This window comes from Butyrivibrio sp. TB (assembly GCF_900110805.1).
Classification (GTDB): domain Bacteria; phylum Bacillota; class Clostridia; order Lachnospirales; family Lachnospiraceae; genus Butyrivibrio; species Butyrivibrio fibrisolvens_C.
Window position 1 is genome coordinate 57,672 of record NZ_FOER01000002.1, and the last position, 115,343, is coordinate 173,014.

Genomic DNA, 115,343 nt, shown 5'->3' on the forward strand with positions numbered 1-115,343 from the left:
TGCTCAGCTGCTCAAAGAGATAAGATCAAGAGTTGGATTTCTTGTAGATGTAGGTCTTGACTATCTGTCACTTTCAAGAGCTACAGGAACTCTTTCCGGTGGAGAGGCTCAGCGTATCAGACTGGCAACCCAGATTGGATCAGGACTGTGCGGAGTGTGCTATATACTTGATGAGCCCAGTATAGGTCTTCACCAAAGGGACAATGATAAGCTTCTTAATACACTTAAGAATCTTCGTGATCTTGGTAATACTCTCATCGTAGTAGAACATGATGAGGATACTATGAGAGAAGCCGATTATATTGTAGATGTAGGCCCGGGCGCCGGATCGCATGGCGGACGCATAGTAGCTACCGGTACAGCCGAGGATATCATGAACAATCCTGATTCTATTACAGGTCAGTATCTATCCGGAGCCAAGACTATTCCGGTTCCTTCTGTTCGAAGAAAACCTACGGGATGGCTGTACGTTAAGGGCGCAAGAGAGCATAACCTTAAAGATATTGATGTTAAGTTCCCTCTTGGGGTACTTGCAGTAGTGACAGGTGTATCGGGTTCAGGTAAGAGTTCACTTGTTAATGAGATCTTATACAAACATCTTGCTAAGAGCCTTAACAGAGCACGCTGCATACCTGGGGATCACAGGGCTATAGAGGGACTTGAACAGCTTGACAAGGTTATAGATATAGATCAGTCACCTATAGGGAGGACTCCTCGTTCCAATCCTGCTACATATACAGGGGTATTTGATCTTATCAGAGATCTTTTTGCAGGAACACCTGATGCCAAGGCCAAGGGTTATGCCAAGGGCAGATTTTCCTTCAATGTCAAAGGAGGCAGATGCGAAGCCTGCTCAGGTGATGGTATCGTGAAGATAGAGATGCATTTTTTACCTGATGTATACGTGCCTTGCGAAGTCTGCGGCGGTAAGCGCTATAACAGAGAAACTCTGGAAGTCAGATATAAGGGCAAAAATATCTATGATGTACTTGATATGACTGTAGAAGAAGCTCTGGAGTTTTTTAAGAATGTACCTAAGATACATAAGAAGATACAGACTCTCTATGATGTAGGGCTTGGTTATGTCAAACTCGGTCAGCCATCTACAGAACTTTCAGGTGGTGAGGCTCAGCGTATAAAGCTTGCAACAGAGCTTTCAAGGACCAGTACAGGTAAGACTATCTACATTTTGGATGAGCCGACAACAGGTCTTCATTTTGCAGATGTAGCAAAGCTTGTAGATATACTTCAAAAGCTTGTGGAGCAGGGCAATTCTGTAGTAGTTATAGAACACAATCTTGATGTTATCAAAACTGCTGACTACATAATAGATCTGGGCCCTGAAGGCGGTGCCAAGGGAGGTACTATAGTAGCCAAGGGAACACCAGAACAGGTTGCCAAAGTTAAGGAGTCATATACAGGACATTATATTGCCAAGATGCTCAAATGAATGTAAGGGTTAATATTGAGCGCAGTTATTCCGATATACACAACGTAGAATAATATTCGTCTTTAAAGATTTTATTTTTGAAAACTGTATATAGGAAGCTGCGCATGGATGCGGGAGCACAGATGAAAAGGAACTTCAACGAAAGTAAAAGTTGTCAATGAAAATTTTTACTTTTAAGGCTAAGTCAAGGCCTGAAGTAGCTTAGATGTGCTACCGCTATATTTTTTTCAATTAGCCTGTTTTCAAAATGAGTCTGTTAGTTTATAATACTTTGTGAATTATACGCTTTATAGTTTAACAAAGATAACAACTCGCATAAGCGATAACAATAACAATAACAGACTTTAAGCAAATTGAAAGGACTTATCCATGCAGTATACAGATATCGGAATTGATTTAGGAACAGCAAGTATTCTTGTTTATATAAGAGGAAAGGGCGTAGTACTTAAGGAGCCCTCTGTTGTAGCATATGACAGAGATACAGACCAGATTCTTACATTTGGTGAAGATGCACGTCAGATGCTCGGCCGTACACCAGGCAACATCGTAGCAGTTCGTCCTCTTCGTCAGGGCGTTATCAGTGATTACCAGATCACAGAGCAGATGATGAAGCACTTCATAACCAAGGCTCTCGGACGTAGAATCTATCGTAAACCTCTTATCGCTGTATGCGTTCCTTCAGGTGTAACTGAAGTTGAGCGTAAGGCCGTAGAAGATGCTACACGTATGGCAGGTGCCAGAGACGTTCGCATCATCGAAGAGCCTATTGCAGCAGCTATCGGTGCAGGTATCGATATCATTAAGCCATGCGGCAATATGATCGTAGATATAGGTGGTGGTACAACAGATATCGCAGTTATCTCTCTTGGCGGTACAGTTGTATCTACATCAGTTAAGATCGCAGGCGATGACTTTGATGAAGCTATCGTCCGTTATATGAGAAAGAAGCACAATCTTCTCATCGGTGAAAGAACCGCAGAAGATATCAAAATCCGCGTAGGAAGTGCATATCCACGTCCTGAAGCAGATTATATGGATGTGCGTGGACGAAATCTTGTTACAGGTCTTCCTAAGACTGTCAAGATCAGTTCAGAAGAAACAGAAGAGGCATTGAGAGAACCTACAACACAGATAGTAGAAGCTATCCATGGTGTACTTGAGAAGACTCCTCCGGAACTTGCAGCAGATATTGCAGATCGTGGTATCGTGCTTACAGGTGGTGGATCACTTCTTAGAGGTCTTGAAGACCTTATCGCTGCTAAGACAGGCATCAACACCATGACAGCCGAGGATCCGATGACAGCTGTTGCTATCGGAACCGGTAAATATGTTGAGTTCCTCAGCGGTGCAGTAAAATAATCCGGTAAAGTACCGGGATAACTTTAACCAAGCCTCCTTCTGCAGTTTTTATAAGGGTATGGAGTTTGAAGGACTTAAAAGTCCTGATGGTTCCAGACACAGGGTGCAGGCGCAAGGAGGCTTGTTATATGGTTAAAGGACTGTACACTGCATGGACAGCGATGATCAATGAACAGCATCGCATGGACGTGGCTACAAACAATCTGGCTAATGCCAATACTAATGGTTACAAAAAAGAGGGTTCAACCCAGCAGACATTCGATTCTCAGCTGGCCCTCAAGATCAAGGATACATCTGAACCCGGCTCTTATCCTAGGAGACTTGGTCGTATCGTTCCCGGTGTCAAGACCGGAGAGGACTATACAGACTGGTCTGAAGGACCTATGAAGTCCACAGGCAATACCTGGGATCTGGCAATTTCGGGCAAAGGCTTTTTCGCCATAGATTATACCAGTGCTCACAACAATATAGCGGGTCATACTCAAGGGCAGCAGACTGTCATGTATACAAGGGATGGAAGCTTTACATTAACAGCTGACGGCGCGCTTGTTACGCATGACGGAGACTTTGTTCTTGATACAGAAGGCCAGCATATAGAAGTCGATCCTACCAAGAAACATGCTGTTAATGTCAAAGGTCAGGTACTTGAATTCACCGGAGATGGTGCAGATGAGACAAGCGAAGTGGTCGCAACCATCGGACTTTTTGATTTTGAAGATTATGATGCTCTTTATAAATACGGTGAGAATCTGTATGAACCCACAGATGTTGCGGTTCGTATCGACAATGCAACCGGAAGTATCAATGCAGGATTTTTAGAGCAATCTAATGTCTCAGTAGTTGATGAAATGGTGTCGATAATAAATATACAAAGACATTATGAAGCAGCATCAACTATGATCCAGACAGCAAATGAAACACTCAAAACAGCAACTACCGACCTTGGAAGGTTGTAAACTGCAGCACAATGGGAATACACATAAATAGTATTTCAGAAAAGAGGTAATTATGGTACGCAGCTTATGGTCAGCCGCAACAGGCATGAATGCTCAGCAGACAAATGTAGATACGATCGCCAATAACCTTGCGAACGTTAATACAACAGGATTTAAAGCTCAGCAGGCAGAGTTTAAGTCCCTTCTCTATCAGGATCTCAATTCTGTGACAACAACTGCCAATGGCGATCCAAAGCCTACGACTTCACAGGTTGGACTGGGTGTTAGAACAGCAGCTCTTACGCAGCTCTTCTCGCAAGGTTCGCTTCTTGATAATCCAAGTACATCGGCTTTTGCTATAAGTGGTGATGGATTCTTCTCATACAATGATGCTGATGGCAATGCAGTATATACCAGAAACGGTGATTTCATCTGGGCTATAGGTAATGCAGAAGGAACAGAGCTTGTACTTACAACTTCTGATGGTAATCCTATACTCAGTACCGAAGGTGAAGAGATAAGACTAGAAGGCGGTATCATATCTAACAGGATCTCGGTAGGCGCTGATGGAACTATATATTATCCTGACGAAGAAGGCGTCCCTCAGGAAGTTGGATTCAGAATAGGCTTATGGCAGTTCCAGAATCCGGGAGGTCTTGAAAGAGTAGGAAGTACTACCTGGAAAGTATCTGCAGCAAGTGGCCCGGCCATCAATGAAGCAGAAGATGACAATGTTCAGTCCAGTATCATAAGACAAGGATATCTTGAAGGCTCCAATGTCAACGTGGCAACAGAGATGGTCAATCTTATAGTAGCCCAGCGTGCATATGAGATGAATTCAACAGCTATCACGACTACAGACCAGATGATGCAGACAGCTAATAGACTTAAACAGTAATGATGAAGGTATTTGAAAATCATGATCATACATGGTCTATGTAAAAAGAGGATTAGCCTATGCCGGATTTTAGTAATTTAAGCGGAATAAGTTCTGCAGCATATACAGATTATGCAGCCAAAAACCAGTATTCCAATGATGTTCAGAAAGTAGTTTCGAATGCTCCAAAGTCAGAGACGGAGAAGGAACTCATGGAAGCCTGCAAGAAGTTTGAAGCATATTTTCTGGAGCAGGTATTTAAAGAAATGACCAAAACTGTCGATGCTTTTAAGTCAGACGACAGTCAGATGAGCGATGCTCTGTCCATGACATCTTCCAACTCTCTGGTGGATTATTTTAAGGACCTTACGATTCAGGATATAGCATCTACTTCGGTAGATACTCAGAGTAACGGTCTTGCCCAGATGCTGTATGAGAATATGAAGAGAACATATGGAATAGGTGATGATGCTTCAAAAGATATTCCGGCAGATGCATCAAGAGCTCAGGTTATGTCCACAGTATCATCGCTTCAGGAAGAAAAGTCTGAGAGTATAGATAAGACTTCTGATACGGAAGATGATGAAAAAGAAGTTCCAAGAATCGGGGAATAGAGGTACAGGGATGTACTTTACATATATTAGTAGTTGATAATAAAAGGGGAGGAAATACATTATAATGATTATATGCCCTGCCGCTTGCGGCAGGGTATTTTTCGGGGCATAATTAGACGTATGGAAAAGATTAAGGGATATATAGAACATTTTGTTTATAGAAATGAAGATAACGGATACGGCGTTGCAACCGTAATATCAGATGGGGATGAGATCACCTGTGTGGGAACCTTTCGTGATGCTGATGTTGGAGACACTCTCGAGATAGAAGGAGAGCTTGTTCAGCATCCTATGTATGGTGACCAGATCAGGGTCTTAAGGTATACGATCATAGAGCCGGAAGACGCCCAGGCAATGGAGAGATACCTTGCAAGCGGAGCTATCAAAGGAGTCGGAGCAGCACTCGCTGCGCGTATCATCAAGAAATTCGGTGAAGATACTTTTCGCATAATAGAAATGGAGCCTGAACGCCTTGCGGAGATCAGAGGCATCAGCGAGAGAAAAGCTATCGAGATAGCAACTCAGATGAGCGAAAAGCGTGAAGCAAGAGATGTTATGATATTCCTTCAAAGGTACGGAATATCGGATACTATGGCTGTTAAGATCTATAACACTTATGGCGGCAGTGTCTATACAGTCATGCAGCAAAATCCCTACAAGCTTGCCGAAGATATAGGAGGTATCGGATTCAAGACCGCAGATGAGATCGCGGCGAAGATCGGCTTTGCAGTTGATTCGGACTTTCGTATCAGAAGCGGAATATTATATGTCCTTCAGGAAGGTGCTCAGGAAGGCAATACATATCTTCCAAGGACAACTCTTCTAAAAAGGACTGCATCACTGCTTAGAGTAGATGAAGATATGATAATCCCTCAGATTGATTATCTTGCAATGGATAGAAGGATAGTCATAAGAGATGAGGACAAAGTATACAGTTCACAGCTTTATGGAGAAGAGAGAGCATGTGCGCTCAGACTTCATGACCTTAATATCCATCTTGATGTAGATGAGAACTCAGCAACGGTTAAGGCTCAGCTTGACAGGATACATCTTATTGAGAAGAAAAAGAATATTGAACTTGATGACCTTCAAAGAGAAGCGATACTTAAGAGTGCCTCCAACGGAATACTTCTTTTGACCGGAGGCCCGGGTACAGGTAAGACGACAACTATCAATACCATAATCAGTTATTTTGAAGAAGAGGGACTTGATATACAGCTTGCTGCGCCCACAGGCAGAGCTGCTAAGCGTATGACCGAAGCAACAGGATATGAAGCAAGGACCATTCACAGACTCCTGGAGATATCAGGCGGTGTCAGCGATGATGATGCAGTGAGACAGACTGCAAGATTTAACCGTGACCAGGACAATCCCCTTGAAGCGGATGTCATCATAATCGATGAGATGTCCATGGTAGATATCCATCTGTTTCATGCCTTGTTAAAAGCAGTGATCCCCGGAATGCACCTTATATTTGTAGGTGACTCAAGCCAGCTCCCAAGCGTAGGCCCCGGGCAGATCCTTCATGATCTTATCTCCTGCGGCAAGTTTGCTACAGTAGTACTCAATCATATCTTCAGACAGGCCAAGGAAAGCGATATAGTCATGAATGCTCACTATATCAACCAGGGACAGATGCCGGGACTTTCCAATAAGAGCAAGGATTTCTTTTTCCTTGAAAGAAGTGATTATAACATTATCTACAAACATATGATAATGCTCATAAGAGACAAGCTCCCCGGATATGTAGATGCAGATCCTTTCGATATTCAGGTTCTGACTCCTATGAAAAAAGGAGCTTTGGGATGTGAAACTTTAAATGGCATATTACAGCAGTACTTAAATCCGGCAGACCCGTCCAAGACTGAATACATGCATGGTGACAGGATATTCAGAGTGGGCGACAAGGTCATGCAGATCCATAACAATTATCAGGCGGAATGGGAGATCATCGGTAAATACAATATAGCGATAGATTCAGGAACCGGAATATTCAACGGAGATATGGGACGCATAGTCAGCATAACTCCGGTTTCCTCAAGTCTTGTAGTTGAGTTTGATGAAAAAAGAAGAGTTACCTATTCTTTCAGTAATCTCGATGAACTGGAACTTGCATATGCTGTAACCATACATAAGTCGCAGGGTTCAGAGTATCCTGCTATTGTGATCCCTCTTCTGGGAGGCCCCAGAATGCTTATGAACAGGAATCTTTTGTATACAGCTGTTACAAGAGCAAGGAAATGTGTAATGATCCTTGGAAGCAGTGATGCCATCAGACAGATGGTCGAGAATGAAGATCAGCTTGTACGATTTACGGGATTGCAGGATCAGATCAATGAGGTGATGTCCTATGAAGAGCAATAATACAATAAATAGGACAAACAGTACCCCTACAAATAGGACAAACACTAACTCTGCAAATAGGACAATCAGTACCTCTGAAAATAGGACAAACAGTTCCCTTGCAAATAAGGCAATCATAAAACCTGCTGATAGAGCATCCGCCAACTTGTCAAATCGCATATCTGGTGGAAGATTTTCAAAGAAAATATTGACTCAAAAGGCATATGGCTTTTTTGACAAAGTAGTTACGATTCTCTACCCAAGGCATTGTCCTTTCTGCGACAGGATAGTCCCATATGGAAGCATGGCTCACGAACAGTGCAGGCGCAAGGCTGAATATGCAGATAGTTATGAGACATGCATAAAGTGTGGAAAGCCCCTTTTGTATGGTCATGCAGAATATTGCAGAGACTGTCTTAAAGGCGGTCATGTATTTGACTATGGCATGTCTTTATATAATTATCGTACAGTATCAGGATCAATCTATAGGTTTAAATATGATGGCAGGCAGGAATATGCTGACTTCTATGCGGGAGAGATAGAAAGGCATCTTGGCTCAAAGATAAGAGCACTTAAGCCTGACGCACTTATTCCTGTACCGATGTACAAAGGCAAGAAGAATAAAAGGGGTTATAATCAGGCGGAAGTTCTTGCTAAAGCAATCGGAAGAAAAATGAATATTCCGGTCAGATGCGATATCATCGAAAGAGTCCGTGATACGACTCCAATGAAGGAACTATCGGCAAGTGAGCGCCACGTGAATTTGAAAAAAGCTTTTAATATAGTGCAAAATGATGTAAAATTAAAGAATATTATAATAATTGACGATATCTATACGACGGGTTCAACAGTTGACCATATGACTTGGCAACTGAAAAAGGGACCGGCATCGTCTGTTTATGTGCTGACACTAGCAATAGGTCAGACGGCATAATAGGACAGCAACAGTGTACAACAACCGTAGGTCAAGCAATCAACAAGGAGGCTGCTTATGAATTTACGTAACTGTTCAAGATGTGGTAAGATGTTCAATTATGTGGCAGGACCACCAATTTGTGATGCCTGCAAAAAGGCTCTGGAAGATGATTTCCAGAAGGTTAAGCAGTATGTTCAGGACAATCCGAACGCATCTTTAAAACAGATTGCGGAGGACAATGAAGTAAAGCTTAATCAGATCAAGGAATGGATCCGTGAAGAAAGACTCATGTTCTCAAAGGATTCGCCTATCCAGTTAACATGTGAGAGTTGTGGTGCTCCTATTCAGACAGGACGTTTGTGCCAGAATTGTAAAGGCAAGATGGCCAACAATCTGACTGATGCATTCCGTAAGGAAGCACCTAAGATTCAGATGCCTGCGAAGAAGGATGATAAGGGAGGTATGCGCTTCCTGCGTCCTTAATACGGAGGATATATGGGAGATTAGAATTGTCTTAGGATGATTCTGGCTCTCGGCTCAGACAATCGAGCCTGAAGGGTTATTAAATATGGTTCAGGAAGAAAAAGTCATTCTTATGACTAGAATGGCTGCTTTTACAGCGCGTGAAGGTTCAAACGACAACAGAATAAACGGTTATTTTAGAAGTGATTATATTGGCCTTGAAATAGTAAAATCCGCGATCAGTGCCACAATTTCATTTGTGATACTGTTCGCGGTATACGCTGTGTCTGCTTTTGAATCACTTCTTGAAGATATGTACAGTATCAATCTGGTGGCGTTTGGACAGAAAGTTTTAACTTATTATCTGATCTGGTTGATCGGATATTGTGTGGTATCATACATCTTTTTTTCCAGACGTTATTCTAAAATGCGTAAAAGAATGAAAAAGCATTACAATAATCTCAGAAGGCTGAGAAAAATGTATGAAAAGGAATAAAAGATATTATGGCTACCTTACTGGAATTAAAACAGATACTTAAGTCTTACTATGTCAAATTTGAATTTTATATTACGCTTGTTTGGAAGTTTTTCCTTACACTTATCACTTTGAATGTTATTAATTCAAAGATAGGCTGTCAGGAAGCCCTTACAAGTCCTCTTATTGTACTCATGTGTTCACTTCTGTGTGCTATTCTGCCACAGACTTTCATCATTATACTTTCAGGTTTGTTCATAATGGCTCATCTTTGGGCTTTATCTATGGAGACAGCAGTTATAGCTCTTGCTGTTTTTATGGTTATGTATCTTCTTTACTATCGTTTTTCACCGAATGATTCTACAGTACTTATTTTGACAGCACTTTGCTTCTCACTGCATATTCCTTATGTTATGCCGCTTGCAGTGGGACTTCTGGGTTCTGCCCATACTGTAGTGTCTGTCATATTTGGTGTAGTTGTCTATTATTATCTGAACTATATCTCTGACAATACCAGCATATTCATGTCAGGAGCATCTGATGATGATTCTTCTGCAGCTGTTATTGCAAGAGTTCAGTCTATAGTAGACGGAGTATTTGCAAGCAAAGTCATGATCAGTGTCATAGTGGTGTTCGCTATTACAACTTTGATCGTATATATAATAAGACGCCTGTCTATCAAGCATTCATGGGATGTTGCGATCGTAGCAGGAACCATCACACTTATGATCGGTATGCTTGTTGCCAATGTTGCAGGTGATGCAGGATTTTCAGTGATCGGTGTGATCTTTGGTTCTGTTCTTGCAGGACTTGCCATGAAGGTACTTGAATTCTTTGCATTTAACCTTGATTACAAGCGTATTGAGAATGTTCAGTTTGAAGATGATGATTATTATTACTACGTCAAGGCTGTTCCGAAGGTAGCTGTAGCAACACCTGACCGTAAGGTCAAGCAGATCAACAGAGCTACAACTCCTCATACAGAAGAAAGAACAGAACGCGTAGAAAGAAATACTACAAGGAGCCAGTCTCAGCAAAGATCCGGCTCAGCAGCTGGAAACGCAGCTTCTCATGTTCAGAGGAGCAGAAATGCTGGCAGTGCTTCAGGAAGAAGTCAGCAGCAGTCAAGATCAAGAGTAGCTAATAACCATGTGGCAGGTAACCGTCAGTCACGTAATAGTCAAGGAGCAAGTAGCCTAAGGAGTAACAGATCCGAATAATTCTTGCAGCCAGGCAATTGAGGTAAGGAATGGATACGCTTCAGTCATTACTGGATACAAATTTTACAAATTTTCATATGCCGGATATCAGAGGGACGGATATTGTTGAGATTCTGATAATTGCCTTTCTTGTATATCATATGCTGGTCTGGATGCGTAATACCAGAATATGGTCACTAATGAAGGGCATCGTTGTCATAGTAATCTTTATCATCATTGCCGCTCTCTTTAATATGAATACAATTCTGTGGATAGTACAGAATGTCCTTAGTATTGCGGTTATAGCTGTAGTAGTAGTTCTCCAGCCTGAGCTTAGAAGAGCGCTGGAACAGCTGGGACGAAAGAATTTCCTTTCCGGAATATTCCCCTTTGACATAAGCGGAGGTGAAGGTCGATTCTCAGACAGAACTATTGATGAGATAGCAAGAGCCTGTGTTGAGATGGCCAAAGTCAGAACCGGTGCACTTATAGTCATCGAACAGGAGCACTCTCTTGCAGAGTATGAACAGACCGGAATTGAGGTTGATGCTATAGTTACAAGTCAGCTTCTTATCAATATATTTGAGCATAATACACCACTTCATGATGGTGCGGTAATAGTAAGAGGCAACAGGATCACAGCCGCAACTTGCTATCTTCCGCTTTCGGACAACATGAATATAGGTAAAGAGCTCGGAACAAGGCACAGAGCCGGTGTTGGTGTTTCAGAAGTAACTGATTCACTTACCATAATCGTTTCAGAAGAAACAGGTAAGATATCGGTTGCTTATGGCGGAGTTCTTGATAGATCCCTTGATTCTGAGAAGCTTAAGGACAGACTTAGGAAGATTCAGAATAAGACTGAAGAGGAACATAAACACAGACCTGTTTTCAGAGGGAGGGCCAAGGCAGAATGAAATTCTTAAGAGGACTTTGCTCTAACTGGGGACTTAAGATTGCATCAGTTCTCTTTGCGGCAGTTATGTGGTTCCTTGTTACCAATATAAATGATCCTGTTTCGACAGAGAGGTTCAACAACATATCTGTCACTTTCAGGAATACAAGTGTGATCACAGATGCTGGTGAAGTGTACGAGGTACTTGATAATTCTGATGTTATCAGTTCTGTTACAGTAAGGGCACCTAGATCGGTTATTGAGAATTTTTCTAAAGATAATATTGTTGCGGTAGCTGATTTTGAGAAGATGACAGATGATAGTACTGTACCGATCGAGATCACTATAACCAAGGATTCGGGCAAGATCGACTCTGTTATACCAAGCAGCTCTGAAGTAGCGTTGTCTATCGAGAATCTTGCAACAAGTACTCTGGCACTGGGAGCTACAACTTCCGGAACAGTCAGCGATGGCTATATTGTAAGCTCTGTATCTACAGATCAGAACCAGGTACGTATAAGCGGACCACAGTCTGTAATAGACAGAGTAGATAAGGCTTCTGTTGATGTTGATGTTACGGGATTTACTTCCAATATCGGAACAGATGTAGCTATAAAGCTGTATGATGCAGACGGCAATGTGATAAACGATTCTGCTATATCAATGAATATCACAGCTGTCAGAGTTAATGTTACTATCCTTGCGGTCAAGACTGTACCTATCAATTATCATACGATAGGAGAACCTGCAGATGGATTCATGCTCACAGGTGATATAACAAGCACGCCTGAGACGGTTGTTATAGCCGGTAAGTCATCAGTCCTTTCAGATGTTAACAGTATTACTGTTACGGATGCACTTGATGTAACAGGTCTTACTTCTGATCTTCAGACGACTGTTAATATAGCGAATTACCTGCCAAGCGGAATATCACTGGGTGATTCGGATTTCAACGGAATATGCACTGTTGTAGTTGATATTATTCCGGAGTCCAAGAGAACAGTGACCATTGACGCAGGCAGCGTAACATATGATAATGTTCCCGAGAATTATAAGATCGTTCTTGGTAACGGATCAGATGATGCAAGCTTCACAGTTGAGATTGAAGGTCTTGATGAGACAATCAGTAATGTATCAGCTGCTGATCTTAATGCTACTATAGATCTAAGTCAGCTTACGGCAGGGCTTTCTGAAGGTGAGAGCCTTGAATCCGGCACATATACAGTTACAGTTAGCTTTACACCACCCGATGGTGTAGAGATAGATGGAACAGTTCGTGTTACTATCACAGCAACTGCTCCGCAGCAGAAAGAAGACAAAGAAGATAATTAGTATTGATGGAGGTTTTTGGTTTTTATGGTAAGTCAGAAGGTAGTCATTAAGAATCCTACCGGGCTACACTTACGTCCAGCAGGCATTCTTTGCAAAGTGGCTATGAGATATAAATCACTGATCACTTTTCAGGTTAGAGAGAATACTGCTAATGCAAAAAGTGTATTAAGTGTACTCGGCGCAGGTGTTAAATGCGGTGATGAAATAGAATTCACATGTCAGGGAAGCGATGAAGAGGAAGCTCTTGCCGGCATGGTACAGGCTGTAGAAGACGGCCTTGGTGAAAAATAAAGATCAGGAAGGTATAGGATTTTGAAAAAGATAATTGTTACAGGATGTAATGGTCAGCTTGGAAGACAGATAGGCAAAGAGATCGGAGATGAATTCGAACTTGTAAATACAGATGTATGTGAAGGCGACGGTATCCGCAGCCTTGATATCACTAATGTTGACAGTGTTATAGCACTTGCAAGAGAAGTTAAACCATATGCTATAGTCAACTGCGCAGCTTATACAGCAGTAGATGCTCAGGAGAAAGACTGGGATCTGTCCTATAAGATCAATGCAATAGGTCCTAGAAACCTTGCAATAGCAGCTACCGAGACAGGTGCTAAGCTTGTCCATATCTCTACAGATTATGTTTTTGCAGGCAACGGAACAAGACCTTATACAGAGTTTGACCAGACAGGCCCTGTTAGTGCATATGGAACTACCAAGCTTGCCGGAGAGAAATTTGTAGAGCAGTTCGCAGAGCATTTCTTTACTATCAGAACAGCTTGGCTTTATGGCGATGGCAAGAACTTTGTCAAGACTATGCTCAGACTTTCTGAAAATCATGATGAAGTATCAGTTGTAGATGATCAGGTAGGAAGTCCTACAAGTACTGTAGAGCTTGCCAAGGCTATTCACTATCTCCTTCCTACAGATAACTATGGTTTGTTCCACGGTACTTGCGAAGGATCCTGTAGCTGGGCTGACTTTACAGATGAGATATTCCGTCTTGCAGGTAAGAATACCAAAGTTAATCATGTATCAACAAGCAAGTACATGGAGATGAATCCAAACTCAGCTCCTCGTCCTGCGTATTCAATACTTGAAAACTATATGTTCAAGCTTACAAGCGATTTTATGTTTGCAGACTGGCATGATGCTATTGCAGAGTATATTAAGAATATCTGATAACAACATAGAAGCATATCCATGAACATGATGACATGACGAAGCGCATGTACTTATCAAAATAAATATTTTAGAAAGAAATATATGGCGAATTTTTTTTACGAGCTTTTTAGTAACGAAATTGTAATGTGCCCAGTAAGTGCTTGGGTTACAGCACAGCTCCTCAAAACACTTATTTATACCATCACGTACAAAGAATTCAATAAAGAAAGATTGCTTGGAGATGGTGGTATGCCAAGTTCACATTCAGCAACTGTAATGAGCCTTGTAACCATCGTAGGTTTTACCTATGGCGTATCCGGATATGAATTTGCTCTGGCCGGTATACTAGCTCTTATTACAATGCATGATGCCATGGGAGTAAGACGTGAGACCGGAAAACAGGCAGTCGTTATCAAGAATCTTGCAGAGCTCTTCGAAGAGATGGGCAAGGATATACCTGATGATGAGAAGCTTAAGGTCTTCGTAGGACATACTCCGCTTCAGGTTATAATGGGAGCAATCCTTGGTGTCATTGTTGGATGCGTATTCTATGGCATAATAGGATGAGTTTTAAAATGGTGGAGGAACTTAGATCAGATGTTGATCACAGCTATTAACTGGCTTTATGTGATTTTTACAACTTATTTTGCGGGATATGGTTTTCACCATTTGATGACCGGCATTTCTTTTCTGCAACATTCTGTGCCGCAGAGAAGGAATGCCGCTTTGCGTACAGCACCCTATGAAGTGAAGTTTCGTGAGAACTATCTGATAACAGGTATAGTACTTGTATCTATTTATTCCCAGTTTGTAAGTATATGGCATGGAGTAGGATGTGCCGCTAATATCATACTTTTTGTAATGTCCCTGGTGGTGTGTGTATATGCCATTCGGGAGATGTTCTATAAGATACTTTCATACGGTCTTGGAAGAAACATCAGTATGAACCAGATAATTATCTATATCGTGATCTTTCTGATCGTAGCCTACTGTACTTCTCATGGAATAGAGCATTATGATACAGGCTTGTATCATGCTCAGGCTATACACTGGAATGAAGCATATGGAGCAGTAAAAGGTCTTGGTAACTTCAACCAAAGACTTGCCTATAACAGTGCAGTGTACCCCTTGTCTGCATTATATAGCTTTGCATGGGCAGGTGGAGTGTCTATGCATACAATGGCAGGATACTTTGTGCTCCTTTTGTCATGGAAGTGCGTAGATATAATACAGGTTAAAAGAAGAGGTTATTTTACACTTCCGGATGCTGTAAGACTTATAGCTATCTACTATATATTCACAATACTTGATGAGATAGTATCACCTGCATCGGACTATTTTGTCATGTGTATGGTACTGTATATACTCATATCCTGGCTTGATCTTGACAGAGACAGAGAGAAGAGATTCTATCCATATGCCATGTTATGTATACTTGTAGTATATGCAGTTACTTTGAAACTGTCTGCAGCGCCTCTTTTGTTACTTGCAATAAAGCCTATATGGAAGATCATGCATGCAAAGCTTATCAGTAGACCCAAGGCAATCTGGTATTTTATAGGGCTTGGACTTTTTGTGGCTATACCTTTTTTTATCAGAAATATGATCATATCAGGCTGGCTGGTATATCCTGTTACAGCTATTGATCTGTTTAGCTTTGCCTGGAAGATTCCAAAGGGAACAGCGCAGTATGATGCTCATGAGATAGCTGTCTACGGACGAGGATATACGGATGCCGGACTTTATAACATCAGCATTTGGGACTGGTTCCCAGGCTGGTTTAAAGCCCTTTCTGCTTTTAACAAGGCTATGCTTATAGCAGACGCTGTATTTCTGGCCGGACTTCTTGTATTCGCTGTCATCTACCTGGTCATGCAGATAAGAAGCGGAGGGATCACTTTTGAATTCCCTTTTAGAAAGAGCAATGGAAAAAGAAGCAGAAGAAAAGGTCAAAAGCTAGGTAATAAATCCGGTATCAAGCCTTTTAAAAAGGGGAAGAAGAGCCTTTTTGACAATGCCGGAAAAGTTGTCCTTATGGTAAGGCACAGAACAGTCTCGTTTAAAGATTTTATCTTTATAGACACTATCGCTTATGTTGCACTTGCATTTTTTATACTCTCATCTCCGCTTGTAAGATATGGAGCATTGTACATATGGCTTCCAGCTGTACTTATGACAGGTAAGCTTGTTACACTTTTGTTCTATCAAAGAGGTGCAGAGAAAAGGTTTATGCCGGTGGTCATCGCCTTTATAGCTGTATTTATAGGTTATAAGTCCGTAAGGCTTGTGATGTATGAGATTCCAAGATTTAAGCCATACTACCTGCTAACACAGCAGGACTATATGACCTATGAACTTGAGTCTTACGAGATAGATGGATACACCTTCTATTATCCTGTAACAGGTGATCAGACAGGTTATGCGCCCTTCCCTTCAGCTCCCACCAGAGCAGATGTCAAGCTCATGGGAGATGATATAAAGGATGGCTTTTTGAGAAATAAGTGATCACAGCTGTGACCAGAGTTTGCGATAGTTGTGAGGTGTTGTGCCTTCTATCTTTCTAAAGATCCTTGAGAAGTAGTTGGAATCACCAATCCCCACAGCTGATGCTATATCATCAATGGGCATCTCTGTGAATCTTAGAAGGTGCTTGGCTCTGGTGATCCTAAGCTCAAGTATATAACCCGTTATAGTAGAACCGTACTGCTCTTTGAAGATCCTGGTCAGATAATATTTGTTTATATAGAATCTTGCAGACAGATCATCGAGAGTCAGCTTTTGCACATAATTAGTCTCCAGGTATGCTTTGATATCCTGGAGGCTTTTCTTTTTGCCTGCAGTATTCTCCGGCATGTTCTCAGGGTTCCAGCTCTCTTCCATAAGAAGAGTAAGGAGCTTTGTAAGCTGCTCGTATATCTTCATGTCTCTAAGATAATCGTCAGATGATGCAATCCCGTATATATTGTCGATAAGGTCAAGATAGTGCTTGGGATTATCTGCATGGAATAAAGGGGCGCCGCCACGTTCTATGTACTTTTGGTATATATTCTCCATATTGGTTCCCTGAAAGTGGACCCAGTCAAGCTTCCACAACTCTTTGGAAGTTGTGTGGGAATATGGCTTACGACAATCTATAAAGACACAGTCGCCTGCGCTTAGAGCATAAGTCTTACCTTCATAAGAAAGCGACCCGGAGCCTGATTCTATCAGGAAAAAAAGATATGAACCAAGTCCCTGACGGCTGCTGGTATGTTGCCTGGTAGCCTGAAGAGACCCAACTTCCTGAAGATGGATAAGGGAAGACTTGGCAAATTGGGAAGGAGTATACAATATCCTGTTGGAAGCAACCAGGTTGCCGTGAAATAAATAATCCTCCATAAAAGACCTCGAATCGGAATATATCGCTATCTTTGGTGTATCAGTATCTATTCAAATTATAAGCATGCAAAATCACCAGGTCAATATAATGCTATTTTTGGTCAACTTAGTGTCTTCGCAAATGTAAATAATAGTTATATAATGCCTACAGTAAAGGGATTGACATGTAAGTCAATCGTATCCTTAGTTATAGTCGATTAATGTTTTTTCACAAAGAAAGGAATTATATATGGCAAAGAAAGCACTTATCACAGGAGTAACAGGTCAGGATGGTTCTTATCTTGCAGAGCTTCTTCTTTCAAAGGGATATGAAGTTCATGGCATGATCCGTCGTTCATCAGTAGATTATAGAGAGCGTATCTCACATCTTGAAGGCGAGAGGAACTTCCATCTTCACTATGGCGATCTTGGAGATTCTATGAGCCTTATCAAGATCATCGGATCAGTTCGTCCTGATGAGATCTATAACCTTGCTGCACAGTCACATGTTCAGGTCAGCTTCGATGTTCCTGAATATACAGCTGATGTTGTAGCTACAGGCGTTCTGCGTGTACTTGAAGCAGTAAGGATCTGCGGACTTGCAGAGACTTGCCGTATATATCAGGCTTCTACATCAGAGCTTTATGGTAAGGTTGAAGAAGTCCCTCAGAATGAGAAGACTCCTTTCCACCCTTACAGCCCATATGCTGTCGCTAAGCAGTATGGTTTCTGGATCGTCAAAGAGTATCGTGATGCTTATAACATGTTCGCATGTAATGGTATCCTCTTCAATCACGAGTCAGAGAGAAGAGGAGAGACTTTCGTAACACGTAAGATTACTCTTGCTGCTGCAAGAATAGCTCAGGGCAAGCAGGACAAGCTTCTTCTTGGTAACCTGTCTTCACTTCGTGACTGGGGTTATGCAAGAGATTATGTTGAGTGCATGTGGCTCATCCTTCAGAATGAGAAGCCGGACGATTTCGTAATCGCTACAGGTGTACAGCACAGCGTACGTGAGTTCTGCCAGCTTGCATTCCACTATGCAGGTATCGAGCTTGAGTTCAAGGGCGAAGGCATGGATGAGAAGGGTATCGATAAGGCTACAGGCAAGGTTCTTGTAGAAGTAAGCCCTGATTTCTACAGACCTACAGACGTTGTAAATCTTTGGGGAGATCCTACTAAGGCTAAGTCTGAACTTAAGTGGAATCCTACCAAGACATCTTTCGAAGAACTCGTACATATCATGGTAGAATCTGATATGAGAAAAGTTGCAGTAGAAAGATCTGAAGAGAATATCAAATTCAATCTTGAAGAGTACCTTGAGAAGGGTCTTGTAAAATAAAAACTGATCATCAAGGAGACTGCAATCTTAGGGTCATGGTCTCCCGTTTAAAGTTATAAAAAGAGGTAAAGAATTAAAATGGAAAAGAATGCAAAAATATATGTTGCAGGTCATCGCGGAATGGTTGGTTCTGCAATCGTAAGAGAACTTGAGCGTCAGGGTTATACAAATATCATCACACGTACACACAAAGAGCTTGATCTTACACGTCAGGATCAGGTTGAAGAGTTTTTTGCAAAAGAAAAGCCTGAGTATGTATTCCTTGCAGCTGCAAAGGTTGGCGGAATCATGGGCAATGCTACAGCCAAGGCTGATTTCATGTACGACAACATGATCCTTGAGATGAACGTGATCCATGCTGCATGGCAGAACGGCTGTAAGAAGCTTGAATTCCTCGGTTCATCCTGCATCTATCCTCGTATGGCTCCTCAGCCTATGACAGAGAAGGTTCTCCTTACATCTGAGCTTGAGAAGACCAATGAGGCATATGCACTTGCCAAGATCAGCGGCCTTAAGTACTGCGAATACTTAAATGGTCAGTATGGCACAGATTATATCTCTGTAATGCCTACTAACCTCTACGGTCCTAATGATAACTATCATCCTGAGCACTCACATGTACTTCCTGCTCTTATCCGCCGCTTCCATGAAGCCAAGGAGCAGAACCTTCCTTACGTAACATGCTGGGGAGATGGATCACCTCTTCGTGAGTTCCTCTATGTTGATGATCTTGCAAATCTGTGCGTATTCCTTATGAACAACTACTCAGGAGATGAGACTGTAAACGCTGGTACAGGTAAGGAGCTTACTATCAAGGAGCTTACTGAGCTTGTTGCCAAGGTAATCGGCTATGAAGGCGAGATCAGATGGGATCCTACTAAGCCTAACGGAACACCTAGAAAGCTTCTTGATGTATCCAAGGCTACTAAGCTTGGCTGGACATATAAGACAGAGCTTGAAGACGGAATCAGACTCACATACGATGACTTCCTCAACAACCCTATGCGTGCAGAAAGATAATTATATAAGTTTGAGTAAGTAATATATATCACTCTGCAGGCGATCGGCACATCAGGTGATAAGAAAACTATATAAATAGTATACAAATCCTCTGTTTATGGGATCTTAATCCTGTAAACAGAGGATTTTTTTGTAGAAAGATAGTCGGTATGGCGTTATAATGTAAACGTGAGAAAGTATGTATTTTTCAGATATTTACATTCAAAAAGTCATGGAAGGCTTCTGACTATTTAGTACAGCTATTCGGGGAGGGATAACTGCCAATGTCAATATTTGAGACCATTGAAAGCGCATCTGACATCAGAAAAAGAGAATTCGAAAAAAATAATCCCAGGAAAACAACTACTAAAAATCGTATACCGTCAACTATTCGTGTGTCCGAGAATGTTCCACAGGCTAAGATCAGGATATTACATGTATTGACCTCGATAGATCTAAGTGGTATGCAATCTCATATCATGAACCTATATAGGAACTTCGACAGAACACATATCCAGTTTGATTTCCTGATACCAAGAGATCCTACGCCTACAGGCAAGGAATTTCCATCATCAGATGAACTTCTGCGACATAGAAGAGCAGGCTTTTTTGATGCAGAGATCACAAGACTTGGCGGGCGTGTATATGCTATTCCGACATATAACAGCAATAACCTTTTTGGCTATACGGAGCTTGTTAACAGCTTCTTTGCACAGCATGAAGGTGAATGGAAGATCGTCGAGGGACATATGTACTCGGCCGCGTCTATATACCTGCCTCTTGCCAAAAGGCACGGTGCTATAACTATAATGCATGTCGGAAGCGTCATAGATGCAGAACTTGTACAGAAGATAAGAAGAGCCAATCTTACAGCACCTATACTAAAAGAAGACTGTGCAGACATATGCTTTGCATCAAGCATCGGAGCGGCCAGGGCTATATTTGGTGATATAGCGGTGGATGCAAGGAGGATACATGTAATCCAGGACGGTATCAACATTCAGAACTTCCTCTATAATGGCAAAATACGAGATGCCTTCCGCAATAAGCTAGGGCTTGATAAAACATATGTTTTTGGATGCGTAGCGCAGTTTCACAAGAACCAGAATCATGAATTTTTATTCCATGTATTTGCATGGATGCAAAAGATACTAAAAGAAGACCCTACAGGTGAGTATGATATGTTAAAAGGTCTTCCTATGAAACTTCTTCTAATAGGTGATGGAGAAGAGATCATGCATGCTGCGCAGGTAGCGGCAGAGCTTGGTATAATAGGACAGGTCCTCTTTCTTGGCACCTGGGGCAATGTATACGATTTCTATCAGATCATGGACTTTTTTATATACCCTGCAAATGTGAACGGAGCACCGGCAGCCCTTATGGAAGCTCAGGTTTCAGGTCTTCCTTGTGTGGCATCCGATACTATATCCAAGGATATCAACCTGACAGGACTTATAAACTATTATCCGCTTACAGAGTCTCCTGAAAGCTGGGCTTATCATATCCTGGATGAACTTGTTAAGATGGGCATCGTAGCACCTGCAGGTAGTGGTGATGACGGGTATTATGACTATGATACCCTGATGAATCTTCATCGCCTTTTGTCAGGTAGTGATGATACTAATACGGGTTCTGAATTTGATCAAAAGAGTTATCTGCTAAACAGAAGTGCTTCTCCTAAGATGGTAGAGAGGATATTTAAGAATGCAGGACTTAATATAGAGCAGGAAGTTGCCTTTATGACAAGGCTATATCAGAATATAGGTGCACCAGCGCCTGATAAGGAAAAAGAGAGAACAACATGAAAAGTAATTTTTCGTACGGCTTTGTAGATATGCATTGCCATGTGCTTCCGGCAGTTGATGACGGATCCAAAAATATGGAGATGTCACTTAACATGCTAAGGATTGCCTATGAAAATAATATACGTACTATAATCGCTACTCCCCATAACAAGATATATGTAAAGTCAGTATCTCCAAAGGGAATCTACAAAAGAGTAGCGATCCTTCAGGAAGAGGCTGATAAAGCCGGGATAGATATAAAGATATATCCCGGCAATGAGCTATACTATGACGAAACTCTTCCCGGAAGACTTGAAGAAGGAAATGCTCTTCCTATGGGTATTTCTTCGAATATACTTGTTGAATTTAATCCATCGGATGAGTACAGCTACATATCAGAGGGACTCCGGCGTCTTAGCTATGAGGGATGGAGCCCTATACTGGCTCATTGTGAAAGATATCAATGTTTCTATAAAGATAAATCAAGAATTGACGAAATAATAGACGGAGGAGTAAGACTTCAGATCAATTCCGACAGCGTTACAATGGGAATGCTAAATCCCGTTGGAAGGTTTGTAAGAAAACTTCTATCCCAACACAAAATAAGTTTTGTCAGTACAGATGCACATAGAGATACAGGAAGCAGAGTTCCTGATATCCTTGAATGTGCTAAGTTTATACAAAAGAAATACGGAGAAGATTACGCCAGATTAATTCTATATAGTAATGCAATGAACCTGCTAAGGTAGCAGAGTTTGGAGGTACGTATGGAACAGACTGATGTAAATATGAACCAGAATGCTCAAAATAGCAGTGGTGTTATTGAGATCGACATGGGCGAGATCATAGGTATCCTGATTCATCGCCTGTGGCTTATCCTGCTCGTTGGAACAGTGTGCGCTATTGCAGGATTTACTTTCAGTAAATTCGTACTACCCGAAGAATTCAAGTCTACTACCAAGATATACGTACTTGATAAAGATAGTACGGACTCCAGCAACATCTATACAGATCTTCAGGTAGGCTCTCAGCTGACCAAGGACTATGCAGAGCTTATCACAAGCCGTTATGTTCTTGAATCTGTCATTGATGCACTTGGTATAAGTGACAGATATGATTATGATGATTTTATGGAAAAAGTATCTGTGAATACTCCTGCAGATACCCGTATCGTAGCTATTACAGTTACAGATACAGATCCCTATACAGCACAGACTATAGCTAACTACATAAGAGAAGTCAGTGCTGAGCACATCGAGAACGTTATGGATATCGATGCCGTTAATGTTGTCGAAGTTGCAAATCTTCCTACAGAAAAATCTGCACCCAATTGCCTTCTGTGGACAATTGGAGGTTTTGCGCTTGGAACGATTCTTGTTGCAGCGCTTCTTATCATACATTTCCTAGTGGATGATACAGTCAAGACATCCGAAGATGTCGAGAAGTACCTTGGCATCAGCGCCCTTGGTATCATCCCATTTGATGAAAATGTTACTCAGGATATAGGTTCCCAGAATTTCAAAAAAGGTAAAAAATCCAAAAAACATAAAAACCATGATGATATCAGAAGTATAGCTCCAAATGACATGGATGATTCTGAAAATACAGGGTCATAAATTATAAATATATGATTTAGATATTTTTATCTTTATGCAAATACAGAAAAAGCAGCTTAAAGAAAATTACGAAAAAATGTAAATATTCACATAACAATAGCCGATATCTTTAGTGCGTAGGACTTTGATTATCTATCGTCAAAGATCCTTAAAGGGGAGAATACATGCAGAGAATAATGATCAGGGACAATGAACTTGATTTTAGGACCAAGGAAGCATACAAGACTCTTCGAAGCAATATCGAGTTCAGTGGCAGGGACATACGTACGATAGCAATTACATCAAGTACACCTAATGAAGGTAAGTCGGAAGTGGCATTTGAACTTGCAAGAACCTTCGCTCAGGCTGACAAGAAAGTGCTCCTTATAGATGCAGACCTTCGTAAGTCAGTTATGAGAGAGCACTTCAAAAATGGCAAGATAAGATTCGGACTTACAAACTTCCTTGTAGGCCACTGCAAGATTGATGATTGCCTGTGCCAGACAGATGAGCCCGGATTCTACATGATATTCTCAGGACCGAACACTCCGATGCCCTCGGAGCTTCTAGGAGGAGAAGTGTTCGGACAGCTGCTCAAAGAGGCACATGATGTATTCGATATCATCATAATCGATACACCGCCACTTGGATCAGTTATAGATGCCGCTATCGTCGGCAAACAGTGCGACGGTACAGTTCTCGTTATAGCAAGCGGCAGGATAAGCTATAGATTCGTTCAAAATGTTCAAAACCAGTTACGCAAGGCAGGATGCCACGTGCTAGGTGCAGTCATGAACATGGTTTCCATGGATGGAAATAAATACTACGGCAAGTATTATGGCAAGTATTATGGTAAATATTACGGCAAGTATTATGGCAACTACGGAGATTATCAGTAGTACTTTAATAGTATGACGTAAGGGACTAGTGTACTGATACATTCATGATTGATCAAATATGAACGAGTCAGCACAACAGAAACAGTATAGCTTTTACTCCAATATTTTTACATAAAAAAGAGTGGTAGTAGATACCTATAAAAGGGCCCGGAGGGAGAAGATGCATAACCTTGCAAACTGTAAGTCTGGTAAAAAGATTGTATGTAGTATCATTTGCTCTGCTATACCTTTTTTATTAATAAGTGGATGCAGTAAGGACGCAGCTATAAATATAGATGACGAGAGTACTCCTCTTGCGGACAAGTCATCCTATGAATCAACTGTAGAAGTGCTGGAACAGGGCGTTGCCGAAAGTTATATAGGCGAACTTGAAGAGGGCGAATATCTTGTAGGTGCTGCCAGTGATTCCTTCGAATGTCAGGGACAGGTACCGGATCTTGTGCCGGACTGGGATGAGATCAAGGCGCAGAACCCTGATACAGTAGCATATCTGGTGATACCGCAGGCAGGCATCACGGTTCCTGTAATGCAGAGACAGGGCGATCAGACCTACTATGATACGCACAATGCTAATGGCAATATTGAAGATGGCGGAGCAGCGCATCTTGATATAGGCAATACAGCGGACTATACAGATCCTAATACTATCATCTATGGAAGTGATGTAACAGGCGGTCCGCTTGAATATCTGGGAATATATGCTAATCCTGACTATTTTGAAGCTAATCCTTTTATATACCTGTATGTACCCGGATATGTATATGAATACAGAGTATTTGCCGCAATGAGCGGAGCAGATACAGATATATTAACTGATACTAATTGTTATGATTATGATGTTTTTAGTGGATATATAAACAAGATCTATTCATCCAGAAGTATGGATGCACAGAAGTCGGATTATCTTAAGGAAGCGGTAATAAACGGATGGAGGATGCTCACATTATCAGCAGGATCCTCTACAGAATCTACTAACAGATTTTTTGTATACAGCACTTATTCAGGTACACAGATCCAGTAAGAAATGAGGTATTCATATGAAAAAGAAAATCATGTCAGTATGGGCAGCAGCACTTCTTTTATGCTACACATGTGCTTTTAGCGCAAGCGCAGCAACAAGTCCTACGACTACTAATGTGACCATCGTAACCAATGTATATATCACTAATAACAGCGGCGGAAGCGGCGGAGGTGGTAACTCCGGTGGCGGAGGCGGCGGTGGAAGATCAGGCGGTGGTGGTGGCAGCTCATCCGTGCCATATAACAGCACAGGCGCTGCATACGTAATTCCAAGAAGCGGATCACCTGTACGTATCACATCTACATATTGCGGAGTTACGGATGGAAGGGCAGTATCAACTGCAATATCGCCAAAGCCCGGAACGGACTCCCTGTCAGATACGCTTATGTCATATGTTAACAGCGTATCCGGTGGCAAGACCGTAATAGGACCATTTAAGCTGCGTATGTACGTAGCAGGCGTATCTGTATGGTCAGGATTTGGAACCTTCACTTCAACCTATGGCGTAGGCAATGGATATGAAGGAAGGAATGTAACTATCTACCAGATCCATAAGGACGGATCAGTTACAGCAGCATCAGCAGTTGTATCAGGCGGCAAAGTATCTGTAACAATGGATGACATGGGAAGTTTTGCAATAGTTGTAAACTGATAAATCTTGTTGCTTAGGGCAAGGGGGCGATGTATCAGTGCACATGAGGAAGAGAAAATTTTATAAAGATACGTCACTCCCCAAAGATGGCAGCGATCTTGTAATGGATTACGATATGGGTGACCTGATCCAGGAAGTAAGATCATACAGGAATGCGACCGAAGAGCTTGAATTTGAAGATATTACAAGCAGGCAGCAAAGTGACAGGCAGCAGGATGATATAGATGAATGGTTATCTTCCAAAAAAAGTTCGAGAAGACCATCAGATTCAGGGAATTATATAAGCAACAGACAGCTGTATGACAGCGAAATAAATGGAACAGGCATAAGTTATAGTGACAGAAACAGAAATACACATTCAAATACTAATATAAATAAAAGAACTGATAAAGATATACATCATGACTATAGAACAGGTATAGAGCAGCTCTCGCAGATAAGGCAGGAAAAAGGACCGGTCAAGCCATTTAAGAGTAGGGCCGAAGAAGTAAAGTATCAGTTCTCAGAAAAAAAGCGTCAGGAAGAGATAAGGAAGTTCACAAGACAGAGGCAGCAGGAAAACAGAATTCAAAGACAAAAGGACGAAGACATAAGACGAACAGAAGAACTCAAAAAACTCTTCGATCTGGATGATGGTGATGACTATAGAGACTCTCTGATAGAAGAGAATCTTAGGAATCTAAGAAGCATAAATGGACTTGGCAGGAATAATACTACAAGAAAAGAAGCATCTAATAAAGACAGATCCGGAAACTATGATCTAGATGAAGATTATCTTACTAATGACAGCTTTAGAAAAGAAAACTATAAAGATGATACAGATAGTAATTCTGGAAACGCCCGTGACATAGAAAAAAGAGATAACGCAGATCATAGGCATGATGAAGAAAATATAAATGCCCGAATATCAAAAACATATGACGACGATGAAGAAGACTTCATAGACGCAGGAGGATTTGATCCTTCTAAGATCAAAAGCGGCGGCGCCAAGATGCAGGAGATGCAGCATCACAGTCACAGTCATCACTATCATCATAGTCATTCCGGAAAAGGAAAGGTGCTTAGGATCATCAGAAATGTAGTTCTGATATCCATGGCAGTAGTTATAGGATTTGCAGGTATAGGATATGGAGCATATAAACTCATGGACTATACAGGTGGCCTGTCACTATACCAAAGGACCAAGGAACAGGCACCGGATCTGTCACAGGCATCTTTGTACGAGCAGGTGACTATAGATGATGATCAGATGCCACTGTCAGCATCAGCTTGGCAGCCCGGGTGGATCAGGTACGACGGCAAGACATATGCTTATAATACAAACCTTCTTACATTCCTGGTACTGGGAATAGACAGTATGGACGAAGTCCATGAAGCAGAAGACGGGTTAAGCGGCGGACAGTCAGATGCCATGTTCTTCCTGGTCCTTGATCCTGACAACAAAGATATCAAGATAATAGCCATCAATAGAAATACGATGACAGATATAGATGTCTACAACGAAGAAGGCGTATATGTAGGCACGGGAGAAGCTCAGATATGCCTTCAGCACGGATTTGGAGACGGACTTGAAGAAAGCTGTGTGAGAACAGTCAAGACGGTCAAGAACCTGTTCCACGAACTACCTATAAACGGATACATATCCATCAATATGGGAGCTATACCTACAGTAAACGATACTGTAGGCGGCGTGACACTAAAAGTTAAGTATGACCTTCCGGCATATGGACAGTACAGGTCACTTCGTAAGGGAGATACGGTGACACTATCCGGAGATGATGCATACTGGTACACTCAGCACAGAGACATAAATGATGACTTTAGTGCCAATGAACGCCTTGAAAGACAGCTCCAGTACCTGATAGAGTTCATACCTTCTCTTCAGGAAAGAGTAAAAGAGGACCCAAAATCTATTGCTTCAGTATACAATGCCCTGTCACCATACATGGTAACAGACATAGGACTTAATGAAGCAGTGTACCTTGGAAACGAAGCAGCGCAGTACAGCTTCGATTCTGCAAATATATACCAGATGAAGGGAGAGAGTATCATAGGGAGATCTGGTTTTGAAGAGTTCATCTATGATGAAGATGGGTTGTATGATCTGATCATAGATGTCTTTTACACCGAAGTGGATGCATGACTGACCGCGTCCATGACTGAAAGGGATGATCTCTATGAAGGAACTCTTACTAAACGGCTCTGAACTTACTTTAAAAACTGAATGGTCATCACTTGCACCTGCCAAGGAGCCAGGAAGATATCCGCATCTTGAAGTTGTAGAAGTTCCGTCAACGCACAGCGCGGATATCATATATCCAAGAAGATATGTAGGTCTTAAGCTTACAGATAAAAGAGCATACAGCTTTGTAAAAAGAAGCCTTGATATAATCCTATCTAGCATAGCTCTTATAGCCCTTCTGCCACTATTTTTGATAGTCACGATAGCTATAAGCATTGAAGACGGCGGTTCCCCTTTCTTCGTACAGGATAGAACAGGACATGACGGCAAGACCTTCAAGATGTACAAGTTCCGCACCATGATCAAGAATGCACCGCAGATGCACCAGCAGCTCTTATCCCAGAACGAAATGGACGGCCCCGCATTCAAGATGACCAATGACCCAAGAGTAACAAGACTAGGTAAGATCCTCAGAAAGCACGGAATAGATGAACTCCCGCAGCTTGTGAATATCATCAAAGGCGATATGAGCATAGTAGGCCCAAGACCCCTCCCTGTATACGAACAGGATAAGTGCGACGACTATCAGAACCAGCGCCTTATGGTTAAACCTGGACTTGTATGTTACTGGCAGAGTAGCCCCAGGAAGAACATAATGCCATTTGATGAGTGGATAGAACTGGATCTTAGATATATCACAGAAAGAAGCCTTATGACAGACCTTAAGGTTATCGTATCGACTGTGACAAGCGGAGTGCTGGAGAATAATTCATAGAAGTATAATAACAATAACAGAGAATGTAGCATCAGGTAAAATAGTTGATGCTACATTCGCTTTTTATTGAATATACAAGATTGAAGAATACATAAAGTGCTGCACTACTATTTTGTTTCGTAATTCATATGGATAGGGATGATCAGTTGTATTTCACTATCCAATGATGATTTTAATTCTCTAAGGTCTATATCATTTTGCATGTCAAGAAAATACTTGTCTGACACACCAAAGTATCTTGCCAATCGTAGAGAAGTATCAGCAGTTATCTTTCTCCTGTCATGAAGAATATCTTGAATACGAGATACTGGAACATGTATTGCCTGCGCCAACTTGTAAGCCGATAAGCCAAACGGTTCCATGAATTCTTCACGTAAAATCTCTCCAATTGTAGGAGTTTCTATATATTTAGTCATAATAATAATCCTTTCTGACTATCGCTGGGTTAATGGTAGTCAGTTATTTCAACGTTATGAAAATTATATATTTTCTCTGTTTCTTTATCCCAAAAACTTTGTATCATAAATAAAATATGCATGAAAAACGTGTATATGTCAAACGGGTAGCATCTGTTTTGGCAATATAATATCGCAATACCGATAAAAGTGGTATAATAAAATTATCTAAATGTCGTTAAAAATGATTCTAATATCAGTATTCGACAGGGGGATGGGTTGAATATAGCATATGCCTGTGACAATAATTTTGTAGATGTTATGTGCGTTTCGATCATGTCTTTCAATGATCATAATTGTGATGCAAATATTTATATACTTGATTGCGGAATTGAGGATGCAAATAAGCAAAAGATAATGAAGCTGTGTTCGGGAAAGAATGCAGTTTTTTTCGTAGATGCAAAAAAGACTCTTGATGGACTTAATTATGATCTGAATCTTGATAGGGGTTCTATAGCCTCTTATGCCAGACTTTTCTTGGGTTCCATGCTTCCTAATGATGTAGAAAAAGTTTTGTACCTTGATTCTGATACGATGATTAGAGGTACATTAATTGATTTATATAACATAGAACTTGAGTCATATACAATTGGAGGAATTAGAGATTCTTTCAGTGCTCTTAATAAAAAAGTTTTTGGAATTAAAAAAAACGGTTTATTTATTAATGCAGGAGTATTATTGATTGATCTTAATATGTGGAGAAAAAAAGAAATTGAGAAACAAATTTCTATATTACTAACTAATCAAAATAAGATTTTTCAAGGAGACCAAGGGGTTATAAATACAATTTTTCATGGAGAAGTTAAAGAACTACCTCTGAAATACGATGTAATGACTTACCTTTATGATTTTACATATGAAGAAATGATGATGTATAGGAAACCGGATGATTATTTTGACAAGGAGGAGGTCACAGAGGCTAAGTTGAACCCTATCATAGTACACTTTTCAAGTAGTTTCCGTTCATACAGGCCATGGGAAAAAGAGTTACTGCATCCTTTTTTTGACGAATGGTTTTATTATTATCAAAAAAACGATGGTGAATTTAATGGGGGTAATAAAACAAAACATAGATATAACCGATTGGGAATATTATTGATTGGTATTGTTCACGCATATATTAGGCCGATTTTTTTTATTATAAATAGGGAAAATAATCTATAAAACAAGGCGAAAAGAAATGAAAAAATATGTAAATTTGTTTGTTTGCCAGACTAGATTTCAGTTATTTAGCATTTTGAATATTGTTAAGCAATATAATTTTATTAATTACTGTATTGTGTTTATAAATACGTATGATGGTCAAGAAAAAGATATAAAGACTATTTGGAAAAATAAGGAGCAAAATTATATACAAATAAATGTTGGCACTGGAAATAGATTGGTTCGATTATTGAAGTTTTTGCTACAAATAGCAAAGCAGGGAAGAATAAAATTTTCTAGAATTTTTATCGGTTCTTTTAATGGATATACAAGTCTATTGCTTTTGTTGTTATGTAATAAGGAAACACAAGTGTTTTATTTTGATGAAGGGTATTCATCATATTCGCTAAAATATTATTCAGACGCCCCGATGAGTGCTATAAAAGATAGACATAAGATTTTAAAGATAATAAGAGATAATACGTTTATCAATTCGAAAACCATCTATTTGTTTGTTCCTGAATTACATGAAGAGAGAGTTAATGGAAATATTCTAAAAATATGCATTTCAGATGATGTGGTAAATTTTTTTCGAAGAGATAGATATTCCTCTAAATATGATAACGCAAATTATATTTTTTTTGATCAGTATCCATTAAGCAAAACTGAAGAGGATAAGAGATATGAGATATTGGGATTTTTAAATGATGAGTTGGGTACAAAATGCTTGATAAAGACTCATCCTAGAAAAGATATAGTAAACAGTGTGCATATTGAAGGTGTTTCGATTATAGATGATGATACCAATTTATGGGAGGCAGAATCAAAAGATATTATTAAAGATAATAAAATACTTGTTACAGTATATTCTACTGCAGTATTTATGCCTTCTTTATTATTCGAGCTAAATTATAAAATAATATTGCTATATAAATTAGTATATTCTAGCAATTCGACAAAATATAGGGAAATTGACGATTTTGTTAAAAGATTCAGGAAAATAAGAAGCGATATAGAGATATTTCTTCCAGAAAATTACCATGAATTAAAGAGTTTATTAGTATGATGATTCGGATATGAGGTAAATATAGTGAGAGTTAAATTTGTAATGGGACACTCCCAAAATACAAAAAATATAATATCATTTTTATATTTTATTGCTGTAGGATGCATAATAACTCTTCAATATTGGCTATCATATGACCATTTTTTTGTTGTTGTAGGAACTTTTTTCGGAATTCCACTATGGGTAAGTTATATTTTAAAATGTGTTAAAAAGAAAGAATTCACTAAGGTGGTATTCTATGGTCTTAATTTCGAATTAATTTTGTTTATGTTGCTATGGGTATATGTTTTTAAGATACAGGAATCTAGTTGGCGTTTACATTTTTTTGGAGATAAAAACAGTGATATCGCAATTTTTGCAATGAATGTTTCTTTCTACATTATGATAGTTGCAGATATCTTTTTTGATATTGCTTTAAATAAAATTCGAATAAAAAAAGTTAGTAGAATAAAAGAATCTATTCTAAGTGATTTAGAAATAAATGTTTGGTTAACTGTCTTTCTTGGTTATTTGATCATGGTTTTCTGGAATATTGGCTTTGGTACTATTAGAATATATTCCACAGAAAAAGGCAATATTACATATTTGACCGGAAGATATGCAATAATACTAGTTATCTTTTTATCGGTAATTCTTGGAATATTACGATATCGTCCTGGCATTGTTAAAAACATATATTATGACATTATCCTTTTATTATACTTACTAGAATTAATCTCGGTATCATTTCATGGGTATAGATATTTGTTAGTAATAATATGCGTTGAAATGATAGAAATAGTATTTTCTAGGATTGAGGTCAATAGTAAACAAATATTTCTTCTTTTGTTAGTAGTATTTGGGATTTATGTATTATTAACTCTAATGAAAATAGTATATATTCAGAATGCGTTTGGTAATGTATGGTATGGAATAGATGCAGTGGGTAAGCACGAAAGAAATAATTTTTATAGCTTAATCGCAATAATTAATAACACTAAAAAGCTAAATATAGAAGAAAATACGTACATAAATGGCTTACTGATTGTTGTTCCAAGAACTATTTCTGGTAGAGATATACAAACAGGTGCTAATGTTCTAATTAAATATTATGATCAAGGATGGGTAGGAACAGGTATTAATATGGGGGCGTACTATATTACAGAGGCATTTTTTAACTATAAGACAGTAGGGGTGTTTTGCGTAAGTATTATTATTCCTTTCGTGTTCTGTATTGTAGAGAAAATGAAGAAGGGGAATAACTTTTTAGGTAAATATTTTTACATGTATTTTTTGGGCCAGGTATATTCAATAATATACTATGGATTTGCTAATTATTTCCGCTATATGCTGTATTATTTTCTATTAATATTAGGGATAGATATAATACATAGACTGTTCTTTGTTCATTTAGCATCTATAAACAAAAAATCTATATACATAGATTACTGATTATGAAAGTGTGAATAAATGGCTAATTTGAATATAAAAATAGGAAATTATTGTGTATCAGAATCATCTAGGCCATATTTGATAGCTGAAATAGGGATAAATCACAACGGTGACATTAAAATTGCAAAGAGATTGATAGATGCAGCCTTTGCATGTGAATGGGATTGTGTGAAATTCCAAAAACGTACACCCGATAAAGCTGTTCCTGAATCACAAAAACAGATAATGCGTGATACACCATGGGGATCAATGCCGTATATCGAGTATAAGAAACATATAGAATTCGAAAAAAAAGAATATGATGAAATAGATGCATACTGTGATATCAAACCGTTAGACTGGTCAGCAAGCCCGTGGGATATAGAATCATTGGAATTTTTATTACAGTACGATGTTCCATTTATAAAAATACCTTCAGCGATGAATACTAATGAAGAATTAATAAAAAAAGCGTGTCAATCAGGTAAACCCATTATCTTATCTGAAGGAATGTCCTTGCTAGAAGAAATGGATACAACAATTGAATGGCTTGAAAGATATTCGAATGGTGATTATATTATTTGCCATACTAATAGTTCCTATCCGTGCCCCAATAATGAGCTAAACTTAAGATTGATTCAAACTATGAAGGATAGATATCATTGTTTAGTTGGATACAGTGGACATGAATCTAATTTGGAACCATCAGTGATAGCCGCTGTTTTAGGAGCATGTGTTATTGAAAGGCATGTAACATTGGATCACAATATGTGGGGGTCTGATCAAAAAGCAAGCTTAGAAGTGCAAGCAATGGCTATGTTAAAAAAGCGTATTAGCAGTTCCTTAGAGGCATTGGGTGATGGAAAGAAAAAACTATATGAATCAGAGATGAAAAAAAGAATGGAGTTAAGGGGAAGAAAATAAATGAATGTTGCTTTTATTCCAGTTCGAGGCGGTAGTAAGTCTATTCCAAAGAAGAATATAAAGATAATGGCAGGAAAACCATTATTATTTTGGTGTATGGATGCAGCATGCCGATGCAAATATATAGAAAAAGTATATGTGTGTACTGAGAGTGAGGAAATAAAGCAAACTGTTGAAAGAATAATAGATACAGATGAATTGTATAAAAAAGTGGAAGTAATAGGCCGATCGGAAGAATCAGCCAGTGATACTGCATCTACGGAGCAGGTGATGTTGGAGTTTGCTAAAACTCATATTTTTGACTCGATTACACTTATTCAAGCAACCTCTCCGCTGCTTCAGACATCAGAATTGAACAAAGGTTTTGAACTATTTAATAGCCCAGATACGGATTCGGTTATTTCTGTCGTTCATCAGTATAGATTTAATTGGCAGTATTGTGACGGAGGAAATGTTAGAGCAATAAATTATGATATATATAATCGCCCTCGTAGACAAGATTTTGAAGGGTATCTTGTTGAGAATGGTGCTTTTTATATTACATCAAGGGAAAGACTAATCAGTACACAAAATAGAGTATCCGGGAAAATCAAGTGCGTTGAAATGGATGAAAATTCTTATTTTGAAGTAGATGAGGAAAAGGATTGGAAGATGATTGAAACAGCGTTACTTGATAGAAAGAAAAGAACGTTAAAAGATAATATTCCTGCAATCAAAATATTTTTAACAGATGTTGATGGATGCCTTACAGATGGAGGAATGTATTATTCTGATTATGGTGATGAGCTAAAAAGGTTTAACACAAAAGATGGAATGGGATTTAAAATGCTTCATGAGAAAGGTATTCTAACGGGGATTATTACCAGTGAGGATATTTCTCTTAATGAACGAAGATCAAGAAAACTTAAACTTGATATTTACGAAGCAGGATGCAAAAACAAAGAAGAAAAAATAGCTGAAATAAGTGAGAAATATGGCATACCATTAAAAAATATATGTTATGTGGGAGATGATATAAATGATGAAAACGCTCTTAAGAGTGTAGGATTTAGTTGCTGTCCTAATGATGCAAATGAGATGATAAGGAAAATAGTTGATTATAAAGCAAATGCAAAAGGTGGACAAGGTGTCATACGAGAGGTGATTGATTTGATATTACAGGAGAATAAATGAACAATGATTTGACTAAAATATTAGTAAATGCAGGATGGATGGTATTTGATAAAATTTTCTATTTGCTTCTAAATATTGTTGTTATTGTAAAAGTTGCAAATCATTATGGCCCATATGATTATGGGCTTTTTGAATATGCGACAAGCATAGTAGCGATATTTGGAATAGTAGGTTCTTTTATTGATGGAAGAGTAATCAAGAAGAGTTATAGAAATAATATTGAATTGGTAGTATCGACTGTTACGATAGGAAGACTTTTGTTGTCTATTATTTCCTCTATCATTGGTTTGATATTTGTTTGCTTATTTAATTTTAGTCAAACGTTTTTGACTATTTTTATTGCATTGATTTTGAATAATGTAGTTGTAGAAGCTAGATATGGTATGCAGAATCTATTTGAGTTTTCTTTGAAATCTAAGAAAGTCGTATTATCATCAGAGATAGCTCAATTAATAGGATGTACATTACAATTAGTAATTGTCGCAAAAAAATATCCAATTCAATACATAGCGTATGTCACAATGATATCTGCTGTGTTGAATTTTATAATTCTATATAGCATATATCGTAAAGAATTTAGGAGAAGACTTTTTAGCGGATTTGATTGCAATTTAATCAAAATTTTCTTAATTGAGAGTTTTCCGCTAGCAATTGCAGCTTCATGTAATATTGTATATACGAAGTGTGATAGCATTATGCTTGGAAGTATGTTATCGACAAGTGAAGTTGGAATTTATTCTATAGCTGTTAAACTTGTTAGTATTTTACAAATTATTATTAATCCAGTAAGAGAGTCTGTTTATCCCAAGTTGATAGAATTATATAGGAATAGTCCTAAAAAATATTCAATTACATACATTAAAATTACAAGTATGCTAACTTGGTTTTATATAGTATTTGCAGCTGTCTCTATTATGATATTACCAATTATATTAAGAGTATTTAAACCAGAATATGCACCGGCTTTTAATGTTTACTGTGTGTACGTTATAGGATCATTATTTGTGTTTAATGCTGCTTTAAGAGCTGGACATTATACGTTAATCAAGCGTGGTAATATATTGATGATAGCTCAGATAATAAGCATGATTATTAACGTTTTTTTGAATTATATAGGGATTCGTGCAGTAGGAATGATTGGTGCAGCAATAGCTACAGTAATTACTCAAAGTATTTCATTACTTTTTTCAAATTTATTATTTGGAAAAGAAGGACAAGATGTATTTTTATTACAGATTAAAGGGATGAATCCCAAATATATCATGAAGAAAGTTGAATGACAATAATAAGATTATAAAAAGTGAATCTAGTAGTTATTTATGATAATAGTTTGAAATTCAGCTCCTGTGATTTATAAAATTTCAAACTATAGATAATGTAGAAGTATTTTAATCAATTATTATAATGGTATATTTATATTAGGTAGTTAGTCACTTGCAGAAAATCTTTTTGTTATATCAATGTTAAAATACAAGACTGATAAGTATTGATAGTAAAAAGTTCGAAAGAATAGCTAATCTAAAAAAGAATAATACTATGGGGAATTTAAAACTCGAGAATGTTGATTATTTGATACGTGAGTATCATTGGTGATGAGAAGAAAAATAGTATTGAAATCGAAAAGTTTCATAGATGAAAAATAACATATAACGGAGACCAGTAATGCCAGAATCAATCACATATTCCGACATAGTGAAAGCGTGGCAAGATAAAAAGATCACTACCGTAAGTGATCTTGAGTCTGCACTTTCGGATTACAAAATATTTTTTGCATATCATTCTAATAAAATAGAGGATGCAGGAGTTTCTATCCATCAGACCAGAGAGATATTTGAAAATGGTAAAGTGATTGGATATACAGGAGACTTGCGCGCTCTTTTTGAAACAGAGAATCAGAAAGTCTGCTATGAGTTCTTAAAAGAGAAGGTAATAGCAAAGGAGCCTTTAAGCGGAGAGCTAATAAAAAGTATCCATGAGAACCTTTCCCATGGATGTTATGATGAATCCAGATGGGTCAAAGGAGAAAGGCCAGGTACATATAAGAAGAATTACTATGGAGTTGGTCTATCGGTTGGTGTGCCTCCGGAAGATGTTGAGGAGGAGATTGACTATATTTGCGAGGCATTGGCTGAAGCAGGGCTTGATTCAATTGATTCTGTTTTGAAGGCAGCAGTTTGGTTTCATTGCAATTTCGAAAGGATACATGCTTTTGCAGATGGTAATGGAAGAGTTGGACGTACTATTCTTAACTACATTCTTATGGTCAATGATCTTCCGCCTGCAGTAATATTTGATGAGGACAAAGAAACTTATTTTATGGCCTTGGAAGTTTTTGATCATACAGATAAGATAGACGGTTTTGTAAAGTTCATTAAAGAACAGACTGTGAAAACATGGTGCAGAAGGACTCCAAAAGGTAAAGAGTTTATAGCATTATAGGGTAAACTGATTTTAGGTTATAAGATTGATGAGGCTAAGAATGAGTTATTTGCTAAAACAATACAACACTCCTCTCCTGGAGTTTGAGTATATAGAAACAATCGATAATGTAAAAGTTGAGATAGTAAAGAATTACAACAATGATGCCCTATTACCTTTGGATTGTGATCCGACTGATGATAGTTTATACAGATGGCTTAAAAAGAGAACTATTCCTGCTAACAGAGCCTATGTTCAGAACTTCCTCGCCCGAAACGGATTAAATGAAAAAGATACCAAAGGTATACTTGATATCTGTAAAGGGCTTTCCCTAAATGATTCCTACTGGGTAGTCGATTCAAACTTTGACGGTTTATTTGAAGACTACAATTTGTATGATAATAACTTTAGCAGAGTTCTTTCATATATTGCTTTTACCGGATATGGAAGTTATGTTGGTACTACGTTCAGGTCATCTCCGGAGTTCACGACTGGTGGTATGCTTGCCAAGTGTTGGCGCAGGATAAATGGAAAAGTTTTACTCTATAAGACAGGAACAGAAGGCTTTGCTAATTCCGGGATGGAGCCCTATTCAGAGTTCTACGCTCATCAGATTGCGGAGCACCTTGGACTTAGAAATGTTGCATATAGCATCAGCAGATGGCATGAGAAGATATGTTCTACCTGTGAACTGTTCACAAGCAAGGATATATCATATATTTCAGCCGGAAGATTGATCCAGGGAGGCGGCATAGAGAAAGTTCTTGAGTATTATAAAGAACTCGGAGAGAAATATTATAACGATCTTGTTGATATGTTTGTTTTTGATGCGCTTATTTGTAATGAAGACAGGCACTTAGGGAATTTTGGATTCCTTATTGATAACAAGACGAATACTATCATCGATACAGCGCCCCTGTTTGATCACGGGCTTTCGCTCTTTTGTTATGGAATGGAAGATGATATAGACAATCTGGATAAGTATGCTGCGACAAGAGCTCCGGCGTTGTATAACTCATTTGATTCGTTTACCAAAATGATCATTACAGACAGGCAGAAGAAGATGCTTGCCAATATGGCAGATTTTCACTTTGCAAAGCATCCTCGTTACAATTGGAGTAGTAGAAGGCTTAAGAAAATAGAAGGTTTTGTTAAGCAAAAAGCGGTGAATTTGATCAATGGCTAGAAATGTACTATAAAATGGAAGATTTTTCACCACCCATTCTTCACCACATCGCCCTTCATATACAGATTGCCCATGGTGCTCTCTTTCACAGGTTTAAGCTGATCATGAGCCACCATATAAGAGATGTTCTGGCGAGTGCAGGCAAGCTCCTGACAAGCTTCCTGCGTATCCAGGAGATTTGTTTTTATAAAGGCAAGGAGATCCGAATAACTAAGAGGGATGTTTTTTCCTGATTTGTACAGTAGCCATGCTGGGAGATCGATAGAATCAGCGAAGGTTACGTAGTAACCGCCGGTTCCTATTTTGCATGACAAAAAGAGCTGATGATTATTTATAAGCTTTTTTACATCATTGTGTACATCAGCGTTTGTAAGAAGTGCAGATAAGCTGACTTTTTTTACAGTGCCATCTGCAAAAATGCATAAAAGATTATTGTTCTCAAGAGCTGTACATTCTGTAAGGTTCTTGAGATTTCTTTTGGTTACAAAAGAAGGAACTGATTCAAGCCTTTTTATGTACATGCTGTCCTGAGAGCAGCGCCCTTTTGAAAGCTCAAGGAATTTCATTTCATCGTATTCTTTGAGCTTGTGGTTCTTAAGAATTGAACCTATATTTTGCCTACCGGAAGGGATGATACGTTCTTTGACCCATAGAAGGCTTATGTCTCTTGGAATTGTGAAGATTCCTTTTTTTACAAAGCTTGTAAGTAGTAGAGGCGCTGTCCATTCATTCAGATCATCACGAAGTTCGATAATAAATGATTTCTCTTTTTCATAGTAAAGGAGAACGCCGATAGATAGCGTATTTTCTTCATCAATGATTTCATAGATTCTCATAGACTTTATACCTTTCGTATATCATTTCCCATATCTTACTAATAAACGTTTTAGACAGCACTTTATCAAGACCTTCAAAAATGAAACTTTTATCAGATTCAGTCAGTTTGTATTTAAGAGGTTTAGTATCTCCGATCAGGTTAAGGTTGTCATAACATGAGAAACTTCCTATAAAGTTGTTGCAGGGCTTATCTGCAAGCAGGTCAAAGCTTGCAGCTTCTTCATCAGACATGCAGGAATATAAGAGAGAGACTCCATGATCAAAGTAGGGAGCAGGCTCTATTGTATGTGCTCTGGCGTTCCTGAGAATCTCAATATTAGCTCCATGACGATCTCTGTTGAGAATAAGGTAGTCAATAACTATCATAGTATTGATATACTTCTGCCAGCCCATGCGTTTACAGAAGTCGTAGTGTGATTCGCCCGGATTACTATTGGTTCTATAGAAGTCATCTAGCGCAATCTTGCTTTCACCTGCTTTTTTGAAATCCTTTGAAGCACACAGATATGTACTGAATATTCTACCTTCAATTTCTATGTTGGCGCTTATAAGCTCGTACTCCAAATGATCTATACCGAGGAGAGTAAGTAGTCTGTCCACAATTATTTCATTGATGCATTCATGCCCGATAACACCTTTTACAGGATCAAAGTTAGAGAGCTTGTAGTAGGTTTTCTTACCACCAAGTGTTGAAGTGGCTTTCAGGAAGGTACCGGCAGTGCCGCTTGAACTCCTTATATGTGACCATTTGAGATACGTAAGGTCCTGTTTTTCATGAATGATAGTTGCCATATTAAACCTCTTTTTATTTGACGTGTGTCAAATATTTTTATATTTTAATGATAGCGATTTATTTGACGTGCGTCAAATAAATCAGATGTCATGTTACATTGTTGTAGATATTAAAAGAATGTATAATAGGTTTGACCGAATATTGTAATAGTTCTGGATTTTTGTAATTTCGATCAATCTTTCATTCATAAGAGAAGTCGAAAACTGATTTAGAAAAGAAAATGAAATACAAAAACATCAAAAAAGCCAAATTCATATCCCGCCCCAACCGCTTCATAGCCAAAGTAGATATAGACGGCGAAGAAGTGACAGTTCATGTCAAGAATACCGGCAGGTGCAAAGAGCTATTACTACCTGGATGCACAGTATATCTGGACAAGGCTGACAACCCGGATAGGAAGACTCCTTACGACCTTGTAGCGGTAGAGCATGATGGCAGGATCATCAATATTGACTCTCAGGCGCCTAATGTTGTAGTCAGGGAATGGTTGCTAAGGCAAGGCCAATACTCCCTTGTAAAGCCTGAATACAAATACGGCGATTCCCGTATCGATTTCTATATGGAGAAGGGTCAGGAGAAATATCTGATGGAGGTGAAGGGCTGCACCTTGTTTATTGATGGTATAGGCTATTTTCCTGATGCACCGACGCAGCGGGGAGCCAGACATCTTAAAGAACTGACTGCTGCAATCAAGAAAGGTTATCACGCAGTTATAGCATTTGTAATCCAGGGCGAGGGTATATCAGAAGTAAGACCCAATGAAGCTACAGATCCGGATTTTACCAAGGCATATCATGAAGCAGTAAATGCCGGCGTAGAGGTGTTGTTTCTAAAATGTAAAGTGCGTGCAGATGAGCTATGGATCATATAAGAGCTATTTGACGCTCGTCAAATAAAAATGGATTATCAAAAATATAAATCAGGCAACTAAAAAATATAGTTGACCTGATTTATTATTTGTATTTACGACACCAGGTATTGTGAATATATATTTGAATTCTAACAAATGTCTTTGTACCTAAATTATAAAAAATAGAGTGAAGTTGTAAACAAAAACTGCACTGCAAAAATCTTCTACTTCATTCCCCAAAACTTGTATAGGAAAAACGGCTAAAAAATATGTTACTATATCAAAGTGTCTTTACTGGATGACATTTGATCATAAACTGTCATCCATTCTAGGACATTGATATGGAGGTATTATTTGTATGAATAAGCATATTAAAAGCGGCATAGCTACATTGTTTTTTATTCCGCTGTGGTATTACAAGACCACCCCGGCTCTGAACATTCATAGTGAGGGGCTGTGGTTTTTTGCAATCTCAGTAGCCATGTTTTACGGAACTATTGAGATGTTTGGAATTTCAAAAGAGCAGGGAAGACGCCAAAAAGAAAGATCTCTTCGAGTAATTTCAACTGGCTCCAGTAAAGATAATCAAAGTATGACTCTGATTAAATATATGTTCAAAAGTATTGGATTTAGAGTTGCTCTTGGGATATTTGCTTCGATGTTTATTTTGTCTTTCTTTGCTGAAGGCGAAATCTTTCATTCCAAGAAATATAGTGAGCTTATAACTGTAACTGAGGCTGATGTATCAGAAATACCTTCTGCGGAAGGAACAAGTTCCATTGCTTTGATGGATACTAAGTCAGCAACCAAACTTGGTGATAGAGAAATTGGTGCATTATCAAATGTTGTCAGCCAGTATGATGTGGCAGGTTATACCCAGATAGATTTTCAGGGCTGCCCAATCAAAACTGCACCTTTAAAATATGCGGACTTTTTTAAGTGGCTGAAAAACAAAGATACAGGTATTCCTGGATATGTTACTGTTGATCCAGTCAATATGGATGCGGAATATGTGGCATTGGATGAAGGAATGAAGTATGTTCCATCAGCTTGCTTTAATCAGAATTTAAAACGCCACGTAAGATTTACGTATCCTACTACCATATTTTCTAATGGCCATTTTGAAATAGATGAAGAGGGAACACCCTGGTACGTGTATTCAGTATACGAGCAGCAATTTGGATTATTCGATGGTAAACAGGTGACTGGCTGTATACTGGTTAATCCGTTTAATGGTGAAAACCAAAAGCTTAGTCTTGATGAAATTCCTACATGGGTAGATGTGGTATTCAAAGGAGATCTAATCTGTAAGCAGTACAATTATTATGCTCAGCTTAATGGCGGTTATTGGAATTCAAAGTTTGGGCAGGTTGGATGTAAGAAGATTACAGAATCTTCAGATTCAGATAGTGTTTCTGACTATGGGTATGTGGCCAAAGATGGAGATATCTGGATATATACAGGTGTTACTTCTGTAAATTCAGACAGTTCTAACATAGGTTTCATTCTTTCAAATGAACGAACAGAAGAAACACTATTTATACCATGTACAGGCGCTGATGAATTTTCAGCTATGGCAGCAGCTGAGGGTGAGGTTCAGGAAAAGGGGTATGTTGCATCATTTCCATCACTTATTCTGGTTGATAATAATCCAACCTATATAATGGTGCTAAAAGATAATGCCGGCTTAGTAAAAATGTATGCAGCAGTAAATGTTGAGCAGTACAATCTGGTTGCTACAGCTACAACTCAGGAGGATTGTATTGCTAACTATAAGGCACTTCTTAATGGGACACTATCTGTAGAAGAAGCAAATGCAGAGAACACAGCGAGTACAGCAACACCAGAGACAAAACCGATTTCTAAGGATTTGTCTGATGCCCCAACGAAGCAGATTACTATTATAAAAATAGAAACTATTGTAGAGAGCGGTAACACTTATATTTACATTGTTGATGAGAATAACAAAATTTATAAAGCGTTATATGTAGATGTTATCGATATGTTGCTTGTAAATGTTGGAGATACGATCACTATTAAAACTGATGGAGAATACTTTGTTATAGAATAGTTACAAGATAAAGCTATTTGACGCGCGTCAAATAAAAATGTCATAAGTATAAAAGCCCTCTGAACGAGGGCTTTTAAGGTTTAGCCGCAGTCTATGAAAATCTTTTAAATTTTCAATTTTACTTTTTCTAAATTGGCAGTATACATATTGGCTGTTGGATTCTTTATTTCAATAAGCATTCCAGAGTTCACCAATCTATCAATTACCTTGCTCCTAAAATAAGTTGATGGAGTAACGCCTATCTTAGTGGCGATTTCCTTAACGGTGTGCTTAGTGTTATAGCAATATGATAAGATTTTCAGATCGTTTTTTCCTTCCAGTATTTCTTCTACATATACATCTGGTGATTCAGCGGTAATATCAATGACGCCTTTTTCAAATGTTAGATCTGGCAAGGTCAATGTAAATGAATTTGCATCTGCGGTTATAAATGGTGCAAATTCTTCACCGGCTTTTGCATAGTCTTCTTCTATAAAATCAAATCCAGAGCCTTTTTTCTCCATGTATTTACACATCTCTAAAATATTGCAAATAATATCATTCCTTCTACGAGGGATAATAGAAGCAATATTTTTCTCTTTATAGAGTTCTCGTACACCTAAAAGTGCTCCGGGAGAAGTTATTTCAAGTCTGTCCGGAAAAATATTTATCTCAATTTGAGTACCATGCATATAGTAGTTTCTGTGTCCGATAGCATTGACTACACCTTCTGTGACAGCTCTGGCGGGATATGCTATATATGGCACAGTTTTGGTATCCACTTTTCTAAATCCATTTGCTGAATGTGAGTTAATGAAACTAATCGCTTTTTCAAGTACGGATAGTATATTGCCAGTGTACTCTTCTGAAGCTGTGACGATAGAGCCGCCTTTGGTTAATCCGGGCCAGACAGTAGCAACAAGTTTTGTTCTTAAACCATCATAATCATCTGCAAAAAGTTGCATGCCTTTAGATACTATCTTGGTTTCTGTAATAGCACCTTTGGATATAAGCTCTTTTTCTGTAATCTTGGATTTTCGTTCCTCGGCAACTAAATGAAGCTTTTTATAATTGTTCTCAATATAAGGGATACCTGTTGAAGCAGTGTCGAAAGGGGTATTATCGCTCATAAGGATAAGATCTTTAATCTGCTCAGATGTGGCAATATCGGTGCGCCCATAATTTCGTACATATATACCAAGCAGTCCGTCTTCGTGTAGTGACACTGGTAAATTCTTACTCTTTTCTACTGTCACTTCTATAATGTATCTTGGTTCGCTGCCAGTTACTGCATTGATTCCTTTTATATCATAAGGAATTTCCGGATCGATTCGTTCTTTTATCTGGCGATGTATCATCAAGATGATCTTATCAGCAGTTTTTTTGTCCAAGGCTACAATTTTATGTGTGTCATCCTCAACGCCAATGATTAATTTACCACCTTCAGTGTTTGCAAATGCCACAATTGTCTTGAGCCAACCTATTTCAAGATTTTTTCCTTTATCACTTTTTCCTTCTTTGATTATCCCTTTATATTCAGTATTTTTATCTTCTAAACCATATTCTGGAAATAGCTCTTCTATGCGCATATTGGAAGCCTCCCAAATGTCTTTATATCTAAATTATAAAAAAATACAGTGAAGTTGTAAACAAAAACTTCACTGCACTTCACTAAAAACTACACTATACTTCACTAGAAACTTCACAGCACATCACTGCAAAATACACTACACTTCATTAGATAATTCATTTACTTCATTCTGAATTCCCCAAATTGCAACTATACTTCTACAGAGTTATAATATAATTATACTTCCAGAGAAGTATAGGAGATGCTTATGGAAAAGATCATTTTATATCACGGTTCAGAAAAAATTATTAAAAAGCCAATTTTAACAGGTGGGAAGATAAGTAATGATTATGGACAGGGTTTTTATTGCACAAAGCATTTAGAACTTGCCAAAGAATGGGCTGTAGATGATGAAAGGCCTGGTTTTGTCAATTCTTATGAAATAGATATTGATGGACTTAGGATTCTGGATCTTAACAGTAAGGATTATTCTATTTTGCATTGGCTGACTGTATTGTTGGAGCATCGTAACGTTAATATTAATAGTCCTATTGCTCAAGATGGTCTTGATTATTTAAAGAACCATTATCATGTGGATTTAGAAGATTATGATCTTATATTGGGATATAGGGCAGATGATTCTTATTTTTCTTTTGCCAGAGCATTCATCTCAAATACTATCAGTATCGCTCAGTTAGAAAAAGCAATGTACCTTGGCGAACTTGGAACACAATACTTTATTAAGAGTAAAAAAGCTTTTTCTAAATTAAAGTTTATTGAGGCTATTCAGGTTGATAATGCCTCTTATTATCCCAAGAAAATGTCCAGAGATAAAAGTGCTAGGGATAGTTTTTATAATATTTCAAATACTATTGATAGAGATGGCGTATATCTGGTAGATCTGATGAGAAGGGAGAAATAGATTTATGCATGCATATGATCAACTGTATCTAAGTGATGCGATGATGAATCTGGCAGATGCATTTGATGTGGCGGTGAATGATTACGGATTTGAGATCGATTTTTTCATGCATCTATTTATTAATTCAGGTATAGCGGCTCAGTTTGAAGTGGGTAATCCAAGATATGTTGCAGGTAAATCAGGCACAGAGCTGGTTGAATGTGTTGTTTCAAAGATATATGGAGATGATAGTCTGAAAAAAATCGATCTGTCATATTCAGAACCAACAAAAGAATACTGGACGGGATGGGTGCTTGCTTATTATCAATGGGAATCTGGTAAAACATTTAAAGAAATCCAGAGAATCATTACGCCTTCGCAGCTGCGAATGAAATATCATCCCTATCATGAAATGGATGAGGAAAAAGTTGTTGAATATATAAATGAAAAGGCTAAAAATATGGCTTCAGTCAGACGGATTCAGGCATATAGAAAGCTTCTTGGGATGTCTCAAAGCCAGCTTGCAAGTGAATCCGGAGTTAATCTAAGGACTCTGCAGCAATATGAGATAGGAGCAAAGGATATAAATAAGGCGTCCGTTGCAACTGCTTTAGCCCTTAGCAGAGTTTTGAAATGTGATGTGAAAGATTTGTGCGAGATGTAACCTTTACAAAAACATTTTAAAAAAATCGAAATCAGGTTGTTGACCTGATTTCTTTTTTGTGATAATATCCCACTAAGTCGATAGGAAATATAGTTTAAATATCAAAAGGCTATAAAACAGCCGTTAATAAAAGGAGGACAAATATTATGAAGAAGAATCTATTTAACAAAGTAACTGGACTTGCTCTTGTGAGCGCACTTGCAATGACAGGACTTACAGCTTGCTCATCTACAAGCGCTGCAGGTAGTAATACAGCTAATAGTACAGCCTCATCAGATACAGATAATTCAGAAAGTTCATCACAGGGTTTTAGAACACTTGACCAGATCAAGGAGAGCGGTGTTATCAACATCGGAGTATTCTCAGACAAGAGCCCATTTGGATATGTTGATGAAAATGGTGACTATGCAGGTTATGATGTATATCTTGCTGAGAGACTTGGTCAGGATCTTGGAGTTGAGATCAACTATGTATCTACAGAAGCAGCCAACAGAATCGAGTATCTCCAGACAGGTAAGGTTGATATAATCCTTGCAAACTTCACTGTTACAGAAGAGAGAGCACAGGAAGTTGATTTCGCTCTTCCATACATGAATGTAGCTCTTGGTGTTGTATCACCTGAGGGAGCTGTAGTAGACAGTCTTGACAGCATAGGCGCTGATGATCAGGTTATCGTTATCTCCGGAACCACAGCAGAGACCTATCTTACCAAGAACTATCCTGATATCAAGCTTCAGAAGTATGATGCATATGCAGAAGCTAAGACAGCATTTGAGAATGGCAACGGTGTTGCATGGGCTAATGATAATACAGAGGTTATAGCTTTTTCTCTTGAGAACGAAGGCTATGTTGTAGGTATTCCTTCACTTGGTGATCAGGATACAATCGCACCTGCTGTTACTAAGGGCAATGAAACACTTCTGTCTTGGCTTAACGATGAGCTTATAGCTCTTGGAAGCGAGAATTTCTTCCACGCAGATTATGAAGCTACACTTCTTGATACATATGGCGCAGATTATGAAGATACACTCGTACTTGAACCTTCCAAGCAGTAATTGATACATGAAAACCATAGAGGGAAAATGAGTAATGGACTATGCGGTTATAGAAAGCTATCTTCCTTTATACAAGGATGCGCTTGCCCTTACTCTTAAGATAGGATGGCAGGGCATCGCCTTGAGCCTTTTGATAGGCCTTGCGGGCGCTGCCATCTTACATTTTAAGGTGAGGATTTTAAAAAATATAACAGGAATATATATCGAGCTTTTTAGAAATACACCACTGCTGGTACAGCTTTTCTTCTTGTATTTTGCTCTGCCCAAGGTAGGAATAAAGATTACAGCCCAGACCTGCGGAGTTCTGGGACTTGGACTTTTGGGCGGTGCTTATATGATAGAAAGTTTTAGAAGCGGTCTTGAGTCGATCGCTGTCATCCAGACAGAGAGTGCACTTAGTCTTGGTATGTCCAAAGAGCAGACATTTTACTATGTTATCCTGCCTCAGGCAGTATCCATAAGCATTCCCGGACTTCTTGCAAATGTCATCTTTTTGTTAAAAGAGACATCAGTTTTTTCAACCATAAGCCTTATGGACCTGATGTTTACAGCCAAGGACCTTATCGGAATGTATGCCAAAACTATAGAATGCTTATTCCTTCTGGTAGTCTTCTATCTGATAATGCTGCTTCCGGTATCCATTCTTGGTTCTGTTTTGGAAAGGAGGCTTCGCTATGCAGGATTTGGGGATTGATGTTTTATTTAAAGGAACTAACTTCATCCGCCTCCTCCAAGGCTTGTGGGTATCAGTCAGGATCAGTCTTATATCAGTTGCTATCAGTATAGTGCTTGGTCTATTAGTCGGTATCTTGATGACATTTAAGAATCCTGTTCTTCGAGCAGTTTTAAGGATCTATCTTGAGATAGTTAGGATCATGCCGCAGATGGTTCTTTTATTCATCGTTTATTTTGGAACCACCAGAGTCTTTGGCTGGGACCTATCTGCAGAATCGTCAGCTATATTCGTGTTCTGCTTCTGGGGAACTGCAGAGATGGGTGATCTGGTACGAGGATCTATTAAAAGTATAAATAAAATACAATTCGAATCATCCTTTGCACTTGGCATGAGTAAGCTCCAGACGTACCTATATGTAATACTGCCTCAGACGATCAGAAGGCTGATTCCTCTTTCTATAAATCTCATAACCAGAATGATCAAGACGACATCTCTTGTGATGATGATTGGAATAGTAGAGGTATTAAAGGTTGCCCAACAGATAATCGAGGCCAACAGGAAGGCATCGCCAAATGCGGCATTTGGAGTATTTGCAGTTGTCTTTTTGCTTTATTTTCTTGTTTGCTGGCCTATCAGCAGACTGTCAGTATATTTAGAGAAGAGGTGGGCTCTGTGAGCGAAGTATTAAAGGTCAAGAATTTACATAAAGAGTTTGGCACAAATGTTGTATTAAAAGACATAAATCTCTCTGTCGAAAAGGGAGAGGTTGTCGTGATCATAGGCCCAAGCGGATGTGGTAAAAGTACCTTCCTGCGCTGCCTTAACGGCCTTGAAGAGATTCAGGGCGGAGTCATCACAGTAGACGGACTTCCTGTAGAATCCGGCAAAAAAGAGATCACGAAGCTTCGTCAGAAGATAGGAATGGTGTTCCAGTCCTATGAACTTTTTCCACATCTGTCTGTGATCGATAACCTGACGCTGGCTCCTACCAAGGTTCAGAAGAGAAAAAAGGAAGACGTAGTCAAGGAAGCTACAGAGCTTTTAGACAGAGTGGGATTACTTGACAAAAAAGACTACTTCCCCCGCCAGTTATCAGGCGGTCAGAAGCAGAGAGTTGCAATAGTCAGAGCGCTTCTTATGCATCCGGAAGTTCTGCTGTTTGATGAGGTTACAGCGGCTCTTGATCCTGAGATGGTTCACGAGGTACTTGAAACAATGCTAAGACTTGCAAAGTCAGGCTCGACAATGCTTATAGTAACCCATGAGATGAGCTTTGCAGAGGCTGTTGCAGACAGGATCCTTTTCTTCGATAACGGGGAGATCGTTGAAGAGGCAGAGGATGTTAAGGGATTTTTTAAAGAGCCTAAGACAGAGCGTGCAAGGAAGTTCTTAAGAACATTTGAGTATGACAGCGCGCTTTATATATAAAAGACAATATATCTTAAGCGGCAGATGAACTGATCTGCCGCTTTTGTTGTGGTGTGTAAATTCTTTGTGGATGCTGGTCCGTCCAAGCGGGGAGTTTTAGTATATAATTGATATTAATAACTCAAACATTACCGCAATGTTGCGAAGCTTGAGCAAAAAAGACTAGAATATGGGGGAGATCAAGATGGGTTTTATGTATGAAGTTCCGGATTATAAGAAGCTGAGAGTTATCGTGGATACAGATGCTGCTTGTGAAGCAGATGATCCTTTTGCTATAGCACATGCGCTTATAAGCCCTAAGCTTATGGTCAAGGGGATCATAGCAGAGCACTTTAAGGAAGCAGGATCCATGGAGCGCAGTTATAAGGAGATCGAGACGATACTTGAAGCTATGGACATAGACGTTCCGATATTTAAAGGTCAGGACGGACCATTATCTGAGGATGAGAGCGTATCAGAAGCAGTAAGATTTATAATAGATGAAGCCTTAAAAGAGGATGACCATAAACTTTTCATACTCTGTCAGGGAGCTATAACCAATGTAGCCAAGGCTATAAGTGTAGAACCAAGGATCAAAGATAAGATCACCGTGATATGGATAGGAACACACGGTGAAGCTCCTTGCAAAGCGCCGTTTACAGAATTCAACTCAGTCAATGACATCCCAGCTGCTAACCTCGTACTTAGCAGCGGCATAGACCTATGGCTTGTACCATCACATGTATATAATACAGTTAATATAGGACTTGCAGAGATACAGCGTAGGATCAGACCCTGCGGCAAGATAGGAGAGCATTTGTTTAAAAATATGGCAGATTATAACATCTCCCCCTACGCCGGCTGGACCCAGGGCGAGAGCTGGTCACTAGGAGATTCCCCGGCTATAGCTATTGCGATCAACCAAGGATGCGGTCACTATCACTACGCCAAGGCCCCATACGTAGCCGATGACACTTCATCTATCGTCAAAGACGATAACCCTCAGATTCGCATATATACCGACATCGATTCAAGATACGTACTAGAAGATTTTATATCCAAACTTGAGATTTCATACGGAGACAACTAATCCTTATCGATCTCCCACCTGCTACATTGCGTTTATGGAAGAACCGTAATCTCACATTCTATCTGGGGCAAACACGAATCAAAATGAATTATAATTAAACCAAACTTCCCACCCTAGTGGTGCAGTATTAAAAAAGGCTTTGACGGGGCTGGCAGAATATAAATCATTTTCGCGCTTTTTAATTGATTTATAAAATTCATGAGCGTGATAGATGGAGTTTTTTATTCTGCCCGGGGTCTGCATGTCTGAGCGAAGCGAGTTTCAGACCCCAGAATAAAAAGCTCCAGATATCATGCCATGAATTTATAAATCAATTAACAGCGCGGAAATGATTTATATTCTGCCAGCCCCGTCAAAGCCTTTTTTAATACTGCACCGCTAGGGTGGGAAGTTAAAGCAACCCATAAGAAGAGGATTATTATGGACTACATTTTAAGCGATCTTAGGAATCACTTTAGTTATTCTTATATGACAAGTTCGGGATATATTGCCATATGTATTATGGTAGTATTTTTTCTTGCTGTGATACTCCTGATCCCCGGAAGGAAGATGCATGACAGAGTACTACTTGCACTATTTTTCGGATTCATGTTCGGAGTATATTCTCTTACAGTCCTCATGCGAGGCTCCAGAGCGATAGGAAGATCAGTTTCCCTTATGCCATTCAATTGGTATACTGTACTTAAGAATACAGGCAATCCCAATCTTGCCTGGCTTGCTCTTGAGAACTGCCTGATGCTCATGTTCCCGGCTTTTCTCCTAGGCATTATAATAAGAAATGTAAGACCTTTTAGAAGGATCATGATGGTCACACTTATCATGGCAGCCTTTTCACTTACTATAGAATACACTCAGCTGGGGCTGAATATCGGTGTATTTGAGATGGATGATTTCTTGTGCAATACATTGGGCGCTTTTGTAGGAGTGCTTATAGCCATGTGCGTTACAGCTACACCTGCATTTAAAAGTATGGACAGAAGAGTTCCATTTCCAAGGTGATCTTTTTGTATGGCGGATAGCCCATTAAGTATACGAGGTTTATTATGAATATAGCACTTATCATAGCCGGTGGAAGCGGCGAGAGGATGCATCAGGATATCCCTAAGCAGTTCCTTTCTATAAACGACAGACCGGTAATAGTATATACACTTGAAGCTTTCGAGCATCATCCTGAGATAGATGAGATAGCAGTTGTCTGTATAGAAGGCTGGGAACAGGTTCTTATGGCCTATGCAAGGCAGTTTGGTATCACTAAGCTTAAAAGCGTCATCCCAGGCGGCGACTGCGGACAGGCATCTATAAGAAATGGTGTCTATGCTTTGGAGAAAAGTCATAGCAAGGATGATATAATCCTCATCCACGATGCCATAAGGCCTCTTGTATCAGCTGAGATAATATCAGACTGCATCAGAGTTACAAGCATGTATGGCAATGCTATAGCTGTTATCCCCTGTGCAGAAGCTATGCTCACAACTGACGATGAGAAGGTATCTACAGGTTCGTATCCAAGGGATGGACTTAAGAGAACACAGACTCCTCAGGGCTTTAGGCTTGGAGATATATGCGATCTTCATAGAAGAGCTCTTAAGAAGGGCATTACCGGTTCTATAGCATCATGTACCCTTATGATAGAAATGGGGCAGCAGGTTCATTTTTCCATAGGTTCTGAAAAAAATGTCAAGCTGACAACACTTGAAGATATAGATATATTCAAGGCTCTTTTGTCAGCAAAACGTAGTGAATGGCTCAAGCAGTGATAGCAAGGAATACTTATGAATCTATATAAAAGCGATCTATATATGTCAGATCTTGATCTTATCATAGAGCATACAGATGTGCTTAAGGACATGAAGGGAACATCTGTCCTTATCGTAGGTGCAAGAGGTATGGTATGCTCTGCTATAGCTGATCTTCTTTTTAGATATAATGAAAAAGAAGATGCAGGCATTCATATCTATCTTGCAGGGCGTGATGATAAGACGCTGCTAGAGCGGTTTTCCAAATATGCAGAGTCTGAATACTGTACAGCTGTTAAGTTTGACAGTAGTAAGAAAGGGAGTCTTATAGATAAGCTTCCTGATAATATTTCTTACATCATAGAGGGGATAGGTCCGTCAGCTCCGTCGGATATTGGCGCTCATCCAATTGATTCTTTGTATTATAATATGGGCCTTCTTAGAGAGCTTTTGGAATATGCAGATGCTAATAAGACTATCTCAACCTTATATATATCATCATCAGAAGTGTATGGCATAAGCGAAAAAGGCGGACCATTTAAAGAGGATGACTACGGTTACATTGATATATTAAATCCAAGATCTTCATATTCCTGCGGTAAAAGAAGCTGTGAGACACTTTGCGCATGCTATGCTTTTGATAGGAAAATAAAAACTGTAATAGCAAGACCCGGGCATGTATATGGGCCTACCGCAAGACCCGGAGATGATCATATCGCAGCGCAGTTTGCAATAGATGCTGCACATGGCCGTGAACTCAAGATGAAAAGCCAAGGCTTGCAACGAAGGTCATACTGTTATATGCTTGATTGTGCGTCTGCAATTCTGACGATACTACTTCGCGGTAATAGCGCAGATGCTTATAATATCTCAAATCCCGAGTCTGTGCTTACTCTTAGGAGTATGATGAGTTATATTGCAAGTGCAGGTGGTGTCAGATTATCTATAGCAGATAATGATATCTCACAGGATAGTAGCGCGACTTTGGCTTTGGACAATACAATGCACGGTTCAAGTCTTAATGCGGGTAAGGTTTCTGATAATCCAATGCCTGATTCAAGTCTTGACGCTGGTAAATTGTTGTCTCTTGGCTGGAGAGGACTATTTGATGCAAGACAAGGCGCCGATCACACGATCCGTATCATAAGACAGGCCGGTGATTAACGCAGGGGTTAATACATTTGTTAATGTAGTAAGTCTTTAACTGCTCTTATCTGCACAGGGACGCAGATAGAGAAGTTTAGGTATTAAGTTTTATTTAAGTGTTTTTGTTTTAGTATTTTAGTTAGAGGTTTTAGTTTTGGAATTACGTACAGATTTACACACGCATACTCTGTATTCAAGACATGCGTATTCGACCATTGAAGAGAATGTAAGAGCAGCATGTGCTCAGAATCTTGAGCTTTTAGGAGTTACAGATCATTTTAGTGCTATGCTTTTTCCTGATTATATGGAAAGCAAGCATTATCAGTATTTTTATAATCTGAGCTGTCTTCCAAGACAGTGGTATGGTGTCAGGCTTCTTCGCGGATGCGAAGCTGACATAGTGGATCTTGAAGGTAATCTTTTTGGACACGATATAAATGCTGAAAAAGGAGTTATCGACAAGAATATAAGTGAAGCAGATTCTTTATACGGACGGGTTGCCAGAAGACTTGATTATATCATCGCATCTGTTCATAATAAGGATTTTACAGATAATGCTTCAAAGAGCCGGATCACAGATATGTATATCAAGGCTCTTTCCAATTCCAAGGTTATTATTCTTGGTCATATCGGAAGATCTGGTCTTGACTTTGATATAGACAGTGTTGTCAAAGCTGCTCGTGATATGCACAAGCTCATTGAGATCAATGAACATAGCTTTGGCTGGGATGATATGATTTACGATAGATGCAAACAAATACTTGTGCGCTGCGCGCAGCTGGGCGCTCCTATCTGCGTTTCAACAGATGCACATGTTTCATATGATGTTGGAAGATTTGATAATGTAGTTAAGCTCCTTGAAAGTGTAGATTTCCCGATGGAGCTTGTAGCTAACAGGGACGAGAAGTCATTTATGTCATATCTTCCTTCATAAGAGGATACATAAATGTCGTCACTTACGGACCTTTTATTTATTTTTAGATTCGTTCCGTGTTTTATTCTTATATATTATATGGTACCTGCTGCTATGCGCATGTGGGTACTATTTTTCGGAAGCTTTATTTTTTATACCCTTGGAGAACCAAAATGGTGTCTGGTACTTCTAGGCGCTACTGTGATCAATTATCTGATCGCAGCTAAGACTAGTCTTGGTGATAAGAAGTTCCTTGCACTGGCTGTTTTATTGGATGCCGGTCTATTAATGCTATTCAAGATGCTGGGACTATTTATCTCCATGGATTATCTTCCTATTGGTATAAGCTTCTATGTCTTTAAGATGATATCTTATCAGGCAGATCTGTATACGGGCAAGCTTAAAGAGCGCCTTGATTTTAAGACAACTGCCTCCTACTTTTACTTTTTCCCCCAGATATTGCAAGGGCCTATCATGCGTGCCGGTGATATGTACAGTAGTGCGATTCTCATAGACAAGGACATATCATCAAGAAAAGAGAGGGTAGGCATATATCTAAGCAATATAGAAGACGGTCTTAAATACTTCATAGCAGGAATGTCTATGAAGATACTTATAGCTGACCATCTGGCTATACTTTGGAGAGATCTTAATACGATAGGATATGAGAGTATCTCGGTTCCTCTTTCCTGGATAGGAGCTCTTTCCTATTCACTTGACCTATACTTTGATTTCTGGGGATATTCACTCATGGCAGCAGGTCTTGGCGTAGCTTTGGGATTTCCGTTTATTAAGAACTTTGATCACCCGTATGCTGCAAAAGGCGTTAGAGATTTCTACAGAAGATGGCACATGAGCCTTGGAACCTGGTTTAGGGACTATATCTATATACCCCTGGGAGGAAGCCGTAAGGGCGATATTCGCAGCATCGTCAACCTGTTTGTAGTATGGCTTGTGACAGGTATCTGGCATGGGGTTACTCCCAACTTTATTATCTGGGGGATGTTGTTATTCGTAATAATTCTTTCAGAAAAGTATATAATATCATTAAGCGATAAACTATTTAACGTAGTATCAAGGTTGAATGTATTAATACTGATTCCTGTTTCGTGGGTTATTTTTGCAATAAGTGATATGGACAGGCTCAAGGTATATATGACAAGGCTATTCCCGTTTTTTGGAAATAGTGCATATGTCAATTCCTCAGATTATATCAAGTATCTGGGCTTATATTGGCCGTATATATTGCCGGGACTTGTCCTTCTTATACCATGTGTATTTGATTTTTGTGAAAAGAAAAGAAAGCATCCGCTTTCTGTTGTTGTCCTTTTTGCACTGTTCTGGCTTTGTATCTTTAGTATTGCAAATACAGCAGGTAATCCGCTTATGTATCTGAGATTCTAGTGTATTGACTCGTTCATATTTAATCAAATATGAATGAGCCAGCACACTAGTGTTACTTGCTTATTTACATTTAATCCAATTACTTGTCTATGAATTTAAATAATATGGGCTAATGATGATCATGAGGTCAAACATGAGCGAAGAAAACAAAAAATGGTATAACTTAATACATGCTCCACTCTTAACAGCAGTAGTTACATCGTCGCTTATCGTGACGTTTATTTCAGCATATCAAAAAGACGGTATATACTCATACTATAATTATGACTATAAGACCCCTTTGTTATCTCTTGCCATGAGAGGGATAGCTGATGGTGCCACACCATTTTATGTGACAGATGATTTTATAGAGATGACTCAGACTCACGATGCTGAGTATTATCTTGATGTTACAAGAGGCAGTATCAAGGACGGCGGCTCGGATTCTGCCGGATTGTCAAATGATAATGCAAATGGTGGTAGCGGCGGTAACAACAAGCTGGTACCTGGCAGCGGCAGTTCATCTGAAGATGATAAGAAGAATAGTGCAGGTAAGGGTTCTTCCAAAGAAAATGCTGCAAATAATACGGTAGCTGGGGGATCTTCTGAAGCAGCTTCTAATACAGCTTCTAATACAGCTTCTAATAAAGCTTCTGATGCAGGCACTGAAGGCCAGAGCCAAGATGATTGTTCTGAGGGTGCTTTAAGTTCTGCTACAGGTAAGGCTGATGCTTCTACGAAAGATGCATCCGGAACTATGGATAGTAGTGAAGAAGCGCCTATAGAACAGTTTCCATATATGACTACAACAGGGACTGTCGATGCTGACTACTTTGCAGATGCCCTTTTTATAGGGGATTCAAGGACTGTGGGACTTTCTGAGTACTGCGAGGAGCTGGACGAGCAGGCAACCTTCTATGGCAAGGTTTCACTTTCTATATATGAAGCCAATAACAAAGCCTTTGTAAAGTCCGGTGGGAGCAAACTTACGCTTGATCAGGCTCTTGCAGGCAAGGACTTTAAGAAAGTCTATATCATGGTAGGTATCAATGAGATAGGATATGGATCAACAGATGGATGGCTCAATAATTATATAGAAGTTATCGGCAAGATACAGGCAGCATGTCCTGATGCTATTATCTATCTTCAGGCTATCATGCATGTTACAGCAGAGTATGATAACACCAAGGCACCGAATGACTCTATCAATGGAGTTATCAATACTCGAAGTGAAGCTCTAAAGACTTTGGCTGATAACAGACGGATCTTCTATCTTGATATCAATGAAGCATTTGATGATGAGTATGGCAATCTTCAGGCTGATATATCTTTTGACGGAGTTCATCTTAAAGCGGCTGCCTATACTATGTGGTATGAATATCTCAAGACCCATGCTGCTGTAGCTGCGCAGTAAAGTATATAGATTCAGAATAGAAGCGCCTCTGACAGGCCTTTGTTATAATAATAAACAATGCAAATATGAACGATCGATTATAAAGATTTGACAAAAAATGTAATAACTATTATAATACGACGTTATGAAAGCAACGAAATTTAAAAAATGTTCTAAATTAAATAAAAAGGTTATCGCTATACCGGTTGCAATACTTTCGGCTTTGACATTATCACTGATTTCTTATGGATCTTATGTATCATATAAGGAATCTGCCAATGTAAGATATGCAGAAGCTGCTACTCTTGATCTGGCTTCTTATAAGGCATCTATCGAAGACTCATCAGCTGATGAGCTTTCTGAAGATAGTGCTGATACCGGCGAGCTTGAAGATACACTTCTTCTGTTAGGACGTGTAGACCAGGAAGAAGAGGAAGAGGCTTATACTGTGACATGGTATGATGATGCGATACCGCTTTATGCCAACAATAATGTTAACGTAAGACTTGGCCCTGATACATCCTATGATGTAGTCACAACTCTAGCTTATGGCACACAGGTTGTTGCGACAGGTCAGACTGATAACGGCTGGTATGCACTTGATTATGACGGCCAGACTGTATATGTTATTGATGCATATATGCAGGATACAGAGCCGGAGCCGCTTGTTATAGACACAGCTCCTGTGGCATCTTCATCTGATATCATATTTGTAGGCGATTCCAGAACTGTAGGTATGGAATATGCAGTTAAGAATGGTGATTATACCTGGCTGTGCGAAGTCGGCAAGGGCTATTATTGGCTCAAGGACAATATAGATTCTATTGACGATTATGCACATGAAGGTACCAAAGTTATCATCAATCTTGGTGTCAACGATCTTGGCAATGCTTCTAAATATATAGAGCTTATCAATTCCTATATAGACCTTTGGGAAAGTAAAGGAATGGAAGTGTATTACTCAGCGGTAACACCTGTTGGCGATACAACAGTTACCAATGAGCAGATAGAGACATTTAACAGTGCACTTAAGTCGGGACTTGATTCCAGGATCAAATGGATAGACAGCTATAATTATCTTATGCAAAACGGCTTCTCATCTTCTGACGGCCTGCATTATAACAATGCTACATATACAAGCCTTTATAATTATTATATTTCAGTGATCGATTAAGATTATTTGTGTATAATAAAATATAAGAGTAAAAGTGCCACATGTTACTGCTGGCACTTTTTTTATGGCAACTCAGATTTGTTGCACAGCTAGGGTACTGGCTTGTTCATTTTTGATCAAATAATAACAAGCCAGTACACTGGTGGTAAGTTTGAGCTTATAATAATACCGCAAGGCGGTAAATAAAAAACGGGGGATATAGTTATGGCTAAGCTTTATTTCAGGTACGGCGCTATGGGAAGCTCCAAAACAGCTAATGCTCTCATGGTTCATCACAATTATCTTGAAAAAGGACAGAATGCGATCTTGTTAAAACCTAAAACCGATACTCGTGATGGCGAAAGGATCATAAAATCCAGAATGGGTCTTTCAAAAGAGTGTGATTTTGTGGAAGAGTTTTTAGAAGAAGCTGATAAGTGGATAAAAGGAGAAAAAGACGACTGGAAGAATCTTGACTGTGTCATCATAGATGAAGCCCAGTTCCTTACCAAAGAGCAGGTGGACAAGTTCGCTCTTTTGGTTGATTCTTATGATCTTCCCGTTATGTGCTATGGCCTTAGAACAGATTTCATGAGCAATCTCTTCCCGGGATCTAAGCGCCTTATGGAGATAGCTGATAAGATCGAAGAGGTTCCTACTGTATGTTGGTGCGGAAGAAGAGCGCACTTTAATGCAAGAGTAGTAGGTGGCAGGATCGTAAGAGAAGGAGAGCAGGTCATGCTGGGCGGAGATGAAGCCTATGTATCAGTCTGCAGACGTCACTTTAGAAGCGGCGAAGTTACCGGCGCCAGAGAACGCGACATTGATTATAAAAAATAAAAAATTATTATAAAATGAGATTTCCACTGGAGATATTCATATTCAAAGTGGAAAGCATTTAAAGTAAGCGAAACACAAAAGTACCCACAGCGCAGAGTCTGTACTGAGGGTACCTTTTTTGTCGGATATAAAATCCTTGATCAAAATTCATCGCAGATAAGGTATATCACGGATGAATCTTAGTCTTTGATATTATTTGGACCATACGCTGAGCATCTTAACGAGCTTTTCTTTGTCCTTGTTGCTAAGTTTTGATACGATCGTGTTGATCTTCTTATCAATTGCGGACTGCTTGTAAGCGGGCTCAAGTTCACCAACAAGTGAATCAAGTGTCTGGCCTGTAAGCTGAGCGAAATAGATCAGGATATGGAGAGACATCGCTGTACGATTGTTCTCAACATTGCTGATATAGCCTGGAGTTACACCAAGAGCCTTAGCAAGGTCACTCTGTGTAAGACCACAGGACTGACGCAGCTCTTTAACTCTCTTGCCGTACTGCTCTTTAGCCATCTTTCTGTCAGCTACGGATACGGACTTCAAAGGATCAGCTACAAGAACCTTCTTGTCGACAGCCTTCTTGGTAGCAGGCTTTTTAACAGTTGTAACCTTCTTAGCGGTAGCTTTCTTAGCTGCTGCGATCTTCTTTGCAGGAGCCTTCTTAGCAGCTGCAACCTTCTTGGTTACAGTCTTCTTAGCAGCCTTCTTGATAGAAGTTACTTTCTTAGCTACAGGCTTTTTAGCTACAGCCTTCTTAGCTGTTGTAACCTTCTTTGCAGGAGCTTTCTTAGCAGCTGCAACCTTCTTAGCTACAGTCTTCTTGGTAGCAGCCTTCTTGATAGCAGTCTTCTTAGCTACGGTCTTCTTGGTTGCGGGCTTTTTAGCTACTGTCTTTGTAGCGGCCTTTTTTGCTACAACCTTCTTAGCAGGTGTAGCCTTTGCAGCTGTCTTCTTAGTAGTAGTTTTCTTAGCTTCAGCTTTTTTTGCAGCGGGCTTCTTAGCTTCGGTCTTCTTAGCTTCAGCTTTTACTGCTGCAGTCTTTTTTGCAGCTGGCTTCTTGGCAGCTACTGCCTTTTTGGCCGTTACAGGTTTCTTTGCAGCTTTTGCTGCAGGACTTGCTTTTGCCATGATTTTTCTCCTTTTTTTCAAAAAATCTTTAAGGCGCCCTGAAAAATCAGGACACAAAGTTAACGAAAAAACGGTTCCAAATCATATTTCGCCAAAAATATTAAAAATATTAGGGTTTACCAAAAAAATATTTAAAATAATATAAAAACAATGACTATTAAGATACTTTTTTACTAATTCTATGCTTTTGATAATACTGTATTATTCACGCTTTTTATGATTTATCTTCGAAAATCGAAAATAAATATTGGATTAGTAACAATATCTATCCAATTAATAATTATTATATTCTTTTGTTTACTAGCAGTAAACGATATAACGTATACATCTTTTGGCATGTGATACTACTATAATGTAACCGAACAATATATTAGATCAGTAAATCACTAAATGTATCAGATCTGTAAATCACTAGATGTATCAGATCAGTAAATAAGTAAATGACTAAAAATATCAGATCAGTAAATCATAAAATGAGATATTGGATCAGTAAATTACAAAATAAGATAATGGATGAATTCCTTGTGGCAAAAGATGCTTTGATAATTGCAAAAAGAAACCAGTCATAGATATAACCTACATGTGGCAGTAGGGCCCGGGTTGAGTTTTTATAGGAATACAGTTATTATATGTAGGGTTTAGTTTTATTTTTGGATATTTAGGACTTGAATCAATATAGTCATAAGGCGTATGCAAGATGGTCCGGTGATTCTATTGATTCAGGCCCTAAACGAACTACAAAGGAGGAACAATCATGCCTTGTACTACAATACTTGTAGGTAAGAAAGCTTCTTACGATGGCTCGACTATGATGGCTAGAAACGATGATTCCGGTGCCGGTGGATACACTCCCAAGAAATTCACTGTAGTAAAGCCTAAGGAGCAGCCTAGAAAATATAAATCAGTTATTTCAAATGCCAAGATAGATCTTCCTGATGATCCTATGCAGTATACCTGCGTACCCAATGCTGTAGAAGGAGAAGGAATATGGGCAGCAAGTGGTATCAATGCTGCAGGAGTAGCTATGACAGCTACAGAGACTATAACTTCTAACGAGAGAGTTCAGGGACTTGATCCTTGCCTTGATGCGTCACTTAAAAAAGGCGGAATCGGTGAAGAGGATCTTGTGGTTCTGACACTGCCTTATATAAAGAGTGCAAGAGAAGGTGTAGTGCGTCTTGGATCACTTCTTGAAAAATATGGTACCTATGAGATGAACGGTATCGGATTTGCAGATAAGGATGAAGTGTGGTGGCTTGAGACAATAGGCGGACATCACTGGATCGCAAGAAGAGTTCCGGATGAAGCTTATGTTGTAATGCCCAACCAGATGGGTATAGATATGTTTGACCTTGATGATGCTCTCGGCGCTCAGAAAGAACATATGTGCTCATCTGATATGAGAGAATTTATAGAAAAAGGTCATCTTGATCTGTCGATTTCTGAAGGCTTTAATGCAAGATATGCTTTTGGTTCACATGAAGATGCAGATCATGTATATAACACACCAAGAGCATGGTATATGGAGAGATACTTAAATCCTCATACCTATTATTGGGACGGACCTACAGCAGACTATAGACCTGATTCTAATGATATACCATGGTCACTTATTCCTGAGAAGAAGATCACAGAAGAGGATGTTAAGTATCTTCTGTCAAGCCACTTCCAGGGAACACCGTATGATCCATATGCAAGTTACGGGGATCCTTCTATGAGAGGAGCATTCCGTTCTATAGGAGTTAACCGTACAGACTTTATGTCACTTCTTCAGATAAGACCTGATGCTCCTGCAATCCAGTGGGTTGCATTCGGATCCAATGTATTTAACGTAATGGTTCCTATGTACGTTAATATAAATGAAGTGCCCAAGTTCCTTGGAACCTGTGATGCGGACGTATCCACTGATTCTTTCTACTGGAACAGCAGACTTATAGGTGCTCTTGCCAATGCTTCATACAAGACAAGTCTTAATCTTATAGAGCGTTATCAGCTTAAGGTTCATGGAAAGTGTCATGAGATCATTAACCGTTATGATGAAGAGCTTAAAAATGCCAAAGCCGGAGCAGCTGTTAAGATAAGCGAGAAAGCCAATAATGAAACTGCTAAGATGGTTCAGGAAGAGACTCGCAAGGTTCTGAACCAGGTTCTCAAAGAAGCCAGCAATGTTATGAAGAATTCTTATGCCAGATCTGATGCATAAGTAAAAGAGGTTTATTATGAATATAGTTGTATTATGTGGAGGTCTTTCCACAGAACGTGAGATTTCTTTTATCTCAGGAACCAAGGTGTGTGGAGCACTCAGAAGAAAAGGTCATAGAGCAGTTCTTGTAGATATGTATATGGGTCTTGAAGAGATGGGAGAGGATGTTATTGCAGATCCCGGACAGCTCTTTGATAATCTTCCTGAGCTTAAGGAGGTGTCTTTTGACGGTCTTACACCTGATCTTGAGAGGGTAAGATCTGAGCGTAAGTTCAAGAGCCCTTCACTTTTTGGAAGAGGAGTTCTTGAAATATGTACTAAGGCAGATGTTGTATTTGTAGCTCTTCACGGACTTAATGGTGAAGACGGACGTCTCCAGGCAACTTTCGATCTTCTGGGAATACCTTATACAGGATCAGGACACCTTGGAGCAGCTATCGGTATGGACAAGATCATGACTAAACAGATGGTTGCGCCTCAGGGAGTTAATACTCCTAAGTGGAATTCCTACACAGGTGTAACAGAAGCAGACATCCCGCGTATGATGGAAGAAAACGATGTTCCATGCGTAGTTAAGACTCCTACCGGCGGATCGTCAGTTGGTGTATATATCATCAAAGATAAGAATGAGTTTGAGAGCGCTCTTAAAAATGTTCTTGAATATGGCAGTGATGTTCTTATAGAGCAGTTCATCGAGGGAAGAGAATTTACCAATGCAGTACTTAAAGGAAAAGCACTTCCAAGCGTAGAGATCGTTCCTGTAGAAGGCGGATACGACTACAAGAATAAGTACAATGCTGACGGAGCTGATCATATATGTCCCGGAAGACTTTCAGATGATCTTGCAAAGAAGATGGGTGAGATGGCTCTTAAAGTCCATGAGACTCTTGAACTTAGGACCTATTCCCGTTCGGATTTTATAGTAGATGCTAATGACAATATATACTTCCTTGAAGTAAATACACTTCCCGGCATGACTCCTACAAGCCTTGTGCCTCAGGAAGCAGGTGTTGTAGGCATCGAATATGATGATCTGTGTCAGCTTATAGTTGAGGATGCGCTTGATAAGTGGCGCCGCAGATATACAACAGATAGTGATATACAAAGTACAAAATAAAAACATAGTAGGTGTCAAAAGAATCTTTTGGCGCCTTCTTTGTTTATATAACGATTAATAATAATCACAATTACCAATATTTCGTATATAATAAATGATATAGATAGTATTTGTATTGTTAGTGAAAGATGAGGATAAGTTTGAAAGTGTTTCACTTTCAAACCCAAATTGGTGTCGCGAGCTCCACCAATTTGAACCATTAGTCACTCGCTTTGCTCGCGACATGAGGTTAAGCATGGAGAATATTACTCTTAAAGAAATTATTGAATCTACAAATGGTAAACTTTTAACTCCCGATATTCCTGAGGATACAATTGTAAGACGCGTCATATCCGATAACAGAAAGGCGCAGGCAGGTGATCTGTTTATAGCTATAGTTGGCGAAAAAATGGACGGTCACAAGTTTGTAAATCCGGCTCTTAATGCGGGAGCAGTCGGAGCTATAGTATCCAAAGAGCCTGAAGAGATGATCCCAGGCAAGTTCTATGTACTTGTTCCTGATACTCTTTTTGCAGTAGGAGATCTTGCAAGCTACTATCGCATGCAGTTCCAGATTCCTGTAATTGCAGTTACAGGTAGTGTTGGTAAGACAACAATGAAGGATATGATAGCATCCGTACTTTCAGAGAAGTACAAAGTAGTAGCTACTGAAGGTAACTATAATAATAATATAGGTGTTCCCAGAACTCTTTTTAGAATAGATAGAGATACTGAAGTGGCAGTAGTTGAGATGGGGATGAATCATGAAGGTGAGATCAGATATCTTACTCACATGGCGCATCCTACTATGGCTGTCATAACCAATATAGGTGATGCTCATATCGGTAATCTTGGATCAAGAGAGAACATCTTCAAGGCTAAGTGTGAGATATTTGAAGGACTGTCTCTTGGCGGTCTTGCTGTCATGAATGCTGACGACGAGTATCTTGTTAAGCTCAAAGATGATAAGCAGATGATGTCTGATTATAAGTTCAAATGGGTCGGTGAAGATGAAGATGCAGACTTTGGTGCTCTGAGTATTGATGATACCATTCAGGACGGTCTTGAATTCACTATGATAGTCAGAAGAACCCGTTCAGGAATTGATGAAAGAGATACTATCAAGGTTCCCGCAAGAGGAAGACATATGATATATCCTGTTCTTACTGCGACAGCTATTGCTAAGAAGCTGGATATGTCTTATGAAGAGATATTCGCCGGAATAAAGCACTATAAGCCCACAGCCATGAGAATGGAGACCTGGAAACTTGGAAACGGTATCATAATCTATAATGATACCTATAATGCAAATCCTCAGTCTATGAAAGCAGGTCTTCATACACTTGCCAATACAGATGCAACAAAGCGCATCGCTGTTCTTGGAGATATGCTGGAACTTGGTGATCTCGAAGAAGATCTTCACAGAAGTGTTGGCAAAAAAGCTGCTGAGCTGTCTATAGATACTCTCATAACTATAGGTAAGAGAGCAAGGTATATAGCTGATGAAGCAAGGCGCGGCGGTCTTACTGATATTACAAGCTATGATGATGCCGAGAGCGCCAAGGATCAGTTAAATAACCTTCTTACTGATGGAGCAGTTCTTTATTTCAAGGCATCTCATGCCATGGCACTTGAGAAATTAGCCCAGTTTTGTAAAGATAATGCATAAATTTAACGCTTTGACTTGACAAAGTGTAAAAGTGTGACATAATAAAAAATAAGATTTTGAGTATATTGTATACAAGGATACAAGTTTTGTTTCGTTCTCATATACTAAAATTAAGGAGGATTTATTATGAAAAAGAAACTGTTAGGCATATCTATGTGCGCAGTTATGGCACTTTCACTTCTGTCAGGCTGCGGATCAAATTCAGGCTCTGGCTCCGGCTCAGAAGGCGGATCTTCGGATGTATTTAAGATTGGTGCTATAGGACCTCTTACAGGCGGTGCAGCAGCTTATGGTAATGCAGTTGCCTGGGGCGCACAGATCGCAGTAGATGAGATCAATGCCGAAGGTGGTATCAATGGATATAAGATTGAATACAAGGCCGAAGATGACGAGCTTGATAACCAGAAGTCAGTTAATGCTTACAATACATTAAAAGACTGGGGCGCTCAGTTTGTAGTAGGTTCTACAACAAGTGGATGCTGTATTGCAGTTGCTGATGAGTCTCACAATGACAACCTTTTCCAGATAACTCCTTCAGGATCAGCAGTTGACTGTGTTAAATATGACAATGCATTCCGTGTATGTTTCTCAGATCCGGCACAGGGAACAGCTTCCGCTCAGTATATTGGAACCAACAAACTTGCTACTAAGATTGCGATCATCTATGACAGCTCTGATGTTTACTCATCAGGTATCACAGAGACTTTCGTAGCAGAAGCTGCTAACCAGGGTCTTGAGATCGTATCTCAGGAAGCTTTCACATCAGATTCCAAGACTGACTTCTCAGTTCAGATTCAGAAAGCAATCGATGGCAAGGCAGAGCTTATCTTCCTTCCTATCTATTATTCAGAGGCAGCGCTTATCCTCCAGCAGGCATCCACTATGGGCGTAACTGCTACATTCTTTGGATGCGATGGTATGGATGGTATCCTTGGAGTTGAGAACTTTGATACATCTCTTGCAGAAGGACTTATGCTTCTTACTCCTTTCTCAGCAGATGCTACTGATGATCTGACACAGAGCTTTGTTAAGAAATTCCAGGAAGCACATAATATCGTTCCGAACCAGTTTGCAGCCGATGCTTATGACGCTGTATATGCTATCAAGGCAGCAGCAGAAAAGGCTGGTGTTACACCTTCTATGAGTGTATCTGATATCTGTGATGCTATGAAGACGGCAATGACACAGATAACAGTTGATGGCCTTACATCTTCAGGTATGACATGGTCAGCAGAGGGCGAGCCTACCAAGGAGCCTAAGGCTGTTGTTATCAAAAACGGTGAGTATGTACTTGCAGAATAATTAATTGTATCCGTATATATACAGATAATATTGCAGGCAGTCCGGTTCGGGCATAGAAGTCCGTACCGGATGCCTTTTTTAAAATACTAAATCAAGTTGAAAACTTGATGTTTTTTAAGCTTTATTTGATGCATATCTCTAGAAAGACGCGTTTTATTAGGTTAAAATTAATAGTACATAGAAGTGCATCCATGCACTTCTGGGCATGTACGGATTACATCCTGTAATCGTACGAAGTGCATCCTAAATAAAAAAGGGGTTATAGTTATGAATTTCCTGACTTATCTTATCAGTGGCATAAGCCTTGGAAGTGTTTATGCTATCATAGCTCTTGGCTATACTATGGTATATGGAATTGCCAAGATGCTCAATTTCGCGCATGGCGATTTCATTATGGTTGGATGCTATGCTATCTTTACAATCGTTGGAGCTTTCAGTGGCTCAGGTCTTGGTATGGTGATAGGCGTGATAGCTGCTACAGTTATATGTACAGCTGTCGGTGTTCTTACAGAGCGTATTGCGTACAGACCTTTAAGGGAGGCCGGTTCGCCTCTTGCTGTTCTGATAACCGCTATCGGTGTCAGCTATCTTCTTGAAAATCTCGCTCTTCTTATATTTGGATCAGATCCTAAGTCCTTTTCATCGATCATTAAATGGGAAGGTATTACTATCGCATCCCTTAAGATTCCGGGCGTTACTATAGTTACTATATGTGTCAGTATCATTGTCCTTGTTTTATTACAACTTTTTATACATAAGACCAAAGACGGACAGGCAATGCTTGCTGCTTCTCAGGACAGAGGTGCTGCAACTCTTATGGGTATTAATGTTAATAGAACTATTTCTCTTACTTTTGCTATAGGTTCTTTCCTTGCGGCAATTGCAGGAGCGCTCCTTTGCTCAGCATATCCGACTCTTAATCCTTATACAGGTGCTATGCCGGGTATCAAGGCATTTGTAGCGGCAGTTCTTGGTGGTATCGGTTCTATTCCCGGAGCTATGATAGGTGGTATCGTGCTTGGAGTTATCGAGATCCTTGGAAGAAGCTATGTGTCATCACAGCTTTCTGATGCTATTGTATTTGCAGTACTTATCATAGTACTTCTGGTTAAGCCTACAGGTCTTCTTGGTAAGCAGATTCAGGAGAAGGTGTAAGGCGATAGAAAAAATAAATTTTTTCTATCGCAGGGCATTGTGGCGAAGCCGCAATGTCCGGGGGCTAAAACTTAGGGAAGGAAAGATTTATGAAGAAAATTTTAAAGCTAAATGGAGATCTTACTACATATCTTATTGTAATAGCAGCATATATTATTTTTGAGATTCTTATATTAACAGGATCTCTTTCAAGCCATATGCAGGGACTTTTGGTTCCGATGGTATACTATGCTATCGCAGCTGTTGGTCTTAATCTTTGTGTTGGTATACTTGGCGAGCTCTCTATAGGACATGCGGGTTTTATGTGTGTTGGAGCCTTTTCAAGTGCGATCTTTTCAAATACATTTGCAGATACTATCCCAGGAGGGATCCGCTTCTTCCTTGCTTTTGTAGTAGGAATTTTAGTTTCTGCTTTATTTGGATTTTTAATTGGTATACCTGTTCTTCGTCTTAACGGAGACTATCTTGCCATCGTAACTCTTGCATTTGGCGAGATCATAAAGACTATTATCAATGCTATGTATGTAGGCGTTGATGCAAATGGTCTTCATATGTCTCTTACAAGTGCAAGTGATATGAATATGGAAGCCGACGGGCGGACTATCATTTCAGGACCTATGGGTATAACAGGTACACCTCGTGATGCGAACTTTACAATCGCTATAGTTGTTCTTCTGATATCCCTGTTCATAGTTCAGAATCTTGTAAAGTCCCGTGATGGACGTGCGATCATGGCTATAAGAGATAACCGTATCGCAGCAGAATCTGTAGGTATTAATATTACAAGGTTCAAGATCCTTGCTTTTACAATATCAGCCGCAATAGCAGGAGCAGCAGGTGTTCTTTTTGGTCATAACATATCATCACTTCAGGCTACCAGCGGCAACTTTGGTTATAATATCTCAATCCTTATACTTGTATATGTGGTTCTGGGCGGAATAGGCAATATCAAGGGAAGCGTTATCGCAGCAGCGATCCTGTATATGCTTCCTGAGATGCTCAGAGGACTTAATACATACAGAATGCTTATATACTCCATCGTTCTTATAGCGATGATGCTCTTTAACTGGGCACCATCTGCAAGAGACTGGCGTGCCAAGGTGTTATCAAAGTTTTCCGGTATGAGAAAAACAGGAAGGAGCAGTAAATAATGGCGCTTCTTGATGTAAATAATCTTTCAATTTCATTTGGCGGTCTTAGAGCAGTTGACGACCTTACTTTTTCTATAGAAAAGGGAGAACTTTATGGTCTCATAGGTCCTAACGGCGCAGGCAAGACCACGGTATTCAATCTTCTGACAGGTGTATATAAGCCTACAGAAGGTCTTATAAAGCTGGATGGCACGGATATAACAGGTCATACGACTATAGATATCAATCAGGTAGGAATTGCAAGAACATTTCAGAATATCCGCCTTTTTAAGAAGATGTCTGTGATAGACAATGTCAAAGTAGGTCTTCAGAATGATAAGGAGCTTTCATATTCTACTTTGGATGGTATCCTTCACACTCCCAAATACAGGAGGATAGAGAAGGAGATAGAACAAAGAGCACTGTCTCTTCTTGCAGTCTTCGGTCTTGATGAGGAAAAAGATGTTCTTGCAGCCAATCTTCCTTATGGTAAGCAGAGAAAGCTTGAGATAGCAAGAGCGATGGCAACAAAGCCCAAACTCCTTCTACTGGACGAGCCTGCTGCAGGCATGAATCCTAATGAAACAGCTGAACTTATGGAGACTATACAGCTAATAAGAGACAAGTTCGAAATGACTATACTTTTGATAGAACATGATATGAAGCTTGTCGGAGGTATCTGCGAAAGGCTTACGGTTCTTAATTTCGGACGTGTATTAAGACAAGGAAGTACCAAAGAGGTATTAAGCGATCCGGAAGTTATCAAGGCGTATATCGGAGAATAATTATAAAAGGGCAGGTAAGACGAATAGGTCGTCGGTTTGAAATGTTCATTTCAATAGTTCCAGTGATTCCGGACTATCAGATACTCGTCTTATATGCAGCATGAGGTTGAATATGGCTTTATTAGAAGTTAAGGATTTAAAAGTATACTATGGAGTGATACAGGCCCTTAAAGGGATAAGTTTCCATGTAGATAAGGGCGAGATCGTAGCATTGATAGGAGCTAATGGCGCAGGTAAGACTACAACGCTTCATACTATAGCAGGTCTTATAAAGGCAGGAAGCGGTGGTGTTTATTATAAAGGCAATGATATAACCGCTATTCCCGGACATAAGATAGTTAAGATGGGTATGGCTCAGGTTCCGGAGGGCAGGAGAGTCTTTGCAGATATGACAGTTGCTCAGAATCTGGCACTTGGAGCTTATACAAGGAAGAATAAAGCTGAGATAGAAGACACTATCGAAAAAGTATATGAACGCTTTCCAAGACTTCGTGAAAGGAAAGGGCAGCTTGCCGGAACCCTGTCAGGAGGAGAGCAGCAGATGCTGGCAATGGGAAGAGCACTTATGTCTCATCCTGATATCATACTTATGGATGAACCTTCCATGGGGCTGTCACCTCTTCTTGTAAATGAGATATTCGATATCATAAGAAGTGTACATGAAGACGGCGTAACAGTACTACTTGTAGAACAGAATGCCAAGAAGGCTCTTTCAATAGCTGACAGAGCCTACGTTCTGGAGACGGGAGAAATCAAGATGGAAGGAAAGGCATCAGACCTTCTCAATGATGAACGTGTACGTAAGGCATATCTTGGTGAATAATATGATGTGAGGGTCAAAAGTCATTTCGATTAGAGCCCTTTTGAAATCGAATAGGAATTCATATAATTGGAGGCTTTAAATGAAAAAAGTCGTAGTTACGATCGAAAGGCAATATGGCAGCGGCGGACGTACAGTCGGAGAGATGCTGGCAAATGAACTTGGCATACATTATTATGACAAGGAGCTTGTGAAGCTGGCGGCAGATGAAAGCGGTATAAGCGAAGCTCTTTTTGTAGAAGCTGATGAAAGTATACGTCAGGGAAGAGCTCCTCTTCTTCGTAGGATGAAAAAAAGTGTCTATAAAGGAGAACTTATATCTCCGGGAGATAACGATTTTACTTCCATGCAGAACCTGTTTAATTATCAGGCAGACGTTATCAAAAAGCTGGCTGAGACAAAGCCTTGCGTTATAGTTGGAAGATGTGCCAATTATGTACTTAGAGATTATGATAACGTAGTGAGCGTTTTCGTGCATGCCCCTTCGGATTTCCTAATGGAGCAGGCAGCTCTCAAACAGCCTATGCGAGGCAAGGAACTTGAGAAGTTTATCAAAAATACTGATAAGTACAGAGCTGATTATTACAAATACTATACCGGTGAGAGATGGGAAGATGCTTATAACTATGATCTGTGTCTAAATTCAGGAAAACTTGGATTTGAGAAGTGCGTAGAAGCTATCAAAGAGTATATGAAGGTTAGATTTGGCGAGGACGTATTTGAACAATAAAAAGGACATATAAAGTATCTTATGGCATAAGGGACAAAAGGAACTTTTGACACCTGCCTCAACTCATAAAAAAATCCAATTGGTAGAAGTTATATTCACAAAATCTTTATGAATATAGTTCTGACCAATTGGAAAGTTAAACATCTAAATATGAATGAGCCGGCACACTAGATCATTTGGTCTTTACAAATGTTCCGAATCCAAGATCTATAGAAGAGGCATCACTATAGTAGAAGTAGTTGTTCTCACAGTATGAGTTATAGAAACTTCCGGAGTACAGATCTAAGGTATAGAAAGTTACAAGTGTCTGTTCGCCGTCAAGATATATAACATATGGATAAGACTCGGTAGTATCACCATTTACATAAGTTGCAGTTCCATTATCAAAAGAAAGTGTTACATCAGGGTCTTCTTCATTTTGATAAGTTCCTGAAGGACCTGTAGTGTAATCTTCTGTTCTTTTGAAAATATACTCTTCATAAGTGACCCAGTCGAACTGTTCATTGTATTGGATCACGATATCTGAAGCGGATTCTTTTGTTTTTTCAAGCTGAGCATCGATATCGGCATCATCCGAGTTTTGAGATTTATATAAATCTACGAACTCGTCAGAGAAAGTGAGATTGTCTACATCGAGCTTAACATAGCCATCTTCAAGAGTGTAATTAAAAATCATTCCTGATATGTTAACTGTATCAGCTGTAAATATCATGGATTCGCTTCCGTTGGTATATACGCCTTCAGGTACAGATGTAAGTGTAGAATCTGTAGAGTCGCTGTCATCAGAAGAGATTGTTCCTGATATTTCATCTGTCATTATGGATGCAGCCAGGGAAGGATCAAGCTTGTTTGACGATTGCTCGGTCTGGGAATTGAATTTATAATAGGCAGAAGCTCCGATCAGTATGATGGATATGACTACTACTGATGCGGTGATTATTATGTTTCTTTTCATTAAGAGTTGGCCTCCAAAAATTTAAAAATTAAAGCAAGTACATAATTAAAACAGTTATAAAATAATTGCTAGTATAAATATAAAAAGACAGATTGCAATTATTAAATAGACTCACAAACATTTATACTATCACACTTTTTGGATGAAATTGTGATCAAAATGTTAATGTTATGTTATTATAAATAAAAAATCTAATATAGTAAACCAATAACCAAATTATCATAAATGACTTGTGTAAAGCCGCAAGGGAGGAAAAAATGTTACAACAGGTTTCAATCTATGCAGAAAACAAAAAAGGGGTGTACAGAGATATTACAGGACTGTTATCCAAAAACGATATCAATATCCTTGGCTCTGTAACCAATGACAGTGCAGAATACGGTATGGTACGAATGGTAGTATCTGATTCTGACAAGGCCATCAAAGTGCTTAGCGGTGCCGGATACATGTGCAAGACCACTCCTGTTCTTGGAATTGAGACAGAAGATAAGGTCGGAGCACTTAATAACCTTCTGGATGCTCTGTATGATGCCAACATTAATGTAGATTATATCTACCTTTCTTTTAACAGAGAATCAGGTAAGCCTATTATGGTACTTCATACAGAAGGAATCTACCAGGTTGAGAATATCCTTACCAATAAGGGATTTACTTCAGTCTAAAGCTTAAACAAAGCAGAGGCGTAGCCTTGTGACTATAGTATTGTGATGTCTGCTTATAAATCTATAATTGAATATAAATAGAGCCGGCTGATCTAAGCCGGCTCAACTTTTTGAAAACCTTTTGAGGATTATAGCAATGATGCATTAATCTTCTTACTCATTGACAGTAGTAAGATCGAAACCGAAGTAACGAACTGCGTTGTTGTAAGAAATGTCTCTTACTATGCTTCCAAGGTATTCATAGTCTTCAGGAAGCTGTCCGTCATCAACCCAGCTGCCAAGGAGCCTGCAGAGGATCCTACGGAAGTACTCGTGACGAGCATAGGAGATGAAGCTTCTGGAATCTGTAAGCATACCTACGAAGTTACCAAGAAGACCAAGGTTAGCAAGGTCTGTAAGCTGATCTGTCATTCCCTTGAAGTGATCATTGAACCACCATCCGGAACCAAGCTGAATCTTGCCTATAGCATCATCATTCTGGAAGCATCCAAGGATAGTTCCAAGTGCGGAATTATCGTTAGGATTAAGAGAATAAAGTATTGTCTTAGGTACGTCTCCTGTAGCACTGAGCGCATTGAAGAAGTTAGCAACAGCTGCTGTAGAAACCTGATCACCGATGCAGTCAAAACCTGTATCAGGACCGAGCTTTTTGAACATTGCAGCATTGTTGTCACGCTTGCATCCAAAGTGGAGCTGCATTACCCAGTTCTTTTTCTTATATTCCCTGGCAAGGAAAAGAAGGAACTCGTATTTGTACTTATCTACTTCAAGATCTGTAAGCTCTTCTCCTGCAAGTTTCTTGGACATGATCTGTTCGATCTCTTCGTCTGTAGAAGGAGCATATGGAACATAATCAATACCGTGATCAGATACGTTAGCACCATGCTGGATGAAGAAATCCATTCTGATCTTGATAGCTTCCTTAAGAGAAGCAAATGAATTTATAGTAACACCAGAAACTTTGGAAAGTGTCTCAAGATAATCTGCATAGTCAGGCTTGTTGATATTGGTAGCCTTGTCAGGTCTCCATGCTGGAAGAACCTTAACATCGAATGTAGGATCAGCTGCGATCTTCTCATGCCATTCAAGACTGTCAGCAGGATCATCTGTTGTGCAGATAAGAGTTACGCCTGAATCCTTGATGAGCTGTCTGCATGATGTATGTGCAAGCTTCTCATTACAGATATCCCATACCTCTTTACAGGTCTTAGAATTAAGAACGCCGTGATATCCAAAATATCTCTGAAGCTCAAGATGACTCCAGTGGTAAAGCGGGTTGCCGATTGCTCTTTCAAGAGTAGCTGCCCACTTTTCAAACTTCTCATAATCTGAAGCATCGCCTGTGATGTACTTCTCAGGTACGCCGTTAGAACGCATCTGTCTCCACTTGTAGTGATCTCCGCCGAGCCAGAGCTGTGTGATATTCTCGAACTTACGATCCTGTGCGATTTCCATCGGACTGATGTGGCAGTGATAATCAAGTATTGGCATCTTTTCAGCATAGCCATGGTATAACTTCTTGGCCGCGTCTGTGTTAAGAAGGAAATCTTCATCCATAAACTTTGTCATAGTTTCCTCATTTCTGCGCTTCAAATAAAGGTTGGTTTAAAAAAATAAAAAATATCTTCAATACTACAGCAGTGAGCGCTACTGCTATGGTATATTAAAACATATGTGACACACGAAATGATTAAAGCCAAAACTTCTTTGCGATTATTGCAAAGTAAGTAATCAGTTTTGAAATGTGCAGTCTTTTTGATAAGAAATGCATACAAAAATGACTGATGGACAATGTGTCATATCGTTTTGACATAAGTGTAAGCAATGTAATGATATTTTGTGTAAGAGCTTACAAAAATACTATATTCGATTGACAAGATAATTTCAAGACATTGCATTGCCCAAATAAATTCGATTTTTATGGGCAAAATTAATAGAAAATAGTATGTTTTTTTTGGTTGTACAGGTGTTCGATTTAATATATAATGTTAGCGATATGTAAGTATTTACAGACATGTGAATATTTATATATGACAAGTGGCCGTTAGAGTGATCCATAGGCCTTCTTGTGTCCAATGATGGGGTTATCCAGGAAATGAGGTTTTTGTAAATGGCAGTAACTATTTATGACATAGCAAGATTATCGGGGGTGTCAATAGCTACAATATCCCGCGTTGTTAACGGTAATCCAAGTGTCAGTGATAAGACCAGAGAGAAGGTTCTTGCTGTTATGAAGGAGTACGACTATACTCCCAATCCCTTTGCAAGAAGTCTTCAGTTCAATTCTATGAAAATGGTTGGAATATCATGCGCAGATATCAAAGATGATTATATGGCCCGCATGGTTTCTATCCTTGAGAAAAAGCTTCATGAATACGGCTATGATTACATGCTCCTGTGTAGTGGTTATGATCTTGAATCCAGAGAGCATGCAGTAGATCTTCTTCTTAAGAAGAAGGTAGATGCACTTATCCTTATAGGTTCACAGTTCCTTGGTAATTGCGAGAAGGATGAGGTTGCATACCTTCACAGAGATGCTGAGCAGGTTCCGGTATTCATACTAAACGGATATCTTGAGAACGAGAATATATACGGAGTACTGGGAGATGATCGCAATGCCATGTACAATGCGACAGAATCCCTAATAAAGGCAGGAAGGAAGAAGATCCTCTTCCTCTATGATTCCGAGTCTTACTCTTCCAATCAGAAGATGGCAGGCTATGAAGATGCCCTTAGAGATAATGGAATCCCGGTAGATGGCAATCTCAAGCTCAAGATCACATGTTCACTTCATGAAGAAAGAGATCTCCTTCTTATGAGAAAAGATCTTGAGTTCGATGCAGCAATCGCTACAACTGATGAACTCGCAGTAGGAGTACTTAAGTACGCTAAAGCAAGAATGCTCCAGGTTCCTAAGGATATAAGCGTAATCGGATATAATAACTCTCCACTTGCTGATTTCGTAGAACCTGAACTTACATCAGTAGATACCTCTATCAAGGACATGGCTCATGTCGCTGTAGACAAGATGATGGAATGTCTCCAGGGCAAGAAGGTTGAACACAAGACCGTGATAGAGTCAAGACTTGTAAAGCGCTGCACTACAGACTTTTGATTAAATATGAACGAGTCAGTACACTAGCGTCGAATGCTTGTAAATCTAGCAGTAGGTTCTAGTGTATGAATATCCTTCCATCCGGCAAAAAGGTCTGGATGAATGTGAGGTCCAAAAGTACAGTTTTCAAAAACTGCTGCGCCGTAAGGACGCCATGGACGTGCAAGATATACAGATCCGTCCGGACACCTGTCGGTTATAAAATTGCAATCTATAAAATGTAAACCGGATTCTCCCTTTGGAGTATTGGGAGCACATACGAATCCCTGAACAGCCTGTTCAACATATGTAGCGGGCTGTTCTTTTGATATAGTAGTCATATCACGAAGAGGAGCCCTGTATAGTGATACTATAGTGCAGTTCTTAAAAGTGGCATTGGCTCCGCCGAATATAAAATCAACATCACCTTCTATAATACAGTCTTCGTAGTACTGGGTGGTCATAAGACGTGGGCAGTCCCTTCTTGGTCCTGTGAAGCCGCCCTTCTCCCTTTCTTCAAGAGGAAGAGGAGACATGAACAGAGTATCCTGATGCCCTTTTAAATGAACACGTCTGCATATAACATTCGTAGCATCTGCATAAAGGGCGATAGCTTGTCCTCTAAGACGTCCATCTCCCGCGGTATTCTCAATAGTAAGATCTTCGATGATAGCTTCCTTGCCCGATACGAACATGGTATAGCTTCTAAATGTGCCAAGCTTGATACTGCCATCATCCGGCGCCTTGTCAAATCCCCCATCAGACCATGAGATAGTAGTAGCATCCATCCCAGCGCCCTTTATATGCAAGGAAGCATCAGAGGTACCATTCTTCTTAAAATACTCCGAATCATAATAAAGCTTCTTATAATAAATTCCCTTATCAAAAAAAATCTCTTTCATATAGTGCCTCTTTTTGGTGATAGATTGATCATTAGTAACTTAAAGTTTGCATTATGTTTGTTATATACTCGTGCAAAAAATCTATATATTATTCTATTACAAATGCTATATAGACAAAAGCCTGATTGCAACACAGGAACCTTGTAAAATAGGGCAGATTTCGAGAGGCAATGGTGGGGAGCGGGTTACAAAGGATTTCCGCGTTTTTTGAGCGTGTTATTAAATTCAAGAGCGTGATAGATGGCTCCTTCTATTCTGCATTGGGGGCCGCATGCCCCCGCGTAAGCGAGTTTCGGCCCCCAGAATAGAAGGAGCCAGATAGCATGCCTTGAATTATAACACGCTCAATAACGCGGAAATCCTTTGTAACCCGCTCCACACCAGTGTCTCTCGAAATCTGCCCTATTTTACAAGGCTCCGGCCACAACCTATCGGCCCGATTTCTCGCACCATTTGACTACATGTCCGTTTTGTGGTAAGGTTCGAACGTATGTGGGTGTTTGCTACAATTATCCGATTGCAGCAAACCTAACAGGGAACCGGGCGAGCTTCCCGGACAGTGCCGCTACTGTGTTGGAACAAAGGCTGCGCTTAACTGCCGGATACAGTTAAGAGGGCGCCATCAAAATGTGTTCCTAAGCCAGATACCTGCCCTCATATTGGCACAGATTCTACGGGACCATAGATAAGTGCCGGTCAAATATTCTGCATTTATGCCCTTTTGTCCGGTGTTCTTATAAAACTCCCTATGTGTCAACATATGTGTTCCTGATAGCGAAGCACTATCAAGAATACAAAGCTGATTCGATTTGCTTCAGAATGGAGAATATTATGAAAAAGAAACTTTTATTAGTAATGATGGCTACAACATTGTCATTTACAATGCTTGTAGGATGTGCATCTTCAGATTCCAAGAAAGAAGATGAAGCTGTATCAGAAAATTCAGATGATGCTGCCAGTAAGGCAAGCGATGAAGCAGATACTGTTGCATCAAACGCTCAAGAGGAGTCATCTGAGGAAGAGGCTGCTGCAGTAGAAGCTATAGTACTCAGTGAAGCTCCTGCTACAGATCTTGCAGGCAATGAGATCACTGTACCTACAGAGATTGATGCTATCGTTAGTATGTCACCTTCATCAACACGCCTTCTTATCGACCTTGGACTTTCAGATTATATCGTAGCATGCGATACATATTCTTATGAATATTATGGCGATGATCTTGTAGCAGATGTTCCTCAGTATGATATGATGGCTCCTGATCAGGAATCAATCGTAGCTCTTAATCCTGATATCATATTCACAACAGGCATGAGCTATGCTACAGGTAGTGATGTATATGCTTCTGTTCGTGAAGCCGGCATCTGCGTTGCTGATATTCCAAGCGCATCAACACTTGAAGAAATCGGTGAGAGTATCACATTCATCGGAGCATGCACAGGTACATCTGAAGAAGCAGAACTTATAGTAGATGAGATGAATGATACTCTTGCTCAGATTGAAGAGCTTGCATCTACAATCTCAGATGATGAGAAGAAGACAGTCCTTTATGAGACCAACACTCCTACAGCTGACTATCCTACAATCTATTCTGCAGGTTCAGACACATACATTGGCGAGATGATCGAGAAGCTGGGCGCTATCAATGCTACAGGAGATCAGGAAGGCTGGCCTTCACTTACAGAAGAGGATGCTATTGCTATAAATCCTGATGTTATCATCTCTACAGATATGTTCACTCCTGATGCAGTAGATACTCACCTTGCTCTTTCAGGTTGGGAGAATGTAACAGCTGTTGCTAACGGCGATGTATATCTTATGGAACTTTCAAATGAGCTCAATCAGCCCAACCAGCACGTAGTAAGTGCTATGGTAGAGATGGCTAAGTACATCTATCCTGATGTATTTGCAGATCTTGAAGATCCATTTGCAGTAATAGCTCGCTAATATATCATAGTAAACGACTTAAGAAAAGCACTTTGCCAGTCATCAGATGCCTTATATGCCAGCATTAGATAACCGGCATAAGGCATTTTCTAAAGTCTTTTACTATAGATTTATATATGCAGTCGGGGACTTAACAATATCATTGATATGCGTAGTTTCCCGGCTGCTATTTTTTCACCAATTGAAACCATTAGCCATTAGTGACATGGGGTTAGTATATGAGTAAAGAAAAAAGCTTTGGAAAAAATACTCTTGAAGTCATAACGATTCTGGTATGTCTTATAATTCTCGGAATATGCATGGGAATAGGAAGTGTAGATATCCCTTTAAAGGATGCCATGACAATCCTTGGAGGTAAGATCTTCGGAACATATATTCCGGATGAACTTGCTGCAACTACGTCTATTCTGTGGACTATAAGACTTCCCAGAGCCATGACTGCATTCCTTGTAGGAGGAGCACTTGCCTTGTCAGGTGCCATCATGCAGTCTGTACTTCAGAACCCTCTTGCATCGTCGTATACTCTTGGCGTATCAAGCGGAGCATCCCTTGGAGCATCTATAATCATAGTGACCCAGTTCACTATTCCTGCACTTGGAAGCTTCCTTCTTCCGACTTTTGGATTTGCATTTGGTTTTGCTACAGTTCTTCTTGTAATAGCTATCGCTTCAAGATTTGATAATACACTTCATTCCAATACGGTTATACTTATTGGAATGGTTGTATCCCTTTTTACCAATGCGGTTATGACTCTTGTAAGCTCTTTTGCCAGAGCACATTCACAGCAGCTTCTGTTATGGACGATGGGGTCATTTTCAGGCAAAAGGTGGTATCACGTGCAGATACTCCTTCCGCTGTGTATATTCGGAATGATCGTGACACTGTATCATGCAAGATCTATGGATATCATGTCATTTGGTGATGAGCAGGCATACGCAATGGGAGTTAATGTAAGAACAAGGAAAAAGATACTCCTTCTTCTTGCATCTCTTCTTACAGGAGCATCAGTCTGCTTTTCAGGAACGATAGGATTTGTGGATCTGATCGCTCCGCATGCAGTCAGGATTGTTTTTGGATCATCTCATAAGAGAGTCGTACCTATGTCATTTTTTGTAGGAGGCGCTTTTATGGCGTTTTGCGATATGGTCGCAAGAACAGCAGTAGAGTCAGAGCTTCCGGTAGGAGCAGTTACGGGAGTTATAGGTGCACCATTTTTTGTATGGTTGTATCTTCGCGGTAGTAAAGAGTCATAGGTATGAAAATATTCCATTTTTAACCTCATGTCACGAGCCAAGCGAGTGACTAATGGTTCAAATTGGTGGAGCTCGTGACACCAATTTGGTTTTGAAAATGGAACATTTTCAAACTTATACTTTTAAACATGAAATAAAGAGTCATGAGGTTAACTATGAAAGCAATATCTGTTTCGAATCTGTCAGCCGGATATGGAAGTGATCCTGTAATAAGTGATATAATTTTCGACCTTGAATGCGGGCATAATCTCTCTATTATGGGGGCTAACGGAAGCGGCAAGACTACCCTTCTAAGAAGTCTTACAGGACTTATTGGATATAAGGGCAATATCAGCATATTGGGTCAAGATCTTGGATCTTTAAAAAGGCGTCAGATAGCAGGTATGATGGCCATGATGTCACAGCTGTCTCCTGTATACTTTTCGTATAGTGTCAGAGAGACTGTAGAGCTTGGAAGATATGCAAGACGTGATAATGAAAGACATCAAAAGGGTGCTTCATTTCTGAATATGCAGCTAAGTCATCAAAGCCTTGTACATGACAGAGAAGTGGTTGATAAGTGCCTTGAAATGACAGGTCTTAAGGATATTGAGAAAAAGCAGATAAGTGCTCTTTCGGGAGGCCAGCTTCAAAGAGTCTTTCTTGCAAGGTGTTTTGCACAGGAGACTCCCATAATACTTCTTGATGAACCGACTAATCACCTTGATCTTAAATACCAGGCAGAGCTTATGGAGCATCTTGAGACCTGGTCTAAGGGAGAGACAGCTTTATATGATGGAACTGTGGTTCCTAATACATTAATCGGAGTTTTTCATGATATAAGTCTTGCAGTGGAAGTATCAAGTGATATGATATTTATTAAAAGCGGTAAAGTGCTTTGCAAGGGGGAAAAAGACAAAGTTCTGACCGCAGACGTACTTGAAGAAGCGTATGGAATGGACGTTGCCGGATATATGAACAGGCAGCGCAGAATATGGGGGACGCTTACGTAATGTATTAAACAACATGATACATTGTCTAAAGTTGTTTGATACATGTTACGAAATATGTACACATGCTCCTTCCATATACTAAAAATGAGTATCTTAATGGGAGGATTAAATGAATACAGACAAGATAAGTATACTAAAAGACAACATTGGCAAAGTAATTGTGGGCAAGGACCGTGTAGTGGAACTTGCCCTTTGTGCATTAATTGCAAATGGGCATGTACTTCTTGAAGATGTGCCCGGAACCGGCAAGACTGTCCTGGCCAAGTCTATTGCTGCATCAGCAGGAATTGATTTTGAGAGGATTCAGTTCACTCCGGATCTTCTTCCGACAGATATCACAGGTCTAAATGTCGTAAATGTTCAAAACGGCGAATTTTCTTTTCACAAGGGACCGGTATTCACATCTATACTTCTTGCAGATGAGATCAACAGGGCTACTCCAAGGACACAGGCAGGACTTCTTGAATGTATGGAAGAGCGCCAGGTGACAGTAGATGGTGTTACCAGAAAGCTTCCGGATCCCTTCTTCGTAATCGCAACCCAGAACCCTATAGAGACAGCAGGAACCTTCCCTCTTCCGGAGGCTCAGCTGGACAGATTCATGATGAAGCTCTCCATGGGCTTTCCTTCTCAGGATGAGGAGAAAAAAATTCTCGAAAGAGCTCTTACAGGTGACAGATTAAAGGCTCTTGAAGCTGTAGTAACAGGTGAAGATATCCTGGCATGGAGACAGGAAGCAAGTAGTGTCAGTGTCCACAAAGAGCTGCTAGCTTATATAACTGATATAGTCAAAGCTACAAGAAACAGGTCAGATGTGGCGGCAGGAGTAAGCCCAAGAGGCAGTATAGCACTTCTTCGCTGCGCCCAGGCACTTGCCTTCATAAGAGGAAGAGAGTACGTGGTTCCTGAAGATATCAAGGAACTGGCTGTTCCTGTGCTTGCCCACAGACTTGTGATCCCCCACACTTTTGGAAAGAGCTCATCTTGTGAAGATATAATCCTTAAGATCCTTGATGAAGTACCGGTCCCCACAGAAGAGTTCAGATGATGATCAAAGGATAACAACTTTAGATAAAATCAGGATGCTTCGGAGGGATGAAGTGCAGATAATACTGATAATACCTATAGCATTTTTTATATTCTATTTATATAGATCCTATTTTAAGAGGAAGTGGTCTGAGAATCTAAGCGCTACACTGACATTTGGGAGTGACATAGTAGAGGGCGCAGATACAGTACTTAAGGAAGTTATATCTAATCGCAAGAGACTTGGTATCCCTTTTCTTGAAGTACGTTTTCAGGTCGGTAAGGGACTTGAAGTAGAAAACGGTCAGAACGTAACTGTATCTGACAGGACCAATATCACGGATATATTCAGCTTAAGACGCTATGAGAAGATAACAAGGACACTTCCTGTCCATGGAGCAAGGAGAGGATATTATGAAGTCTTGTCAACAAGCCTTGTAGGCTATGACATGATAGGAGCGGTAGAACATTATGCTCTTAGAGATCAGAATACCTCTTTGTATGTATATCCTATGGTACTTCCAAATGACAGATTCGATGTTTCTTTTTCCAAGATGCTGGGAGATGTAGTTACCAGAAGGTTCCTTCAGGAGGATGTCTTCACATTCAGGGGGATAAGAGATTATACAACGCAGGATACTGTATCTTCGATCAACTGGAAGGCGAGCGCGGCAAGTGCAGGTCTAAAGGTCAATCTTCATGATCCTACATCATCACAGGAGATAGTACTACTTCTAAATGTTGAGGATCCGTCTGTATTGTATGATTCAGAGCTTTTGGAAGACAGTATCAGACTTGTCATGTCACTTACGACATTTTTCATCTCCAAACATATACCGGTAAGACTCATATCCAATGCAAGAGATATCATATCCGGCGATGAGATAGAAGAAAACAGCGGTAACTCCGATGATCACAGGCACCGCATAGCTATGGATCTTGCAAGGATAGATCTGACCAGGGATGTGCGCCCTATGTCAGAGATACTCATTGACAGAGTGATACCAAAGGCAAAGCTTGGATCTTCGCAAAGTGATGTGACGTATATGCTTATATCAAGCTGCCAGAGAGATGATATCATCAGGGCAGCAGGTGAGCTTGCAGATATAAACGGAAGCCTTATATGGCTAAGCCCCCTTACTCCATCCATGGAAGCAAGAGTGCCTGAAGGCAGGATACAGTTCCATAAAGTCAAACACGAATGAGGAAAAGAAAGAGACTTAGTATGATAGCAGAAACTGAAGGAATGACTGTTATACGCATAATCAATAACTGCATGGTGGCACTTAGCATAGTGCTTCTGATTCAGGGGGTCTATGTAGATATGTCATATATGACGCTAATGGCTGATCTTATAATATGCGCGGATGTGGTTGTACTTCACTTTATACTTGCATACCTAAGAAGACTGGTGCCATTTGCTGCAGGTGGCCTTGGACTTATAGGACTTAATTATCTTGTCTTGATGCAGGGATTCAAGGCAGGGAATTATAGCTATGTACCGGTCTTGGTAGTACTTATAGGTGCACTCCTTGTGGCAACATATGCACATCTTAACGAAGTTTGTGTGATACAGCCTACCTACTGGATACTGGTGTACCTTGGAGGATATCTGCTTCTTGCTACATTTATGAAAAGTAATATGCCTCTGCAGTTTGGAGAACTATATACTATATGTATCATAGTATTCTCATTCATATACTCGGTTCTGCATAGGCAGGATAGAAGATTAAGACTATCCAGTGACAGAACCTATGTACCTTCCGAGAGAATCAGATCTGCCAATTTCATACTTATGTCATTTGGAAGCGGTATAGTATTTTTTATAGGGATAGTATTCCTTATGATAGGGCATGGAGAGAAGATAATAAATGCAATATGGAATGCGATACTTGGATTCTTGAGATATCTGTTTGCAGGACTTGATTATGAAGCACAGGAAGAGGTAGCAGTAACCGGAAGTCAAGGTGGAAGCGGCATAGATTTTGGAGAACTTGCCCCGCAAGAAGAAAACCTATTCCTTGATAAGCTGTGGGAGATATTGTCATATGTAATGTCGATTGCTGTAATACTGCTGTGCATATATATCATTGTGTCACTTATAATAAGTTTCTATAAACGCTTCCAGCAAACAGCGGCGGTCAAAGAAAGAGACAAAGTCGAGTACCTAAAACCAAAGGAAAACATATCTTCTATTCATAAAGAAGATAGCAGTCATATAAGCTTCGCAGACCGCTCCCCTAAAGCAAAGATAAGAAGAAAGTACAAAAAGTTTATCAAAAAATCTCCCGGCTTTAATGACATAGAGGATGTCATGACTCCCGAAGAACTAGAAAATACCGCATATAAAGACACATATGAAAACAAGCAGAAAATCCACGAACTTTACGAAAAAGCCCGTTATGGCAACACCCCTGTAAGTGGAAAAGACGTAGCAGAATTCGAAAGATTGTTTTTTTAAGTAATAGAGATTTCGCTTAAAGTTAAGCGTAGTTGGTACTTTGGCTTTATTCTGAATCCATGATTCGAAAATTTATACCTTCTGTAAACATAAAACTTTCACCCCTTGCGGCTGTACATACATAGACCGCTTATAAAGTATTTTAGCGTTCTTTTGAAGGTGTTATAAAATTCAGGAGCGTGATAGATGGAACTTTATATTCTGCATAGGGGCCGCATGTTTGAGCGAAGCGAGTTTCGGCCCCTAGAATATAAAGTTCCAGATATCATGCCCTGAATTATAACACCTTCAAGACGCAAAAATACTTTATAAGCGGTCTATGTATGTACAGCCGCAAGGGGCGGCATATTTTTATCATATAGCGATTTTATGAAAAACCGAAGAATCTGTTGGCGGCGTTGTAGCACAGAATCTGGCATTTTCTTCCAAAGCGTGTATGAAGACAAAGCGCAGGTCCGAATATACCATGCATAAACTTTTTATAGAAATAGTTGTGGTTTTCTTTTAACCATGCAAAAAGCTCTTTTTTCTTGGCAAGGTTTTCAGGCGTACCTGACTTTATAAGAAGAATCGAGGATATTACAGTTATGATCTCAGCATAGTTGTACATGTACTTGCGAAGATGAGCATCCTCGACCTTTCTAAGATCAGTGCCATCGAGCATCATCTTGTTAACTCTTATCTGCTGATCGATCCTAGATATCATGACCTTCTCATTAACAGACTGATCTTCGCGGCCTATAAAATAGTGGTACAGATCTGTATCTGTATAATAGAGCTTCTTGACATAAGGAAGAGGCTTATATACAAAGAGATTGTCTACATAGAATGTGTGCTCAGGAAGATCAAGACCACTGTCTCTAAGTACCTGAGTACGGTATATTGCAGAATGCATCAGTATGTACTGACCCTTTTTGAAATGTCTTGCATGATCCCAGCCTATTACCTGATCGGTGGGAAGAGCGTGTGTATAGCGGATAACCTTCTTCCTGCGTGATCCGACTTTATCATAGATATAGTTGGCAAGAAGGAGGTCAACTTCTTTACCGGTTGTTATAAAGCCGTCAAGCAGTTGTAATATGTGATGGAAGGCTTCTACGCCTACCCAGTCGTCAGAATCTACAACCTTAAAATATGGTGCAGTAGCTTCTCTTATTCCAGTCATGACAGCTCCGCCATGACCCTTATTTTCCTGATGTATTGCGCGGACAATCCCCGGATTGGCCTTTTCAAGTTCCTTGGCAATCTTGAGAGTATCATCTTTGGAACCATCATCTATTATAAGGATTTCTACTTTGTCCCCTCCAGACAAAAGAGTTTCAACGCAGTGACGCATATAGTCCTGAGAATTGTAGCAAGGGATTGCTACGCTCAATATCTTTTTCATGATTAGTTATTGTCCTTGGATTTACTTAAATAATAGGGAATTTCAAACCCTGTAAGACATTTTATCACATTAAGTCAAACGTTGCTAAAAATAGTGATAAAAGGTATATTATCAAGGATAAACTGCAAAAAAAGCTGCCGCATGAGTCTGCGACAGCACTAAAAGCTATATTATTAGTAAAAGATATACATATCTGGCGATCACATCTTAATGAACTGACGTGTATCTTCGTTAAGCTGTTCGGTTACGCCGTTATTGGTAGTCATAGCTTCGCTGATACCGGATATCTGATCTACGATATCCTGAGAATTCTCAGCTGAGAGGTTGATGGCATCGGAAGCTTCCTGAACAGAATCTGTGATGGATGATATGGAATCAGCCATCTCGTTCATGTAGCTGTTAAGATTCTGAGTCTGACCTTCCATGGAGCTTAGCATGTCGGTTAAGAATTCTGCGGTCTGCTCATACTTCTCACCTGTTTCTACGAAGGAATCATAGTCGCTTAGAACTGTAGTATTGATGAAGTCAAGAACCTGCATAGCATTGTCTGCAAGAGACTTAACTGCATCTGTAACTTCATTACTGATATTCTGGATATTGCCTGCTGTCTGACGGGAGTTCTCAGCAAGGGAGCTGATCTCTTCAGCAACGACTGCAAATCCTTTACCGGCTTCGCCTGCCCTTGCAGCTTCTATTGAGGCATTAAGTGCAAGGAGATTGGTCTGAGATGCTATATCAAGGATTACATTTGTAAGCTCATTGATCTGGGCAACCTTTTCACTATCCTTGACGGACTGCTCTAGTACACTGGAGAGTTCTTCCATACGGGAGCCTGTATTGTCTTTTTTGTTCTGGGCATCTTTCTTGATATCGATAGCTTCAGTCTTGATCTCGCCTGCTTTGGTGGTTCCATTCTTGATACCGTCATTGATGGTGCCTGTGGCACTCTTGACATCTTCAAGTTTGCCATTGATGGTGCTGGCAGTATCTGATACGTTCTGCATGCTGGCAGAGAGTTCTTCAAGGGCAGCAGATGTATTGGTAACATTGTCGCTTGCAAGCTGGATCTTGCCTGTTATGTTAGAGGATGAATCTGTAAGTGTATCAGTACTATTTTTGACATTTCTTAATATTCCCTGAAGTGATTCGATGAATTCGTTGAAGCCGTCTTTTATATATATAAGTTCAGAAGATGTATGAGTTGTGATCCTTGCAGTCAAGTCGCCTTTGCGATCTCTTATATCTGAGATTATGGAATTGATCTCGCCTGCAATCTGTTTAACTTTGCGTCCTACCAACATATAGTTGAACATAATGGATATAGCTACTGCAAAAAGGAATATAACAAACATTACATTGACTTTGGTGATAGCACTTTTTTCCTGAGACTCAACTACGTTTGTAAGGATCTCTCTTAGATGGAGAATCTGTTCATCGAGAATTGTGAGTTGCTCTTTCATTGTAGCAAGCTGAGTAGAAGCATCTCCGAATACTACTCCGGTTATAGTATCTACATCAGCATTCTTTGATGCGGCTATTATATTAGTATATCCTTCTTTGTAACCTGAATAGTTTTCTTTTAATATACTGACTGCATTATTGGCTTCGTCAGAACCCTGAGAACCATGTGATGCCATTGATGTAAATGTGCTTTCGATCGTTTTAAGAGCTTCATCCATCTCGCTTAGGCAAGTTTCCATCTCGGTGTTCTTGCTATCAACCTGACCTATAGAAACGAGGGTATCATACATAGTAGCAAGAGCAAATCCATCATTGTCAAGTATACGCATATCAACTTCAAATATACGCATGCTGTCCATGACATTTTCAGCCATAGCTGTAGTACCGATTGATGTGTTAGCGATATTTATCATCTGAGAAGTTACTATAGCAATTGATATAATATATACGATAAGTAAGAAAAAATATGTGACACCGGACATTCCGGAGACAGTTTTTATAAATGGAACTTTTCTGGTATGTGATGATGAAGTCATATTACTACTGTTTTCCTTGGTTAGAACGTCCTTATTCCTGGCCATGATATCCTCGCTTTCTGATGCTAAGTCATCTTATAAAAATATTTTTGATTTACGTATTTGACGAATTGACTTTTTCACACGTCCCTTACGTCATGAATGTAAAGTCAAAACAACTACTACGTATCTTATATCGTATATAACCATCAAATAGTTTATAGAATAATTACATGTACGTTTATTGAAGCGCAAAAAATACTGCATAAGTTTTCCATTGGATAAACTTGAAAATCCCCGGCAATCGTAATGCCGAGGATTTTACAGATAGGATTACCTATGCAGTAGTCAACAATTGTCTGATATATGATATTATAGTATGGACGGATACGATTGTCCGTTTTGATTTCACTTATGTTCCTAATTTATGTACCAATATAGCACTATCAGGAATTAATAGCTCCTTTTATAGCTTTCATAAGATCATCATAGTTTTCAAAAGCTGGAAGATCAGGATTGTCAGCCTTGATCTTGTCTGTGGACTTGAACAGAAAGCCTGCTTTGCTTGCTTTGATCATCTCAAGGTCATTGTAGCTGTCGCCGCTTGCGATTGTCTCAAAACCGATGGACTGGAGGGCTTTGACAGTAGAGAGCTTACTATGATCACATCTCATCTTGAAGCCTGTGATCTCGCCATCTTCTGCAACTTCAAGGCTGTTACAGAAGATTGTAGGCATTCCAAGCTTTTTCATAAGAGGACTTGCAAATTCCTGGAAAGTATCAGATATGATGATAACCTGTGTAAAAGAGCGAAGCTCATCAAGGAACTCTTTGGCACCGGGCATGGGATCGATAGTTGCGATTGTTTCCTGGATCTCTTTAAGGCCAAGACCGTGTTCTTTTAATATACCAAGTCTCCACTTCATGAGCTTGTCATAATCGGGCTCATCTCTGGTTGTTTTGGAAAGCTCCGGAATACCGCTTGCTTTAGAGAATGCGATCCAGATTTCGGGAACAAGAACACCTTCAAGATCTAAACATGTAACGAACATTTAAAATTCCTCCTGAAAAACTTTTACTATAGATTGCTGTAAACAGTATAACAGCTTTTGTATTTTTATACACTAAAATATTAACGCGATAATTTATAAAATACCTAAGATAGGGAAATGAAACGGAGATTATCTAATGGTTTGGAATGTTTATTTTGAAATAGCAGCTCTTATGATATCGGTGGTACTCATGCTTTCGGATCTTTGGAAGAAGCATCTTCCTTTCAGATCCTGGAACTATTTTGCATGGATTTTGAGCTTGCAGATCATATGCTGTATATTTGATATTATTTCATGTGGTATGGCTATAAGACCGTATAGGTATTCAATACGAATACATTATCTTATCAACATCATATATTATATTTCTTATATCATGGAGATATGGTCGTTTGCTATATTCACTATAGCTATGACAGGTAAGAGTAAGAGCATAAGAAGGACAACCTGGTTTGTAATTGCGCTTCCTTATCTTGTATCTTTTATATCTGTTCTGATCACGCCTTTTACCCATATGTTCTTCTATATAGACAGTGAAGGCGTATATCACAGGGGCTGGGCATATTACTATACCTGGCTTACATTCCTTGCCTTTTATATCCTGCTTCCAGTGGCATATGCCTGGTTCTACAAGGTTCAAATGGCGCCTTACAGGATGATGTATACTATAGGTTTTTGGGCATTGTCACTTACTGGTATGCTGTTGCAGGGATCTATTTTTACAGACGTACTTCTGGAAGGAATATTCAATACGGCAGCTATACTTATAATATACCTAAATATCCAGAATCCATCCCAGTTTACTGATGCGGATACAGGTCTGTATAACCAGTGGGCACTTGGAGAAGTTATTGATGAAAAGCTTGAGTATGGTGATCCTATCGATATAAGCGTCATCGGCATTGAGAACTTTCCTGTACTAGAGAGTATATATGGTCGAAGGAAACTCATGAGAGTTCTTCATAGTATAGCAGACGAGATCACAGAACAGGTCAAGGGAGTCAACCTTTTCTATATGCACAGGGGGAGGTTTGCACTTCTTTTTAATAAAAATACCAATCATAAGCAGATAGAGCATGCTATAAGAAGACGATTTGAGATGCCTTGGGGCGAAGAGGATGGCAAGGTTACTTTCAAAATACATATAACCCACCTCGATGAAGATGTGCCCAAGATGAGTATCCGCGAGATATTCGATTCACTTGAAGAGGGACTTCGTAATGCTGAGATGAAGGATAACGAAGTGACCGAGATCATCAGTGCGCAGAGGGTAGAGGAGATAAGAGACGGTATCAAAGTAGAGCACGCTGTCAGCAAAGCTATCAGGGAGCGAAGGATACGAGTTGCCTTCCAGCCTATTTATTCTACCAAAAAAGAAAGGATCATATCAGTAGAAGCGCTGGCAAGAATTGTGGATGACGAGCTTGGGATAATAGAACCTGACGTATTTATTCCTATTGCAGAAAAGAACGGAACTATAGGATTTATAGGATCTCAGGTATTTGAGCAGGTATGCTCTTTTATCAGAGAAAGGGATATGGAGGACCTTGGTGTCAGATTCATAGAGGTCAACTTATCACCTATACAGTGTAAGTCGGGTGAACTTGTATCAGACCTTTTCAATCTTATGGACAGATACGAGATCGACCCCAGACAGATCAATTTCGAGATAACAGAATCAGCTATGACAGATAGCAAGATTCTCAACGAGATGATGAATAAGATCATTCAGAGGGGCAGTACTTTTTCTTTGGACGATTATGGAACTGGTTATTCCAATCTTGTTGAGCTTCTGGATCTTCCTTTTAAGATAGTCAAGATAGATAGGTCTCTTGTATGGTCTTATTTTAACGGGACTTCAGATGTACTTCCTGATATTATCAAGACCTTTAGTAAAAGAGGTTATGAGATTGTAGCAGAGGGAGTTGAGACTCATAATATGGCAGAAAAGCTCCGTGACATGGGATGCGACTATCTTCAGGGATTCTATTTCTCCAAGGCTCTTCCTGCAGATCAGCTTGTATCATATGTATACAACAACCGTCGTCTTCGCATCATGGAGGAGATGAGGCTTTGATTAATTATTTGCTCGATGAAAGGATAAGTGACTAATGGGTGCTAAGATCAAAAAGAAGACTTGGAAGAGGTTTATCAAGTGGGGAGTTATTGCTGTTGTAATAGTGGCAGTTGTACTTTATTTTAGAAATGCTGCAGGCAATGTAGCGCAGTCTTTGTACAACGAAGATAAGGCCAGCCTTCGTGACATACAGACATATCACACATTCACAGGTACTACAGAACCTGTAGATTCTCTGGATGTGATCCCTTCTGTGACAGGTGTTAAGGTTACAGAGGTTATGGTGGAAGTTGGCGATGAAGTCAAGTCCGGCGATGTACTGATGACCCTTGATACCTACAATATCCAGAATCAGATAGATCAGTTATCGGCCAGTATGGACGTATCTGATACTCAGAGTGCCATAAGTATAGCTCAGGCACAAAAATCCTATGATGATCTTAAATATGAAATAGATAACGGACTTAATACTCAGCTTCAAAACACATTAAATGGTATAGATTCTGCCTTTGCCAGTCTTGTGACAGCGCAGGAGAATTATAATAACGAAGTTGAGCTCAATAACAGGCAGCTGTCCGATAAGATAAGCACTGCTATCCACAATGTTGATACCGCATACAGCACTGTATCAAATGCTCAGACGTCTCTTTCAAGAGCGCAGGAAGATCTGTCCAAGGCTGAGGATAATGGCCTTAGCGGAGATTCTCTTACTCAGTACAAAAGAGCCGTAGAAGATGCACAGACTTCTGTAGACAGTGCCTGGGATAGTTATAATTATGCAGTTTCTATGTACGAAGCTGCCAAGATGAAGGAAGAGGATTCACTTACTTCTCTGTATGATAATCTCATCACAGCTCAGATAAATTACTTAAATGCAATAGATTCATATAATGCAGCAGTTCTGTCTGTCAATCAGGAGCTTGAAGGATATCAGCTTACGATTCAGTCAGCAGTAGCAGGTAGCAATGATTCTGTCAATCAGCTTAAGCTTGCTGATCTTCAGAAGCAGCTGTCTGATTGTACTATAACTGCGCCTATGGATGGTATAGTTTCTAAACTTCCGGCAGAAGAAGGCTCATATGTTCAGGCAGCAGGAAGCGTTGCAACAGTAACTGATTATAGTCAGATGAAGATAGCAGTTAAGATAGGAGAGTACGATATCCTTGGCGTTGATGAAGGTGACAGTGTCATAGTATCAATAGATGCACTTGATGCTACTTATGACGGCACTATCAAAAAGATCGCCAGAGATGCTACAGTTCAGGGCGGCGTATCATATTTTGAAGCTGAAGTTGAGATAGAGGCTGATGAAGTTGTAAGAAGCGGTATGAGCGCTGAAGTTAAGCTCATAATAGAAGATGTGAAGCAGGTTGTATCTGTGCCTAGCGCTGCTGTAGTAGCTGATTCAAATGGTGAATACTTTGTATATGTCAAAGACCCGGCTGACCCTAAGAATACTACTCCTGTCCAGATCCCTGTAACTATAGGCGTCACAGATGGATCATATACACAGATAACACAGGGACTTAGCGAAGGTGATGATATACTGGTTCCAAAAACTGACTCTATGGCACTTTTGATGCAGGAGATGTCAGACAGGAGGGATGGCGCATCATCTAGTGATGGAGGCGCCAATGAGTGATAAGATTACAGATAATATAGTTAATACTAATGATATAGTTGATACTGATAATACAGTTGAAACTGATAGTTTTGATAAAAAAGTTGATATTGATAATACAGTTGATACTAATAATATTATTGTTCCTAATACTATAGAAAAACAGACTAATGATATAGCCAATGATAACGCTGATAAGATCCTTATCATGCGCGGTATCTGCAAAGATTATAAGATGGCAGGAGAGACTCTTCATGTACTTAAGAATATAGATCTGTCAGTTAAGAGAGGACAGTTCCTTGCAATACTGGGGCCATCAGGATCGGGTAAGTCTACTCTTATGAATATCATAGGTTGTCTTGATGTACCTACAAGCGGTGAATATGAGCTTTCAGGACGTGTTATAGCAGATGAAGATGAAGCGTCTCTTGCCAATATCAGGAACAAAGAGATTGGTTTTATCTTCCAGTCATTTTATCTATTGCAGAGACAGACAGCATTTGAGAATGTGGAACTTCCTCTTATATATGCAGGCATGCCGGAGAAAAGGCGCAGAGAAAGAGTCGAAGAAGTCCTTGAGAAAGTAGGTCTTGCCGACAAGATGTACAATCTTCCCAATCAGCTATCCGGTGGTCAGCAGCAAAGAGTAGCTATAGCAAGAGCTGTATCTACTAATCCGACTATCCTACTTGCAGATGAGCCAACAGGTGCTCTTGACCAAAAGACAGGAGCTGCTGTTATGGACCTGTTCCATTCCCTTAACGAAGAGGGAAGGACCATCATCATGATCACTCATGACAGGAAGATAGCAGGACATGCTAGACGTATTGTCAAGATCCTTGACGGAGTTATAAGTGAAGGAGATGTCGAAGATGCGTAAGTTTATAGGAATGATCAAAGAAAGCATCAAGATGTCTGCTCAGAATATCAAGAGCAATAAGATGCGTTCTTTTCTTACAATGCTTGGAATCATGATAGGTGTAGCATCTGTAATAGGACTTATCACGATAGTACAGACTGCGTCTGATTATGTTATGGGACAGTTCTCAGAACTTGGTGCAGGCACGATAACGGTTATGACTCCAGGAACAGCCCTAAAGAACGGACTTACAGAAAAAGATGTAGAGAACCTTAGAAATATCGAGGGTGTAGACGGTATAGCACCTTCTGTATCAGCTACAGTAAGCGCTGTAAGCGAGGGCGAGATATATGATAATGTAACCATGGATGGGGTGGACGTGAGCTTTTTTGCCCATAATGATATCATAGAAGAAGGGAGATCCTTCAGAGAATTTGAAGCAGATGGCTATACGCAGGTATGCATTGTTGACAGGACTTTTATAAGTAAAGTCCTAAAAAGCGGTGATGTTATAGGGCAGACTGTACATATCGGCGGATACGATTATCTTATTATCGGTATACAAGGAGAAAGTACTAATCTATCTGCTGCATATTCAGATACCAGTAACTCGGATGGCAATGTCATAGTTCCTTACAGGAATGTCATGAGGATGACATTTGCAAGTAATATCACAAACTTTAATGTATATGTAAAAGACGGAACTTCGACAAGTGATGTTGAGACATCGCTCAGACAGGAACTTGATCGTATCTATAATGAAGCTGACAATGCCTTTTCTGTGATCAATCTGGAAGCCCTTGTTAATGTTATGGGATCTGTTCAGTCCATGCTGACATCTATGCTTGGAGGCATAGCATCTATAGCGCTTCTTGTAGGCGGAATAGGTATTATGAACATGATGCTGACTTCAGTATCAGAAAGAACCAGAGAGATAGGCCTTCGTAAAGCTCTTGGCGCCCAGCCGTCAAGGATACAGGTTCAGTTTTTGATGGAGTCTATAATACTTTCACTTATGGGCGGATTTATAGGAATAATCCTGGGACTTATCATAGCATATGTAGGATCGAATCTTATGGATGTTGCTTTCAAGATATCCTGGGGAGCTGTGGCTCTTGGCGTAGGATTCTCTGCAGCTGTTGGCATCATCTTTGGATGGATGCCTGCAAGACGTGCCAGCGAGCTCAATCCTATCGATGCACTTAGATCGGAATAATAGATTAGGAAAAGAGGGTGAAAATCATGAAAAGATTGTCTGTAAAGATGGTGTCAAAGACTTGTGCATTTGTACTTACAGGTTTTATCGCTGCATCAGTTCTATTTAGTCCTATCACTGCAAGCGCAGGACCTGCGTATGATAGTGATTTTACCAAGACATATGTATTTGAAACACTTATAAAACCTGCACTTACCAATCCTTATACAGATGATAACGGGATATATGAACAGCTGGAACTGTGTTTCCGTTATCGTGTTATGACTATGGGCGAAGTTCTGGATATGTATGATCATGGATATACGGTGCCTGTTACAGTCCTTGAAAGGCTCTATAAGGCTGGATGGATCAACAGCTACGTATATCACAGGGCAGCAGGACTTGTTCCTACACCTGAAGATATGAGCGATGTATTTGATTATGTATATTATTACAATGCTAATCCTGATCTTCAGGCAGTATTTGGACTTAACGAAGAGGCCCTTTTCCAGCACTTCCTTCTGTGTGGAATGGCTGAGGGGAGACGAGCAAGCGTTAACTTTGACCCTGTATATTTTAAGAACAGATATCCTGATATAGCGGCTGAACTTGGTGATGACATGGCCGAGTATTATATCCATTACATAATTCATGCAGTAGAGCAGGGAAGAGTGGGAAGCCCTGAGGATCAGGCCGAGAAGATAGACCATCTTAACGATTATGCCAACGAGAATGATCCAAGGTACTAACGATGTTTTTGCTTATAAGTTTTTGGGTGAAGAAATCCTCTTTTTTTTCCGATAATATTCTAGAGCCTGTTTTGTTTGTGTTTTGGAGGATCTTCTGTATATGGCGCTTTTTGACTTTAAGTTTAAGCCCGGCAAAGCCTTAAAAAAGGGAATTCAATACAGATCTGTCTGGAAAGATTTTGAGGATGGTTCATCTGCGGCGCTTCTGTCATACGTCGGAGATATGTTTAAGTGCGACCGTGTGATAGTACTTCTAAGAACGCCTGAAGATACATATAGATGCACTGATGAGTGGTGCGGAGAAGGAATAAGCTCTGTACGAGATCAGCTTCAAGAACTGACCTGGCTGGATATGATGCCGTGGCTTGACGTCGTTGAAGACGGCAGAGTCACCATAATAGAAGATGTCAGCAGTATCAAAGATACTAATAATGAATTATATCTAAAGCTTGAGAAGTACGGATCCAAAGCTGTTATTATGGGTCAGCTCTCGCATATGGGCGAGGATCTGGGCTTTTGGCTTGTTGTAAATCCGACCTTGGAAAATATACAGAATATTTCTGCGATTTTCCAGGGCATTTTTTATCTGGTAGGGAATCTGTATCACAGTCAGGGTACAATCGAGCAGCTCAAGGATATAGGCTTTATGGACAAGCTGACAGGTGCTGCTAACCGTAATGCTCTTACAAGAGATATAGAGCAGTTCAGAGTGGGTGTGCCTCTTGCTATCCTGTTTGCAGATCTTAATGGCATGAAGGAGATCAATGATACAGAAGGTCACGAAGCAGGTGACAGACTCCTTATTAATGCCTGCGATGCTATAAGGGAGGTGTTCCCACCTGATAGCCTGTATAGAATAGGTGGTGACGAGTTCCTTGTTATTCTCTCTGACATTGATAAAAGAGAATTCGATGAAAAGACGCTGCAAGTTAGAGAAAGCTTCAAGAATAGAGAAGTTCAGGTTGCCATAGGCGCTGTATACGCAGAAAGCTACCAGAGGAATTTTGACGAGCTCAAATCTCAGGCTGATGACCTTATGTACAAGGACAAAAAGTCGTCTTATAAGACTTTTGAAGAAGGCGAAGAGACAAGCAGCAGGCCTGATGAAGTTATGGAAGTCTATCCTCAGGAAAATGGCTACAGAGTCATATACTGTGTTCCACATAAATATGAGGACAGAGGCGGACGTGAGAAGACAGGTATTTTTTCAGTTAAGCTTAATTCAATAGCGGATAATCAGATCCATCCTAGCGATAAGCTCAAGTATCTGGACTTTTGGAATGTGTCATCTCTTATTACTAATCTTGAAAAAAGGCACAGAGAAGATGCGGCTATCATCAAGTATCGTGCACGTACTGTGGACGGTTTCTGGTGCTGGGTAGAAGAGCAGATCACAATGCTAAGGCGAGATAACAATAAGATAGTCCTTATTAGCTCGCTTAGAGATATAAGTGATCAGCGTGAAAGAGAGCCGGTATCAGAGAATCTTACAAGTAGTTCTGAAGATTTTGTGGCTCAAAAGCAGCTCTATCTTAACAAGAAATTCACTGCTCAGGCAGAAGAGTGGCTTGCGGGACGCAAAGAAGGCGAGAATGTCTGCACTATAGCTATTAATCTGGGTCACCTAAGACTTTATAATGATACTTTTGGAAGGAATGCCGGAGATCAGCTTATAACACTGGCTACAGATGTTGTATCTCAGGCTGCATATATGCTGCACGGACTATCTGCGTATCTTGGCGGAGACAATTTCTGTGTTATAGGTCTTGCGGTTGATTTTGGAGATGCAGAGAATCTGGCAGATTATATCAGGAAGAATCTAAGAGATTATCATATGGACGGCGGCTTTGCTCCGGCTGTAGGAATCTATACTACTATTGACAGAAAAGAGACCTTTGCGACTATGCATGATAGAGCTCTGATAGCTCTGTCCAGTGTCAAAGACAATTATAATGAGCATGTACATGTGTATAGTACAGAAGACTTCAGGACTGAGACCGAGAGTAAAAGGCTCCATGTTCAGGAGATACAGCTTGCCCTTATACAGAATGAATTCAGATGCTATATGCAGCCTGCAGTAGAAGTTGATACAGGTAAGATAGTCGGTGCCGAGGCTCTTATCAGGTGGCAGAGAGGGATCAATCTGCTGCGCGCAGAGAGCTTTATCGATATATTAGAAGAAAGCGGATATATCCTGTCTCTTGATATCAAGATGTGGAGACGACTGTTTGAATGGATGAGAGATTCTAAAAAAAGGGGTATAATTCCTCTGCCATGCTCTATTAATATATCCCATGTGGATTTCCATTATATAAAAGTGGCTGAGACTTTAATAAAGCTCCTTAATGAATATTCTATCGAATCCAAGTACCTCATAATAGAACTTTCAGAACAGACATATGCAGATGATCCTGAGAATATCAGTAGACAGGTCGATGTCATGCGTAATGCTGGTATAAGGGTATTTATGGATGATAGCGGATGCGGGTTCGATAGCTTCAGAATGCTGTATGGAACTACTCTTGATGGTATCAAGATGAACCAGAGCTATCTGAGTATGCTGCCTATGGCAAGCAAGGCTTTTAATCCTGTTAAGATGATGCTGGATGTGGGTAGAGAAAGTGATATCCCGGTCATCTCAGAAGGAGCAGAGACACGTGAGCAGGTAGAGAACCTTAAACAGATAGGTTGCAGATTCATCCAGGGCAATTGCTACTATCGCCCTATGACGCTTGCGGATTATGAAAAGCTCCTTATCAAGAAAGGTTATGGCAGTTTGCCGCTGACCGTGTGAAAATAGTTTGACAGATATATTAAAACATCCCACTTGGATGGACCGACATCCCCAAAGCCTTTTACAGTGGCAGGCAGTATATAAATCATTGCCACACTGTTAATCGTTTTAAAATTCATGGCATGATATCTGGAGTTTTTTATTCTGGGGTCTGAAACTCGCTACGCTCAGACATGCAGACCCCTTGCAGAATAAAAATCTCCATCTATCACGCTCATGAATTTGATAAAACGATTAAAAAGTGTGGCAATGATTTATATACTGCCTGCCACTGTAAAAGGCTTTGGGGATGTCGGTCCATCCAAGTGGGATGTTTGCTTTGCGCCGACAGGAGTGGAACGTAGATGTGAGAGTTTCGAAGAAACGGAACAATCCGGTAGTCATATGGTGTCAAAAGGAACTTTTGACACCTACCTCATTATATTGGCGTCTATATGAACTTTTGAAAATCGTCATATTATGAAGACAGCGATATTACTTGGCGTACTGTTGGATGTCGATATCGCCGTATTCGTCTGCAAGATATTTGTCATAAAGTTGTTGGAGGTCTTCGACATTCTCTTCAGAGAGGTTCTCCTGAACATACTCGGCAGCGCTTTCTATGTCTCCATTTGATACATAGGAGGTTATGGTTGATACGGCTTCCTGGTCGACATTTTCTTCTATTATGGTGTTGAGAGTTTCCTGATCTTCCGGGTCCATTGAATTAAGGACTTCTTCAACTTCCTTGGATGTTACAGATACGCCGGATGATGCGGCTACCTGTTCTATTACGTTGGATACGGCGTAGTTGACGGCTTTCTTCTTGAGCATGGAATCCCATACTGCGATTTTGAATATGAATATGACAAGGCCGAGTATTATCAGTATAAGCAGGAACTGAATAAGTTTTGCTCCTGTATTCTTCTTTCTTCTTCGATTAGACATGTTTGGGTCTCCTTCGGTTATATAGGTGGTTGTTTTGGGGGCGCCATTGCATGGCAGTATCCATGCAGGGCGAGAAGTTTTAGTTAATTATAGAACAGATGATGGGGCATGTACAAGATAGAGAAGGGGGAGTGAATGGGGAGTGGATATGTCTAAGATAGTGTGAACATATTAAAGGTTGAGTAGATATACATAAATAGATGTACATTAGATATACATAATATATACGTAATATAGAGGTGTATACTAAAGATAGAGTTATTATCTAAGAGGCTGCGGGAGGAGAATTAAAACTATGAAGAATAATACAAGTATTAAAAGTATTATAAGTATGATAATAGTAATATCAGTTCTTGCGACCGGATGTGGCAAAGGTGGTGAAAGCGTTTTAACAGATGATGGAAATACTTCAGAAAGCGTTGACACTAAGACTTATAAAGAGGCTGAAATAGAAGATACTACGCCGGGAAAGAGCGAATATTCGAATAAAGAGTCTAATGAAGAAGCTGGTAATAAGGCTTCCTCAGAGGCACGGACTAATAGCTCTGAAGATAATAGCGTAGATACTGCATATGATTCAAGTTCTGCAGGTGTGTCTAAAGATAATGACGATACTAAGGTCGTTTCTGATAATGATAAGATAGAAGATACTAACCAGAATAAAGGGGACAAGACAGATATGGATAGTACTATAAGCAGTGAAGATTTCTATATATCAGAAATCACTGATGAACTTTTTGACAGGATGAAGGGTAAGTCTTATAAGGATGACTGTAATGTTCCAAGAGAGGATCTTAGGTACATCCATATACTTCATAAGAATCTTGAAGGAGATACCTGCGAAGGCGAGATGGTATGTCATAAGATCATAGCTCAGGATCTTTTGGAGATATTTGAAGAGCTATATCTTAACGACTATCCTATAGAACGCATGGTACTTATAGATGAATACGGTGCTGATGACGAGACTTCTATGACAGCCAACAATTCATCCTGCTTTAACTATAGAGTTATATCTCATACTACCAAGATATCTAAGCACGGCCTTGGAATAGCTGTTGATATTAACCCTTTATACAATCCGTATACCAAGATAGTAGATGGAACGAGAATAGTCGAGCCGGCAGCAGGTGAGCCTTATCTTGACAGAGAAGCAGACTTTCCCTACAAGATAGATGAAGATGACCTGTGCTATAAACTCTTTATAGAACATGGATTTGAATGGGGAGGCAGTTGGACCAGTGCCAAAGACTACCAGCACTTCGAAATGCCGGACTTTGTTGCAGATGAGCTTCGCGCTACTTACAACTAAAGAGATTGATTATTGAACAGACACTGCCCTCATAGATGTGCTGACATAGACGCACTTCCCACGAGGGCAGCATGAATTTATATGTTAGCCTAATAGAGTTGATGCTATCAGTGAATAGGCCATGATGTATATGCAGACGATTGCAAACAGGATGGAACCGGAGTTCTTGAAGGCTGCGCCGGAGAGCATTTTGTGAGGTACTTCATTTGGCGCTTTTTCAAGATGTACATCTTTTTTGATGATAGTATATATTATGGATACGATTCCAAGTCCTATCATCACATATATGAAATAGGTATATACTACCGGCATATAAGGTGCCATTATCGCTGATGATGAGTTTACTATCATATGCATCACAATTGTCATTAGGATATTGCCTGTTCTGACATATACATATCCAAATATCAGGCCAAGTGCAAATGCATAGAAGAACTGGTATATATTGCAGTGGAACAGTCCAAATGCAAGTGCGGAGTAGATAATAGCCGTAAGCTCGCCGTAACGCCTTGTCCTGTCTATTATCAGCTTTCTATAGATCAGCTCTTCAAATATAGGTGCGAGCACGGATACCATTATTATAGACAGGATGTTATCGCCTGATATAAGTGTATTGATCATGGAATTCTCAGCTTCACCACCTGACAGAAGCGCAGCAAGATAATTACTAAAGTTGGCGAGTAATACTGTCACAGGGAACATGATGCATATTGCTCTTATGTACTGATTCTTGGAGATAGTGCCTTTTACAACATATTTAGAACCATTGGAGAGTTTTGCAACAAGCGCGCATAAAGGGCAGGCTATACCATATATGCTGACGATATTAGTTAGTGCTAAAAATGTTGTATCAGTATATATATCTGTGAGTTCCAAGTGGCTTTTTGCAGAGATTATCTTGGCAAGGACATCTCCTATTATACCTCCGATTGCATTAGCTGCGAGCATGAATGTAAGGATAGCAAAGCCTATGATTGTATAGGCTTTTTTGGCATTATCAAGGTTTCCATACAGTAAGGCTTTAGAAGATCTGCTATCCTGAGATTCCAAGACTTCATTAAGATCATCTTCTTTGGTTTTGACTTTGCCTGTTATTGCACCAGCGATTTCTGCGAAGATTCCCTTTGTACCTTTTTTGAACAGCCTGTTCTTATAAACTCTTCCTGTGAGGATTGCAAGTAGTACTGTAAAAAGAAGAAGGAGAGCCAGATACAATACAAATGGTATAAATCCTATCTTTGCAGATACGATATCTCCAGGCAGGACAAAAGCTGATGTGAAAGGAATGATCCTGATGATAGTCATTCCGATAGGGTCATTCTCTGTAAAAAGAGGTACATAGAAGGAAGTAAGGAAGCCTACCAGCATAGTCATAAATGACATGGATGTTGTCTGCGATAACTCTTCTGCAGTTGCAGCAAATGATGCAAAAAGGGCTGATACAAAGCAGTAGAATAAAAACGCACATAACAGAGCTATAACAGCAAGTACCAAAAGGACATAGAAGTTTGCAGATACACCGTTTTCAGGTAACATATCCATAAATACAGAGATGATGTCAACACGGCTAAGCCCGATCACGTCAGTTATAACTACGTTACTTATTACAAGACCTGTGACAGCACATACGATCCATACTGCAGTCTGGATCACTGCTTCACAGAAGATAGCAGTAACTTTACCAAATATAATGGCAGAAGGACCTGAAAGTGTCAGGATATATTCCATGAGTTTGGAAGTCTTCTCCATACTTACTATCTGACCGATGCTCTGACCATAGAATATCACAAGGAAATATAAGACCATCATAACGAGCATGGGAGCCAAATAAGAAATAAAAGAATAATCTTCTTCTTCCGAAGGTTCATTGATGGTGATCTCACTTATATTAAGATCACTGACTGCCATATTGATCTTATCTGCAGATACTCCTGTGCTGCTTATCTTAGCATTCTTGACTGTTTCAGAAAAGTCTCTAGCAAAGTCCTTGGCATCGCCGCTTCCTACCGTGCTTTCTTTTGGGATATAAATGGTTAGATCGCAGCTTTCTTCACTTTCTTTTATGTTAAGTACTATAGAAGTATCTTCGTTGTCTCCGAGTGCTGTGACATCCTTGGCAGCTTCTTCGGCGCTTAATCCGGATACTTCACTGATCGTAAGATATGGATAGTCTTTTTGATGTTTCTGTTCAAAACTATCTATATCCAAAGAAAGATCTGTCTCGTTAACTATATATACAGCTTTTAGGTCGCTTGCCTTATCCTTGTCATCAAGAGCTCCTGATATAAGGATGTTGGAAACAGCAGCTATTATCAAAAAAGCTATACCTACAAAGACTGTAGAGCCAATAAATTTTTTGCCTTTAATGGCTTGTTTTAGTGTGAATTTACATATTTTAAGCCAGTTTTTCATACAACCACCTGTTTTTTCATGAGTTTGATAACGTCTTTAGCTTTGAGTCTCTTGCCCTGGAACAGGAGCATGGATTCATAAACTGCTGAAGATAGAATGAAGATGATAACTGCGGCTATGACTATTACTATAAGAGCTATAAGTCCTGTCAGGATGCTGATCTTGCCTGTAAGTATAAGGGCAGGTGTGATGAATGCACCGGTAAAAGGACATATTGCTATAAAATTCTTAAAAGCTTCAGTTCCGCTCATGTTAAGCATCATGATAATAAGAGCCATGTCTGCATAAGTGCAGATAATAAGAAGGAAGCTGAATGTCTTATACGCATCCTGGAGCTCATCAAGCTTGGATACACTTGCACCTGTCAAAGCTCCTATTATTGAATACAGGCAAAGTCCTGCAAGGAAGTATAAAACAGTTATTACAAGCTTTGAAAGCGTGATATTCTCCCATATTGAAGAGACTACAACTACACTTCCTGAAGATGCGCTTGAAACTATGTTCTGCGCATTTATGATTATGCACAGAAGCTGTGACAGGAAGAAGCACCCGTAAGCAGCAAAAGTTGTGATCAAAGTCTCTAAAAGCCTTGCACAGATCTTGCCGGACAGTAGTGCAAGGGGCCTTGTTCCTGTAAGGAGATATTCGATAACCCTTGAAGACTTCTCTGTTGCTATAGAAGTTGCTACATTTCCAACAGACATATTTATGAACATGAATACTATCATAAGACCTGCCAGCATTACGAAGTAATCGCCGGATGAGATACTTCCTGTATCTTCGAAGAAGTTACCCTCTTTATCAGTTTTCATGACTGTCACGTCGAATTCTTTGGACAGATATTCATAATCTTCTTCGCTTACGCCAAGGTTTTTAAGAACTCCTTCTCTGTAAAAAGATACATAGGCATCTTCAAAATCAGAAAGCTCAGAATCTTTTATCTTAGACCCTGGAGAACGTGTAATATAAACATCAAATCCTTTTTGCTTATCATACTCTGTTTTAATGATAAGACTATAAATGTCTGTGTCCTTATCAAAACTGTCTATAGCTTCATCGTATGACTTTTCGGAGTCTGTTATGAATGAAACATTCTTGTAGACTTCGTTATCTATAAAAGAATCAAAGTCTATCTCAAGACCTGAATTATCATAAATATATACTGATTCAATAGAAGATATTGCCTGAGTATTCTTGCCTGAATCGTCACTATTTTTGATATTACTTATGATAAGCATTAAGGGCATATAACAGAAGGAAAGAGTGCATATTATAGCCAGGAATACCTTGAAACCTGTTTTCTTGATGCCTGTCATGAATTCAAACATAAAGACTTGCTTGAATCCTCTTAGATCATTTTTATTCACTTATGGTTTCCTCCGCTTTGTTATCTGCGTTATTCTGATCGTTATCTAAAGCACTTTCTCCGACGCTTTCAATGAAGATCTCGTGAAGTGAAGGCTCTCTGAGTTCGAATCTTACGATGGTCCTTGATTCATCGCTAAGGCGCTTTAGAAGGGATTTGGCTTCAGATTCATCCTTGACCTTGAGTTGTATGCCGGCAGGTGTGTTATTAACGACCTTGATGCCGAGTGTGCTGATAGTATCTGAGATATCCTCATCACACTTAACAAAGAGGTTGACACGACCGTAGGATTTTTTGATCTGGTTGAGATTGCCGGATACTACAGCTTTGCCCCTGTTAAGGATAGTGATGTCTTCGCAGAACTCTTCTATGACAGGCATCTGGTGGGATGACATGATGATATATTTGTTCCTGGCGATCTCTTCACGGATAACGCTTTTGAAAAGGTCTGTATTAACCGGGTCAAGGCCTGAAAGCGGCTCGTCAAGAATCAGAAACTGAGGGTCTGATATAAGAGCAGCCATAAGCTGGATCTTCTGCTGGTTACCTTTGGACATCTGATCTGCGAGAGTTGGTTTGAACTTCTTACCCTTTTTTCTCTCAGGAAAAAGATACTCTGTGACCTTGAGCCTGTCTCCCCAATACTTGATCCTGTCCATTGCGGTATCTGCGGATAAGCCCTTTAAAGATGCGAAGTATAAGAGCTGATCCATGATAGGATATTTGGGATACAGACCTCTTTCTTCTGCAAGGTATCCGACGTTGACTTTACGTGTATCAAAGTTCTCTCCGCCAAAGAGAACTTCGCCGTTATCTCTTTCGAGTATTCCAAGCATCATACGAATGGAAGTTGACTTGCCTGCGCCATTGGTTCCAAGAAGCGCATATACTCCGGGTTCTTTAAGTTCAAATGAAAGATCTTCGACTGCCTGTTTATCTCCAAATTTTTTCTGCAAATGTTTAACTTCAAATGCCATGTGATATCTCCTCAATATATCAATTCAATAATTTTAACATCCTAAAAATTGTAACAAAAAAGATAAGAAACTCCAATATCCGAAGCTTAATTCAAGCTTAAAATAAGTCAAAATTAGGAGAAACTAATTCAGTGAAAAAACAGTATTAGAGTTTTTTTATAAAAATAATTTAAAAAGTAAATATTGGTTACGGTATCGTTTGATTGTAATTTTGGGCGTTTAAAAGTAGATGAAATATGGTACAATAATCACACTTAAAAATATTAAACTATTGTAATCGGTAAAACCATACTATAAACTTAACTATAAGTTTTGTAATAAGATAAACGGTGTAAGGGGCTTGGCATTGTACCTTGGCTGGTGGTCATAGCCTTATCATCGAAGGAGTTTTTATGGAATCAGGATATGTTATCAGTTGTTGTTCGACAGTAGATCTTCCAAAGGATTTTTTTGAAAAAAAGAATATCAGATATATTTGTTTTCATTATCAGCTGGATGGAGTAGACTATCTGGATGATCTTGGTCAGACGATACCTTTTGACGAGTTTTATAAGAAGATGGAGGAAGGGGCTGATACCAAGACTTCACAGATCAATGTAGAAGAGTACGAAGAGTATTTTGAAAGTATAGTAAAGGAAGGTAAGGATATCATCCACCTGACTCTTTCTTCAGGAATATCAGGTACTATCAATTCTGCCAATATTGCCAAGGATATGGTGCTGGACAAATATCCTGACAGAAAGATAGAGATAATTGATTCACTTGCAGCTTCATCTGGATATGGACTTCTTATGGATATACTTGCAGATAAAAGAGATCAGGGACTTAGCTTTGAAGATCTTTGCGCATTTGCTCTTGATATAAGAAACAAAGTGCAGCACTGGTTCTTCTCAACTGATCTTACATTCTATATAAAAGGAGGCAGAGTATCCAAAACAGCAGGATTTGTAGGATCTATGCTCAATATCTGTCCTCTTCTTAACGTTAATATAGAAGGTAAGCTTATCCCCAGAGAGAAGATAAGAACCAAGAAGAAAGTATCACAAAGAGTTGTCGATATCATGGAAGAAAGGGCACTTGGCGGCAAAGACTATAGTGGCAAGTGCTTCATATCCCAGTCTGCATGCAGAGAAGATGCAGAGTATGTTGCAAGCCTTATAGAAGAGAGATTCCCTAAGCTTAAAGGCAAAGTGATGATCAACGATATAGGTACCACCATCGGAAGCCATACAGGCCCGGGAACTGTCGCGGTATTCTACATAGGCGATCAAAAAGATGATTAAAAAAGTCCCTTGATTCTTGGTACGAATGATATGCATCAGAATCAAGGGATTATTTTAGTAGTAGCTAATTCGTATATACCAAAAGGACTGTCAATTGATGAAATTAAGAACAATAGATCAAGGTGAATTGATTTTGGGGCTGTTTGCGCAACAGCCCCTTCTGCATCTTCTGAGAAAGTCTATCCGAGAATTTTACTTTGACCTTAGTTTGTTTTGCCCATCTGTTCTAGCATAAATTCTTTTACTGCCTTAGTGACAAGCTCAAGATGGTGGTCATAGCAGTGAGTATCCCCGGGGATAGTTACCAATTTACAGTTCTTGTACAGCTTGGAGAACTTAACTGAAGAGTCATAAGGTACAGCTTCGTCCTGATCTCCGTGTACTATAAGTACAGGCTTTTGATATTTGTCTATATAGTCTTCAACTTTTATGGTCTGAGCAACTCTGACATAGTTACCCTTAAGCTTTCTGCCATCCCAGGCTTCCAATTCGTCAGGAATATTCTCAGGATCAAATTTAAGTCCGAGGAGTTCTCCGGTTCTGGCAATTTCAGGGATCATTGCAGCAGGTGATAATGGAATAAGCGCCTTGATAATATCTCTTTCCATTGCTGCAGCAAGCATTACAGAGAGTCCGCCCTGAGAATGTCCTGCCATGTAGATGTCTGTAACAAAGCTAAGCTCTTTGGCATAGTCAACTACTGCAAGAATATTTGTAAGCCACTTGAAAAGCGTGTGATCCTCAAACTTTCCGTCGCTCTTTCCGTGTCCGTACATGTCTGCGCGAAGTGTTGCTACCCCGATTTCATTAAGTGTTTCCTGAACCGCAACAATATGTCTTTCTTCACTATGTCCTGTAAAGCCATGAATGATGATGCACAATGGGCATTTCTCTGGATTATTCTTTGGCATATCAAGATAAGCATTTAATTTTATACCGTCACAATCAATGTACATTTTGTCCCTCCCAATATTATTTAAAAATACATTAATTCTAAGCTGAGATGCTATAAACGGCGTGTTAAGGACTATTATAATCTATATGAGTATTATTGTGTACAAATTTGCAGCATCCTTATCGAGCGGTATATGGCCTATATCATCGATTATTAGCACGATGGACTTGGTATAGAAATTCAGTATGTTTTCCAGAACTGTTCTCCTGTAAAGTCTTATTAAGCAGATGAATAAGAGCCTCAAATGTTTTGAAGCGGGTCTGATATCTGGCTTTCGTTGTTTTGCATACTTACCATTCTGGCGGACATAAACTGATTAAAAAACTGTCAAAATTCAATTTGGATATTGATTTTTTATAAGTTAAGATATATGATTAGTTTAACCGGTTAAACGAGCGAGGATACAAGATGAAACGAGCTACATTAAAAGACGTTGCTGAAAGGGCAGGAGTGTCAAAAGCAACAGTATCATACATATTGAATAATGCGGACAAGCCAATCACTGAAGAGACTAGATTAAAAGTAAAGAAAGCCATGGAAGAGCTTCAGTATGTTCCTAATCTTGGAGCGGCTGCACTGACGAATAAGACATCTAAAATGATTGGAGTGGTTATTCCGCAAACTGAACCAGGATCTCAGCTTATGTTTCAGAATAGCTTTTATAGTGAGATCATAAGCGCGATTGAATATCATGCAAGAAAGATTGGATATCATATCCTTATTTCCGGAACAGACGTAGATGAATCTTACATTAAACTGATTTACGAGAGAAATCTTGATGCTGTAATAGCTATTGGAGTTTACCCGGATGACTTTTTTGAACAGTTCAAGAAGATCGGGATTCCGACAGTACTTATAGACAGCTATTGTAAGGATGAACATTTCCACAATATCCGGATAGATGATGAGCTTGGTGCATATATGGCAACAAAGTATATGCTTGAAAAACATCACACGAAGATAGGATTTCTATCCGGCGAGATGAAGGAAGACGGAGTAATTAAGAAACGTCATGAAGGCTATAAGAAGGCTTTGGCAGAATACGGGATACCTTATGACAATGATTGCATTTTTGAAGTAGAAGTTGATTTTAACAGCGGTATAGAAGCGGCAGAGAAAATAGTAAAGGAAAAAACAGATATCACAGGTATTGTAACTACTGCTGATGTACTTGCAATTGGTGCTATAAAAGGATTTCATCAGATGGGCAAGCGAGTGCCTTTTGATTATTCGATAATCGGCTTTGATGATCTGGAGATATCAAAGTACATAACTCCGGGACTAACTACGATAAAGCAGGATATATATGGAAAAGGAAAATGTGCTGTGGATATTCTCGAAAAAGCACTTGAAGATAAGAATTATCCCAAGCAGGATGTAACGATGAAATTTGAAGTTGTTGAGAGAGAAAGCGTAAGGGATCTTTCATGATAAGACTGGAAACTGATAAGACTGGCGAAATTATAAAAATTGACAGAGGAGACATTTCAATTACTTATACAAAAGAAGGCGAGATGTGTCAGGCGGTTATTCAAAATAACTATAAGCATATATATGGTATGGGAGAGAAATTCGACTATATAGACCAGAAGGGACATACCTGTATAAACCGCGTAGAAGAAAAATTCTGTAATCAGGGAGATAAGACCTATTGCAGTATCCCATTCTTTTTTACTGATTCGGGATGGGGACTATTTGTAGAAACCGATTGTGTGACTTCTTTTGAATTTGAAAAAGAAATCAGGGTTAATTTTCCAGTGAATGCCTCATTATTTTTATTTCAAGGGAAGCCATTGGACATCATAAAGGAGTTTAACAATTATCTTGGAATTATTAATTCTCCGCCCAGATATGCGTTTGGTCCGTGGATTTCTGCGAACAGGTGGAACAGTCAGAAGGACGTAGAAGAAGTTGTTGCAAATTTGGAGAACTACGATTTTCCTGCGACAGTACTTGTACTTGAGGCATGGAGTGATGAGGCAACGTTCTATATTTGGAATGGCGCCAAATACAAAGAAAAGATTGGAAAAGAAGCGTTTAAGTACGAAGATTTTGATTTTTCAGCAAGTGAGCAGTGGGATGATCCTAAACAGATGGTCAAGGATTTGACGCAGAAGGGAATTCATACCGTTTTATGGCAGATACCTGTCTATAAAAAAATGGAAGAAGGCATCCACAATCTTCAGAATGAAATAGATGAAAAATATGCGATAGATAACAAGCTTTGTCTATATAAAAAGGATGGCTCACCATATAGGATTCCGGAGGGAAACTGGTTTGCCGGTTCCCTTGTGCCTGACTTTTCAAATCCTGAGACAAAAGAAGCATGGTTTTCCAAAAGACAATATCTTTTGGACATGGGTATTTCGGGATTTAAAACGGATGGAGGTGAATTTATTTATGATGATTCAGTAGTAAGCAGCAACAATAAGACAGGAAAAGAGTTAAAGAATGCATATTGTCAGGAATATACAAGGACTTACTACGATTATCTGGGAAAGGAGAACGTTCTTTTTTCAAGAGCCGGATATACCGGAGCGCAGAGGACTCCAATACTGTGGGCAGGAGATCATCAGTCAACATACAAGGAACTAAAGAATGTATATAGAGCTGCAATATCTGCCGCATGTTCCGGTATCATCTTTTGGGGATTCGATATAGGAGGATTTGCAGGACCTTTGCCATCAGCAGATCTTTATCTTAAGTCAACACAGTTTGCATGCTTTTGCCCTGTAATGCAGTGGCATTCAGAACCGGATGGTGGACAATTTAAGGAAATTCTTAAAGGGGCAGAAGGAAATAATGAGAGAAGTCCATGGAATATTGCACGTTTCTATGGAAAACCTGAGCTGTTAGATGAGATAAGAAAATGGCACAAATTAAGGATGAAACTTATTCCCTATATTTACGGGGAAGCTCAGAAAGCTGCGGATAAGGGAATCCCAATGATGAGAATGCTTTTTATGGAAAATCCGACAGATGAAAAAGCATATGACTATGAGGATGAATACTATTTTGGGGATGACTTGCTGGTTGCTCCTTTATTTGAAGAAAATATAAAGAGCAGAACTCTTTATCTTCCTAAAGGAAAATGGATAGGAATGTTTAGCAAAAACTTGTATGAAGGCGGAGGAATAGTAAGTTCGGACAATGAGGAATATCCGGTATTTATCAGGCAGGGAGCAGATTTTGATATTGACAGGGAATAGTTATATTTCCTGAAAATATAAAAAGCAAAAATGTATTTTTTAAGGGAGGTTCATAATGAAACGAAAAGCCATATCTGTTTTAATGCAACTATCAATGATGGCAACTCTTCTGTCAGGCTGTGGGAGTGCGAGTCCGGAAACAGCACAGACAGAAGCGCCTAATGAAACTGTGACCGAGAGCTCGTCAGTAGAAGAAACCAGCTCAGAGAGTACTACCGAAGAGGCAGAACCCGGAAAAGCGATCACAATCACTTATGCTAATTTTAACGCATCAGGTGGTAACGAGGCAACGCTTGATTCAATGTATCAGGCATTTCATGAGCAAAATCCTGATATTAATGTAGAGATTGAAACAATTGCGATGGATGACTACTTTACCACATTGCAGACAAGGATAGCAGGAGGTACAGCTCCTGATTGTTTCGAGATGAATATTGAAAACTTTGCTGCTTATGCATCAAAGGGTATCCTTGCAGAACTTTCAGATGCAGACACTACAGGTCTTAATCAGACTGCACTTTCAGCTTTCACATACGACGGAAAGCAGTATGCACTTCCTGAAAATTTCTCGACGGTAGTACTTGTATATAATAAGGATCTGTTTGATCAGGCAGGAATAGATTATCCTACTTCATCATGGACAAGAGAAGACGTCGATAAAGCAGCAGAAGCAATAAGAGGTCTTGGAGATAATATCTATGGTATTTATCAGCCGGTTACATACAACGAATTCTATAAGGTAGCAGCTCAGTATGGCGGAAGCCTTGTAAGTACTGATGGAAAGACATTTACTATAAATTCAGAAGAGAATATCAAAGCACTTCAGAGTATGGTAGACAGGGTACAGAAGACAAATGTTCAGCCCACAGAGGAACAGATGGGTGGAATGGGTGACTGGGATCTTTTTGAAAGTGGAAGACTCGGAATGATTCCTACTGGTACATGGTGCTTTAATACGTTCACTGATGCATGCGATTTCTCATGGGATATCTGTGTTGAACCTGGTCAGACAAGTAAGGCTACACATTTCTTTGCAAATGCTCTGGTTGTAAATAATGATGCAAGTGATGAAGCAAAAGAAGCTGCTAAGAAGTGGTTATCATTCCTCGCTTCAAGTGACGAGGCAGCCAAGATCAGGCTCGATGCAGGTTGGGATCTTCCGGCACTGAGTGATATGGATGCACTTTCAAGTTATCTTGAGATAACTCCTCCTGAAAACAGGGAAGCAGTGTTTGAATCCCTTGATTCACTTGTACTTCCTCCGATTATTACTGATTACAGCCAGATGTCAGACATCATTTCAGATGCAGTAAGCAAGGCGGCAAGTGGAGAAAGCACCCCGGAAGAAGCACTTAATGAAGCTCAGAAGCTTTGTGAAGAGCAGATAAACTTACAGTAATAGTAATGAGCCTGCATCCGTATTAGGCTGCAGGCTCAAATTTTGCACGGAGAATGAATGATGGCAACAATGTCAAAAGAAAGAAAAAAGATAATTCAGGCGATACCATTTATGTTTCCAAGCGTTATAGGAATGATAATATTCAGTTTGCTTCCGATAATAATGGCTACAGCGCTTAGCATGACAGATTGGAGCGGACTTGAGAAATTTACAGTACATACGATACCAGAGCATTTTGTCGGATTAAATAATTATGTACATTTATTAACCCACAAAGAGTTTTGGAGTACCCTTTTGCATGTAGTATATTACATTGTTTTGTATATTCCGCTTGGTTTTTTATTTTCAATGGTCATAGCGCTCATCCTCAATACAGAGAAAAAATTTACGGGAGTCATGAGGGTGCTATTTTACATACCGGTTTTAACATCCTGGGTTGCTGCAAGCCTTATTTGGAAATGGGTGCTAAGTTCTCAGTATGGAGTAATAAATTCTATCATCAGTATTTTTGGAATGAATGGACCGGATTGGCTTACGAACAAGTATTGGGCTATGCCCGGAATCGTTTTGGCATCAGTGTGGAAGGATATGGGATATTACGGCCTGTATATTTTTGGCGGATTAAGAGGAATCGATCCTACATATTACGAAGCGGCAAAGGTGGACGGTGCCGGTAAATTCAGGACGCTTATCAGTGTCACTATGCCCCTTTTATCGCCTACTTTATTTTATTGTCTGATAATGTCCCTTATAAATGCATTTCAGCTATTCCCACAGGTTCTAATCATGACGGAAGGTGGTCCTAACGGTGCTACACAGGTAATGGTTGAAAGAATCTATACATATGCGTTCAGCTATTTCAAGATGGGATATGCGGCTGCCTATTCATGGTTGTTATTTCTGATAATACTCATTTTGACTCTCATCCAGTTGAAGGTACAGAAAGTGTGGGTGCATTATGAATCATAAGACTCAAAAACTAATATATAACATTTTATTCTACATAGGATCAGCGCTACTTGTGATTATAGTAACCATCCCTTTGTATTGGATGATTTCAACATCTCTAAAATCAAAGGGTGCATTGATGGCGTTGCCTATACAGTGGATTCCGAAAAAGCCGACATTTAATTCTTATAAAAAGGTATTTACGCTCTTTCCCTTTGCAAGGGCAATAGCCAACAGCGCATTTATAACTATCGCTTATGTAGTAATCACAGTTCTGTCTGCTTCCATGGCTGCTTTTGCTATCTCCAAAATAAGATTTAAAGGTGTAAATGTGGTTTTTGCTATGTATCTGACATCTATGATGATACCGGTTCAGATTACCCTTATTCCGATGTTTATCATAATGAATAAGTTTTCTTTGATCAATACATACACAAGTGTTATTTCACCTGCTATTTTTAAGGCATTCGCGGTATTTTTGCTCGTACAGAATATGAGGGCACTTCCGGATGATTATCTTGAAGCAGCAAGGATAGACGGAGCCGGTATGTTCAAGATATATAAGGATGTGATAATGCCAATGATGGTTCCAACTGTAGCCACATTAGCAATAACAACTTTTATGGAAGCATGGAACGACTATTTATGGCCACTGGTTATGCTATCAGATAAGAATAAGATGACGCTGACTCTTGCATTAAATACACTTAACGGGCAGTATGACACAGAATACAATGTTCTGATGGCAGGAAGCCTCATTTCAATGATACCTATAATAATCATATATATTATTGCTCAGACCCAAATGAAGCAGGGAATCACCGTAGGAGGAGTAAAAGGATAATGATAAAAAAATACCGGATAGGAAATCCGATCGAGACAGATTCTGTAGTAACCAATATAGATATTGAAAATAGTGAAATACCTTACTTTGAAACAGTAAATGATAAGAGAGAACTGACTCTTAGGATGTCAAAAAAGGACAGGATATACGGACTTGGAGAGACAGTAAGGGGAATAAATAAAAGAGGATTTATATACACAAGCAACTGTTCTGATGATCCCAATCACACAGAGGATAAGAGATCCTTGTATGCAGCGCAGAATTTCTTTGTCTATTGGGGAAAAAAAATGGGCTTTGGAATGTATGTGGATACACCTGGACAGGTATCTTTTGATATAGGTTATTCTGACAAAGACACTTTTTCCATATTTTTTGAGGATTTTGACGCAGATATTTATGTTATCGATGGGGATAGTATCAAAGATATAGTAAAGCAGTTTAGAGGAATCATCGGCAAAAGCTATGTTCCACCAAGATGGGCATTTGGATTTGGCCAGAGCAGATGGAGCTATATGAATGAACAGGAAGTTAGAGATGTTGTAGAAAACTATGATAAGCTGAATATTCCTATAGATAGCATCTATCTTGACATCGATTACATGGAAAGCTATAAGGATTTCACAGTTAGTGATGAAAGATTCCCTGATTTTAAAGACTTTGTAAAAGAGATGTCCGACAAAGGCATCCACCTCGTACCGATTATCGATGCCGGTGTAAAGATTGAAGAGGGCTATGACGTCTACGAGGAAGGCGTTAAAAATGACTATTTCTGCAAAAAAGAAAATGGTGAAAACCTGGTTGCGGCAGTATGGCCGGGCAAAGTACACTTCCCGGATTTCTTAAAAGATGATGCAAGGCGCTGGTTTGGCGATAAATACAAGGTACTTCTGGACGCTGGAATAGACGGTTTCTGGAATGACATGAATGAGCCTGCAATTTTTTATACAGAGGATCATTTGAATGAAGTGTTTGAGCAGTTAAAGGATTACGAGGGGAAAAATCTGGATATCAGATCGTTCTTTAAGATGCAGGATATTGTCGGTGGTCTTGAAAATAATGAAGAGGACTACAGAAGGTTTTATCATGAATATAAGGGTAAAAAATACAGACATGATAAAGTCCACAACATTTTCGGTTACAACATGACAAGAGCGGCAGGAGAGGCTTTTGAAAGACTTTCACCCGATAAGAGGATATTGATGTTCTCAAGATCATCATACATCGGAATGCACCGCTACGGCGGAGTATGGTGCGGCGATAACAAGTCCTGGTGGAGCCACCTTCTACTAAATATTCAGCAGATGCCTGCTCTTAATATGTGCGGATTCTTATACAGCGGTGCAGATGTAGGCGGTTTTGGCGCAGATGTCACAGAAGATCTGCTTATGAGATGGATCGAATTTGGTATATTCACACCTCTTTTCAGAAACCATTCCGCAGAGGGCACAAGAAGGCAGGAATTCTATCAGTTTTCTGAAACAGAAGGGTTTAAGAATATCGTAAGACTCAGATATTCGCTCATACCATATCTGTACTCAGAGTTTATGAAGGCTGTAAACAACGATGGAATGCTGTTTACACCTCTGTGCTTCGAATATCCGGATGATGAGATGGCTTATGAAGTTGAGGATCAGCTTTTTGTTGGGGAGAGCATCATGATAGCGCCAGTTTATAAGCAGAACACATCTGGAAGATATGTATATCTGCCGGAAGAAATGAAGCTGTGCAGATTCAGAAGCTATGAGGATTATGATGTCGAGATAATAGGCAAAGGCCATCACTACATCAAGGCAGATCTTAACGAGATTTTGGTATTTATCAGAAAAGGCCATGCACTGCCT

The 115,343-nt window shown here is 39.6% G+C and carries 99 protein-coding genes and 1 riboswitch (2 of these 100 cut by a window edge); of the genes, 82 read left to right on the top strand and 17 right to left on the bottom strand.

Annotated elements, in window-relative coordinates:
• The 16 genes from uvrA to BMX21_RS01660 all read left to right on the top strand — a co-directional run.
• Positions 1-1,450, top strand: partial view of an excinuclease ABC subunit UvrA gene (uvrA, locus tag BMX21_RS01585; RefSeq protein WP_092040509.1) — the 3' portion only. Its footprint begins 1,475 nt before the window's first position; 1,450 of the gene's 2,925 nt are visible here — the last part of the coding sequence; its start codon lies off the left edge, out of view; its stop codon occupies positions 1,448-1,450.
• A gap of 369 nt (positions 1,451-1,819) precedes the next feature.
• Positions 1,820-2,809 (top strand): rod shape-determining protein, encoded by a 990-nt coding sequence (locus BMX21_RS01590; RefSeq protein WP_022753733.1) that lies wholly within the window; start codon positions 1,820-1,822, stop codon positions 2,807-2,809.
• Positions 2,810-2,937: 128 nt separating this feature from the next.
• A complete protein-coding gene (locus BMX21_RS01595) occupies positions 2,938-3,765 on the top strand; it encodes a flagellar hook-basal body protein (protein WP_022753734.1) in 828 nt (275 codons plus the stop codon).
• A gap of 52 nt (positions 3,766-3,817) precedes the next feature.
• On the top strand, positions 3,818-4,642 hold the full coding sequence (locus tag BMX21_RS01600) for a flagellar hook-basal body protein (RefSeq protein WP_022753735.1): 825 nt from the start codon (positions 3,818-3,820) through the stop codon (positions 4,640-4,642).
• Between the two features lie 59 nt (positions 4,643-4,701).
• Positions 4,702-5,235, top strand: coding sequence for a hypothetical protein (locus tag BMX21_RS01605; RefSeq protein ID WP_092040514.1), 534 nt, complete (start codon positions 4,702-4,704; stop codon positions 5,233-5,235).
• A gap of 120 nt (positions 5,236-5,355) precedes the next feature.
• Positions 5,356-7,599, top strand: coding sequence for an SF1B family DNA helicase RecD2 (gene recD2 / locus BMX21_RS01610; RefSeq protein ID WP_092040518.1), 2,244 nt, complete (start codon positions 5,356-5,358; stop codon positions 7,597-7,599).
• 145 nt (positions 7,600-7,744) lie between these two features.
• Positions 7,745-8,512 carry a ComF family protein gene (locus BMX21_RS01615; RefSeq protein ID WP_143057189.1) on the top strand — a complete coding sequence of 256 codons (768 nt, stop codon included), beginning with the start codon at positions 7,745-7,747 and terminating at the stop codon, positions 8,510-8,512.
• Positions 8,513-8,569: 57 nt separating this feature from the next.
• The gene (locus BMX21_RS01620) at positions 8,570-8,977 is read left to right on the top strand and encodes a flagellar protein (protein ID WP_022753739.1); all 408 of its coding nucleotides are present in this window, start codon (positions 8,570-8,572) and stop codon (positions 8,975-8,977) included.
• A gap of 85 nt (positions 8,978-9,062) precedes the next feature.
• The gene (locus tag BMX21_RS01625) at positions 9,063-9,452 is read left to right on the top strand and encodes a hypothetical protein (protein WP_022753740.1); all 390 of its coding nucleotides are present in this window, start codon (positions 9,063-9,065) and stop codon (positions 9,450-9,452) included.
• Positions 9,453-9,460: 8 nt separating this feature from the next.
• The gene (locus BMX21_RS01630; protein WP_177173883.1) at positions 9,461-10,651 is read left to right on the top strand and encodes a hypothetical protein; all 1,191 of its coding nucleotides are present in this window, start codon (positions 9,461-9,463) and stop codon (positions 10,649-10,651) included.
• A gap of 29 nt (positions 10,652-10,680) precedes the next feature.
• A complete protein-coding gene (cdaA, locus tag BMX21_RS01635; RefSeq protein ID WP_022753742.1) occupies positions 10,681-11,547 on the top strand; it encodes a diadenylate cyclase CdaA in 867 nt (288 codons plus the stop codon).
• Positions 11,544-12,857: a CdaR family protein gene (locus BMX21_RS01640; RefSeq protein ID WP_092040526.1), complete on the top strand. Its 1,314-nt coding sequence runs from the start codon at positions 11,544-11,546 to the stop codon at positions 12,855-12,857. Before cdaA ends, BMX21_RS01640 begins: the two co-directional genes overlap by 4 nt.
• 24 nt (positions 12,858-12,881) lie before the next feature.
• The gene (locus tag BMX21_RS01645; protein WP_022753744.1) at positions 12,882-13,148 is read left to right on the top strand and encodes an HPr family phosphocarrier protein; all 267 of its coding nucleotides are present in this window, start codon (positions 12,882-12,884) and stop codon (positions 13,146-13,148) included.
• 21 nt (positions 13,149-13,169) lie between these two features.
• On the top strand, positions 13,170-14,036 hold the full coding sequence (rfbD, locus tag BMX21_RS01650; RefSeq protein ID WP_022753745.1) for a dTDP-4-dehydrorhamnose reductase: 867 nt from the start codon (positions 13,170-13,172) through the stop codon (positions 14,034-14,036).
• A gap of 84 nt (positions 14,037-14,120) precedes the next feature.
• A complete protein-coding gene (locus BMX21_RS01655; protein ID WP_022753746.1) occupies positions 14,121-14,585 on the top strand; it encodes a divergent PAP2 family protein in 465 nt (154 codons plus the stop codon).
• A 30-nt stretch (positions 14,586-14,615) separates the two neighbouring features.
• A complete protein-coding gene (locus BMX21_RS01660; protein ID WP_092040530.1) occupies positions 14,616-16,523 on the top strand; it encodes an LIC_10190 family membrane protein in 1,908 nt (635 codons plus the stop codon).
• Here BMX21_RS01660 and BMX21_RS01665 read toward each other — a convergent pair whose 3' ends face one another.
• The gene (locus BMX21_RS01665; RefSeq protein ID WP_092040535.1) at positions 16,524-17,396 is read right to left on the bottom strand and encodes an AraC family transcriptional regulator; all 873 of its coding nucleotides are present in this window, start codon (positions 17,394-17,396) and stop codon (positions 16,524-16,526) included.
• A 229-nt stretch (positions 17,397-17,625) separates the two neighbouring features.
• Here BMX21_RS01665 and gmd point away from each other — a divergent pair, with 229 nt between their 5' ends.
• From gmd to BMX21_RS01720, 10 genes are all read left to right on the top strand, one after another.
• Positions 17,626-18,717, top strand: a complete 1,092-nt coding sequence (gene gmd, locus BMX21_RS01670) for a GDP-mannose 4,6-dehydratase (RefSeq protein WP_092040540.1) — start codon at positions 17,626-17,628, stop codon at positions 18,715-18,717.
• 78 nt (positions 18,718-18,795) lie between these two features.
• Positions 18,796-19,737, top strand: coding sequence for a GDP-L-fucose synthase family protein (locus tag BMX21_RS01675; protein WP_022756415.1), 942 nt, complete (start codon positions 18,796-18,798; stop codon positions 19,735-19,737).
• Positions 19,738-20,000: 263 nt separating this feature from the next.
• Complete coding sequence (locus BMX21_RS01680; protein ID WP_092040545.1) at positions 20,001-21,521, top strand: glycosyltransferase; 1,521 nt, start codon at positions 20,001-20,003, stop codon at positions 21,519-21,521.
• On the top strand, positions 21,518-22,249 hold the full coding sequence (locus BMX21_RS01685; protein ID WP_092040550.1) for a CpsB/CapC family capsule biosynthesis tyrosine phosphatase: 732 nt from the start codon (positions 21,518-21,520) through the stop codon (positions 22,247-22,249). The genes BMX21_RS01680 and BMX21_RS01685 overlap by 4 nt, the downstream gene beginning before the upstream one ends.
• An 18-nt stretch (positions 22,250-22,267) precedes the next feature.
• Positions 22,268-23,116: a YveK family protein gene (locus tag BMX21_RS01690; protein ID WP_242952847.1), complete on the top strand. Its 849-nt coding sequence runs from the start codon at positions 22,268-22,270 to the stop codon at positions 23,114-23,116.
• 164 nt (positions 23,117-23,280) lie between these two features.
• Positions 23,281-23,994 carry a CpsD/CapB family tyrosine-protein kinase gene (locus tag BMX21_RS01695; protein WP_022753754.1) on the top strand — a complete coding sequence of 238 codons (714 nt, stop codon included), beginning with the start codon at positions 23,281-23,283 and terminating at the stop codon, positions 23,992-23,994.
• Between the two features lie 160 nt (positions 23,995-24,154).
• Positions 24,155-25,015, top strand: coding sequence for a class B sortase (locus BMX21_RS01700; protein WP_092040554.1), 861 nt, complete (start codon positions 24,155-24,157; stop codon positions 25,013-25,015).
• A gap of 16 nt (positions 25,016-25,031) precedes the next feature.
• A complete protein-coding gene (locus tag BMX21_RS18970) occupies positions 25,032-25,667 on the top strand; it encodes a hypothetical protein (protein WP_143057191.1) in 636 nt (211 codons plus the stop codon).
• 43 nt (positions 25,668-25,710) lie between these two features.
• Positions 25,711-27,810: an LCP family glycopolymer transferase gene (locus BMX21_RS01715; protein ID WP_092040560.1), complete on the top strand. Its 2,100-nt coding sequence runs from the start codon at positions 25,711-25,713 to the stop codon at positions 27,808-27,810.
• A gap of 34 nt (positions 27,811-27,844) precedes the next feature.
• Positions 27,845-28,624, top strand: coding sequence for a sugar transferase (locus BMX21_RS01720; protein WP_092040563.1), 780 nt, complete (start codon positions 27,845-27,847; stop codon positions 28,622-28,624).
• A gap of 107 nt (positions 28,625-28,731) precedes the next feature.
• Here the strand turns inward: BMX21_RS01720 and BMX21_RS01725 are convergent, their stop codons facing one another.
• A complete protein-coding gene (locus tag BMX21_RS01725; RefSeq protein WP_022753759.1) occupies positions 28,732-29,040 on the bottom strand; it encodes a HigA family addiction module antitoxin in 309 nt (102 codons plus the stop codon).
• 258 nt (positions 29,041-29,298) lie between these two features.
• Between BMX21_RS01725 and BMX21_RS01730 the strand changes: the two genes are divergently transcribed.
• From BMX21_RS01730 to BMX21_RS01765, 8 genes are all read left to right on the top strand, one after another.
• Positions 29,299-30,243 (top strand): glycosyltransferase family 8 protein, encoded by a 945-nt coding sequence (locus tag BMX21_RS01730; protein ID WP_092040567.1) that lies wholly within the window; start codon positions 29,299-29,301, stop codon positions 30,241-30,243.
• A gap of 16 nt (positions 30,244-30,259) precedes the next feature.
• Positions 30,260-31,288, top strand: a complete 1,029-nt coding sequence (locus tag BMX21_RS01735; protein WP_092040571.1) for a polysialyltransferase family glycosyltransferase — start codon at positions 30,260-30,262, stop codon at positions 31,286-31,288.
• A gap of 24 nt (positions 31,289-31,312) precedes the next feature.
• Positions 31,313-32,719, top strand: a complete 1,407-nt coding sequence (locus tag BMX21_RS01740) for a hypothetical protein (RefSeq protein WP_092040576.1) — start codon at positions 31,313-31,315, stop codon at positions 32,717-32,719.
• 18 nt (positions 32,720-32,737) lie between these two features.
• Complete coding sequence (locus BMX21_RS01745) at positions 32,738-33,622, top strand: N-acetylneuraminate synthase family protein (RefSeq protein WP_092040579.1); 885 nt, start codon at positions 32,738-32,740, stop codon at positions 33,620-33,622.
• On the top strand, positions 33,623-34,795 hold the full coding sequence (locus tag BMX21_RS01750) for an N-acylneuraminate cytidylyltransferase (RefSeq protein ID WP_092040582.1): 1,173 nt from the start codon (positions 33,623-33,625) through the stop codon (positions 34,793-34,795).
• Positions 34,792-36,075, top strand: coding sequence for a flippase (locus BMX21_RS01755; protein ID WP_092040585.1), 1,284 nt, complete (start codon positions 34,792-34,794; stop codon positions 36,073-36,075). The genes BMX21_RS01750 and BMX21_RS01755 overlap by 4 nt, the downstream gene beginning before the upstream one ends.
• A 382-nt stretch (positions 36,076-36,457) precedes the next feature.
• Complete coding sequence (locus BMX21_RS01760) at positions 36,458-37,234, top strand: Fic family protein (RefSeq protein WP_092040589.1); 777 nt, start codon at positions 36,458-36,460, stop codon at positions 37,232-37,234.
• A 40-nt stretch (positions 37,235-37,274) separates the two neighbouring features.
• On the top strand, positions 37,275-38,399 hold the full coding sequence (locus tag BMX21_RS01765) for a HipA domain-containing protein (protein ID WP_092040593.1): 1,125 nt from the start codon (positions 37,275-37,277) through the stop codon (positions 38,397-38,399).
• 26 nt (positions 38,400-38,425) lie between these two features.
• Here the strand turns inward: BMX21_RS01765 and BMX21_RS01770 are convergent, their stop codons facing one another.
• On the bottom strand, positions 38,426-39,235 hold the full coding sequence (locus BMX21_RS01770; protein ID WP_092040597.1) for a hypothetical protein: 810 nt from the start codon (positions 39,233-39,235) through the stop codon (positions 38,426-38,428).
• Positions 39,222-40,028, bottom strand: coding sequence for a HipA domain-containing protein (locus tag BMX21_RS01775; RefSeq protein ID WP_092040601.1), 807 nt, complete (start codon positions 40,026-40,028; stop codon positions 39,222-39,224). The genes BMX21_RS01770 and BMX21_RS01775 overlap by 14 nt, the downstream gene beginning before the upstream one ends.
• Positions 40,029-40,249: 221 nt before the next feature.
• Here BMX21_RS01775 and sfsA point away from each other — a divergent pair, with 221 nt between their 5' ends.
• Entirely contained in the window at positions 40,250-40,900 is a 651-nt protein-coding gene (gene sfsA / locus BMX21_RS01780) for a DNA/RNA nuclease SfsA (RefSeq protein ID WP_092040605.1), read from the top strand.
• A gap of 337 nt (positions 40,901-41,237) precedes the next feature.
• Entirely contained in the window at positions 41,238-42,950 is a 1,713-nt protein-coding gene (locus BMX21_RS01785) for a hypothetical protein (RefSeq protein ID WP_092040609.1), read from the top strand.
• 104 nt (positions 42,951-43,054) lie between these two features.
• Here the strand turns inward: BMX21_RS01785 and BMX21_RS01790 are convergent, their stop codons facing one another.
• On the bottom strand, positions 43,055-44,518 hold the full coding sequence (locus tag BMX21_RS01790) for an RNA-binding domain-containing protein (RefSeq protein WP_092040612.1): 1,464 nt from the start codon (positions 44,516-44,518) through the stop codon (positions 43,055-43,057).
• Between the two features lie 249 nt (positions 44,519-44,767).
• On the opposite strand from BMX21_RS01790, the gene BMX21_RS01795 reads away from it, so the two are divergent.
• The 15 genes from BMX21_RS01795 to BMX21_RS01865 all read left to right on the top strand — a co-directional run bounded on the left by BMX21_RS01795 (position 44,768) and on the right by BMX21_RS01865 (position 58,856).
• Positions 44,768-45,421: a DUF3990 domain-containing protein gene (locus tag BMX21_RS01795; RefSeq protein WP_177173884.1), complete on the top strand. Its 654-nt coding sequence runs from the start codon at positions 44,768-44,770 to the stop codon at positions 45,419-45,421.
• A gap of 43 nt (positions 45,422-45,464) precedes the next feature.
• Complete coding sequence (locus BMX21_RS01800; RefSeq protein ID WP_177173885.1) at positions 45,465-46,064, top strand: helix-turn-helix domain-containing protein; 600 nt, start codon at positions 45,465-45,467, stop codon at positions 46,062-46,064.
• Positions 46,065-46,210: 146 nt separating this feature from the next.
• On the top strand, positions 46,211-47,119 hold the full coding sequence (locus tag BMX21_RS01805; protein WP_092040621.1) for a transporter substrate-binding domain-containing protein: 909 nt from the start codon (positions 46,211-46,213) through the stop codon (positions 47,117-47,119).
• A 34-nt stretch (positions 47,120-47,153) separates the two neighbouring features.
• Positions 47,154-47,813: an amino acid ABC transporter permease gene (locus BMX21_RS01810; protein ID WP_092040626.1), complete on the top strand. Its 660-nt coding sequence runs from the start codon at positions 47,154-47,156 to the stop codon at positions 47,811-47,813.
• Complete coding sequence (locus tag BMX21_RS01815) at positions 47,794-48,471, top strand: amino acid ABC transporter permease (protein WP_027218966.1); 678 nt, start codon at positions 47,794-47,796, stop codon at positions 48,469-48,471. Before BMX21_RS01810 ends, BMX21_RS01815 begins: the two co-directional genes overlap by 20 nt.
• Positions 48,468-49,223, top strand: coding sequence for an amino acid ABC transporter ATP-binding protein (locus tag BMX21_RS01820; RefSeq protein WP_092040629.1), 756 nt, complete (start codon positions 48,468-48,470; stop codon positions 49,221-49,223). Before BMX21_RS01815 ends, BMX21_RS01820 begins: the two co-directional genes overlap by 4 nt.
• 184 nt (positions 49,224-49,407) lie before the next feature.
• Positions 49,408-50,292: a nucleoside hydrolase gene (locus BMX21_RS01825; protein WP_092040901.1), complete on the top strand. Its 885-nt coding sequence runs from the start codon at positions 49,408-49,410 to the stop codon at positions 50,290-50,292.
• A 420-nt stretch (positions 50,293-50,712) separates the two neighbouring features.
• Positions 50,713-51,291 carry a VanZ family protein gene (locus BMX21_RS01830; RefSeq protein ID WP_022753774.1) on the top strand — a complete coding sequence of 193 codons (579 nt, stop codon included), beginning with the start codon at positions 50,713-50,715 and terminating at the stop codon, positions 51,289-51,291.
• 44 nt (positions 51,292-51,335) lie between these two features.
• Positions 51,336-52,049 carry an IspD/TarI family cytidylyltransferase gene (locus BMX21_RS01835; protein ID WP_092040633.1) on the top strand — a complete coding sequence of 238 codons (714 nt, stop codon included), beginning with the start codon at positions 51,336-51,338 and terminating at the stop codon, positions 52,047-52,049.
• Positions 52,050-52,064: 15 nt separating this feature from the next.
• Positions 52,065-53,192 (top strand): NAD-dependent epimerase/dehydratase family protein, encoded by a 1,128-nt coding sequence (locus tag BMX21_RS01840; protein ID WP_092040638.1) that lies wholly within the window; start codon positions 52,065-52,067, stop codon positions 53,190-53,192.
• 136 nt (positions 53,193-53,328) lie between these two features.
• Positions 53,329-54,108: a phosphatase gene (locus BMX21_RS01845; RefSeq protein ID WP_092040641.1), complete on the top strand. Its 780-nt coding sequence runs from the start codon at positions 53,329-53,331 to the stop codon at positions 54,106-54,108.
• Between the two features lie 12 nt (positions 54,109-54,120).
• Positions 54,121-55,491 carry an MBOAT family O-acyltransferase gene (locus tag BMX21_RS01850; RefSeq protein WP_092040645.1) on the top strand — a complete coding sequence of 457 codons (1,371 nt, stop codon included), beginning with the start codon at positions 54,121-54,123 and terminating at the stop codon, positions 55,489-55,491.
• 133 nt (positions 55,492-55,624) lie between these two features.
• Complete coding sequence (locus BMX21_RS01855) at positions 55,625-56,884, top strand: GDSL-type esterase/lipase family protein (RefSeq protein WP_177173886.1); 1,260 nt, start codon at positions 55,625-55,627, stop codon at positions 56,882-56,884.
• A 124-nt stretch (positions 56,885-57,008) separates the two neighbouring features.
• On the top strand, positions 57,009-58,037 hold the full coding sequence (locus BMX21_RS01860; RefSeq protein ID WP_092040653.1) for an SH3 domain-containing protein: 1,029 nt from the start codon (positions 57,009-57,011) through the stop codon (positions 58,035-58,037).
• Between the two features lie 204 nt (positions 58,038-58,241).
• Positions 58,242-58,856 carry a thymidine kinase gene (locus tag BMX21_RS01865; protein ID WP_022756468.1) on the top strand — a complete coding sequence of 205 codons (615 nt, stop codon included), beginning with the start codon at positions 58,242-58,244 and terminating at the stop codon, positions 58,854-58,856.
• A gap of 192 nt (positions 58,857-59,048) precedes the next feature.
• On the opposite strand, the gene BMX21_RS19910 is transcribed toward BMX21_RS01865, so the two are convergent.
• Positions 59,049-59,981, bottom strand: a complete 933-nt coding sequence (locus BMX21_RS19910) for a helix-turn-helix domain-containing protein (RefSeq protein ID WP_051145335.1) — start codon at positions 59,979-59,981, stop codon at positions 59,049-59,051.
• Between the two features lie 754 nt (positions 59,982-60,735).
• On the opposite strand from BMX21_RS19910, the gene BMX21_RS01875 reads away from it, so the two are divergent.
• From BMX21_RS01875 to BMX21_RS01915, 9 genes are all read left to right on the top strand, one after another.
• Positions 60,736-62,184, top strand: a complete 1,449-nt coding sequence (locus tag BMX21_RS01875) for a C69 family dipeptidase (protein WP_092040656.1) — start codon at positions 60,736-60,738, stop codon at positions 62,182-62,184.
• Positions 62,185-62,200: 16 nt separating this feature from the next.
• Positions 62,201-63,301 (top strand): D-alanine--D-alanine ligase family protein, encoded by a 1,101-nt coding sequence (locus BMX21_RS01880; RefSeq protein WP_092040659.1) that lies wholly within the window; start codon positions 62,201-62,203, stop codon positions 63,299-63,301.
• A 235-nt stretch (positions 63,302-63,536) separates the two neighbouring features.
• Positions 63,537-64,949 (top strand): UDP-N-acetylmuramoyl-tripeptide--D-alanyl-D-alanine ligase, encoded by a 1,413-nt coding sequence (locus BMX21_RS01885; RefSeq protein ID WP_177173887.1) that lies wholly within the window; start codon positions 63,537-63,539, stop codon positions 64,947-64,949.
• Positions 64,950-65,075: 126 nt separating this feature from the next.
• Complete coding sequence (locus BMX21_RS01890) at positions 65,076-66,251, top strand: ABC transporter substrate-binding protein (RefSeq protein WP_027203785.1); 1,176 nt, start codon at positions 65,076-65,078, stop codon at positions 66,249-66,251.
• 267 nt (positions 66,252-66,518) lie between these two features.
• On the top strand, positions 66,519-67,406 hold the full coding sequence (locus BMX21_RS01895) for a branched-chain amino acid ABC transporter permease (protein ID WP_022753787.1): 888 nt from the start codon (positions 66,519-66,521) through the stop codon (positions 67,404-67,406).
• A gap of 89 nt (positions 67,407-67,495) precedes the next feature.
• A complete protein-coding gene (locus BMX21_RS01900) occupies positions 67,496-68,557 on the top strand; it encodes a branched-chain amino acid ABC transporter permease (protein ID WP_092040666.1) in 1,062 nt (353 codons plus the stop codon).
• A complete protein-coding gene (locus BMX21_RS01905; RefSeq protein ID WP_027215077.1) occupies positions 68,557-69,321 on the top strand; it encodes an ABC transporter ATP-binding protein in 765 nt (254 codons plus the stop codon). The genes BMX21_RS01900 and BMX21_RS01905 overlap by 1 nt, the downstream gene beginning before the upstream one ends.
• Positions 69,322-69,433: 112 nt before the next feature.
• Positions 69,434-70,144 carry an ABC transporter ATP-binding protein gene (locus BMX21_RS01910; protein ID WP_092040671.1) on the top strand — a complete coding sequence of 237 codons (711 nt, stop codon included), beginning with the start codon at positions 69,434-69,436 and terminating at the stop codon, positions 70,142-70,144.
• 79 nt (positions 70,145-70,223) lie between these two features.
• Positions 70,224-70,871 (top strand): cytidylate kinase-like family protein, encoded by a 648-nt coding sequence (locus BMX21_RS01915; RefSeq protein ID WP_022756477.1) that lies wholly within the window; start codon positions 70,224-70,226, stop codon positions 70,869-70,871.
• A gap of 172 nt (positions 70,872-71,043) precedes the next feature.
• On the opposite strand, the gene BMX21_RS01920 is transcribed toward BMX21_RS01915, so the two are convergent.
• Positions 71,044-71,826 (bottom strand): hypothetical protein, encoded by a 783-nt coding sequence (locus BMX21_RS01920; RefSeq protein ID WP_092040674.1) that lies wholly within the window; start codon positions 71,824-71,826, stop codon positions 71,044-71,046.
• A 257-nt stretch (positions 71,827-72,083) separates the two neighbouring features.
• Between BMX21_RS01920 and BMX21_RS01925 the strand changes: the two genes are divergently transcribed.
• Positions 72,084-72,488 (top strand): amino acid-binding protein, encoded by a 405-nt coding sequence (locus BMX21_RS01925; RefSeq protein ID WP_074756338.1) that lies wholly within the window; start codon positions 72,084-72,086, stop codon positions 72,486-72,488.
• 153 nt (positions 72,489-72,641) lie between these two features.
• Here the strand turns inward: BMX21_RS01925 and uxaC are convergent, their stop codons facing one another.
• Complete coding sequence (gene uxaC / locus BMX21_RS01930; protein ID WP_027203778.1) at positions 72,642-74,057, bottom strand: glucuronate isomerase; 1,416 nt, start codon at positions 74,055-74,057, stop codon at positions 72,642-72,644.
• A 541-nt stretch (positions 74,058-74,598) separates the two neighbouring features.
• Between uxaC and BMX21_RS01935 the strand changes: the two genes are divergently transcribed.
• Positions 74,599-75,603 (top strand): LacI family DNA-binding transcriptional regulator, encoded by a 1,005-nt coding sequence (locus BMX21_RS01935; protein ID WP_027203777.1) that lies wholly within the window; start codon positions 74,599-74,601, stop codon positions 75,601-75,603.
• Positions 75,604-75,626: 23 nt separating this feature from the next.
• Here the strand turns inward: BMX21_RS01935 and BMX21_RS01940 are convergent, their stop codons facing one another.
• The gene (locus BMX21_RS01940; protein WP_092040678.1) at positions 75,627-76,484 is read right to left on the bottom strand and encodes a pectinesterase family protein; all 858 of its coding nucleotides are present in this window, start codon (positions 76,482-76,484) and stop codon (positions 75,627-75,629) included.
• A gap of 477 nt (positions 76,485-76,961) precedes the next feature.
• Positions 76,962-77,154: riboswitch (cobalamin riboswitch) on the top strand.
• Positions 77,155-77,315: 161 nt separating this feature from the next.
• Here BMX21_RS01940 and BMX21_RS01945 point away from each other — a divergent pair.
• The 6 genes from BMX21_RS01945 (at position 77,316) to BMX21_RS01970 (ending at position 84,160) form a co-directional block, all read left to right on the top strand.
• Complete coding sequence (locus BMX21_RS01945) at positions 77,316-78,428, top strand: ABC transporter substrate-binding protein (protein ID WP_177173888.1); 1,113 nt, start codon at positions 77,316-77,318, stop codon at positions 78,426-78,428.
• A gap of 218 nt (positions 78,429-78,646) precedes the next feature.
• Positions 78,647-79,681 carry a FecCD family ABC transporter permease gene (locus BMX21_RS01950; protein ID WP_022754955.1) on the top strand — a complete coding sequence of 345 codons (1,035 nt, stop codon included), beginning with the start codon at positions 78,647-78,649 and terminating at the stop codon, positions 79,679-79,681.
• A gap of 155 nt (positions 79,682-79,836) precedes the next feature.
• Positions 79,837-80,673, top strand: coding sequence for an ABC transporter ATP-binding protein (locus BMX21_RS01955; protein WP_092040686.1), 837 nt, complete (start codon positions 79,837-79,839; stop codon positions 80,671-80,673).
• 109 nt (positions 80,674-80,782) lie between these two features.
• Positions 80,783-81,721: an AAA family ATPase gene (locus BMX21_RS01960; RefSeq protein ID WP_022754953.1), complete on the top strand. Its 939-nt coding sequence runs from the start codon at positions 80,783-80,785 to the stop codon at positions 81,719-81,721.
• 52 nt (positions 81,722-81,773) lie between these two features.
• On the top strand, positions 81,774-82,904 hold the full coding sequence (locus tag BMX21_RS01965; RefSeq protein ID WP_177173889.1) for a DUF58 domain-containing protein: 1,131 nt from the start codon (positions 81,774-81,776) through the stop codon (positions 82,902-82,904).
• A 20-nt stretch (positions 82,905-82,924) separates the two neighbouring features.
• A complete protein-coding gene (locus tag BMX21_RS01970) occupies positions 82,925-84,160 on the top strand; it encodes a hypothetical protein (RefSeq protein ID WP_143057192.1) in 1,236 nt (411 codons plus the stop codon).
• Positions 84,161-84,527: 367 nt separating this feature from the next.
• Here the strand turns inward: BMX21_RS01970 and BMX21_RS01975 are convergent, their stop codons facing one another.
• From BMX21_RS01975 to thrH, 3 genes are all read right to left on the bottom strand, one after another.
• Positions 84,528-85,547 (bottom strand): glycosyltransferase family 2 protein, encoded by a 1,020-nt coding sequence (locus tag BMX21_RS01975; protein ID WP_092040695.1) that lies wholly within the window; start codon positions 85,545-85,547, stop codon positions 84,528-84,530.
• A 200-nt stretch (positions 85,548-85,747) separates the two neighbouring features.
• Positions 85,748-87,589 (bottom strand): methyl-accepting chemotaxis protein, encoded by a 1,842-nt coding sequence (locus BMX21_RS01980; protein WP_092040699.1) that lies wholly within the window; start codon positions 87,587-87,589, stop codon positions 85,748-85,750.
• A 380-nt stretch (positions 87,590-87,969) separates the two neighbouring features.
• A complete protein-coding gene (gene thrH, locus BMX21_RS01985) occupies positions 87,970-88,575 on the bottom strand; it encodes a bifunctional phosphoserine phosphatase/homoserine phosphotransferase ThrH (protein ID WP_022756775.1) in 606 nt (201 codons plus the stop codon).
• Positions 88,576-88,711: 136 nt separating this feature from the next.
• On the opposite strand from thrH, the gene BMX21_RS01990 reads away from it, so the two are divergent.
• The 6 genes from BMX21_RS01990 to BMX21_RS02015 all read left to right on the top strand — a co-directional run bounded on the left by BMX21_RS01990 (position 88,712) and on the right by BMX21_RS02015 (position 97,870).
• A complete protein-coding gene (locus BMX21_RS01990; RefSeq protein WP_092040702.1) occupies positions 88,712-90,652 on the top strand; it encodes an EAL domain-containing protein in 1,941 nt (646 codons plus the stop codon).
• 34 nt (positions 90,653-90,686) lie between these two features.
• Entirely contained in the window at positions 90,687-92,294 is a 1,608-nt protein-coding gene (locus tag BMX21_RS01995; protein WP_092040705.1) for an efflux RND transporter periplasmic adaptor subunit, read from the top strand.
• A gap of 187 nt (positions 92,295-92,481) precedes the next feature.
• The gene (locus BMX21_RS02000) at positions 92,482-93,153 is read left to right on the top strand and encodes an ABC transporter ATP-binding protein (RefSeq protein ID WP_034453690.1); all 672 of its coding nucleotides are present in this window, start codon (positions 92,482-92,484) and stop codon (positions 93,151-93,153) included.
• Positions 93,146-94,348: an ABC transporter permease gene (locus tag BMX21_RS02005; RefSeq protein WP_092040708.1), complete on the top strand. Its 1,203-nt coding sequence runs from the start codon at positions 93,146-93,148 to the stop codon at positions 94,346-94,348. The genes BMX21_RS02000 and BMX21_RS02005 overlap by 8 nt, the downstream gene beginning before the upstream one ends.
• A 26-nt stretch (positions 94,349-94,374) precedes the next feature.
• Positions 94,375-95,076 (top strand): hypothetical protein, encoded by a 702-nt coding sequence (locus BMX21_RS02010; RefSeq protein ID WP_022754943.1) that lies wholly within the window; start codon positions 94,375-94,377, stop codon positions 95,074-95,076.
• Between the two features lie 100 nt (positions 95,077-95,176).
• Positions 95,177-97,870, top strand: a complete 2,694-nt coding sequence (locus tag BMX21_RS02015) for a bifunctional diguanylate cyclase/phosphodiesterase (protein ID WP_092040710.1) — start codon at positions 95,177-95,179, stop codon at positions 97,868-97,870.
• Between the two features lie 474 nt (positions 97,871-98,344).
• Here the strand turns inward: BMX21_RS02015 and BMX21_RS02020 are convergent, their stop codons facing one another.
• Positions 98,345-98,797, bottom strand: a complete 453-nt coding sequence (locus tag BMX21_RS02020; protein ID WP_092040714.1) for a hypothetical protein — start codon at positions 98,795-98,797, stop codon at positions 98,345-98,347.
• 295 nt (positions 98,798-99,092) lie between these two features.
• On the opposite strand from BMX21_RS02020, the gene BMX21_RS19615 reads away from it, so the two are divergent.
• Positions 99,093-100,109, top strand: coding sequence for a M15 family metallopeptidase (locus tag BMX21_RS19615; RefSeq protein ID WP_242952848.1), 1,017 nt, complete (start codon positions 99,093-99,095; stop codon positions 100,107-100,109).
• Positions 100,110-100,193: 84 nt separating this feature from the next.
• Here the strand turns inward: BMX21_RS19615 and BMX21_RS02030 are convergent, their stop codons facing one another.
• The 3 genes from BMX21_RS02030 to BMX21_RS02040 are packed head-to-tail and all read right to left on the bottom strand — an operon-like array spanning position 100,194 to position 104,864.
• Complete coding sequence (locus BMX21_RS02030; RefSeq protein WP_092040717.1) at positions 100,194-102,521, bottom strand: CPBP family glutamic-type intramembrane protease; 2,328 nt, start codon at positions 102,519-102,521, stop codon at positions 100,194-100,196.
• A complete protein-coding gene (locus BMX21_RS02035) occupies positions 102,518-103,888 on the bottom strand; it encodes an ABC transporter permease (protein ID WP_092040720.1) in 1,371 nt (456 codons plus the stop codon). The genes BMX21_RS02030 and BMX21_RS02035 overlap by 4 nt, the downstream gene beginning before the upstream one ends.
• A complete protein-coding gene (locus BMX21_RS02040) occupies positions 103,881-104,864 on the bottom strand; it encodes an ABC transporter ATP-binding protein (RefSeq protein ID WP_092040723.1) in 984 nt (327 codons plus the stop codon). Before BMX21_RS02040 ends, BMX21_RS02035 begins: the two co-directional genes overlap by 8 nt.
• A gap of 392 nt (positions 104,865-105,256) precedes the next feature.
• Between BMX21_RS02040 and BMX21_RS02045 the strand changes: the two genes are divergently transcribed.
• Positions 105,257-106,147: a DegV family protein gene (locus BMX21_RS02045; RefSeq protein ID WP_092040726.1), complete on the top strand. Its 891-nt coding sequence runs from the start codon at positions 105,257-105,259 to the stop codon at positions 106,145-106,147.
• Positions 106,148-106,350: 203 nt separating this feature from the next.
• Here BMX21_RS02045 and BMX21_RS02050 read toward each other — a convergent pair whose 3' ends face one another.
• Complete coding sequence (locus tag BMX21_RS02050; protein ID WP_092040729.1) at positions 106,351-107,103, bottom strand: alpha/beta hydrolase; 753 nt, start codon at positions 107,101-107,103, stop codon at positions 106,351-106,353.
• Between the two features lie 407 nt (positions 107,104-107,510).
• Between BMX21_RS02050 and BMX21_RS02055 the strand changes: the two genes are divergently transcribed.
• From BMX21_RS02055 to BMX21_RS02080, 6 genes are all read left to right on the top strand, one after another.
• Positions 107,511-108,533 (top strand): LacI family DNA-binding transcriptional regulator, encoded by a 1,023-nt coding sequence (locus BMX21_RS02055; RefSeq protein ID WP_092040733.1) that lies wholly within the window; start codon positions 107,511-107,513, stop codon positions 108,531-108,533.
• On the top strand, positions 108,530-110,311 hold the full coding sequence (locus tag BMX21_RS02060) for a glycoside hydrolase family 31 protein (protein ID WP_092040736.1): 1,782 nt from the start codon (positions 108,530-108,532) through the stop codon (positions 110,309-110,311). The genes BMX21_RS02055 and BMX21_RS02060 overlap by 4 nt, the downstream gene beginning before the upstream one ends.
• 55 nt (positions 110,312-110,366) lie before the next feature.
• On the top strand, positions 110,367-111,710 hold the full coding sequence (locus tag BMX21_RS02065; RefSeq protein WP_027205197.1) for an ABC transporter substrate-binding protein: 1,344 nt from the start codon (positions 110,367-110,369) through the stop codon (positions 111,708-111,710).
• Between the two features lie 57 nt (positions 111,711-111,767).
• Positions 111,768-112,679, top strand: coding sequence for a carbohydrate ABC transporter permease (locus BMX21_RS02070; protein ID WP_242952849.1), 912 nt, complete (start codon positions 111,768-111,770; stop codon positions 112,677-112,679).
• Between the two features lie 118 nt (positions 112,680-112,797).
• Positions 112,798-113,502, top strand: coding sequence for a carbohydrate ABC transporter permease (locus BMX21_RS02075; RefSeq protein WP_242952850.1), 705 nt, complete (start codon positions 112,798-112,800; stop codon positions 113,500-113,502).
• Positions 113,502-115,343 carry the 5' portion of a glycoside hydrolase family 31 protein gene (locus BMX21_RS02080; protein WP_092040742.1) on the top strand. The gene runs 117 nt beyond the window's last position, so the window shows 1,842 of its 1,959 coding nt (coding positions 1-1,842); the start codon lies at positions 113,502-113,504; its stop codon lies beyond the right edge, outside the window. The genes BMX21_RS02075 and BMX21_RS02080 overlap by 1 nt, the downstream gene beginning before the upstream one ends.

What these genes read in the sequence shown, in the direction of transcription:
- BMX21_RS01590 (WP_022753733.1), top strand. Translation starts at nt 1,820, where the DNA reads ATGCAGTATACAGATATCGGAATTGATTTAGGAACAGCAAGTATTCTT.
- BMX21_RS01595 (WP_022753734.1), top strand. Translation starts at nt 2,938, where the DNA reads ATGGTTAAAGGACTGTACACTGCATGGACAGCGATGATCAATGAACAG.
- BMX21_RS01600 (WP_022753735.1), top strand. Translation starts at nt 3,818, where the DNA reads ATGGTACGCAGCTTATGGTCAGCCGCAACAGGCATGAATGCTCAGCAG.
- BMX21_RS01605 (WP_092040514.1), top strand. Translation starts at nt 4,702, where the DNA reads ATGCCGGATTTTAGTAATTTAAGCGGAATAAGTTCTGCAGCATATACA.
- recD2 (WP_092040518.1), top strand. Translation starts at nt 5,356, where the DNA reads ATGGAAAAGATTAAGGGATATATAGAACATTTTGTTTATAGAAATGAA.
- BMX21_RS01620 (WP_022753739.1), top strand. Translation starts at nt 8,570, where the DNA reads ATGAATTTACGTAACTGTTCAAGATGTGGTAAGATGTTCAATTATGTG.
- BMX21_RS01625 (WP_022753740.1), top strand. Translation starts at nt 9,063, where the DNA reads ATGGTTCAGGAAGAAAAAGTCATTCTTATGACTAGAATGGCTGCTTTT.
- BMX21_RS01630 (WP_177173883.1), top strand. Translation starts at nt 9,461, where the DNA reads ATGGCTACCTTACTGGAATTAAAACAGATACTTAAGTCTTACTATGTC.
- cdaA (WP_022753742.1), top strand. Translation starts at nt 10,681, where the DNA reads ATGGATACGCTTCAGTCATTACTGGATACAAATTTTACAAATTTTCAT.
- BMX21_RS01640 (WP_092040526.1), top strand. Translation starts at nt 11,544, where the DNA reads ATGAAATTCTTAAGAGGACTTTGCTCTAACTGGGGACTTAAGATTGCA.
- BMX21_RS01645 (WP_022753744.1), top strand. Translation starts at nt 12,882, where the DNA reads ATGGTAAGTCAGAAGGTAGTCATTAAGAATCCTACCGGGCTACACTTA.
- BMX21_RS01655 (WP_022753746.1), top strand. Translation starts at nt 14,121, where the DNA reads ATGGCGAATTTTTTTTACGAGCTTTTTAGTAACGAAATTGTAATGTGC.
- BMX21_RS01660 (WP_092040530.1), top strand. Translation starts at nt 14,616, where the DNA reads ATGTTGATCACAGCTATTAACTGGCTTTATGTGATTTTTACAACTTAT.
- BMX21_RS01665 (WP_092040535.1), bottom strand. Translation starts at nt 17,396, where the DNA reads ATGGAGGATTATTTATTTCACGGCAACCTGGTTGCTTCCAACAGGATA.
- gmd (WP_092040540.1), top strand. Translation starts at nt 17,626, where the DNA reads ATGGCAAAGAAAGCACTTATCACAGGAGTAACAGGTCAGGATGGTTCT.
- BMX21_RS01675 (WP_022756415.1), top strand. Translation starts at nt 18,796, where the DNA reads ATGGAAAAGAATGCAAAAATATATGTTGCAGGTCATCGCGGAATGGTT.
- BMX21_RS01680 (WP_092040545.1), top strand. Translation starts at nt 20,001, where the DNA reads ATGTCAATATTTGAGACCATTGAAAGCGCATCTGACATCAGAAAAAGA.
- BMX21_RS01685 (WP_092040550.1), top strand. Translation starts at nt 21,518, where the DNA reads ATGAAAAGTAATTTTTCGTACGGCTTTGTAGATATGCATTGCCATGTG.
- BMX21_RS01690 (WP_242952847.1), top strand. Translation starts at nt 22,268, where the DNA reads ATGGAACAGACTGATGTAAATATGAACCAGAATGCTCAAAATAGCAGT.
- BMX21_RS01695 (WP_022753754.1), top strand. Translation starts at nt 23,281, where the DNA reads ATGCAGAGAATAATGATCAGGGACAATGAACTTGATTTTAGGACCAAG.
- BMX21_RS01700 (WP_092040554.1), top strand. Translation starts at nt 24,155, where the DNA reads ATGCATAACCTTGCAAACTGTAAGTCTGGTAAAAAGATTGTATGTAGT.
- BMX21_RS18970 (WP_143057191.1), top strand. Translation starts at nt 25,032, where the DNA reads ATGAAAAAGAAAATCATGTCAGTATGGGCAGCAGCACTTCTTTTATGC.
- BMX21_RS01715 (WP_092040560.1), top strand. Translation starts at nt 25,711, where the DNA reads ATGAGGAAGAGAAAATTTTATAAAGATACGTCACTCCCCAAAGATGGC.
- BMX21_RS01720 (WP_092040563.1), top strand. Translation starts at nt 27,845, where the DNA reads ATGAAGGAACTCTTACTAAACGGCTCTGAACTTACTTTAAAAACTGAA.
- BMX21_RS01725 (WP_022753759.1), bottom strand. Translation starts at nt 29,040, where the DNA reads ATGACTAAATATATAGAAACTCCTACAATTGGAGAGATTTTACGTGAA.
- BMX21_RS01735 (WP_092040571.1), top strand. Translation starts at nt 30,260, where the DNA reads ATGAAAAAATATGTAAATTTGTTTGTTTGCCAGACTAGATTTCAGTTA.
- BMX21_RS01745 (WP_092040579.1), top strand. Translation starts at nt 32,738, where the DNA reads ATGGCTAATTTGAATATAAAAATAGGAAATTATTGTGTATCAGAATCA.
- BMX21_RS01750 (WP_092040582.1), top strand. Translation starts at nt 33,623, where the DNA reads ATGAATGTTGCTTTTATTCCAGTTCGAGGCGGTAGTAAGTCTATTCCA.
- BMX21_RS01755 (WP_092040585.1), top strand. Translation starts at nt 34,792, where the DNA reads ATGAACAATGATTTGACTAAAATATTAGTAAATGCAGGATGGATGGTA.
- BMX21_RS01760 (WP_092040589.1), top strand. Translation starts at nt 36,458, where the DNA reads ATGCCAGAATCAATCACATATTCCGACATAGTGAAAGCGTGGCAAGAT.
- BMX21_RS01765 (WP_092040593.1), top strand. Translation starts at nt 37,275, where the DNA reads ATGAGTTATTTGCTAAAACAATACAACACTCCTCTCCTGGAGTTTGAG.
- BMX21_RS01770 (WP_092040597.1), bottom strand. Translation starts at nt 39,235, where the DNA reads ATGAGAATCTATGAAATCATTGATGAAGAAAATACGCTATCTATCGGC.
- BMX21_RS01775 (WP_092040601.1), bottom strand. Translation starts at nt 40,028, where the DNA reads ATGGCAACTATCATTCATGAAAAACAGGACCTTACGTATCTCAAATGG.
- sfsA (WP_092040605.1), top strand. Translation starts at nt 40,250, where the DNA reads ATGAAATACAAAAACATCAAAAAAGCCAAATTCATATCCCGCCCCAAC.
- BMX21_RS01785 (WP_092040609.1), top strand. Translation starts at nt 41,238, where the DNA reads ATGAATAAGCATATTAAAAGCGGCATAGCTACATTGTTTTTTATTCCG.
- BMX21_RS01790 (WP_092040612.1), bottom strand. Translation starts at nt 44,518, where the DNA reads ATGCGCATAGAAGAGCTATTTCCAGAATATGGTTTAGAAGATAAAAAT.
- BMX21_RS01795 (WP_177173884.1), top strand. Translation starts at nt 44,768, where the DNA reads ATGGAAAAGATCATTTTATATCACGGTTCAGAAAAAATTATTAAAAAG.
- BMX21_RS01800 (WP_177173885.1), top strand. Translation starts at nt 45,465, where the DNA reads ATGAATCTGGCAGATGCATTTGATGTGGCGGTGAATGATTACGGATTT.
- BMX21_RS01805 (WP_092040621.1), top strand. Translation starts at nt 46,211, where the DNA reads ATGAAGAAGAATCTATTTAACAAAGTAACTGGACTTGCTCTTGTGAGC.
- BMX21_RS01810 (WP_092040626.1), top strand. Translation starts at nt 47,154, where the DNA reads ATGGACTATGCGGTTATAGAAAGCTATCTTCCTTTATACAAGGATGCG.
- BMX21_RS01815 (WP_027218966.1), top strand. Translation starts at nt 47,794, where the DNA reads ATGCAGGATTTGGGGATTGATGTTTTATTTAAAGGAACTAACTTCATC.
- BMX21_RS01825 (WP_092040901.1), top strand. Translation starts at nt 49,408, where the DNA reads ATGGGTTTTATGTATGAAGTTCCGGATTATAAGAAGCTGAGAGTTATC.
- BMX21_RS01830 (WP_022753774.1), top strand. Translation starts at nt 50,713, where the DNA reads ATGGACTACATTTTAAGCGATCTTAGGAATCACTTTAGTTATTCTTAT.
- BMX21_RS01835 (WP_092040633.1), top strand. Translation starts at nt 51,336, where the DNA reads ATGAATATAGCACTTATCATAGCCGGTGGAAGCGGCGAGAGGATGCAT.
- BMX21_RS01840 (WP_092040638.1), top strand. Translation starts at nt 52,065, where the DNA reads ATGAATCTATATAAAAGCGATCTATATATGTCAGATCTTGATCTTATC.
- BMX21_RS01850 (WP_092040645.1), top strand. Translation starts at nt 54,121, where the DNA reads ATGTCGTCACTTACGGACCTTTTATTTATTTTTAGATTCGTTCCGTGT.
- BMX21_RS01855 (WP_177173886.1), top strand. Translation starts at nt 55,625, where the DNA reads ATGAGCGAAGAAAACAAAAAATGGTATAACTTAATACATGCTCCACTC.
- BMX21_RS01860 (WP_092040653.1), top strand. Translation starts at nt 57,009, where the DNA reads ATGAAAGCAACGAAATTTAAAAAATGTTCTAAATTAAATAAAAAGGTT.
- BMX21_RS01865 (WP_022756468.1), top strand. Translation starts at nt 58,242, where the DNA reads ATGGCTAAGCTTTATTTCAGGTACGGCGCTATGGGAAGCTCCAAAACA.
- BMX21_RS19910 (WP_051145335.1), bottom strand. Translation starts at nt 59,981, where the DNA reads ATGGCAAAAGCAAGTCCTGCAGCAAAAGCTGCAAAGAAACCTGTAACG.
- BMX21_RS01875 (WP_092040656.1), top strand. Translation starts at nt 60,736, where the DNA reads ATGCCTTGTACTACAATACTTGTAGGTAAGAAAGCTTCTTACGATGGC.
- BMX21_RS01880 (WP_092040659.1), top strand. Translation starts at nt 62,201, where the DNA reads ATGAATATAGTTGTATTATGTGGAGGTCTTTCCACAGAACGTGAGATT.
- BMX21_RS01885 (WP_177173887.1), top strand. Translation starts at nt 63,537, where the DNA reads ATGGAGAATATTACTCTTAAAGAAATTATTGAATCTACAAATGGTAAA.
- BMX21_RS01890 (WP_027203785.1), top strand. Translation starts at nt 65,076, where the DNA reads ATGAAAAAGAAACTGTTAGGCATATCTATGTGCGCAGTTATGGCACTT.
- BMX21_RS01895 (WP_022753787.1), top strand. Translation starts at nt 66,519, where the DNA reads ATGAATTTCCTGACTTATCTTATCAGTGGCATAAGCCTTGGAAGTGTT.
- BMX21_RS01900 (WP_092040666.1), top strand. Translation starts at nt 67,496, where the DNA reads ATGAAGAAAATTTTAAAGCTAAATGGAGATCTTACTACATATCTTATT.
- BMX21_RS01905 (WP_027215077.1), top strand. Translation starts at nt 68,557, where the DNA reads ATGGCGCTTCTTGATGTAAATAATCTTTCAATTTCATTTGGCGGTCTT.
- BMX21_RS01910 (WP_092040671.1), top strand. Translation starts at nt 69,434, where the DNA reads ATGGCTTTATTAGAAGTTAAGGATTTAAAAGTATACTATGGAGTGATA.
- BMX21_RS01915 (WP_022756477.1), top strand. Translation starts at nt 70,224, where the DNA reads ATGAAAAAAGTCGTAGTTACGATCGAAAGGCAATATGGCAGCGGCGGA.
- BMX21_RS01920 (WP_092040674.1), bottom strand. Translation starts at nt 71,826, where the DNA reads ATGAAAAGAAACATAATAATCACCGCATCAGTAGTAGTCATATCCATC.
- BMX21_RS01925 (WP_074756338.1), top strand. Translation starts at nt 72,084, where the DNA reads ATGTTACAACAGGTTTCAATCTATGCAGAAAACAAAAAAGGGGTGTAC.
- uxaC (WP_027203778.1), bottom strand. Translation starts at nt 74,057, where the DNA reads ATGACAAAGTTTATGGATGAAGATTTCCTTCTTAACACAGACGCGGCC.
- BMX21_RS01935 (WP_027203777.1), top strand. Translation starts at nt 74,599, where the DNA reads ATGGCAGTAACTATTTATGACATAGCAAGATTATCGGGGGTGTCAATA.
- BMX21_RS01940 (WP_092040678.1), bottom strand. Translation starts at nt 76,484, where the DNA reads ATGAAAGAGATTTTTTTTGATAAGGGAATTTATTATAAGAAGCTTTAT.
- BMX21_RS01945 (WP_177173888.1), top strand. Translation starts at nt 77,316, where the DNA reads ATGAAAAAGAAACTTTTATTAGTAATGATGGCTACAACATTGTCATTT.
- BMX21_RS01950 (WP_022754955.1), top strand. Translation starts at nt 78,647, where the DNA reads ATGAGTAAAGAAAAAAGCTTTGGAAAAAATACTCTTGAAGTCATAACG.
- BMX21_RS01955 (WP_092040686.1), top strand. Translation starts at nt 79,837, where the DNA reads ATGAAAGCAATATCTGTTTCGAATCTGTCAGCCGGATATGGAAGTGAT.
- BMX21_RS01960 (WP_022754953.1), top strand. Translation starts at nt 80,783, where the DNA reads ATGAATACAGACAAGATAAGTATACTAAAAGACAACATTGGCAAAGTA.
- BMX21_RS01970 (WP_143057192.1), top strand. Translation starts at nt 82,925, where the DNA reads ATGATAGCAGAAACTGAAGGAATGACTGTTATACGCATAATCAATAAC.
- BMX21_RS01975 (WP_092040695.1), bottom strand. Translation starts at nt 85,547, where the DNA reads ATGAAAAAGATATTGAGCGTAGCAATCCCTTGCTACAATTCTCAGGAC.
- BMX21_RS01980 (WP_092040699.1), bottom strand. Translation starts at nt 87,589, where the DNA reads ATGGCCAGGAATAAGGACGTTCTAACCAAGGAAAACAGTAGTAATATG.
- thrH (WP_022756775.1), bottom strand. Translation starts at nt 88,575, where the DNA reads ATGTTCGTTACATGTTTAGATCTTGAAGGTGTTCTTGTTCCCGAAATC.
- BMX21_RS01990 (WP_092040702.1), top strand. Translation starts at nt 88,712, where the DNA reads ATGGTTTGGAATGTTTATTTTGAAATAGCAGCTCTTATGATATCGGTG.
- BMX21_RS01995 (WP_092040705.1), top strand. Translation starts at nt 90,687, where the DNA reads ATGGGTGCTAAGATCAAAAAGAAGACTTGGAAGAGGTTTATCAAGTGG.
- BMX21_RS02000 (WP_034453690.1), top strand. Translation starts at nt 92,482, where the DNA reads ATGCGCGGTATCTGCAAAGATTATAAGATGGCAGGAGAGACTCTTCAT.
- BMX21_RS02005 (WP_092040708.1), top strand. Translation starts at nt 93,146, where the DNA reads ATGCGTAAGTTTATAGGAATGATCAAAGAAAGCATCAAGATGTCTGCT.
- BMX21_RS02010 (WP_022754943.1), top strand. Translation starts at nt 94,375, where the DNA reads ATGAAAAGATTGTCTGTAAAGATGGTGTCAAAGACTTGTGCATTTGTA.
- BMX21_RS02015 (WP_092040710.1), top strand. Translation starts at nt 95,177, where the DNA reads ATGGCGCTTTTTGACTTTAAGTTTAAGCCCGGCAAAGCCTTAAAAAAG.
- BMX21_RS02020 (WP_092040714.1), bottom strand. Translation starts at nt 98,797, where the DNA reads ATGTCTAATCGAAGAAGAAAGAAGAATACAGGAGCAAAACTTATTCAG.
- BMX21_RS19615 (WP_242952848.1), top strand. Translation starts at nt 99,093, where the DNA reads ATGAAGAATAATACAAGTATTAAAAGTATTATAAGTATGATAATAGTA.
- BMX21_RS02030 (WP_092040717.1), bottom strand. Translation starts at nt 102,521, where the DNA reads ATGAAAAACTGGCTTAAAATATGTAAATTCACACTAAAACAAGCCATT.
- BMX21_RS02040 (WP_092040723.1), bottom strand. Translation starts at nt 104,864, where the DNA reads ATGGCATTTGAAGTTAAACATTTGCAGAAAAAATTTGGAGATAAACAG.
- BMX21_RS02045 (WP_092040726.1), top strand. Translation starts at nt 105,257, where the DNA reads ATGGAATCAGGATATGTTATCAGTTGTTGTTCGACAGTAGATCTTCCA.
- BMX21_RS02050 (WP_092040729.1), bottom strand. Translation starts at nt 107,103, where the DNA reads ATGTACATTGATTGTGACGGTATAAAATTAAATGCTTATCTTGATATG.
- BMX21_RS02055 (WP_092040733.1), top strand. Translation starts at nt 107,511, where the DNA reads ATGAAACGAGCTACATTAAAAGACGTTGCTGAAAGGGCAGGAGTGTCA.
- BMX21_RS02060 (WP_092040736.1), top strand. Translation starts at nt 108,530, where the DNA reads ATGATAAGACTGGAAACTGATAAGACTGGCGAAATTATAAAAATTGAC.
- BMX21_RS02065 (WP_027205197.1), top strand. Translation starts at nt 110,367, where the DNA reads ATGAAACGAAAAGCCATATCTGTTTTAATGCAACTATCAATGATGGCA.
- BMX21_RS02070 (WP_242952849.1), top strand. Translation starts at nt 111,768, where the DNA reads ATGATGGCAACAATGTCAAAAGAAAGAAAAAAGATAATTCAGGCGATA.
- BMX21_RS02075 (WP_242952850.1), top strand. Translation starts at nt 112,798, where the DNA reads ATGGCGTTGCCTATACAGTGGATTCCGAAAAAGCCGACATTTAATTCT.